97 protein-coding genes, 4 tRNA genes and 1 pseudogene (1 of these 102 running past the window's edge) are annotated in these 115,343 nt (G+C 72.6%); 44 read left to right on the top strand and 58 right to left on the bottom strand.

What is annotated here, in order from left to right:
• The 4 genes from MID12_RS19970 to MID12_RS19955 form a co-directional block, all read right to left on the bottom strand.
• Positions 1-423, bottom strand: the 5' portion of a protein-coding gene (locus MID12_RS19970) for a hypothetical protein (protein ID WP_052482479.1). It extends 102 nt beyond the left edge of the window; 423 of the gene's 525 nt are visible here — the first part of the coding sequence; it begins with the start codon at positions 421-423; its stop codon lies off the left edge, out of view.
• A gap of 239 nt (positions 424-662) precedes the next feature.
• Positions 663-1,607, bottom strand: coding sequence for a transcription termination/antitermination protein NusG (gene nusG, locus MID12_RS19965; protein WP_040252629.1), 945 nt, complete (start codon positions 1,605-1,607; stop codon positions 663-665).
• A gap of 86 nt (positions 1,608-1,693) precedes the next feature.
• A complete protein-coding gene (gene secE / locus MID12_RS19960; protein WP_040252627.1) occupies positions 1,694-1,978 on the bottom strand; it encodes a preprotein translocase subunit SecE in 285 nt (94 codons plus the stop codon).
• Positions 1,979-2,078: 100 nt separating this feature from the next.
• A tRNA-Trp gene (locus tag MID12_RS19955) sits at positions 2,079-2,151 on the bottom strand.
• Positions 2,152-2,363: 212 nt separating this feature from the next.
• Between MID12_RS19955 and MID12_RS19950 the strand changes: the two genes are divergently transcribed.
• Together MID12_RS19950 and MID12_RS19945 are read left to right on the top strand one after the other, a co-directional pair.
• Positions 2,364-3,590: a pyridoxal phosphate-dependent aminotransferase gene (locus MID12_RS19950; RefSeq protein ID WP_040252625.1), complete on the top strand. Its 1,227-nt coding sequence runs from the start codon at positions 2,364-2,366 to the stop codon at positions 3,588-3,590.
• A 184-nt stretch (positions 3,591-3,774) separates the two neighbouring features.
• Positions 3,775-4,833, top strand: coding sequence for an adenosine deaminase (locus MID12_RS19945; protein ID WP_052482478.1), 1,059 nt, complete (start codon positions 3,775-3,777; stop codon positions 4,831-4,833).
• Between the two features lie 194 nt (positions 4,834-5,027).
• Here the strand turns inward: MID12_RS19945 and MID12_RS19940 are convergent, their stop codons facing one another.
• From MID12_RS19940 to MID12_RS19915, 6 genes are all read right to left on the bottom strand, one after another.
• Complete coding sequence (locus MID12_RS19940) at positions 5,028-6,083, bottom strand: UDP-N-acetylmuramate dehydrogenase (protein ID WP_040252623.1); 1,056 nt, start codon at positions 6,081-6,083, stop codon at positions 5,028-5,030.
• A gap of 96 nt (positions 6,084-6,179) precedes the next feature.
• Positions 6,180-6,614 carry a MaoC family dehydratase gene (locus tag MID12_RS19935; RefSeq protein ID WP_040252622.1) on the bottom strand — a complete coding sequence of 145 codons (435 nt, stop codon included), beginning with the start codon at positions 6,612-6,614 and terminating at the stop codon, positions 6,180-6,182.
• Between the two features lie 4 nt (positions 6,615-6,618).
• The gene (locus MID12_RS19930) at positions 6,619-7,071 is read right to left on the bottom strand and encodes a MaoC family dehydratase N-terminal domain-containing protein (protein WP_040252621.1); all 453 of its coding nucleotides are present in this window, start codon (positions 7,069-7,071) and stop codon (positions 6,619-6,621) included.
• Between the two features lie 134 nt (positions 7,072-7,205).
• A complete protein-coding gene (gene rpmG / locus MID12_RS19925) occupies positions 7,206-7,370 on the bottom strand; it encodes a 50S ribosomal protein L33 (RefSeq protein ID WP_003948671.1) in 165 nt (54 codons plus the stop codon).
• 90 nt (positions 7,371-7,460) lie between these two features.
• Positions 7,461-7,533, bottom strand: a tRNA-Met gene (locus tag MID12_RS19920).
• Between the two features lie 48 nt (positions 7,534-7,581).
• A tRNA-Thr gene (locus tag MID12_RS19915) sits at positions 7,582-7,654 on the bottom strand.
• 396 nt (positions 7,655-8,050) lie between these two features.
• Here MID12_RS19915 and MID12_RS19910 point away from each other — a divergent pair.
• Positions 8,051-9,403, top strand: coding sequence for an amidohydrolase family protein (locus MID12_RS19910; protein ID WP_263169377.1), 1,353 nt, complete (start codon positions 8,051-8,053; stop codon positions 9,401-9,403).
• Between the two features lie 278 nt (positions 9,404-9,681).
• Positions 9,682-10,350, top strand: coding sequence for an NAD(P)H-binding protein (locus tag MID12_RS19905; protein ID WP_263169372.1), 669 nt, complete (start codon positions 9,682-9,684; stop codon positions 10,348-10,350).
• A 352-nt stretch (positions 10,351-10,702) separates the two neighbouring features.
• On the opposite strand, the gene MID12_RS19900 is transcribed toward MID12_RS19905, so the two are convergent.
• Entirely contained in the window at positions 10,703-11,827 is a 1,125-nt protein-coding gene (locus MID12_RS19900; RefSeq protein WP_263169370.1) for an NADH:flavin oxidoreductase, read from the bottom strand.
• Between the two features lie 319 nt (positions 11,828-12,146).
• Between MID12_RS19900 and MID12_RS19895 the strand changes: the two genes are divergently transcribed.
• Positions 12,147-12,779 (top strand): hypothetical protein, encoded by a 633-nt coding sequence (locus tag MID12_RS19895; RefSeq protein WP_145945162.1) that lies wholly within the window; start codon positions 12,147-12,149, stop codon positions 12,777-12,779.
• Between the two features lie 53 nt (positions 12,780-12,832).
• On the opposite strand, the gene MID12_RS19890 is transcribed toward MID12_RS19895, so the two are convergent.
• Entirely contained in the window at positions 12,833-13,048 is a 216-nt protein-coding gene (locus MID12_RS19890; RefSeq protein WP_078845471.1) for a hypothetical protein, read from the bottom strand.
• Between the two features lie 266 nt (positions 13,049-13,314).
• Positions 13,315-14,322, bottom strand: a complete 1,008-nt coding sequence (locus MID12_RS19885; RefSeq protein ID WP_107071360.1) for a translation initiation factor 2 — start codon at positions 14,320-14,322, stop codon at positions 13,315-13,317.
• A gap of 104 nt (positions 14,323-14,426) precedes the next feature.
• Between MID12_RS19885 and MID12_RS19880 the strand changes: the two genes are divergently transcribed.
• Together MID12_RS19880 and MID12_RS19875 are read left to right on the top strand one after the other, a co-directional pair.
• A complete protein-coding gene (locus MID12_RS19880; protein ID WP_263169367.1) occupies positions 14,427-18,737 on the top strand; it encodes an AAA family ATPase in 4,311 nt (1,436 codons plus the stop codon).
• A gap of 40 nt (positions 18,738-18,777) precedes the next feature.
• The gene (locus tag MID12_RS19875) at positions 18,778-20,172 is read left to right on the top strand and encodes an esterase/lipase family protein (RefSeq protein WP_263169365.1); all 1,395 of its coding nucleotides are present in this window, start codon (positions 18,778-18,780) and stop codon (positions 20,170-20,172) included.
• A gap of 200 nt (positions 20,173-20,372) precedes the next feature.
• On the opposite strand, the gene MID12_RS19870 is transcribed toward MID12_RS19875, so the two are convergent.
• Positions 20,373-20,454 (bottom strand) — tRNA-Tyr (locus MID12_RS19870).
• A 220-nt stretch (positions 20,455-20,674) separates the two neighbouring features.
• Here MID12_RS19870 and MID12_RS19865 point away from each other — a divergent pair.
• Both MID12_RS19865 and MID12_RS19860 read left to right on the top strand, forming a co-directional pair.
• Positions 20,675-21,163, top strand: a complete 489-nt coding sequence (locus tag MID12_RS19865) for a YajQ family cyclic di-GMP-binding protein (protein ID WP_040252613.1) — start codon at positions 20,675-20,677, stop codon at positions 21,161-21,163.
• 183 nt (positions 21,164-21,346) lie between these two features.
• On the top strand, positions 21,347-22,141 hold the full coding sequence (locus MID12_RS19860; RefSeq protein WP_263169362.1) for a MerR family transcriptional regulator: 795 nt from the start codon (positions 21,347-21,349) through the stop codon (positions 22,139-22,141).
• Positions 22,142-22,240: 99 nt separating this feature from the next.
• Here the strand turns inward: MID12_RS19860 and MID12_RS19855 are convergent, their stop codons facing one another.
• The gene (locus MID12_RS19855; protein WP_040252610.1) at positions 22,241-22,507 is read right to left on the bottom strand and encodes a GlsB/YeaQ/YmgE family stress response membrane protein; all 267 of its coding nucleotides are present in this window, start codon (positions 22,505-22,507) and stop codon (positions 22,241-22,243) included.
• Between the two features lie 270 nt (positions 22,508-22,777).
• Here MID12_RS19855 and MID12_RS19850 point away from each other — a divergent pair, with 270 nt between their 5' ends.
• On the top strand, positions 22,778-23,224 hold the full coding sequence (locus MID12_RS19850; protein ID WP_040252608.1) for a cytidine deaminase: 447 nt from the start codon (positions 22,778-22,780) through the stop codon (positions 23,222-23,224).
• Between the two features lie 28 nt (positions 23,225-23,252).
• Here MID12_RS19850 and MID12_RS19845 read toward each other — a convergent pair whose 3' ends face one another.
• The 12 genes from MID12_RS19845 to MID12_RS19790 all read right to left on the bottom strand — a co-directional run bounded on the left by MID12_RS19845 (position 23,253) and on the right by MID12_RS19790 (position 35,786).
• A complete protein-coding gene (locus MID12_RS19845) occupies positions 23,253-23,648 on the bottom strand; it encodes a YccF domain-containing protein (protein WP_040252606.1) in 396 nt (131 codons plus the stop codon).
• A complete protein-coding gene (gene htpX, locus MID12_RS19840) occupies positions 23,645-24,508 on the bottom strand; it encodes a zinc metalloprotease HtpX (RefSeq protein WP_040252603.1) in 864 nt (287 codons plus the stop codon). Before htpX ends, MID12_RS19845 begins: the two co-directional genes overlap by 4 nt.
• Before the next feature lie 555 nt (positions 24,509-25,063).
• Positions 25,064-26,875: an NADH-quinone oxidoreductase subunit N gene (locus MID12_RS19835; protein ID WP_263169355.1), complete on the bottom strand. Its 1,812-nt coding sequence runs from the start codon at positions 26,873-26,875 to the stop codon at positions 25,064-25,066.
• A complete protein-coding gene (locus tag MID12_RS19830) occupies positions 26,872-28,446 on the bottom strand; it encodes a NuoM family protein (protein ID WP_263169352.1) in 1,575 nt (524 codons plus the stop codon). The genes MID12_RS19835 and MID12_RS19830 overlap by 4 nt, the downstream gene beginning before the upstream one ends.
• Positions 28,447-28,449: 3 nt before the next feature.
• The gene (locus tag MID12_RS19825) at positions 28,450-30,522 is read right to left on the bottom strand and encodes an NADH-quinone oxidoreductase subunit L (protein ID WP_263169350.1); all 2,073 of its coding nucleotides are present in this window, start codon (positions 30,520-30,522) and stop codon (positions 28,450-28,452) included.
• A complete protein-coding gene (gene nuoK, locus MID12_RS19820; RefSeq protein ID WP_040252595.1) occupies positions 30,519-30,917 on the bottom strand; it encodes an NADH-quinone oxidoreductase subunit NuoK in 399 nt (132 codons plus the stop codon). The genes MID12_RS19825 and nuoK overlap by 4 nt, the downstream gene beginning before the upstream one ends.
• Complete coding sequence (locus MID12_RS19815; RefSeq protein ID WP_263169346.1) at positions 30,917-31,747, bottom strand: NADH-quinone oxidoreductase subunit J; 831 nt, start codon at positions 31,745-31,747, stop codon at positions 30,917-30,919. The genes nuoK and MID12_RS19815 overlap by 1 nt, the downstream gene beginning before the upstream one ends.
• Positions 31,744-32,397, bottom strand: coding sequence for a 4Fe-4S binding protein (locus MID12_RS19810; protein WP_263173304.1), 654 nt, complete (start codon positions 32,395-32,397; stop codon positions 31,744-31,746). Before MID12_RS19810 ends, MID12_RS19815 begins: the two co-directional genes overlap by 4 nt.
• A 143-nt stretch (positions 32,398-32,540) precedes the next feature.
• On the bottom strand, positions 32,541-33,509 hold the full coding sequence (locus MID12_RS19805) for a complex I subunit 1/NuoH family protein (RefSeq protein ID WP_040252594.1): 969 nt from the start codon (positions 33,507-33,509) through the stop codon (positions 32,541-32,543).
• A complete protein-coding gene (locus MID12_RS19800) occupies positions 33,506-34,759 on the bottom strand; it encodes an NADH-quinone oxidoreductase subunit C (RefSeq protein WP_263169342.1) in 1,254 nt (417 codons plus the stop codon). The genes MID12_RS19805 and MID12_RS19800 overlap by 4 nt, the downstream gene beginning before the upstream one ends.
• Positions 34,756-35,403, bottom strand: coding sequence for an NADH-quinone oxidoreductase subunit B (locus MID12_RS19795; RefSeq protein WP_263169340.1), 648 nt, complete (start codon positions 35,401-35,403; stop codon positions 34,756-34,758). The genes MID12_RS19800 and MID12_RS19795 overlap by 4 nt, the downstream gene beginning before the upstream one ends.
• Positions 35,394-35,786, bottom strand: a complete 393-nt coding sequence (locus MID12_RS19790; protein WP_040252589.1) for an NADH-quinone oxidoreductase subunit A — start codon at positions 35,784-35,786, stop codon at positions 35,394-35,396. The genes MID12_RS19795 and MID12_RS19790 overlap by 10 nt, the downstream gene beginning before the upstream one ends.
• A gap of 380 nt (positions 35,787-36,166) precedes the next feature.
• Between MID12_RS19790 and MID12_RS19785 the strand changes: the two genes are divergently transcribed.
• From MID12_RS19785 to MID12_RS19765, 5 genes are all read left to right on the top strand, one after another.
• Positions 36,167-37,402: a sensor histidine kinase gene (locus tag MID12_RS19785; protein WP_263169338.1), complete on the top strand. Its 1,236-nt coding sequence runs from the start codon at positions 36,167-36,169 to the stop codon at positions 37,400-37,402.
• A 312-nt stretch (positions 37,403-37,714) separates the two neighbouring features.
• On the top strand, positions 37,715-39,064 hold the full coding sequence (locus tag MID12_RS19780; protein WP_040252587.1) for a sensor histidine kinase: 1,350 nt from the start codon (positions 37,715-37,717) through the stop codon (positions 39,062-39,064).
• 114 nt (positions 39,065-39,178) lie between these two features.
• Positions 39,179-39,850: a response regulator transcription factor gene (locus tag MID12_RS19775; RefSeq protein ID WP_040252585.1), complete on the top strand. Its 672-nt coding sequence runs from the start codon at positions 39,179-39,181 to the stop codon at positions 39,848-39,850.
• Positions 39,851-40,257: 407 nt separating this feature from the next.
• The gene (locus MID12_RS19770) at positions 40,258-42,192 is read left to right on the top strand and encodes a 2-oxoacid:acceptor oxidoreductase subunit alpha (protein ID WP_040252582.1); all 1,935 of its coding nucleotides are present in this window, start codon (positions 40,258-40,260) and stop codon (positions 42,190-42,192) included.
• A 112-nt stretch (positions 42,193-42,304) separates the two neighbouring features.
• Complete coding sequence (locus MID12_RS19765) at positions 42,305-43,306, top strand: 2-oxoacid:ferredoxin oxidoreductase subunit beta (protein WP_397914196.1); 1,002 nt, start codon at positions 42,305-42,307, stop codon at positions 43,304-43,306.
• A 75-nt stretch (positions 43,307-43,381) separates the two neighbouring features.
• Here the strand turns inward: MID12_RS19765 and MID12_RS19760 are convergent, their stop codons facing one another.
• Both MID12_RS19760 and MID12_RS19755 read right to left on the bottom strand, forming a co-directional pair.
• Positions 43,382-45,073: a PepSY-associated TM helix domain-containing protein gene (locus tag MID12_RS19760; RefSeq protein ID WP_263173301.1), complete on the bottom strand. Its 1,692-nt coding sequence runs from the start codon at positions 45,071-45,073 to the stop codon at positions 43,382-43,384.
• A gap of 575 nt (positions 45,074-45,648) precedes the next feature.
• Positions 45,649-46,473 (bottom strand): hypothetical protein, encoded by an 825-nt coding sequence (locus MID12_RS19755; RefSeq protein ID WP_263169331.1) that lies wholly within the window; start codon positions 46,471-46,473, stop codon positions 45,649-45,651.
• 669 nt (positions 46,474-47,142) lie between these two features.
• On the opposite strand from MID12_RS19755, the gene MID12_RS19750 reads away from it, so the two are divergent.
• Positions 47,143-48,069: an SDR family oxidoreductase gene (locus tag MID12_RS19750; protein WP_263169329.1), complete on the top strand. Its 927-nt coding sequence runs from the start codon at positions 47,143-47,145 to the stop codon at positions 48,067-48,069.
• Between the two features lie 240 nt (positions 48,070-48,309).
• Entirely contained in the window at positions 48,310-49,050 is a 741-nt protein-coding gene (locus MID12_RS19745) for a class I SAM-dependent methyltransferase (protein WP_263169327.1), read from the top strand.
• A gap of 56 nt (positions 49,051-49,106) precedes the next feature.
• Here MID12_RS19745 and MID12_RS19740 read toward each other — a convergent pair whose 3' ends face one another.
• The gene (locus MID12_RS19740) at positions 49,107-49,754 is read right to left on the bottom strand and encodes a GNAT family N-acetyltransferase (RefSeq protein ID WP_317633393.1); all 648 of its coding nucleotides are present in this window, start codon (positions 49,752-49,754) and stop codon (positions 49,107-49,109) included.
• Between the two features lie 277 nt (positions 49,755-50,031).
• Between MID12_RS19740 and MID12_RS19735 the strand changes: the two genes are divergently transcribed.
• Positions 50,032-50,979, top strand: a complete 948-nt coding sequence (locus MID12_RS19735) for a M28 family metallopeptidase (RefSeq protein ID WP_040252576.1) — start codon at positions 50,032-50,034, stop codon at positions 50,977-50,979.
• 309 nt (positions 50,980-51,288) lie between these two features.
• Positions 51,289-51,888: a flavodoxin family protein gene (locus MID12_RS19730; RefSeq protein ID WP_040252574.1), complete on the top strand. Its 600-nt coding sequence runs from the start codon at positions 51,289-51,291 to the stop codon at positions 51,886-51,888.
• Here the strand turns inward: MID12_RS19730 and MID12_RS19725 are convergent.
• The 9 genes from MID12_RS19725 to MID12_RS19685 form a co-directional block, all read right to left on the bottom strand.
• Entirely contained in the window at positions 51,878-52,783 is a 906-nt protein-coding gene (locus MID12_RS19725) for an ABC transporter permease (protein WP_040252572.1), read from the bottom strand. The genes MID12_RS19730 and MID12_RS19725 overlap by 11 nt on opposite strands.
• Positions 52,770-53,786, bottom strand: a complete 1,017-nt coding sequence (locus MID12_RS19720; RefSeq protein WP_263169319.1) for an ABC transporter ATP-binding protein — start codon at positions 53,784-53,786, stop codon at positions 52,770-52,772. The genes MID12_RS19725 and MID12_RS19720 overlap by 14 nt, the downstream gene beginning before the upstream one ends.
• A gap of 166 nt (positions 53,787-53,952) precedes the next feature.
• Positions 53,953-55,197, bottom strand: coding sequence for a LolA family protein (locus MID12_RS19715; RefSeq protein ID WP_263169316.1), 1,245 nt, complete (start codon positions 55,195-55,197; stop codon positions 53,953-53,955).
• Between the two features lie 254 nt (positions 55,198-55,451).
• A complete protein-coding gene (locus tag MID12_RS19710) occupies positions 55,452-56,594 on the bottom strand; it encodes a cytochrome P450 family protein (RefSeq protein ID WP_263169314.1) in 1,143 nt (380 codons plus the stop codon).
• On the bottom strand, positions 56,519-57,901 hold the full coding sequence (locus MID12_RS19705; RefSeq protein ID WP_237282859.1) for a cytochrome P450: 1,383 nt from the start codon (positions 57,899-57,901) through the stop codon (positions 56,519-56,521). The genes MID12_RS19710 and MID12_RS19705 overlap by 76 nt, the downstream gene beginning before the upstream one ends.
• Complete coding sequence (locus tag MID12_RS19700) at positions 57,898-58,536, bottom strand: GTP-binding protein (protein ID WP_040252562.1); 639 nt, start codon at positions 58,534-58,536, stop codon at positions 57,898-57,900. The genes MID12_RS19705 and MID12_RS19700 overlap by 4 nt, the downstream gene beginning before the upstream one ends.
• Positions 58,505-58,861 (bottom strand): DUF742 domain-containing protein, encoded by a 357-nt coding sequence (locus MID12_RS19695; RefSeq protein WP_040252560.1) that lies wholly within the window; start codon positions 58,859-58,861, stop codon positions 58,505-58,507. The genes MID12_RS19700 and MID12_RS19695 overlap by 32 nt, the downstream gene beginning before the upstream one ends.
• Entirely contained in the window at positions 58,858-59,292 is a 435-nt protein-coding gene (locus MID12_RS19690) for a roadblock/LC7 domain-containing protein (RefSeq protein WP_052482469.1), read from the bottom strand. Before MID12_RS19690 ends, MID12_RS19695 begins: the two co-directional genes overlap by 4 nt.
• Entirely contained in the window at positions 59,289-60,623 is a 1,335-nt protein-coding gene (locus tag MID12_RS19685) for a sensor histidine kinase (RefSeq protein ID WP_040252558.1), read from the bottom strand. Before MID12_RS19685 ends, MID12_RS19690 begins: the two co-directional genes overlap by 4 nt.
• Positions 60,624-61,671: 1,048 nt before the next feature.
• Here MID12_RS19685 and MID12_RS19680 point away from each other — a divergent pair.
• From MID12_RS19680 to MID12_RS19650, 7 genes are all read left to right on the top strand, one after another.
• On the top strand, positions 61,672-62,934 hold the full coding sequence (locus tag MID12_RS19680) for an ATP-binding protein (RefSeq protein WP_040252556.1): 1,263 nt from the start codon (positions 61,672-61,674) through the stop codon (positions 62,932-62,934).
• Positions 62,931-63,335 (top strand): roadblock/LC7 domain-containing protein, encoded by a 405-nt coding sequence (locus tag MID12_RS19675; RefSeq protein ID WP_040252554.1) that lies wholly within the window; start codon positions 62,931-62,933, stop codon positions 63,333-63,335. The genes MID12_RS19680 and MID12_RS19675 overlap by 4 nt, the downstream gene beginning before the upstream one ends.
• Complete coding sequence (locus MID12_RS19670; RefSeq protein ID WP_040252552.1) at positions 63,332-63,706, top strand: DUF742 domain-containing protein; 375 nt, start codon at positions 63,332-63,334, stop codon at positions 63,704-63,706. The genes MID12_RS19675 and MID12_RS19670 overlap by 4 nt, the downstream gene beginning before the upstream one ends.
• Positions 63,681-64,271, top strand: a complete 591-nt coding sequence (locus MID12_RS19665) for a GTP-binding protein (protein WP_040252551.1) — start codon at positions 63,681-63,683, stop codon at positions 64,269-64,271. The genes MID12_RS19670 and MID12_RS19665 overlap by 26 nt, the downstream gene beginning before the upstream one ends.
• A 73-nt stretch (positions 64,272-64,344) precedes the next feature.
• On the top strand, positions 64,345-65,721 hold the full coding sequence (locus MID12_RS19660) for a cytochrome P450 (protein WP_186095458.1): 1,377 nt from the start codon (positions 64,345-64,347) through the stop codon (positions 65,719-65,721).
• 113 nt (positions 65,722-65,834) lie between these two features.
• A complete protein-coding gene (locus tag MID12_RS19655; RefSeq protein WP_078845113.1) occupies positions 65,835-67,127 on the top strand; it encodes a cytochrome P450 in 1,293 nt (430 codons plus the stop codon).
• Positions 67,124-67,924 (top strand): enoyl-CoA hydratase/isomerase family protein, encoded by an 801-nt coding sequence (locus MID12_RS19650; protein ID WP_052482468.1) that lies wholly within the window; start codon positions 67,124-67,126, stop codon positions 67,922-67,924. The genes MID12_RS19655 and MID12_RS19650 overlap by 4 nt, the downstream gene beginning before the upstream one ends.
• 121 nt (positions 67,925-68,045) lie before the next feature.
• Here the strand turns inward: MID12_RS19650 and MID12_RS19645 are convergent, their stop codons facing one another.
• On the bottom strand, positions 68,046-68,993 hold the full coding sequence (locus MID12_RS19645; protein WP_263169295.1) for a GlxA family transcriptional regulator: 948 nt from the start codon (positions 68,991-68,993) through the stop codon (positions 68,046-68,048).
• 303 nt (positions 68,994-69,296) lie between these two features.
• On the opposite strand from MID12_RS19645, the gene MID12_RS32300 reads away from it, so the two are divergent.
• Positions 69,297-70,067 carry a protease gene (locus MID12_RS32300; RefSeq protein WP_317633430.1) on the top strand — a complete coding sequence of 257 codons (771 nt, stop codon included), beginning with the start codon at positions 69,297-69,299 and terminating at the stop codon, positions 70,065-70,067.
• Between the two features lie 167 nt (positions 70,068-70,234).
• Here the strand turns inward: MID12_RS32300 and MID12_RS19635 are convergent, their stop codons facing one another.
• From MID12_RS19635 to MID12_RS19625, 3 genes are all read right to left on the bottom strand, one after another.
• On the bottom strand, positions 70,235-71,245 hold the full coding sequence (locus MID12_RS19635) for a polyprenyl synthetase family protein (protein WP_040252544.1): 1,011 nt from the start codon (positions 71,243-71,245) through the stop codon (positions 70,235-70,237).
• 385 nt (positions 71,246-71,630) lie between these two features.
• Positions 71,631-73,028: an alpha/beta hydrolase family protein gene (locus tag MID12_RS19630; protein WP_263169291.1), complete on the bottom strand. Its 1,398-nt coding sequence runs from the start codon at positions 73,026-73,028 to the stop codon at positions 71,631-71,633.
• Between the two features lie 167 nt (positions 73,029-73,195).
• Positions 73,196-74,038: an HAD family hydrolase gene (locus tag MID12_RS19625; protein WP_263169290.1), complete on the bottom strand. Its 843-nt coding sequence runs from the start codon at positions 74,036-74,038 to the stop codon at positions 73,196-73,198.
• A 278-nt stretch (positions 74,039-74,316) separates the two neighbouring features.
• On the opposite strand from MID12_RS19625, the gene MID12_RS19620 reads away from it, so the two are divergent.
• A complete protein-coding gene (locus tag MID12_RS19620; protein WP_263169287.1) occupies positions 74,317-75,261 on the top strand; it encodes an alpha/beta fold hydrolase in 945 nt (314 codons plus the stop codon).
• A 48-nt stretch (positions 75,262-75,309) separates the two neighbouring features.
• Here the strand turns inward: MID12_RS19620 and MID12_RS19615 are convergent, their stop codons facing one another.
• The 4 genes from MID12_RS19615 to MID12_RS19600 all read right to left on the bottom strand — a co-directional run bounded on the left by MID12_RS19615 (position 75,310) and on the right by MID12_RS19600 (position 83,558).
• Positions 75,310-76,182, bottom strand: a complete 873-nt coding sequence (locus tag MID12_RS19615) for an HNH endonuclease family protein (protein WP_263169284.1) — start codon at positions 76,180-76,182, stop codon at positions 75,310-75,312.
• Between the two features lie 83 nt (positions 76,183-76,265).
• A complete protein-coding gene (mfd, locus tag MID12_RS19610) occupies positions 76,266-79,814 on the bottom strand; it encodes a transcription-repair coupling factor (RefSeq protein WP_040252543.1) in 3,549 nt (1,182 codons plus the stop codon).
• A gap of 394 nt (positions 79,815-80,208) precedes the next feature.
• Positions 80,209-82,779: an ABC transporter permease gene (locus MID12_RS19605; protein ID WP_040252541.1), complete on the bottom strand. Its 2,571-nt coding sequence runs from the start codon at positions 82,777-82,779 to the stop codon at positions 80,209-80,211.
• Entirely contained in the window at positions 82,776-83,558 is a 783-nt protein-coding gene (locus MID12_RS19600) for an ABC transporter ATP-binding protein (protein ID WP_040252540.1), read from the bottom strand. Before MID12_RS19600 ends, MID12_RS19605 begins: the two co-directional genes overlap by 4 nt.
• Before the next feature lie 495 nt (positions 83,559-84,053).
• On the opposite strand from MID12_RS19600, the gene MID12_RS19595 reads away from it, so the two are divergent.
• Entirely contained in the window at positions 84,054-85,721 is a 1,668-nt protein-coding gene (locus MID12_RS19595) for an MFS transporter (RefSeq protein WP_411576985.1), read from the top strand.
• 15 nt (positions 85,722-85,736) lie between these two features.
• Here MID12_RS19595 and MID12_RS19590 read toward each other — a convergent pair whose 3' ends face one another.
• From MID12_RS19590 to MID12_RS19580, 3 genes and pseudogenes are all read right to left on the bottom strand, one after another.
• The gene (locus MID12_RS19590) at positions 85,737-86,747 is read right to left on the bottom strand and encodes an LCP family protein (RefSeq protein WP_263169253.1); all 1,011 of its coding nucleotides are present in this window, start codon (positions 86,745-86,747) and stop codon (positions 85,737-85,739) included.
• Between the two features lie 257 nt (positions 86,748-87,004).
• Positions 87,005-89,639 (bottom strand): annotated as a pseudogene (locus MID12_RS19585) (SUKH-4 family immunity protein).
• 5 nt (positions 89,640-89,644) lie between these two features.
• On the bottom strand, positions 89,645-90,619 hold the full coding sequence (locus tag MID12_RS19580; RefSeq protein ID WP_040252537.1) for an SMI1/KNR4 family protein: 975 nt from the start codon (positions 90,617-90,619) through the stop codon (positions 89,645-89,647).
• A gap of 266 nt (positions 90,620-90,885) precedes the next feature.
• On the opposite strand from MID12_RS19580, the gene MID12_RS19575 reads away from it, so the two are divergent.
• A complete protein-coding gene (locus tag MID12_RS19575; RefSeq protein WP_263169250.1) occupies positions 90,886-91,476 on the top strand; it encodes a YwqJ-related putative deaminase in 591 nt (196 codons plus the stop codon).
• Positions 91,477-91,508: 32 nt separating this feature from the next.
• Positions 91,509-92,027, top strand: a complete 519-nt coding sequence (locus tag MID12_RS19570; RefSeq protein ID WP_263169246.1) for an SUKH-3 domain-containing protein — start codon at positions 91,509-91,511, stop codon at positions 92,025-92,027.
• 202 nt (positions 92,028-92,229) lie between these two features.
• On the opposite strand, the gene MID12_RS19565 is transcribed toward MID12_RS19570, so the two are convergent.
• On the bottom strand, positions 92,230-93,666 hold the full coding sequence (locus tag MID12_RS19565) for a sensor histidine kinase (RefSeq protein WP_263169243.1): 1,437 nt from the start codon (positions 93,664-93,666) through the stop codon (positions 92,230-92,232).
• Between the two features lie 165 nt (positions 93,667-93,831).
• On the opposite strand from MID12_RS19565, the gene MID12_RS19560 reads away from it, so the two are divergent.
• The 6 genes from MID12_RS19560 (at position 93,832) to MID12_RS19535 (ending at position 99,772) form a co-directional block, all read left to right on the top strand.
• Positions 93,832-94,746 carry a hypothetical protein gene (locus MID12_RS19560; protein WP_052482466.1) on the top strand — a complete coding sequence of 305 codons (915 nt, stop codon included), beginning with the start codon at positions 93,832-93,834 and terminating at the stop codon, positions 94,744-94,746.
• A 203-nt stretch (positions 94,747-94,949) separates the two neighbouring features.
• On the top strand, positions 94,950-96,410 hold the full coding sequence (gene glmU / locus MID12_RS19555; RefSeq protein ID WP_263169240.1) for a bifunctional UDP-N-acetylglucosamine diphosphorylase/glucosamine-1-phosphate N-acetyltransferase GlmU: 1,461 nt from the start codon (positions 94,950-94,952) through the stop codon (positions 96,408-96,410).
• 143 nt (positions 96,411-96,553) lie between these two features.
• Complete coding sequence (locus MID12_RS19550; RefSeq protein ID WP_040252532.1) at positions 96,554-97,528, top strand: ribose-phosphate diphosphokinase; 975 nt, start codon at positions 96,554-96,556, stop codon at positions 97,526-97,528.
• 246 nt (positions 97,529-97,774) lie between these two features.
• Positions 97,775-98,383, top strand: a complete 609-nt coding sequence (locus MID12_RS19545) for a 50S ribosomal protein L25/general stress protein Ctc (RefSeq protein WP_040252531.1) — start codon at positions 97,775-97,777, stop codon at positions 98,381-98,383.
• A 153-nt stretch (positions 98,384-98,536) separates the two neighbouring features.
• A complete protein-coding gene (gene pth, locus MID12_RS19540) occupies positions 98,537-99,133 on the top strand; it encodes an aminoacyl-tRNA hydrolase (protein WP_040252529.1) in 597 nt (198 codons plus the stop codon).
• 111 nt (positions 99,134-99,244) lie between these two features.
• Positions 99,245-99,772 carry a hypothetical protein gene (locus tag MID12_RS19535; RefSeq protein WP_263169231.1) on the top strand — a complete coding sequence of 176 codons (528 nt, stop codon included), beginning with the start codon at positions 99,245-99,247 and terminating at the stop codon, positions 99,770-99,772.
• 136 nt (positions 99,773-99,908) lie between these two features.
• Here the strand turns inward: MID12_RS19535 and ppc are convergent, their stop codons facing one another.
• A complete protein-coding gene (gene ppc, locus MID12_RS19530) occupies positions 99,909-102,647 on the bottom strand; it encodes a phosphoenolpyruvate carboxylase (RefSeq protein WP_040252522.1) in 2,739 nt (912 codons plus the stop codon).
• Between the two features lie 242 nt (positions 102,648-102,889).
• Between ppc and MID12_RS19525 the strand changes: the two genes are divergently transcribed.
• The 3 genes from MID12_RS19525 to MID12_RS19515 all read left to right on the top strand — a co-directional run bounded on the left by MID12_RS19525 (position 102,890) and on the right by MID12_RS19515 (position 105,287).
• Positions 102,890-103,873, top strand: coding sequence for an acyl-CoA desaturase (locus MID12_RS19525; protein WP_040252520.1), 984 nt, complete (start codon positions 102,890-102,892; stop codon positions 103,871-103,873).
• Positions 103,870-104,544 (top strand): TetR/AcrR family transcriptional regulator, encoded by a 675-nt coding sequence (locus MID12_RS19520; RefSeq protein WP_040252518.1) that lies wholly within the window; start codon positions 103,870-103,872, stop codon positions 104,542-104,544. Before MID12_RS19525 ends, MID12_RS19520 begins: the two co-directional genes overlap by 4 nt.
• Positions 104,545-104,648: 104 nt before the next feature.
• The gene (locus tag MID12_RS19515; RefSeq protein ID WP_411576984.1) at positions 104,649-105,287 is read left to right on the top strand and encodes a Uma2 family endonuclease; all 639 of its coding nucleotides are present in this window, start codon (positions 104,649-104,651) and stop codon (positions 105,285-105,287) included.
• Between the two features lie 16 nt (positions 105,288-105,303).
• Here MID12_RS19515 and MID12_RS19510 read toward each other — a convergent pair whose 3' ends face one another.
• Complete coding sequence (locus MID12_RS19510) at positions 105,304-106,149, bottom strand: trans-aconitate 2-methyltransferase (RefSeq protein ID WP_263169222.1); 846 nt, start codon at positions 106,147-106,149, stop codon at positions 105,304-105,306.
• A gap of 137 nt (positions 106,150-106,286) precedes the next feature.
• Here MID12_RS19510 and MID12_RS19505 point away from each other — a divergent pair, with 137 nt between their 5' ends.
• Positions 106,287-106,784 (top strand): MarR family winged helix-turn-helix transcriptional regulator, encoded by a 498-nt coding sequence (locus tag MID12_RS19505; protein WP_168536447.1) that lies wholly within the window; start codon positions 106,287-106,289, stop codon positions 106,782-106,784.
• Between the two features lie 158 nt (positions 106,785-106,942).
• Here the strand turns inward: MID12_RS19505 and MID12_RS19500 are convergent, their stop codons facing one another.
• Together MID12_RS19500 and MID12_RS19495 are read right to left on the bottom strand one after the other, a co-directional pair.
• Positions 106,943-107,893, bottom strand: coding sequence for an IS481 family transposase (locus MID12_RS19500; RefSeq protein ID WP_263169220.1), 951 nt, complete (start codon positions 107,891-107,893; stop codon positions 106,943-106,945).
• Positions 107,894-108,029: 136 nt separating this feature from the next.
• Positions 108,030-108,794: a response regulator transcription factor gene (locus MID12_RS19495; RefSeq protein ID WP_040257780.1), complete on the bottom strand. Its 765-nt coding sequence runs from the start codon at positions 108,792-108,794 to the stop codon at positions 108,030-108,032.
• A 255-nt stretch (positions 108,795-109,049) separates the two neighbouring features.
• Between MID12_RS19495 and MID12_RS19490 the strand changes: the two genes are divergently transcribed.
• Positions 109,050-109,496, top strand: coding sequence for a GNAT family N-acetyltransferase (locus MID12_RS19490; RefSeq protein WP_078845110.1), 447 nt, complete (start codon positions 109,050-109,052; stop codon positions 109,494-109,496).
• A gap of 37 nt (positions 109,497-109,533) precedes the next feature.
• Here the strand turns inward: MID12_RS19490 and galK are convergent, their stop codons facing one another.
• From galK to galT, 3 genes are read right to left on the bottom strand one after another with little or no spacing between them, the layout of a single operon-like run.
• Positions 109,534-110,796: a galactokinase gene (gene galK, locus MID12_RS19485; RefSeq protein ID WP_263169217.1), complete on the bottom strand. Its 1,263-nt coding sequence runs from the start codon at positions 110,794-110,796 to the stop codon at positions 109,534-109,536.
• Positions 110,793-111,764, bottom strand: coding sequence for a UDP-glucose 4-epimerase GalE (galE, locus tag MID12_RS19480; protein WP_263169215.1), 972 nt, complete (start codon positions 111,762-111,764; stop codon positions 110,793-110,795). The genes galK and galE overlap by 4 nt, the downstream gene beginning before the upstream one ends.
• Entirely contained in the window at positions 111,761-112,819 is a 1,059-nt protein-coding gene (gene galT / locus MID12_RS19475) for a galactose-1-phosphate uridylyltransferase (RefSeq protein ID WP_040252509.1), read from the bottom strand. The genes galE and galT overlap by 4 nt, the downstream gene beginning before the upstream one ends.
• A 390-nt stretch (positions 112,820-113,209) precedes the next feature.
• On the opposite strand from galT, the gene MID12_RS19470 reads away from it, so the two are divergent.
• Together MID12_RS19470 and MID12_RS19465 are read left to right on the top strand one after the other, a co-directional pair.
• Positions 113,210-114,880, top strand: coding sequence for a sodium:solute symporter family protein (locus tag MID12_RS19470; RefSeq protein WP_040252507.1), 1,671 nt, complete (start codon positions 113,210-113,212; stop codon positions 114,878-114,880).
• A gap of 34 nt (positions 114,881-114,914) precedes the next feature.
• Entirely contained in the window at positions 114,915-115,286 is a 372-nt protein-coding gene (locus MID12_RS19465; RefSeq protein ID WP_411576983.1) for a hypothetical protein, read from the top strand.
• Positions 115,287-115,343: the final 57 nt, after the last annotated feature.

Raw genomic sequence — 115,343 nt, 5'->3', positions numbered from 1 at the left:
GGACCAGAACTCCTGGAGGTTGGTGTCGGCCCAGGAGCGCTTGCCGTGGAACTTCTCGTCGCTGTAGCTGTACACCGAGGTGCTCACGTCGTAGTCCTTCACCTTGTCCCGGAAGGACTGCCAGACCCAGACGTAGCTGTAGTTCTGCTTGCAGTCGGGCGAGTAGAACTGCTTGACCGAGGCGGCGTGCTGCCCGCTGCGGTCGATGTACGCGGTGGTGCCGATCTGGTACGCGTCGTCACAGACCCCGGCCGCCTTCGCGCGGGCGCTCAGCGGATTGCCCGCGGCCGAGGGTGCGGTGGACTTCGCGCTGCGCTGCTTGTCGGGCGCGGGCGCCGGGCCGGTGCCCGCGAAGGCGGACGAGGCCGGTACGAGGACGGCGGCGCAGGCGATCGCGGCGAGGACGGTCTTACGAGCACGCATGGGATTTCCCCCTAGCTCTGCGGGTGTCTGGTCACCGGAACACGGGGACGGCACAGGGGAATCAATCCCCGTAAACCTCTGCATGTCCGAACAAAGGCCACCGTTCACGCGTTTCGGTCACCTGGTTGGACGGCCGTCGCCCGCGGATGGTTGTGCCCCACCTCACAGCTCACCCGAAAGAGCCCCCGACCGAACGGAAATCCGCTGGTCGAGGGCTCTTGAGGAAGAAAGAAAGACGGTCAGTTCTTCTGGATCTGGTCGAAGCTCAGCTCGACCGGGGTCTCGCGGCCGAAGATCTCCACGAGGCCCTTGACCTTCTTCGAGTCCGGGTTGATCTCGTTGATCGTGGCCTGGAGGGTGGCGAAGGGGCCGTCGGTGACGGTGACCGAGTCGCCGACCTCGAAGTCCAGGACCTGGACCTCGACCTTGCGCTGCGGCGCCGGCTTGCCCTCGGCCTCGGCCGCCTCGCGGGCCGCCTTCTCCTCGGCCTCGGGGGCGAGCATCTTGACGATCTCGTCCAGGGTCAGCGGGTACGGGTCGTAGGCGTTGCCCACGAAGCCGGTGACGCCGGGGGTGTTGCGGACGACGCCCCAGGACTCGTTGGTCAGGTCCATGCGGACGAGCACATAGCCGGGGAGCTTGTTCTGGCGGATCGTCTTGCGCTCGCCGTTCTTGATCTGGGCGACCTCTTCCTGCGGCACCTCGGCCTGGAAGATGAAGTCCTCGACGTTGAGCGAGACGGCGCGCTGCTCCAGGTTGGTCTTCACGCGGTTCTCGTAACCGGCGTAGGTGTGGATGACGTACCACTCGCCGGGCAGCAGGCGCAGCTCGTCGCGCAGGGCGGCGACCGGGTCGACCGGCTCGGCCTCCTCGGCGGCGGCCTCGGCCAGCTCCTCCTCGGCGGCCCCGTCCTCGACCTCGGCGGCGTCCGCGGCGGCGGCCTCCTCGGCGGCCTCGTCCTCCACGGCCTCTTCGGCGGCGGGCTCGTCCTCGGGGCTCTCGGCGACCGCTTCGGCCTCGTCCTCGACGTGCAGGGCAGCCTTTTCGGCGGCCTCACCGGCAGCGGCGTCGGCAGCCTCGGCCTGGTCCTGGTCCGCGGCCTCGACGATGGCTCGCTCGTCCTCAGCGGACTCGAAGCTCTCGCCCGGGGACTCAGCGGCGTCGTTCAGGTTCGGGTCAGACACTGTGGCTGCTTCTTCCTGGATACAGAGGGGTGGAACGCGCGAAAGGGACGCCGGGCACGGCGTCCTTCGCTCTCGCCTCGGCTGACTCAGCCGAAGACGTACTTCGCGACCTTGTCAAGGCCATAGTCAATCACGGTCACCAGACCGATCATGATGACGACGAAGATGATCACCACAGTGGTGTACGTCGTCAGCTGGTTCCGAGACGGCCAGACGACCTTGCGGAGCTCCGCGACGATCTGGCGGTAGAACAAGGCGAGGCGCTTCAGCGGGCCCTTCTTGCCACGCTTGCCGCCCTTGCGCGACTTCTTCGAGTCGTCCGCCTCATCCGGGGTGTCAGGCTTGTCGATGGAGCCCACGGCGTCCGTCACTCGTCCTCACCTGATTCCCGGGTCGTGGCCGTGCCGCGCCCGGTGGAGCCGCACGGCTGTGCTGTACGTACCTGCGCACACATCCTGGCGGAGTGTGTAGCAGGGCCGGAGGGACTTGAACCCCCAACCGCTGGTTTTGGAGACCAGTGCTCTACCAATTGAGCTACGACCCTTTGATTTCCCCCAACCTACCGCATCGATCCCCCCGTACAGACTCTGCTGAGACTGCGGTGGATCATCGGCGGCTGAAGGCCAACGAGGAGTGAGTGTACGTGTTCCGCGGGCGGACGTCGAACAGAAAGGGGCCGTCCAAGCGGCGACCGCGGATGTTCGGTGGGTGAAACGAGCGTGCCGGGGAGGTTTCGCGTCTGGAAGCATGTGCGCCATGAGTGCTGCAACCTCACCCACCGAGCGCAGGGTCTCCGCCCGCGTCGGTGCGATCTCCGAGTCCGCCACCCTTGCCGTCGACGCGAAGGCCAAGGCCCTGAAGGCCGCCGGCCGCCCGGTCATCGGCTTCGGCGCGGGGGAGCCCGACTTCTCCACGCCGGACTACGTCGTCGAAGCCGCCGTCGAAGCCTGCAAGAACCCGAAGTACCACCGCTACACACCGGCCGGGGGGCTGCCGGAGCTGAAGGCAGCCATCGCCGCGAAGACGCTCCGCGACTCCGGCTACGAGGTCGACGCCTCCCAGGTGCTGGTCACCAACGGCGGCAAGCAGGCGATCTACGAGGCCTTCGCCGCGATCCTCGACCCGGGCGACGAGGTCATCGTCCCCGCTCCGTACTGGACCACCTACCCCGAGTCGATCCGCCTCGCGGGCGGCGTCCCGGTCGAGGTGGTCGCGGACGAGACCACCGGCTACCGCGTCTCCGTGGAGCAGCTGGAGGCCGCGCGCACCGAGCGCACCAAGGTCGTGCTCTTCGTCTCCCCCTCGAACCCGACGGGCGCCGTCTACCCGGAGGCCGAGGTCGAGGCCGTCGGCCGCTGGGCCGTCGAGCACGGACTGTGGGTGCTGACCGACGAGATCTACGAGCACCTCGTCTACGGCGAGGCGAAGTTCACCTCGCTGCCGGCGATCCTGCCGGAGCTGCGCGACAAGTGCATCGTCGTCAACGGCGTCGCCAAGACCTATGCGATGACCGGCTGGCGGGTGGGCTGGATCATCGGCCCGAAGGACGTGGTCAAGGCCGCGACCAACCTCCAGTCGCACGCCACCTCCAATGTCTCCAACGTCGCCCAGGCCGCCGCCCTCGCCGCGGTCTCCGGCGACCTGGACGCGGTCGCGAAGATGCGCGAGGCCTTCGACCGGCGCCGCCGCAAGATCGTGGCGATGCTCGGCGAGATCGACGGCGTGATCTGCCCGGAGCCCGAGGGCGCCTTCTACGCGTACCCCTCGGTCAAGGGCCTGCTCGGCAAGGAGATCCGCGGCAAGCGCCCGCAGTCCTCGGTGGAGCTGGCCGCGCTGATCCTGGACGAGGTCGAGGTCGCCGTGGTGCCGGGCGAGGCCTTCGGCACCCCCGGGTACCTGCGGCTCTCGTACGCGCTCGGTGACGAGGACCTGGTCGAGGGCGTCTCCCGGATCCAGAAGCTGCTCGGCGAGGCCAAGGACTGACCTCCGCCCCGTGCGCGCTCGGGCCGTCTCCCGCCGGGGAGGCGGCCCGCGGTCGTATACGGACGAAAGAACGGACAAGGAACGGACGTGGAGGGGGGACCCGCGCCGGGGACGTCCGTGCGGTCGGTCACCCGAAAGAGGATGCGGCTACCGGCGCGGCGGCGGTGTACGGCAAGATCTCCGGATGGAGCGTGCCCGAGACCTCAGCGACCCCTCAGCCCGTACGGCGGCCGGCCGTGACCTCAGCGAGCTGCCCAAGGCCCATCTGCATCTGCACTTCACCGGGTCGATGCGCCACACCACGCTGCTGGAACTGGCCGACAAGTACGGCGTCCACCTGCCCGACGCGCTGCGCTCCGGGGAGCCGCCGAAGCTGCGGGCGACCGACGAGCGCGGCTGGTTCCGCTTCCAGCGGCTGTACGACGCGGCCCGCTCCTGCCTGCGCGAGCCCGAGGACATCCGGCGCCTGGTGCGCGAGGCGGCCGAGGAGGATCTCAAGGACGGCTCCGGCTGGCTGGAGATCCAGGTGGACCCGACCTCGTACGCGCCCCGGCTCGGCGGGCTCATCCCGGCCCTGGAGATCATCCTCGACGCGGTGGACTCGGCGTCCGAGGAGACCGGCCTCGGCATCCGCGTCCTGGTGGCCGCGAACCGGATGAAGCACCCGCTGGACGCCCGCACCCTGGCCCGGCTCGCGGTCCGCTACGCCGATCGCGGGGTGATCGGCTTCGGCCTCTCCAACGACGAACGCCGCGGATTCGCCCGGGACTTCGACCGCGCCTTCGCCATCGCCCGGGAGGGCGGGCTGCTCTCGGCCCCGCACGGCGGCGAGCTGACCGGGCCCGCCTCGGTGCGGGACTGCCTGGACGACCTGCACGCGGGCCGCATCGGCCACGGGGTGCGCGCGGCGGAGGACCCCCGGCTGCTGAAGCGGCTCGCCGACCGGCAGATCACCTGCGAGGTCTGCCCCGCCTCCAATGTCGCGCTCGGCGTCTACGAGAAGCCCGAGGACGTCCCGCTGCGCACCCTCTTCGAGGCCGGGGTCCCGCTCGCGCTCGGCGCCGACGACCCGCTGCTCTTCGGCTCCCGCCTCGCCGCCCAGTACGAGATCGCCCGGCGCCACCACGGCTTCGACGACGCCGAACTCGCCGAGCTGGCACGGCAGTCGATCCGCGGTTCACTGGCACCCGAGGAGCGGCAGCGCTCGATGCTCGCCGGGGTGGACGCCTGGCTCACGGGCTGAGCGGGGGCGGGGCGCCGGTCGGTCCGTCCGCCGGTCCGGTCGGCCGGTCGGGCCATCCGCCGGTCCGGTCGGCCGGTCGGGCCATCCGCCGGTCGGTCGGGCGCGGCCTCGGGCCGGTCGGTCGGGCGCCGCCTCGGGCCGGTCCCGCCACGGCCCCGGCCGGTCCCGCCGCGCCCTCGGGCCGGGCCCCGCCCTCAGAGCTCGACGCCCACCGTCACCGGCTCGTTGACCAGGGTGATGCCGAAGGCCTCGCGTACGCCCGCGACCACCTCGCGGGCGAGTGCGAGCAGGTCCTCGGTGGTGGCCGCGCCCCGGTTGGTGAGGGCGAGGGTGTGCTTGCCGGAGATCCGGGCGGGCCCGCTGCCGTAGCCCTTGGTGAAGCCCGCCTTGTCGATCAGCCAGGCGGCCGAGGTCTTGGTGCGGCCCTCGCCCGCCGGGTAGGCGGGCGGCTCGGTGTCCGCGCCGAGGCGGTCGGCGACCCGGCGGCGGAAGGCGGCGAAGCCCGCCTCGTCCAGGATCGGGTTGGTGAAGAAGGAGCCCGCGGACCAGGTGTCGTGGTCGTCCGGGTCGAGCACCATGCCCTTGCCCGCGCGCAGCCGCAGCACCGTCTCACGCACCTGCTCCAGCGGCGCCCGCTCCCCCGCCGCGACCCCGAGGGCGCGCGCCGTCTCCGCGTACCGGATCGGCGCGGAGAGCCCGCCCTCGTCGGCGAGCGCGAAGCGGACCCGGAGCACCACATGCCGGTCGGGCTCGGCCTTGAAGCGGCTGTGCCGGTACGAGAAGGCGCACTCGGCGCCGGAGAGGGTGACGGTGCGGTGCTCTTGGCGGTCGTAGGCGAGCACCTCGGTGAGGACGGAGGAGACCTCCTGGCCGTAGGCGCCGACGTTCTGGATCGGGGTGGCGCCCGCGGAGCCCGGGATGCCGGCCAGGCACTCGATCCCGGCGAGCCCGGCGGCGGTGCTGCGGGCCACGGCCTCGGTCCACACCTCGCCCGCGGCGAGTTCGAGCCGGGTGCCGTCGAGGGCGAAGCCGGTGGTGGCGATCCGCAGCGCGGTGCCCTCGAAGCCCTTGTCGCCGATGACCAGATTGCTGCCGCCGCCGATGAGGAGCAGCGGGGTGCCCTCGGCGTCGGCGCGCTGGACGGTCTCGATGACCTCGGCGTCGGTGGTGGCGGTGACCAGGCGGGTCGCGGGTCCGCCGAGCCGGAAGGTGGTCAGCGGGGCGAGCGGGGCGTCGTGGAGTTCCTGCACGGCACAAGGGTACGGTCCGCGGCCCGGCGTGCGGGCCGCGGACCGTACGGCCGCGAGAGGTGCGGGCCGCCCGGGACGGAGCGGCGCCACATGTGCTCAGGCCAGCCGGACCACCGCGCGGGCCATGCCGAGGACCTTCTTGCCCGCGGACATCGCGGTCAGGTCGACCCGTACGGTGTTGTCCGCCAGCTTGGCCGCGACCTTGCCGCTGACCTCGATGACGGCGCCCTCGCCGTCGTCGGGGACGATGACCGGCTTGGTGAAGCGGACGCCGTACTCCAGGACCGCGCCCGGGTCGCCGACCCAGTCGGTGACCACGCGGATCGCCTCGGCCATGGTGAACATGCCGTGCGCGATGACGTCGGGGAGGCCGACCTCGCGGGCGAAGCGCTCGTTCCAGTGGATCGGGTTGAAGTCGCCGGAGGCGCCCGCGTAGCGCACCAGGGTGGCCCGGGTGACCGGGAAGGTCTGCGCGGGCAGTTCGGTGCCGGTCTCGACGTCCGCGTACGCGATCTTCGTTGCCGTGGTCATGTGCTCAGCCCTCCTCGGCCGCGCGGGAGACGAGCTTGGTCCAGGCGGTGACCACGAGTTCGCCGGAGGCGTCGCGGACCTCGCCGCGGACGTCGACGATGTCGTTGCCCGCCAGGGACTTGACCGCCTCGATGGTGGAGACGACGGAGAGCAGGTCGCCCGCCCGCACCGGGCGCGCGTAGGCGAACTTCTGGTCGCCGTGCACCACCCGGTCGTAGTCGAGGCCGAGCGCCGGGTCGGTGAGGACCCGGTGGGCCGCGTCGTAGGTGATCGCGAAGACGAAGGTGGGCGGGGCGATCACATCGGCGTGCCCGAGCGCCCGCGCCGCCTCCCGGTCGGTGTAGGCCGGGTTGGGGTCGCCCACGGCCACCGCGAACTCGCGGATCTTCTCGCGGCCGACCTCGTAGGGGGCGGTGGGCGGATACGTCCGGCCGACGAAGGACTGGTCGAGCGCCATCGGCTCGGCACCTCCTGGGGTTGCGGGCGGGCCGGGGCGCGGTGGGAGCGCGCTCCGGGAGGGCGTCCGGGGCGTGCCCGAACGACGGGAGGCCGCCCCCCGGTTCGGGGACGGCCTCACGTACGAGCCTGTTCTTATCGCGTTTCGCGGTGCGCGGTGTGCGCGTTGCAACGCGGGCAGTGCTTCTTCATCTCAAGACGGTCCGGGTTGTTACGCCGGTTCTTCTTGGTGATGTAGTTCCGCTCCTTGCACTCCACGCAGGCCAGCGTGATCTTCGGGCGGACGTCGGTGGCAGCCACGTGAGTGCTCCTAGGACGAACGGATTGACTGAATTAACGCAAGTGAGGGTAGCCGATCGAAGGACCGACCCCACAATCGGCTACCGAAAGTAGCGGTGACCGGACTTGAACCGGTGACACAGCGATTATGAGCCGCTTGCTCTACCGACTGAGCTACACCGCTGCGATGCAGTGCGAACCCTCACCGGAGGCGAAGATTCTCGTGCATCAGAGCCCCAAAACGGAATCGAACCGTTGACCTTCTCCTTACCATGGAGACGCTCTGCCGACTGAGCTATTGGGGCGAGCGAGGAAGACATTACACGGTCGCCGCCCGTTCGCCCAAATCCGTTTCGGGGCGGTCGGCCGCGTCCCGGCCCCCTGGTTTCCCGGCCGCCCCGCCGGTCACCGCCGCCCCCGAGCAGCGCGCTCCCGGCGGGCACTCCGCCCCCGCGGCACCCCCCGAAAAGGCCCCCGCGGCGCTCGTGTCGCACGCCCTCCCGGAGCCTCCTGACCGGCACCGGCGAGGGCTCCCCCGGCCCCCGCACCACGCCGGTACGACTATTGCGCTCCTCCCCGGCCCCGGAGAGCCCTCGGCCTAGGCTCGGCTCACGCTGAGTGATCTTGCAGCCGCCGGCGCCCGGCCCCGCCGCGGGCTCCCGCCCCCCTCTGCCCCCCCGCCCCACGAGCCCTGGAGCGCGATGCCCGACAGCCAGCCGCAGCAGCCCCACTCCCCCGGACCGCGCCCCGGCGACGGAACCGGACCGGCCGGGGCCTCCTCGCTCGTGCTGTGCGGCGCCCGGCTGACCGACGGCCGGACCGTGGACGTACGGCTGAGCGGCGGCCGGATCGAGGCCGTCGGCACGGCGGGCAGCCTCGGCGGCCACTCCGCCAAGGTCGACCTCAGCGGCTTCCTGCTGCTCCCGGCCCCCGCGGAACCGCACGCCCACGCCGACACCGCCCTGACCGCCGAGCCCGAGGAACCCCCCTCCTACGCGCGCACCGACATCCAGCGCCGGGCGACCGAGGCGGCCCTGCTCCAGCTCGGCCACGGGGCGACCGGCGTCCGCGCCCATGTCCGGGTCGGCGGCGTACGCGGGCTCGGCGGTCTGGAGGCGGTGCTCCAGGCCCGGCGCTCGCTGCACGGGCTCGCCGAACTGACCACCGTGGCCCTGCCCTCGGTGCTCACCGGGCGCGCGGGCGCGGACGGGCGGGCGATGCTGCGGGACGCCCTGGGCATGGGCGCCTCGGTGGTGGGCGGCTGCCCGGACCTGGACCCGGATCCGGCCGGGCACGCGGAGACCGTCCTCACTCTCGCCGCCGAGCACGGCCGCCCCGCCGACCTGCACACCGACGGCGCGGACCCGGCCCGGCTCGCCCGGCTCGCCGCGATGGCGGGCGGGCTGCGGCCCGCGGTCAGCCTCGGCCCCTGCGGCGGACTCGCCCGCCTGCCCCACGAGGCGGCGGGACGCACCGCGGACCAGCTCGCCGCCGCCGGGGTCGGAGTGGTCTGCCTCCCGCAGGGCGGCTGCGGCACGGCGGCCCTGCGCGAGGTGGCGCCGGTGCGGCTGCTGCGGGCCGCGGGCGTACGTCTCGCCGCGGGCAGCGGGGCACTGCGGGACGCGGCCAACCCGGTGGGCCGCGGCGACCCGCTGGAGGCCGCCTACCTCCTGGCCTCCCGGTACGGGCTGCCGCCGGGGGCCGCCTACGAGAGCGTCTCGGCCACCGCCCGCGAGCTGCTCGGCCTGCCCGAGGTACGCGTCGAGGCGGGCTTCCCCGCCGAACTCCTCGCCGTCCGCGGCAGCCGCCTGGCCGGGGTGCTCTCCCTGGCCTACAGCCGGGTGGTGATCCACCGCGGCCGGATCGTGGCCCGCACCAGCGCCGTACGCGAGTACTGCGACTCCGCGGTGGCGGTGGCCCCGGAACTGCCCCGCCAGTCCTCCCGCGCACAGGGCCCCGGACCGGGCAGGCGCGGGAGCGAGGGACCCGAGCGAGGCGCGGGACCCGAGCGAGGCGCGGGACCCGAGCGAGGCGCGGGGGCGGAGGAGGACTGAGGGGGGCGCCGGGGCGGGGAGGGGCTGAGCAGGACGCCGGGGCGCAGGGAGAGGACAGAGCAGGACGCCGGGGCGCAGGGAGAGGACAGAGCAGGGCGCCAGGGCAGAAGGGGGCCGAGCGGGGCGCCGGAACGGGGAGGGACCGGGCGCGGAGGAGGCCCGGCCGACCGGCGCGGGGAGGCGCGGGCCGCCGACAGGTGTGGAGAGGCGTGACCGACAGGTGCGGGGCCGCGGTCGACCGGACGGCGAAGCGGAGGTCCACGGCGTACGGTCGGGGCATGCGCATTGTCATCGCCGGAGGTCATGGTCAGATCGCGTTGCGGCTGGAGCGTCTGCTCGCCGCGCGCGGTGACGAGGCTGCGGGGCTCATCCGCAAGCCCGAGCAGGCGGACGATCTGCGGGAAGCGGGCGCCGAACCGGTCGTCTGCGACCTGGAGTCGGCCACGCTCGACGAGGTCGCCGCCCATCTGCGGGGCGCGGACGCCGCTGTCTTCGCCGCGGGCGCGGGCCCCGGCAGCGGGGCGTCCCGCAAGGACACCGTGGACCGCGCCGCGGCGGTCCTCTTCGCCGACGCGGCGGTACGGGCCGGGGTCCGGCGCCACCTCGTCGTCTCCGCGATGCGGGCCGACCCCGGGCACCAGGGCGAGGAGGTCTTCGACGTCTACCTGCGGGCGAAGGGCGAGGCCGACGCCTACGTCCAGGCCCAGCCCGACCTCGACTGGACCATCCTGCGGCCCGGCCTGCTCACCGACGACGCCGGCACCGGCCAGGTCACCCTGGCCGCCTCCACCGGCCGCGGCCCGATCCCCCGCGACGACGTCGCCGCCGTCCTCGCCGAACTCCTCGCCACCCCCGCGACGGCGGGTCTGACCCTCGAACTCATCACCGGCGAGGACTCGGTGAGCGGGGCGGTACGGTCCGCGGCGGAGGCGGGCGGGGAGAGCTGAGCCGCCTGGGCTGAGCCCCATCGGTCGGCCCAGCAAGGGAGTTGGGCCGGCGACCGGTTGGCTTCACGGGCGAGTCAGGCCGGTTGGCCGACTGATCCGGCGGCACGGTTGGCCGGTTGGCCGGTTGGCCGGTTGGCCGGTTGGCCGGTTGGCCGGTTGGCCGGTTGGCCGGTTGGCCGGTTGGCCGGTTGGCCGGTTGGCCGGTTGGCCGGTTGGCCGGTTGGAGCATGAACGCGGCGGTGGCCGGAACGGCTGAGACGTTCCGGCCACCGCCCGTCTGTGCGCGCCCGTCCCCTCGCCGCCGAGACCGGCGGCTGCGGTCGACAGGCGCAGCCGGACGCGAACTCGCGCTCTAGCTGAGGGACTTGAGCGAAGCCGCGTCGTACGGCTTCAGGTCGCCGAACCGGTCGCCGAGGACCTTCGCCGCCCACTCCGGGTCCTGGAGCAGCGCGCGCCCGACGGCGACCATGTCGAACTCCTCGCGCTCCAGGCGGTCCAGGAGGTCGTCGATGCCCTTGACCGAGGAGCCCTCGCCCTGGAAGGCGCCGATGAAGTCCCCGTCGAGCCCGACCGAGCCGACGGTGATCGTGGGCTTGCCGGTCAACTTCTTCGTCCAGCCCGCCAGGTTGAGGTCCGAACCGTCGAACTCCGGGATCCAGTAGCGGCGGGTGGAGGCGTGGAAGGCGTCGACGCCCGCGGCGGCCAGCGGGGCGAGGATCGCCTCCAACTCCTCGGGGGTCTCGGCGAGCCGCGCCTCGTAGGCCTCCTGCTTCCACTGCGAGTAGCGGAAGATCACCGGGAATTCGGGCGAGACCTTCTCGCGGACCGCCGCCGCGATCTCGGCCGCGAAACTCGCCCGGGCCACCGGGTCGCCACCGTAGGCGTCGGTACGGCGGTTGGTGTGCTCCCACAGGAACTGGTCGAGCAAGTAGCCGTGGGCGCCGTGCAGTTCGACCCCGTCGAAGCCGATGCGCTCGGCGTCGGCGGCGGCCTGGGCGAAGGCGCCGACGACCTCATCCAGATCGCTCCGGGTCATCGCCCGGCCGGTGCCCTCGGTGCCGTCGATCCGCAGCCCGGAGGGGCCGACGGCGGGCGCCTCGGCGAAGGGCGGCTCGCCCTGCTTGCGGACCATGCCGATGTGCCACAGCTGCGGCACGATCGTGCCGCCCGCCGCGTGCACCTCGTCGGCGACCTTCGCCCAGCCCGCCAGCTGCTCCTCCCCGTGGAAGCGCGGCACCCGGTCGCTCTGCCCCGCCGACTCATGGCCGACGTACGTCCCCTCGGTGACGATCAGCCCGACACCCGCGGCGGCACGGCGCCCGTAGTACGAGCGCACGTCCTCCCCGGGCACTCCGCCGGGCGAGAACATGCGCGTCATCGGCGCCATCGCGATGCGGTTCGGGACGGTCAGGCCGTTGAGCGCGAGGGGCCGGGACAGGATCTCGGCCGCGCGGGAGGCGGAGGGCGCAGTGGTCACGGATTGCTCCTCGAAGTACCGGAAGGGGGCGCGCAGTACCAGTCGGTATGTGCATACGCATTGAAGTCTCTCCCGCCTCCAACGGCCTCCCGGCCCAGGACATTCCGCTTGACGGGAAAGCAAGGCTATGACCCAGAACACGTCCGGGGCTGGGGAGGGCGGTGGTGCAGCGGTGCGGGCGCGGAGCGCGAAGCCGGTGGCGGTTGCGGTTGCGGTTGCGGTTGCGGTTGCGGTTGCGGTTGCGGTTGCGGTGTGACGCGCGGCGCCGGTCGGCGCGTTGCCTCGGGGCGGGCGGGCCGGCCGGGCAAGATCCCGCTTCGTGACGAAAACCACCTTCCTGCGCATGGCCCGCACCGCCCTCTGCGCCTGCGGCCTCCTCGGCGCCGCCCTCTTTGGACCGCTGGCCCCCGCCTCCCTCGCCGCCGACCAGAACGAACCCCGCTGCCTCGGCCTCCCCGACGGCGACTACACCAACCCCAACAACAGCCGCTCCTTCTTCTCCTGCCACCAGGAGCGGTACGTGCGCGTGCTGCCCTGCGCCCGCGACGCCCAGGACAAGCCGCTGCACTTCACCGACCGCCCGGGCCCCACCGCCGAGGGCCCGGCCCACTGCGCCCCGCGCGAGAAGGCACCGGCCGACCTCACCCCCTCCCTCACCGCGGGCCAGGCCAGGACCAGCACGCTCTACCCGTACGTGGTGCAGGGGCTCAACGCCACGGTCACCCGCGAGGACGGCTCGCCCCTCTTCGGCGCCAAGATCACCTTCACCGCCGCGGACGGCACCCACCTGTGCAGCGCCTACGCCGACAAGGACGGCCGCGCCCTCTGCGACAGCGAGCCGGTCTCGGTCAACGCCGATACCCTGCGCCTCGGTTACACCGCCGCCTTCGCCGGCAGCGGCGACGGCGTCTGGAACCCGGCACAGTCCCAGGGCGGCATCACGGTGGCCTGAGCGCCTGCGGAAGCACCCCGCTCAGACGGTCAGGCGGTGGGGCGGTGGCGCGGTCAGAACAGAGCGAGCTGCCCCGGCAGTTCGGGCAGCACGAAGCCCGCGAGCCCCGGCTGTATCTCCTTCTCCAACGGGGCCCGCAGCAAGGAGCCCGGACACGAGACCAGCTCACCGCCCTCCCGCGGACCGGCCGGATCATGACGGGCGAAGCGCCCCGCGACGACAGCGATCTCGCGGCGGCACTCGGGACAGTTCCTGCGACGCGACGACATCCCCCCAGTGTGCCGCCACCCACTGACAATCCACCGTCCCGCGGCCACTCGGGGCTCCGGGACGTCCCCCGCGAGGGAACAGCAGAATGGCGTCCGGCTTGCCGCAGAGCGGGGGATGGCGGGGATCTGGATATCGCTGAACGGGAAGGGATGAGACCCGAACCGAGACCGGGGAGAGCCGCATAGCTCCTGCCCAGCCACGGTTCGGGCCGCGCCCGGGCCGCATGGGCGGTCCTCCTGCCGCCGCAGGGTCTGCTCCGGGGCTGTCAGCAGCCCTCCTGAGCCCTCCGTACGGCCGGCTCGATGGCTCGTTCCACGGCGAGACGTCCCTCGCCGGCGTCGCCGAGACGCACGGTCATCATGCGAACCATGGCGTGGTAGAAGAGGGCGGGCCCGCAGGGGGTCCACTCGTCCCTGCGCTGTGGATCCAGCAGGAAGTCCAGTACGGCATGGGGCTCGGCAGGCACGAAGCGGAATTCGCTGTGCTCCCACTTGTCGTCGATGCCGCGGCTCCAGCGTTCACGCAGCTCGTCCTCGCTCAGGCCGGGGAGTACGGCCAGGAAGAAGGCCGCCCACTGGTGACGGCCGGTGTCCATGGCGAAGGAGAGCAGCTCCATCTCGCACTCGTCGCTCGCGTGGACAGCCAATTCCTCGCGCAGCGCCCGGTGAGCCGCACCGAAGAGATCGGGCACGCCGTCTTTGAGGTCGTGAACCCTGGAAAGGCCCTCGTTCACCGAGGAGTTCCAGCGTCCGGCGTTACCGCCGACCGTGGCGCTGCGGCGGGAGAACAGCATGCGGTTGTCCTTGCCCGTCACCACAGCCACGTTCGCGCCGAAGCTGCTGGACAGGAAGCCGTTGACAGTGACGGGGTCCTTGCCGGCCAGGTAGTGCTCGCGCAGCGTCAGCCCGGCGCCCTCGCCCTCCTCCAAGCGGCGGTCGAGTTGCTGCGAGGCGAGGAAGGTGAAGTAGTCGGTGGGCGAGAAGCGGATCTCGACGATCGGGTCCTCGCGATCGTCAGTGCGGGTCACTGCCACCGTCTCGACAGCGAACTTCGGGTGGTTCCAGCGTCGGTCGGCGCCCTGAACGGCCCGTGTCCGCTGGTCGTCCTCGATCTCCTGGCGCCAGCGCCGTACATCCTCCGGCACGAACACCGGCTCGTCGGCGTCGAAGTAGATCTTGAGGTTCTTCTCGTCGACAGGGCGTGTTCCATCACCCTCGAAGACATGGCAGACCGTCCGCAACGGTCCGATCCGGAAGTGATCGCGGTCCGACAAGATCCGTCCCTCTCCCCGTCAAGTAGCCCATTCTGTAGGACAGTTGTACCCGCCCGGACGTGACGGCAGCATCTTTGAGCTACACAGGGCCAAGGGAGGCACTTGTGCGTGTCGCGGGGGAGCACGGCGAGGCCTTCGTCGTGTGCGTCGATCAGTACGACCATGAGGCCGGGGCACAGCTGACTCCTGCCCGCAGGTGTGCGGAGCAGTTCCGTGAAGTGGCGCGCCGCCTGGGCTTCCGCGCCGACGCGCCGGTGCTCTCGGGCACCAGGCAGCAGATCGACGACGGTCTGCAGCTGATCGAGGCGTCCAGCGCCGGACGCAAGCTCATCTACTGGGTCGGACACGGAGTCAAGGTCGGCAGCAACTCGGTCGTACTGCCCTGCCGTGACTACCGGCTCGGGGGCCGCAAGGGGCTGTTCCACGCCGATGAGCTCGGGCTGTTCCTCACCGGTCTCACCGGTGACGTGCTGCTGATCATCGACACCTGCCATGCCATGCACCTCGCCCATCAGGCACACCAGAGATGTCTGGACCAGGAGGACCACTACACCGGAGCGCCTGAAGGCCCCGACGGTCCGGTCGGTCCCGGGCGCAGCATCGGATGCCTCGGTACCGTCGGCGGCGATGACCTGGCGCAGGTCGGCGTCTGGCTGGCGGCGTTGACCCAGATCTGCGCGGACCGTGACGTCGTCTTCCGGAGCAACAGGCTGTGGAGCCCGTACGCCAGTGCTCTGAGCGCCGCATCGCTGCTGGGCGCCGTGCATCAGGAGCTCCGCTCGACCAGCGTCGTCGAACCGCAGCTCTACGGCGGCGGACGTCTGGAGAGCTTCTTCGTCAACCCCTACTACGACCCCTTCGCCCGCCCCACGTCAGCCGCCGCGCCCGCCGGTCGGCAGGCACTCCTCGGCGAGCAGATCCAGCAACTCCTGAAGAGCAGGTTCACCGGTCTCCGCCTGGAAGAGGAAGGCGCTTCCTTCGTCGGCCGGCGCCGCTCACTGGCGCGCATCGTCAGCTGGCTCGACGCGCCCGACAACAGCGGCGTCATGGTCGTGACCGGAGCCCCCGGCAGCGGAAAGTCGGCGGTGCTGGGGCAGGCCGCGCTGATGACGATCCCGAGCAGCCCTCAGTTCAACAAGTTGACCCCCGCGCGGCGCGGTCGGCTGGCGGGGGCGCTCTCCGCGGGGATCCAATGCCGCGGCCGCAGTGCGCTGGAGTGTGCCCGAGAGCTGGCGGCGGGGATGGAGATCGAGGAACCCGCCGCCGGCTGGAAGGACGCTCCCGAGGTGGTCCGAAGCCTGATCGACGCCTGCCGAGACCGCGGGGAGGCGACATTTCTGGTCGACGGACTGGACGAGACGGATCCCGCCCACCTCGACGCCGTGATAGCCGATGTGCTGCGTCCCCTGGCCCAGGAACCGACCGTACGGATCCTGGTCAGCACCCGGCCCACGATCGACGACAGTCTGCTGATGCTCGACGGCTCGGTCCGACTCGATCTCGACGACGATCCCGACAAGGACGGTGACATCGCCGCGTATGTGACGGAGCGGCTCAAGGCACCCGGGTGTCCCTACCGCGACGACGACGGACTGCGCGAGGCTGTCACCCGCGCGTTGGTGGAGAAGAGCCAGGGCGTCTTCCTCGTGGCACGGCTCCACTGCTCGGCGCTCGCCCGGCTGGAGCATGCCCTACGGCCCACCGACGAGGCGTTCCGACGCATCCTCGTCTCAGAGCTCGAGGAAGCCCTGGACCAGGAAGTCGATGAACTGGACCGCGTGGCCGAGAAGGCGTCAGGGACAGCGGTGGCGGTGAGACCGGGCTGGGCGCGCGGGCTGCTGCTGCCGCTCGCCCTGTCGTACGGCGCAGGACTGCCACAGGACGAGGGCATCTGGCTCGCCGCAGCGCGGGAACTCGCCGACCGGTACGGTCCGGACATCCGGTACACGCCCGATGACCTTCGCGCTGTGCTGAGGGTGGCCGGTGCGCACATCGTGGTCTACGGAGAGGCCGGCCAACCGGTCTACCGGCTCGCCCACGAGGCCATGGCCGAGCACCTGGTGGAGGGCGCCGCCACCGCGGACCGCGAACTGCACGGTGTGATGACGGACGTCCTCCTGCGCATCCACCGCACCCGTCACCGGGGTCGGGGCAGCACCAACCCGTACATCGCGCGCTACGCCACCGCCCATGCCGCGGCCGCCGGGCGGCTGGGTGATCTGGTCAGGGACGGCGAGTTCCTCGTCAACGCCGACCCGGAACGGTTGACCGTACTGCTGGACCGGCTCCGCGAGGAATCCTTGGCCGAGGCGACCCTGTACCGGGGAGTCGCCGAGGAACTCACCGGCAAGAGCCCGGCCGAGCGGGCCGCGCTGTTGCAGGCCACGGCGCTCAGCCAGCGGCCGGATCTGCGCGCCTGGGCGCGCGCGGCCGGCTCACTGCCCTGGGAGGACAGATGGACCACGGCGGAACGGTCGGCACCGAGCCGCACGCTGCGCGTCCCCTACGGCGACGTGCAGGCGGTCGCGATCGGTCCCGCCGGTGACGGAGAGCTGCTCGCCGCCGGCGAACAGCTCTGGCACTGGCCCTTGCTGAGCGGAAGACCCGAACTTCTGCGCCACCATCTCGCGCCCCAGGGCAAGCTCGGCCCGAACCGGCTGCACTCCCTCGCCGTGGCCGACCGGAGGCTGTCGGTTTCCGCCGTGGCCGCCGACGCCGAACGAGTCCTGATCTGGCCGGACGACAAGGACGGCATCCCCCAGGAATTCGGCTGGGGAGCGAGGATAGGAGACGTCGCGGTCGGCGGCCGGCGCCAGCTGGAGATCGTGGCGGCGGCGAGCGACAGGGTCGTCAGCGTGTGGGAGTACCAGGACGGCCGCGCGTGGCACCGCGGGTTCTGGGAGTGGCCGCACCGCGGTCGGGCGTACGGCGTGGCCGTCGCCGAGCTGGACCGCGCGCTGCACGTCGTCGGGGTGGGCGACTCAGGGGCCGTCCTGTGGAGCGCGCCCGCCGGTGAACGCGTACTTTCCTTCGGGGTGGGCGGTGGCCGCGCCGAGGCGCTCGCGGCCACGACCGCGGACGGGGAACTGCACATCGCGATCACCAGCTCCGCACACCCGCAGCTGCAGGTGTGGCGCGTCGACGGCGGGCCGCGCCCCCGCGCGGAGAGAGTCCACGCGGCCAGGCTTCGCAGCCCGTCGGGATCGTCTGTCGCGCTCGGGCGGCGCGACGGGGAACTGCTGGTGGCGGCCGTCGACGGTGGGACCGTGCGCCTGTGGCGGGTGCGCGACGGCGTCGAGCTGCCGACTTTGGCGGGGCACCGGTCCCGGCCCACGTCGGTGGCGTTCCTGCGCGACGACAAGGGAACCGTGGTGGTGGCGGACGGCACACGGATCAGGGTGTGGGAGCACCTGCCCGCCACGCGAGGCTCCGGAACCGCCGGGCCGCGGCGCGGACTGCCCAGCCCTGCCAGTGAACACGTCGGCGCGATGACCGTCGCGGCCTCGGGGCGGGGGGCGATCGTGCTGGCCGCGGGAGGTACCGCCCGGGTATGGGACTTGACGGGCTGCCATCTGTGCGACGAGACAGGCCTCGCGCGTATCTCCTCGGTGGATCTGCGGACCGCGCCGGATGGGAGCAACTGGCTCGTCGTGGGCGGAAGGCACGCCTCCCGCGGACCGGGACTGCGCGTCAGGAAGCTGCCGGACGGAGCGGGAACGGCCCTGCGCCTGGACGCGCACCACGACGGCACCGTGGGGGAGGTGGCGCTGGCCACCGGCGGGGACGCCGTACGCGTCTTCGCCGCGGACGACCGCTACATTCGCCGCTGGGACGTCGCCACGGGAGAGCCGCTTGAGGCGTGTCATGTGACGACCGGAATGGTCGAGCACCTGGCGGTCGTCGAAGGGGCCGCGGGGGCGCCGGGTGCGGCGCCCTTTCTGATCGCCACCGCCGGGGACTCGCTGTGGGCGTGGGAGAACGCCGAGCCCGGGACGCCGCTCCGCTTCCGGTTGCCCGGCGGTGGACCCGCGCGCACGGTGGCCGGAACCCATGACGCCGACGGGGGCCGCCGCGTCGCCGTCGCGACGTCTGCCGGCGTCTTCACCGGCTCCCTGGACGAACCGGTGGACGCACGTGGTCAACGGGTTCTGCATCCGCTCTCCCAGACCGTGACCGACGTCCATTCCCTGGCCTTCTGCGCGACGGCATCAGGGCGGCTCGTCGTCCACGCGGCCTGCCGCTCGCGGGTGGTCCACGAGTGGCTCGTCGACAGACCTCCCAAGGACCGGCCCATCGCCGATCGGGGTTACGAGGTGTACGGGGTGCTGGCCGCACCCGATGAGGCCGGGCTGCTGATCGCGGCGGTCGGTCTGGAGCGGATGGATCTGCTGCGGGTGGACGAGCGTCGCGGTTGAAGCCCGGTACCGGCGGTTCGGTGGGATGAGGAGAGTGGACATGGCACACGACCTGGTGGTCTTCGTTCCGGGTGTGCTGGGCAGCGTGCTGCGCGACGAGGAGGGGAGGGACGTGTGGAACCTGTCCCTCGGCGTGGCCGGACGCGTACTGCTCGGCATGGAACGCTACTTCGAGCAATTGACGCTGCCGCCCGGCATGGCGGACGAGACGCCGCAGGGCCCCCACGGCTTGACGCCGAGTGGTCTGCTGCGGGAACCACGCATCTGGCCGGGGCTGATGCCGCACATCGCCTACAAGAAGCTCGCCGGTCATCTGGACGGACTGATCGAGGGCCGGGTGGCCGTCTTCCCCTACGACTGGCGGCTGTCGAACCGGAACTCCGCCCGGCGGCTCCAGGTGTTCGTGGAGCGCGAACTGGGGCGCTGGCGAGAGCAGTGCGCTGCGGCCGGTGATCCCGCGGAACCGAAGGTCGTCTTCGTCTGCCACTCCATGGGCGGACTGGTCACGCGGTACTACCTGGAGGTGCTGGGCGGCCGAGAGATCGCCCGGTCGGTCGTGACTCTGGGCACCCCCTATTCCGGCGCGGTCAAGGCAGTGCAGGCACTGACCGGAACCTTTCCGCGGGGGAAGCTCCTGCGAGTGCCCGAACGGCTGCGTACTCGGCTGATCACGGCCGCGCGCAGCATGCCGTCGGTGCACCAGCTCCTGCCCACGTACCAGTGCGTGTCGGGCCACCCGGACGGCACCCGGCTCGACTCGGTCTCCGTACCCGATCTGGACTCCGCGATGGTGCGGGACGGATTCGCCTTTCGCAGGGAACTGGACGAGCACATCCGCAAGAACGCCGAATCGGACCGGGCGGCCGGCAGGAGCGAGCCGTACGAACTCTTCCCGGTCGGCGGGCGCGGCGAGCCGACAGCGGTCCGACTGAGTGTGTCGGCGGGCGCGATCACGTACGCCGACCGCTTCGAGAAGGACGGCCGCTGGCTGGGCGACGGCACCGTCGCCTGTGTGTCGGCGACCCCTCCGGAGTGGGAGAGCGGTGCGCGCGTCGACTGGTTCAGGCTCGGGCACACGGCCCTGCCCAACGACGCCCTGCTCCACCGGCAGCTGAAGGACCGCTACGACGCGTTGGAACACCGTCCCTACCAGACGCTGGGCGTCGGCTTCGGCATTGATGTGCCGGAGGCCGTCGGCGCAGGCGAACCCGTGGAGGTGAAGGCCGTCTCGGAGGAGACCGGTCTGCTCCTGGAAGGCCGTCTGGTATCGCCCGTCACGGGGGAGGTGCTCGAACGACGCCGTCTGCTACCCGATGGCGAGGGCGGCTACCACGGCGTGTTCACGGCGCCTCCGGGCATCTGGCTCACGGAGGTCGAGGCTCCCCGGGTGACCACCGCCCCGGTACAGCGGGAGACCCTCGTCGTGTTGGACTGAAGACTGGCAGGGAAGCTCACACAGGTCGGGCAGGGCAGACAAGGCTCGTCTGCCCTGCCGAGCAGGGTGGTGCCCGGCTCTTCTCTGCGGCTGACGGGGCGGAAACCCCGTCCACGCGCCCTGTCCACGCGCCGGTGCCTCATACGAGAAAGCCCCCGTGATCTCGTGTTCAGCGAGATCACGGGGGCTTTCATCCCGTGTGGCGGCGCCAGGATTCGAACCTGGGAAGGCTGAGCCGGCAGATTTACAGTCTGCTCCCTTTGGCCGCTCGGGCACACCGCCGGGTTTGCCGCCTGGAGTGCCGCGCCTTCGGCGCTGCTCCGTGGCAACGACGTAAACGATACCTGATCCCCAGGGGTGCTTCGCCACCCGGTTGATCAGTGCGCGCGGGACTCGGCGGCGTACGGAATGGGGCGCCGGGTCGCCGGACTCGCTCCTCTAGGCTTTGCGGATGCGGCGCAGCTCGATGGCCGCCCCGACACACGCTAAGGAGCCACAGGACATGGCCGACTCCAGTTTCGACATCGTCTCGAAGGTCGAGCGGCAGGAGGTCGACAACGCCCTCAACCAGGCCGCCAAGGAGATCTCGCAGCGCTACGACTTCAAGAACGTGGGCGCCTCGATCGCCTGGTCCGGCGAGAAGATCCTGATGGAGGCCAACTCGGAGGACCGGGTCAACGCCATCCTCGACGTCTTCCAGTCCAAGCTGGTCAAGCGCGGTATCTCGCTGAAGGCGCTGGACGCGGGCGAGCCGCAGCTGTCCGGCAAGGAGTACAAGATCTTCGCCTCCATCGAGGAGGGCATCTCCCAGGACAACGCGAAGAAGGTCGCGAAGATCATCCGCGACGAGGGCCCCAAGGGCGTCAAGGCGCAGGTGCAGGGCGAGGAACTGCGGGTCAGCTCGAAGAGCCGGGACGATCTCCAGACCATCATCTCCCTCCTGAAGGGCAAGGACTTCGACTTCGCCCTCCAGTTCGTGAACTACCGCTGAGCCGGGCCCGTACAGGTCCGCCAGCAGCTTGCAGAAGACAGCGGGCGGCAGGGCTACGAGAGCTAAGAGGAGTACGAGGGCTGGTCGCCGGCGAGGTCCGGGGCCGGCCCTCGTCGCCGTGGCTGGCGGCTGGCGGCTGGCGGCTTGAGCTTCGAGTCGGGTGGAAGGTCTACCGTCGGGCGTATGAGCACCTTGCGGATATCCCAGCTCGCGGAGCGGACCGGCTTTCCCGCGAGCACGCTGCGGTTCTACGAGGGTGCGGGACTGCTCCGCCCCGGGCGTACGGCGGCGGGGTACCGCGTCTACGGCGAGGAGTCCGTCGAGCGGCTGGCGTTCATCCGTGCCGCCAAGAACCTGGGGCTCCCGCTGGAGGAGATCGCGGAGGTGCTCGGCGTGCGGGCCTCGGGCGCCTGCGCGGAGGTGCGGACGAAGCTGCGGCCCCGTATCGCCGCGCGGCTGGTCGGTTCCCGGGAGCGGGTCGCTGAACTCGGCCTGCTCATCGCCGACTTGGAGCGGACCCTCGACCACCTGGACGCCCTCCCGGACAGCGGCGAGCCCTGCACCTCCGACTGCTGCCCCGGCCACCCGTCACCCGTCGAGGCAGAGGCCGGGGACGGGGGCGACAGCGAGGCCGCCACCTGCGCGTGCGGGGGCGAGGCAGGCGGCGCCGATCAGGCCGAGCGGTGGCGTGAGGCGCCCGTGGCCTGTGCGCTGACCGGTGCGGCGCGTGAGGAGCGGGCGGAGCGCTGGCGCGAGGCCGTACGGGGCGCCGTCCGCCTGCCGCTCCCCGAGGGCCTGCGGCTCACGCTGCCGGCGGCTCGCACGGCGGAGCTGGCCGCGCTGGCGGCCGAGGAGCAGCGGTGCTGCCCGTTCTTCGACTTCCGTCTGCACCTGGACGGACCGGAGTTGCACTTCGAGGTCCGCGCGCCGCAGGAGGGCACCGAGGTCCTCGAGGAGCTTTTCGGTCCCTGCTCCTGACCCGGCCGCTGCCCCTGCCCCTGCCTCTATCCCTGCTCCTGCTCCTGCTCCTGACGCTCCCGTCTGGTGCAGGGAGCGGTTCCTCTCCGGACCGGAAGCTCAGCGCCGGGAGTGGCCGAACAGGATGCGGTACGCCACGAGCAGGACGAGGGCGCCGCCGATCGCGGCTGCCCAGGTGGCGCCGTCGTAGAAGTCCTTGTTGATCGGGTGGTCGAGGAGGCGGGCGGAGAGCCAGCCGCCGAGGAAGGCGCCCGCGATGCCTATGACGGTGGTCCCGAGGAAGCCGCCGGGGTCCTTGCCGGGCAGGAGGACCTTGGCGATCGCACCGGCCAGCAGCCCCAGGATGATCCAGCCGACGATACCCATGGCCTGTTCCCACCTTTCCCTTGTGCCCGGCGGCCGCGGCGCGGTCGACTCGGGCTTCTTCCGCGTCTGCCCTCGGAGCGCGGATTGATTCACCGGGGAACGAGGACGTCCGCGACCTCATGCAGAAGGACGCGCCGCACCGCCGGGCCGGTTGCGATATGCGGTTGCGCCTCCGGCTCGTACGGGTCACCGTCATCAGCTGACACCCGGCGCAGCGCGGAGAAGCCGGAGAAGAACGGGACCGGAGAAGAGCGGGAGAGGGCGGAGCAGATGAGCACGCGGGCGCATCACCTCGTCGATCAGGAACTCATCGAGGCGGCGGCGCACCTCGCCCGCACACGCTGCCGGGGCGACAACCACACCATGGCGGCGGCGGGCCGGAACCGGGACGGCAGGATCGTCACCGCGGTGAACGCCTACCACTTCACCGGCGGGCCCTGCGCCGAGCTGGTGCTCATCGGGGCGGCGGCCGCGCAGGGGGCGTACGAGCTGGAGACGATCGTCGCCGTGGGCGACCGCGACCGCGGGGTGGTGCCTCCGTGCGGCCGGTGCCGTCAGGTGCTGCTCGACTACTTCCCGGGGCTCACGGTCATCGTCGGCAAGGGCGAGGACGCGGGCGACGGCACGAGCGCGGGCGACGGCCTTCGGGCCGTGCCGGTCGCCGAGCTGCTGCCCGAGAGCTATGTCTGGGCCGACCACCAGCTCGACCCCGAGTGATCCGCGGCGACGAACCCTCGGACGCCGCTCAGTAGCGCGCGGTGAAGGGGCGGTCGGTGCTGACGATGTCGCGGCCGAGGGGCATGAGGGCGACCGGTATGAGCTTGAAGTTGGCGATGCCGAGCGGGATGCCGATGATCGTCAGGCACTGGACGAGGCCGGTGCTGATGTGCGCGAGGGCGATCCACCAGCCCGCGAGGACTACCCAGAGGACGTTGCCGACCAGGGACGGCGCTCCCGCGTCGGGGCGCACGACGGTCGTCCGGCCGAAGGGCCAGAGCGCGTAGACGGCGATACGGAAACTGGCGAGGCCGAAGGGGATGCCGATGATCGTGATGCAGAGGATCAGGCCCGCGGCGAGGTAGGCGAGGAAGAGCCAGAAGCCGCTCAGGACCAGCCAGATGATGTTCAGAATTGTCTTCACTGCTGACGACCTGCCATCTGTTCGAGCCGAGCGATGCGTTCCGCCATCGGCGGGTGGGTGGAGAACATCTTCGCCATGCCCTGACCTGGCCGGAAGGGGTTCGCGATCATCATGTGGCTCGCGGTCTCCACCCGGGGCTCGGGGGCGAGAGGCAGCTGTTTGGTGCCTGCTTCCAGCTTGCGCAGTGCGCTCGCGAGCGCGAGTGGATCACCGGTGAGCTGGGCGCCGGAGGCATCGGCCTCGTACTCGCGGGAGCGGCTGATCGCGAGCTGGATCACCGAGGCGGCGAGCGGGCCCAGCAGCATGATCAGGAGCATGCCGAAGATGCCCGGGCCCTCGTCGTTGTCCGAGCGGCCGAAGGGGATCAGCCAGGCGAAGTTCACCAGGAACATGATCACCGAGGCCAGTGCGCCCGCGACCGAGGAGATCAGGATGTCCCGGTTGTAGACATGGCTCAGCTCGTGGCCGATGACCCCGCGCAGCTCGCGCTCGTCGAGGATCCGCAGGATGCCCTCCGTGCAGCAGACCGCTGCGTTGCGCGGGTTGCGGCCGGTGGCGAAGGCGTTCGGGGCCTCGGTCGGGGAGATGTAGAGGCGGGGCATCGGCTGGCGGGCCTGGGTGGAGAGCTCGCGCACCATGCGGTAGAGCGCGGGCGCCTCGAACTCGCTGACCGGCCGCGCGCGCATCGCCCGCAGCGCCATCTTGTCGCTGTTCCAGTACGCGTACGCGTTGGTGCCGAGCGCGATGACGAGCGCGATGATGAGTCCCGTACGCCCGAAGAAGCTGCCGAGCAGAAGGATCAGCGCCGACAGTCCCCCGAGGAGTACGGCGGTTTTCAGCCCGTTGTGCCTGCGGTGCACGGAACGCCCTCCTGATGTCTCTCGCCGGGAAACCCGCTGCCGACCGGCCGGATCCTTGCCCTTCCCGTCCAGTGGACCCTCCCGTACTGGTCAACGCCAGGCGGGCGGCAGTGGTTCCCCGGCGCCCGGCGGTCTGCGCACGTGGGGCGGTGGGCTGGGTGGGTGAGACGGGTGGGGGCGGGGAGGGTGTGGGGCGCGGGCGGGCGAGTGTGGCCGGGGTCGATGGCCGATGGCCGATGCCGGATGGCTGACGGACGGTGGCCGATGGCCAGTGACTGATTGCTGGTGACTGGTGGCCGGTGGCTAGTGGCCGGTGATCGAGAGGGAGGGACTGGCCCGGATGCGCTGACCTGGGATGGGCTGACGGAGATGCGCTGACGGAAATGGACTGACAGACAACAGATGACGGATGACAGATATCGATATCTGTCATCCGTCATCTGCTACCCGCTACTTGTCAGCCGGCCGACCAGCACCGCCAGCCACCGCTCCCCCGGCCCCGCGGCCCTCAGCCCCTCCCCAGCTCTCTGCCCCCAGCCGCTCAGCCCTCAGCCCTCAGCCCCCGAACAACCCCATATCCGCGAACCGCAGCACCATCTGCGGCGCCCCCGAAAGCACCACACCCACCACGGCCGTCAGGCTCACCGCCACCTTCAGCGGCACAGGCACCGGAAGCACCGCCACCCCGCCCGCCGATCCTCCGACCGCGACACCGGCACCGGCACCGGCACCGGCACCGGCACCCTCGCCACTCCCCGCAGCAGCGGCCCCCGCCCCGGCAGCCCCCGTACCCGCGCCTGCCACACCCTCCGCACCCTCGGTGCCCTCCGCCCCCTCCGCCGACCGGAACAGCAGCGCAGTCCACCGGAGGTAGTACACAAGGGCGATGACGACGTTCGCGGCCATCACCACCGCGAGCCAGCCGAGGCCCGCGTCGACGGCCGTGGCGAAGACGGTGACCTTGGCGAACAGGCCGATGATGCCCGGCGGCAGCCCGGCGAGGCACAGCAGGAAGAAGGCGAACACCAGGGCGGTGACCGGGCGCGCGGCGTACAGCGCCCGGAAGTCGGCGATCCGGGCCAGCGGCTTCGTACGGGCGAGGAGGGCCGCGACGGCGAAGGCGCCGAGGTTCACCACCGCGTACATTAGGGCGTAGGCGAGGGTGGAGCCGATGGTGCGGGGGCCGTCGTCGGTGTACGCGGCGGCGGCGAGCGGGACGAGCAGGTAGCCGGCCTGGCCGATCGAGGACCAGGCGAGCAGCCGGACGGCGCTGAAGGCGCGGTCGGCGCCCTGGCGCAGGGCCGCGACATTGCCGACGGTCATGGTCAGGGCGGCGAGCACGGCGAGCGCGGGGCCCCAGATGTCCTTCCCGTACGAGGGGAAGGCGAGGACGGTGACCAGGATCAGCCCGGAGAAGCCGACCGCCTTGCCGACCACCGAGAGGTAGGCGGCGACCGGCAGGGGCGCGCCGACGTAGGTGTCCGGCACCCAGAAGTGGAAGGGCGCGGCGGCCGTCTTGAAGGCGAAGCCGACCAGGGTGAGGACGACGCCGGTCTCGACGAGGGTCTGGAGCTGCCCGTCGACGTGGGTGACCTCCTCGGCGATCTCGGTGAGGAAGAGGCTGCCGGTGGCGGCGTAGACGAAGCTGACGCCGAGCAGGGTGACCGCGGTCGCGGTGACCGAGGAGAGGAAGAACTTGAGGGCGGCCTCGGCGCTGCGGGCCTCGCCGCGCCGCAGGCCGACGAGGGCGAAGGCGGGCAGCGAGGCGACCTCCAGGGCGACCACCAGGGTGGCGAGGTCGCGGGAGGCGGGCAGCAGGGCGGCCCCGGCGGCGGAGCACAGGAGCAGGAACCAGAACTCGCCCGCGGGCAGCGGCTGGGCGGCGGCCGCCCCGTCCCCGCGCGCGGCCCTTTCTCCCGCGGTGGCCGCGTCTCCGGTGACGGCTCCTTCTCCGGTGGCGGCCAGTTCTCCGGCGGTGGCAGGGCCGGCCGGGGTCTTCGAGTCGCGGATCGCGGTCATGGAGAGCAGCGCGGTGAACAGCGCGCCGCCGAGGACCAGGAGCTGCACCACCAGGGTGAAGCGGTCGGCGGTGTAGCTGCACACCTCCGCCTTGCCCTGGAGGCAGAAGGCCTCGCGGTCCCCGTCCAGGAGCGGCAGCAGGGACAGCAGGGCGAGGGCGAGACCGGCGACCGAGAGCCAGCCGAGCAGCGCCTTGCGGGCGGGCGGCAGGAACAGGTCGGCGAGGAGCACGCCGAGCGCCACCAGGGCGGTGACGGTGGGCGGCGCGACGGCGAGCCAGTCGATCGACTGGACCGCCGACTGGGCCTGGGGCAGGTACTCGGCGGACGCGGCGAGTTGGGCGGTCATGACGCGCCTCCGGCGAGCAGCTTGTGGACCGCCGGGTCGGTGAGGCCGAGCAGCACGGCGGGCCACAGTCCGGCGAGGACGGTGAGGAGGACGAGCGGGGTCCAGGCGGCGAACTCGTAGCCCTGGACGTCCGCGAACTCCGGGGCCTTCTCGGGCACCGCGCCCATGCAGACGCGGCGGACCACGAGCAGCAGATACGCGGCGGTGAGCAGGGTGCCGAAGGCGGCGAGGGCGGTGAAGGTGAGGAAGGCGCCGCGGTGCAGGCCTGCGGCGGGGTCGAAGGCGCCGAACATGGCCAGCATCTCGCCCCAGAACCCGGCGAGTCCGGGCAGGCCGAGCGAGGCGACCGCGCCGAAGGCGAGGAGTCCGCCGAAGCGGGGGGCGCGTCCGTAGAGCGCGGCGCCGGTCTCCTTGGCGAGGGCGTCGAGGTCGGTGCTGCCGGTGCGGTCCTTCAGGGCGCCGACCAGGAAGAAGAGGAGGCCGGTGATGAGGCCGTGGGCGATGTTGGCGAAGAGGGCGCCGTTGACCCCGGTCGGCGTCATGGAGGCGATACCGAGGAGGACGAAGCCCATGTGGCCGACGGAGGAGTAGGCGATGAGCCGCTTCAGGTCGCCGCCCGCGCCCTCCCTGACCAGGGCGAGGCAGGCCAGCGAGCCGTAGATGATGCCGACCACGGCGAAGGCGGCGAGGTAGGGCGCGAAGGTGCGGGCGCCGTCCGGGACGATCGGCAGCAGGACGCGGACGAAGCCGTACGTGCCCATCTTCAGGAGGACGCCCGCGAGGAGCACCGAGCCGACCGTGGGGGCGGCGGTGTGGGCGTCCGGCAGCCAGGTGTGCAGCGGCCACATCGGGGTCTTCACGGCGAGGCCGATGCCGATCGACAGAGCGGCGGTGACCTGCACGGAGGTGCTCAGGGAGCGGCCGTTGTCAGAGGCGAGTGCCACCATGTCGAAGGTGCCGGAATCGAGTCCGACGAGGAGCAGTCCGAGGAGCATGAACACGGAGCCGAGCAGCGTGTAGAGGATGAACTTCCAGGCGGCGGGGCCCCTGTCCTTGCCGCCCCAGCGGGCGATGAGGAAGTACATCGGGATGAGGACCATCTCGAAGGCCAGGAAGAACAGCAGCAGGTCGAGCACGGCGAAGGTGGCCAGGGTGCCCGATTCGAGGACCAGGATCAGGGCCACGAAGGCCTGGGGGGCGGGGCCTTCGGGCCGCTTGAAGTAGCTGTAGAGCGCGCACAGGAAGGTGAGCAGCGCGGTCAGGACGATGAGGGGGAGCGAGATGCCGTCGACACCGAGGTGGAGGCGTACGTCGAGGGCCGGGATCCAGCTGAGATCGGTGCTGGCCTGGATCCTCGACGGGTGGTCGTGGTCGAAGCCGAGCGCGAGGACGATCGCGGCGAGCAGGATCACGCCGGTGACGAGCACGCCGTGCCGGAGCACCGCCTGCTGGGGGGACTTCCCCTTCAGTCCGGGCGGGGCGGGCAGCAGGGCCGCCGCGGCGCCGAGGAGCGGTCCGGCCACGATCAGCGCGAGAAGGAACTGCATCACGGACGAGCTGATATCGATCACGGCTCAGGACCCCGCGTTCAGGTGGGCAAGGACGACGACGGCGAGCGCCAGGACCGCGGAACCGGCGAAGAGCGCGCTGAGGTAGGTCTGGACGTTCCCGGTCTGCGCGCGCCGCACCGCCGCGCCGCACCAGCGCGGCAGTACGGCCGCGGCGCGTACGTAGCTCTCGACGACCTCGCGGTCCAGGAAGCGCACGACCTTCGCGGCGAGTTGTACGGGGCGTACGAAGAGCGCGCTGTACAGGGCGTCCAGGTGGAATCCGGAGACCGCGTGCCGGTGCAGCGGGCCGAGCAGGAGCCGGCCGGGGTCGGCGGGGTCGGGGGCGGCGGCGATGTCCCCGTAGGCGGGTTCGTGCGCGGTGATGGCCTCCGCCTCGACGGCGGCGGCGCCCTCCTGCCGGTTGACGGCGACGGCGCCGAGCGGGACGCGCAGCGCCATCGCGGTGGTGTGCCGCCAGGTCCCGTAGGTGACGAGCCCGCCGACGAGGGCGAGTCCGGTGCCGAGTACGGAGGTGGTGAGCGTCGGGTTGAGCGAGTGGCCGTCGAACCAGTCGGGGATCGTGCCGACGGCGAGGCCGAAGGCGAGGGAGGGGACGGCGAGGATCCACAGCACGAGGTTCATCACCGCAGGCTGCTTGCCGTGGCCGTGGGCGTGGGCCTCCTCGGCGGCGGCCTCCTGTCCGGCGGCGGCCTCGGCGAGCGGGCCGGGCTCCTCGGCGGCCGCCCGGCCGAGCGGGGAGTGGAAGGTGAGCAGCCACAGCCGGGTGGCGTAGGCGGCGGTGAGCAGCGCGGTGAACAGGCCCGCCACGAGCACGATCCAGCCCGCGGCGCCGGGGACGGGGCCCTCGTGTCCGGTGGCGGCGTGCTCGGCGGCGCCGAGCACGGCCTCCTTGGAGAAGAAGCCGCTGAAGGGCGGGAGGGCGGCGAGCGCGAGCAGCGCCACCGTCATCGTCCAGTAGGCGTCCGGGACACGGGACTTGAGGCCCGGCATCCGGGACATGGCGGCCAGCGAGTTGGTGCCCGCGGCGTGGATGATCACGCCCGCGGCGAGGAAGAGGAGCGCCTTGAAGGCGCCGTGGGCGAGGAGGTGGAAGACGGCGGCACCGCGTTCGCCGACCGCGAGGGCGCCGGTCATATAGCCGAGCTGGCCGATGGTCGAGTAGGCGAGCACCCGCTTGATGTCGTCCTGGGCCAGCGCGGCGAGCGCCGAACCGGCCATGGTGACGGCGGCCATCAGCGCGAGGACGATCAGCGCGGCCCGGGAGGCCGTGAAGACGGGGAGGAGCCGGGCGATGAAGTAGACACCGGCGGCCACCATGGTCGCGGCGTGGATCAGCGCGGAGACCGGGGTCGGGCCGGCCATCGCGTCGGGCAGCCAGGTGTGCAGCGGGAACTGCGCGGACTTGCCCGCGACTCCCGCGAGCAGCAGCAGGGCGATCAGCGTCGGGTGGTCGAGGCCGCCGTCCGCGACCGCGCCGAGGATGCGCGTGATGCGGAAGGAGCCGGTCTCGGTCGCCAGGGCGAGCAGGCCGATCAGGAAGGGGACATCGCCGAGCTTGGTGACCAGGAAGGCCTTCAGGGAGGCGGCGCGCGCCTCGGGGGTCTCCCAGTAGTGCCCGACCAGGAAGTACGAGCAGATGCCCATGATCTCCCAGCCGACCAGGAGCACCATCAGGTCGCCGGAGTAGACGACGAGCAGCATGGCGGAGGTGAAGAGGGAGACGATCGCGGCGTACGAGGGGTAGCGCGGGTCGTCGCGCAGATAGCCGGTCGAGTAGAGCTGCACGCAGGTGGCGACCAGGCCGACGAGGATCGCCACCAGGGCGGCGAAACCGTCGATGTGCAGGGCGAGTTCGATGGGCACGGAGCCGGTCGGCGTCAGTTCGCGGACGGCGTCCACCGGGGCGCCGCCGCCCTGCCGGACGGCGACGAGCACCGCGAGCACGCCCGCCGTCAGGGTCGGCAGGATCGCCAGCGGTCGGACGAAGCCGGGGGCCTTGCGGCCGAGCAGCAGCCCGGCGAGGGCGCCGAGGGCGGGCAGCAGCGGGACGAGTACGGCGAGGGTCGTGGTGGTCACGCGGCGGCCTCAGTCCTGTCTGCGGCGTTGCGGCCCGCGGCGTCCGCGCCGGAGCCTCCGGTCCCGTCCGGGTGGCCGCGTTCGGCGGTCTCGCGCAGCCGGTCGACATCCGAGGTGCCGCGGGCGCGGTACACGGCGAGCACGATGGCGAGGCCGATGCCGATCTCGGCGGCGGCGATGGCGATGGTGAACAGGGTCAGCGCCTGGCCGGAGTGCAGGGTGTCCTCGGCCGCCTTGGCGAGCCAGACGTCGAAGGCGACGAGGTTCAGGTTGACGGCGTTGAGCATCAGCTCGACCGACATCAGGACCAGGATGGCGTTGCGGCGCGCCAGGACTCCGTACAGCCCGGTGCAGAACAGCAGCGCGGAGAGCACCGCGGGGTAGGCGAGATGCATCAGCGCTGCTCTCCTTCTTCGTCCTTTTCTTCGCCCTTGCCGGCTGCTTCCTCGCCCTTGCCCGGTGCTTCTTCGTCCTTGCCAGGTGCTTCTTCGCCGATGGCCTGGGAGTGGGATGCCTCGGCGGCGGGCCCGGGCTCGTCCTCCGGTGCCGTGGCCGACGTCGCCGTTGCCCGGGAGCGGGCGGCGGCCGAGGCGGCGGCGGTGGTGCCGCGGCGACCGTTGCCGGTGCTGCGCGGGCCGGTCCGGCGCGGTGGGGTGACGGGGGCCGTGCCACCGGCGCCCGCTTCCTCCTCGGCGTTCTTGCGGGAGATGACGATGGCGCCGACGAGCGCGGCGAGCAGCAGTACCGAGAGCGCCTCGAAGGGCAGCACCCAGCCGCGGAACAGGCTCTGCCCGGTCACCTCGGTGGTGCCCTGGGCGGCGCCGTCGAGATCGATGTACGTCGTACGGAAGGCGTCGACGACGACCCAGACCAGGGCGGCCGCCGCGGCGAGGGCCACCGCGAGGCCGACCCAGCGGTTCTCGGAGTCGGCGTCCGGGGACGGGCCGATGGGCGCCCTGGTCAGCATCAGTCCGAAGAGCAGCAGGACGACGACGGAACCCACGTAGATCAGGACCTGCACCCAGGCGATGAACTCGGCCGTGAGCAGGAGGTATTCGACCGCGAGCCCGCCGAGGGCGACGACGAGCCAGAGCGCGGCGTGCACCAGGCGGCGCGTGGTGACGGTGACCAGCGCCGCCCCCAGGGTGACGAGGCCGACGAGCAGGAAGGTGATCTCGACGCCGGTCGGCGAGAGGAAGCCGTGGGTCTGGGCGGCGAGGCTCACCGGGCTCCTCCCTCGGTCGATGTGTCCGGACCTTGGGGGCCCTCGGTCGGTGTGTCCGGACCCTGGGGGGCCTCGGTCGATGCATCCGGACCCTGGGGGCCCTCGGCCGATGCGTCCGGACCCTCGGGCCCCTCGGTCTTCCGCTGCTGCTCGGCTGCCGCGGCCTCCTCCGCCGCCTTGGCGGCTTCGGCGGCGAGCTTGTCCGCGGTCTTGCGGGCGGCGGCGAGCTCCTTGGGCTCCTCGGCCGCGGGGTCGAGGGCGGGGGGCTCGGGGACGGTCCACATCCAGTCGCGGAGTTTGTCGCGCTCATGGGTGAGTTCGCGGATGTCGGTCTCCGCGTACTCGAACTCGGGCGACCAGAACAGCGCGTCGAAGGGGCAGACCTCGATGCAGATCCCGCAGTACATGCAGAGCGAGAAGTCGATGGCGAAGCGGTCGAGGACGTTGCGGCTGCGCTCGCGTCCGCCGGGGGCGGCGGCCGGGACCGTCTCCTTGTGGGAGTCGATGTAGATGCACCAGTCGGGGCACTCACGGGCGCAGAGCATGCAGACCGTGCAGTTCTCCTCGAAGAGCCCGATGACACCGCGGGTACGGGGCGGCAGCGCGGGCAGCACCTCGGGGTACTGCGCGGTGACCGTCTTCTTCGTCATCGTGCGCAGGGTGACCGCGAGGCCCTTGGCCAGGCCGGAGCCGGGGATGCGCGAGCGGCGCGGCTCCTCGGCCGCCGGGGAGTGCGGGGCGTGCGGGTGCGGGGTGTGCGCCTGCGGCGAGTGCGCGGAGGACTCGGCCATGGTTACTCGATCACCACCTTGACGATGCCGGTGAGGGCGATCTGGGCGAGGGCCAGCGGGACGAGCAGCGTCCAGGACAGCTTCTGGAGCTGGTCCTCGCGCAGCCGGGGGTAGGTGACGCGCAGCCAGATGACGAGGAAGGCGAGCACCGCGGACTTCAGCAGGGTCCACACCCAGCCGAGACCCTCGGCACCCCAGGGCCCGTGCCAGCCGCCCAGGAAGAGCACGGTGGTCAGCCCGCACAGGACGACGATCCCGGCGTACTCGGCGAGCATGAAGAGCGCGAACCGCAGGCCGGTGTACTCGGTGTACGCGCCGAAGATGATCTCCGAGTCGGCCACCGGCATGTCGAAGGGCGGGCGCTGGAGTTCGGCGAGCCCGGCGACGAAGAAGACGATCGCCCCGACGATCTGCCAGGGCAGCCACCACCACTCGAAGGCGTCGAGGATGCCCGGCAGCGAGACGGTGCCCGCGGCCATCGCGACCGAGGCCGCGGCGAGCAGCATGGGCAGTTCGTACGAGAGGAGCTGCGCGGCGGTGCGCAAGCCGCCGAGCAGGGAGAACTTGTTGGCGGACGCCCACCCGGCCATGAGCGAGCCGAGCACGCCGACGCCCATCACGGCCAGCACGAAGAAGATGCCCGCGTCCACGACCTGGCCGACCGCGCCGTCGCCGTCCCCCACCGGGATGGCGAAGAGGACGAGCAGATACGGCAGCAGCGCGACGGCGGGCGCGAGTTGGAAGATCCGCCGGTCGGCTCCCGCCGGGACGACATCCTCCTTCTGCGCGAACTTCACGCCGTCGGCGACCAGTTGGGCCCAGCCGTGGAAACCGCCCGCGTACATGGGACCGAGGCGCCCCTGCATGTGCGCCATCACCTTGTGCTCGCTCTGCCCGACCACCAGCGGCAGTACGAGGAAGGCGGCGAAGACGATCAGGAGTCGCAGGGCGACGTCGAGCACGTCGTTCACTGCGTACCTCCGGGGCGTTCGGTGTCGGGGTCGGTGGTGGCTTCGGTGGTGGCTTCGGTTTCGGTGGCGGCCGCGGCCGCGTCTGTGGCTGCGTCCGCTTCCGCGGCTGCGGCTGCGCCGGAAGCGGTGCCGGTCTCGCTGCCGCTCTTGCTGCCGCTGCCGCTCTCGCCTCGGCCGCCGCTCTCGCTGTCGCTGTCGCTGTTGCCGTTGCTCTCGGGCCCGGTGTCGCTACCGGTCTTGCTGTCGGTACCGGACGCCGAGTCCTCGAAGGCCGGACGGGCATGATGCCAGGGCGCGTCCGAAGCGGTGGAGCCGGAGTCGGAGTCGGACGACGAGGCAGCCGCCCCGGGCGAAGCCTCGGGTACCTCCGCACCCGCACCCGCACCCGCCGACGTGCCGGAACCCGAAGCCGGACCCGCACCCGCCGACGTACCGGAACCCGGACCCACAGCCGCGGCCCCTTCGGCACCGGCCCCCTGCGTGCCGTCCCCCGCGGTCTGACTCGCCGATCCCCCCGCAGCCGTACGCGACCTCCGTACGGGCCGCTCCCCCGCCGTACCCCCGGCCTCCCCAGCAGCGGCGGCACCGCGTGCGGCGGCACCGGCACCCCGGGCGCCCGCACCGCGCCCCGCCGCACCGGCGGCGCGCCCCGCGCCCCGTGCCGGGCGGGCCGGGGCGGGCGGCAGCTGGCCCTTGAGGGGGCCCCAGTCGTTCGGGTCGGGGACGCCCGGCGGCAGCATCTGGCGGCGCTTGGGGCCGCCGTGGTCGGACTCGCCCGGCTCCTTCGCGCCGGGCCAGGCCTTGGCGACCCGGGCGGCGAGGACGAAGTCCTTGCGCAGCGGGTGGCCCTCGAAGTTCTCGGGGAGCAGCAGCTTGTCCAGGCCGGGGTGGCCCTCGAAGACGACGCCGAACATCTCGTGGGTCTCGCGCTCGTGCCAGGTGGCGCCCGCGTAGACGCCGACGGCGGTGGGCGCCACGGGCTCCTCGTGCGGAACCAGGGTCCGCAGCAGCAGCCGGCGCACGGGGGTGCCGACGGCCACCACATGCGCGGCGAGGCGGAAGCCGGTGCCGGGTTCGTCGACGGCGCTGAGCCAGTCGAAATAGGTGCAGCCGAGGGTGGTGCGGGCGGTTTCGAGCGCCGGGATCCAGGAGCCGAGGGGGACCTCGACGGTGAGGACCTGGTAGCTCTCCTCCGCGGTGGCGCCCTCGCCGAAGAGTTCCTCGGCGGGTGCGGTCAGCCAGCCGGTCACCGGCTTCCCTCCCCGGGGGCGGGCGGCCGGACCAGGTCGCTCTGCAGCTGGGCCGCGGAGGGCCGGGGGCCGCCGGGTGCTCGGTAGCGGTCCCGCAGCGACTCCTCGGCGATCTTCTCCTGGAGCTTGAGGATGCCCTGGAGCAGCGCCTCGGGGCGGGGCGGGCAGCCGGGGACGTACACATCGACCGGGATGATCTGGTCGACGCCCTTGGTCACCGAGTACGAATCCCAGTAGGGGCCGCCGCAGTTGGAGCAGGCGCCGAAGGAGATGACGTACTTGGGCTCGGGCATCTGCTCGTGCAGGCGCTTCACGGCGGGGGCCATCTTGTCGGTGACCGTCCCGGAGACGAGCATCAGGTCGGCCTGGCGCGGGCCGGGCGCGAAGGGGATCACCCCGAGCCGGATGAAGTCGTGGCGGGCCATCGAGGCGGCGATGAACTCGATCGCGCAGCAGGCGAGCCCGAAGTTGAAGACCCACAGGCTGTAGCGGCGGCCCCAGTTGAGGACCACCTTCATCGGCTCGGGCGCGAGGCGGGCCAGCGCGCCGAGCCGGCCGCCGGTGGCGGGCAGCCGGGTGGGGTCGGGGAGGTCCTGGGCGCTCGCGCCCGGGGCCGCGGCGGCTTCGGCCGGTGTCACATCCATGAGAGGACGCCCTTCTTCCAGGCGTACAGCAGTCCTATGGCCAGGAAGCCGAGGAAGACGAACATCTCGACCAGGGTGGCCGCGCCGTACTCGGGTGCGGCGAAGACCGTGGCCCAGGGGAACAGGAAGATCGAGTCGACGGCGAAGATCACATAGAGGAAGGCGTACACGTAGTAGCGGACCTGGGTGTGGGCCCAGCCCTCGCCGACCGGGTCGACGCCGCATTCGTAGGTGAGCAGCTTCTCGGGGCTGGGTACGACGGGCCGCAGCAGCCGGTTCGCGCCGAAGGCGACGGCCACGAAGAGCACGCCGACCACGGCGAGCAGCCCGACGGCGGAGTACGACTGGAAGTAGCCCGCCGCGAGAACGGTCGGTCCCTGCACGTCCGCTCCTCGCTCCCTGACCTCGTCGCGCCGCGGGGGCGCCTGTCCGACGACCGATCCGACGACCGACTCGATCGTGTCTGTCCGACGATCCCCTTGACCCGGTGGATCGCGCCTGTCCGACGATCTCTACGCACGGGAGTCTAGGCCCTGCTAAAGAGAGGCTAAGCAGCCCGTCTCACGTCGTGGTCCAGCCCCTGGTCGGTCCCTGGGGGCGGCACCGGGGATTTCGGGGCAACAGGGGCACGGTAAGGGGGAGCGGGGTCCCCGCCTCGGTCGGAGGGCGGCGCCCGGGGCCCGGCGGGGGTGGGGTTAACCACAGGTGAAGCTGGCGGTGCACCTCATGGCGCCCGGCCCGGCGGACGGGCAACCTATCCGATATGACCGCACGCACGCTCACCACGGCACCCGGCGGCGGGGCAGCCGGCACCGACCGCCCGCCGCCCCCGCGCTTCGCCTTCGACGCCTCCACCTGGAAGGAGATCGCGCATCTCCTGCTGAACTTCCCCGCGTCGCTGGTCGGCTTCGTGTACGTGGTGACGGTGCTGTCCACCGGCACCTTCCTCACCGTGACCCTGATCGGGCTGCCGCTGCTCGCCCTCGGGCTGCTCGGCGCCCGGCAGCTCGGCAAGGCGGAGCGGGCGCGGGCGCGCAGATTCCTCGGGCTGCACATCGAGGAGCCGAGCCCGCTGCCGCGCCGGGGGCAGGACTTCCTCGCCCGGCTGTGGGCCCAGCTGAAGGACACGGTGGCCTGGCGGACCGCGCTGTACGAGCTGATCAGATTCCCCTGGGGCGTGCTGACCTTCAGCCTCACCCTGGTCTCCCTCTTCGTGCTGTGGCCGGTGCTGCCCTTCCTCGCCCGCGCCATGACCAACGTCGACCGCCTCCTCGTCCGCGGACTCCTCTCCCCCTCGGACGAGTTGGAGCGGCGGATAGCCGAGCTGGAGTCCGACCGGGGCGTGGTGGTGGACACCGCCGCCGCCGACCTGCGCCGCATCGAGCGCGATCTGCACGACGGGGCCCAGGCCCGCCTGGTGAATCTGGCGATGGGCCTCGGCCTGGCCAAGGAGAAGCTTTTGGAGGACCCGGACTCGGCGGCCCGGATGGTCGACGAGGCGCACGGCGAGGTGAAGCTCGCCCTGCAGGAGCTGCGCGACCTCGCCCGGGGCATCCACCCGGCGGTCCTCACCGACCGGGGCCTGGACGCCGCCCTCTCCTCCGTCGCCTCCCGCTGCACGGTCCCGGTGCAGGTGACGGCCTCGCTCCCGGCCAGACCGGCGGCGGCGATCGAGGGCATCGCCTACTTCACCGTCTCCGAGCTGCTGCAGAACATCAGCAAGCACAGCGGGGCGAGCGCGGCGACGGTGGATGTGTGGCGGGCCAAGAACCGCCTGCTCATACAGGTCACGGACAACGGCAGGGGCGGCGCCAGCCTGGACGCGGGCACCGGGATGGCCGGGCTCGCGGAGCGGCTCGGCGCGGTGGACGGACTCTTCGTCATCGACTCCCCGCCGGGCGGCCCCACCACCGTCACCGCCGAACTTCCCTGGCGGGACCGGGTGGAGGGACCGGACTCCCGCCACACCGGCCGCAGGCCGGAGCCCCAGCCGGGCTGAACCGGCGCGCACCCCCGCCCGGCCGGGACCCCGCCCACTCGCACCCCGCCTCCCGCACCCGGCACCCGGCCGAGGCGGCACCCCGCCGCCCGCGGCCTCGCGCACCCGCGGCCCCATGCGCCCGCCCCGCGGCCTCGCGCGCCCGCGCCATGGCCTCGCCCGTCCCGGGCAGGACGCCCGGGTCGGCGCCCGGGGTAGGGAAAACCCCCGGTTCAAGAGACCGATGGACCGCATGGTCCGGGCGGGGCCCGAGGAGGACCGTTGAGGTGGACAGTCGGCGGGCGGCTGCCAGGAGAGAAACGGAAGCACGCGATGGCCACCGACTACGGACAGGGCTTCGGCTCCGGGCCCGGGTTCCCCGCGGCGGACCGGCCGCGTCGCCACCACCGGGTCCCCGCGGTCCTGCGGGCCCCCTTCGAGGGGCGGACCCTGCGGGAGCTGGGCTACCAGCTGCTCAGCCTGCCGGTCTCCGTGGTGATGTTCAGCTTCGGGATCACCATGTTCTCGGCGGGCGTGGGACTGCTCATCACCTTCCTCGGCATCCCGGTGCTCGCCCTCGGCCTCTGGGTCCTGCGCGGCTTCGGGGCGATGGAGCGGGCCCGCGCCCGCTCGATGCTGGGCCTGGAGATCGGCGACCCGGCCCCGGTCAAGCCCCGGCGGGCCACCCCCATGGGCTGGATGGGCGCGGTGCTCAGGAGCGGCACCTCCTGGCGGCACCTGCTCTACTCGCTGATCCACTTCCCCTGGGCGGTGTTCGCCTTCTCCGTCTCGATCTCCCTGTGGGCGTACGGCTGGGCCGCGCTGACCTACCCCCTGTGGCAGTGGTCGCTCCCGGTCTACGCGGGCGTGGACGGCATCCAGCTCTACGGCGACGAGACCCACCAGGTCTATCTGGACAACCCCTTCGAGCTGACCGTCACCGCGCTGATAGGCCTGGCGCTGACCCTGCTCACCCCCTGGGTGATCCGGGCCCTGACCTCGGTCGACCGGCTCCTGGTGCAGGGGCTGCTCGCCCCCTCCCAGGTGGAGAACCGGGTGGTGGAGCTGGAGTCGGACCGCGGGGTGGTGGTGGACACCGCCGCCGCCGATCTGCGCCGCATCGAGCGCGATCTGCACGACGGGGCCCAGGCCCGCCTGGTGAGCCTGGCCATGGAGCTGGGCCTGGCCAAGGAGAAGCTGACCGAGGACCCCGAGGCCGCGGCGCGGATGGTGGACGAGGCGCACGGCGAGGTGAAGACCGCGCTCCAGGAGCTGCGGGACCTGGCGCGCGGCATCCACCCGGCGGTCCTCACCGACCGGGGCCTGGACGCCGCCCTCTCCTCCGTCGCCTCCCGCTGCACGGTCCCGGTGCAGGTGGACGTCGACCTGCCGTACCGCCCGGCGGCGGCCATCGAGGGCATCGCCTACTTCACCGTCTCCGAGCTGCTGCAGAACATCAGCAAGCACGCGGGGGCGAACCGGGCCTCGGTGGACGTCTGGCAGGTGGACGACCGGCTGATGCTCCAGGTCGCCGACGACGGGACGGGCGGCGCCGATCTCACCTCCGGTTCCGGGCTCGCGGGCCTCGCGGAGCGGCTGGACGCGGTGGACGGCGTCCTCGTGGTCGACTCCCCGCGGGGCGGCCCGACCCGAGTGACCGCCGAACTCCCCTGGCGCCGCTGACCCTCCCTCGCCCCGCCTCCCGTACCGCGATCCCCCGGTCCGGGAGCACCGCGATCCCGGATGCTGGAATGCTGATGGGGGCGCGGCGGAGGGCATGCGTCCGGGGACTCAGAGCTGGAGGACAGGGTGCGGGTGGTCATCGCCGAGGATTCGGTGCTGCTGAGAGAGGGCCTGACCCGGCTCCTGACCGACCGGGGGCACGAGGTGGTCGCCGGGGTCGGGGATGCCCAGGCGCTGGTGAAGACCATCGCCGAACTGGCGGCGGCGGACGAGCTGCCGGATGTGGTGGTCGCGGACGTGCGGATGCCGCCGACCCACACCGACGAGGGCGTACGGGCCGCCGTGCAACTGCGGAGCAGGCATCCGGGACTCGGAGTGCTGGTGCTCTCCCAGTACGTGGAAGAGCGGTACGCGACGGAGCTGCTGGCCGGTTCCAGCAGGGGGGTCGGCTACCTGCTCAAGGACCGGGTGGCGGAGGTCCGCGAGTTCGTGGACGCGGTGGTGCGGGTGGCCGAGGGCGGCACGGCCCTGGACCCGGAGGTGGTGGCCCAGCTCCTGGGCCGCAGCCGGAAGCAGGACGTGCTCGCCGCCCTGACCCCGCGGGAGCGCGAGGTGCTGGGCCTGATGGCCGAGGGCAGGACCAACTCGGCGATCGCCCGGCAGCTGGTGGTCAGCGATGGTGCGGTGGAGAAGCACGTGAGCAACATCTTCCTGAAGCTGGGCCTCTCGCCGAGCGACGGCGACCACCGCCGGGTCCTCGCCGTGCTGACGTACCTCAACTCCTGAACAGCTCCGGAACCTCTTTCGGAGAGGGCCCGCACTCCGCGCGCGCGTCCTCGTGATCCGCCTCCTGATCCGGTCCTGCTACCTCGGGCGGCGGCTGCTGACCCGGTCCTGTCACCCGGCGTCCGGTCCTGTCACGCGGTCGCGGGGCAGGGCCGGGCGGTCTGCCAGAAGGCGTAGCAAGGCGTACATCCGAGGACCTAGAACCAATTGAGGAGCGGTCGGCCCGATGCACAACGGGGGTGAATTGGGCGGGAAAAGGCGGACAAAGCACCCTGAACGTTCCTTCGAGGTGGGCAAGCAGGATCCCCAAGGTCAAGAGAAGGTAACCCTCACCGACGTAAGGTTGCCCCGGAAGCAGCCGGGGAGCCGGCGCCTCCACCCACCCGTTTCGAGGGAGGTCCAGTTCAGTGGCCAACCAGGTCAGCAGCGCAGCCGAGCACGCAGACGGGACCGACGCCGGGGAGCAGGATGCCGCGCTCCCGGGCGGCAAGGAGGTACGCCGTCTGGACCGGGTGATCATCCGGTTCGCGGGCGACTCCGGTGACGGTATGCAGCTCACCGGAGACCGTTTCACCTCGGAGACCGCATCGTTCGGCAACGACCTGTCGACGCTGCCGAACTTCCCCGCCGAGATCCGGGCGCCTGCCGGGACCCTGCCGGGCGTCTCCTCCTTCCAGTTGCACTTCGCCGACCACGACATCCTCACCCCCGGGGACGCGCCGAACGTCCTCGTCGCCATGAACCCGGCCGCCCTCAAGGCGAACATCGGGGACGTGCCGCGGGGCGCGGAGATCATCGTGAACACCGACGAGTTCACCAAGCGGGCGATGGCGAAGGTCGGCTACCAGAGCTCCCCGCTGGAGGACGGCTCACTGGACGCCTTCCAGCTGCACCCGGTGCCGCTGACCACGCTGACGGTGGAGGCGCTGAAGGGCTTCGACCTCTCCCGCAAGGAGGCCGAGCGCTCGAAGAACATGTTCGCGCTCGGGCTGCTCTCGTGGATGTACCACCGGCCGACCGAGGGCACCGAGGCCTTCCTGCGGAAGAAGTTCGCGAAGAAGCCCGAGATCGCCGAGGCCAACCTGGCCGCCTACCGCGCGGGCTGGAACTTCGGCGAGACCACCGAGGACTTCGCCACCTCCTACGAGGTGGAGCCCGCGACCTCCGCCTTCCCCGCGGGCACCTACCGCAACATCTCCGGCAACCTCGCCCTCTCCTACGGGCTGGTCGCCGCCGGGCAGCAGGCCGATCTGCCGCTGTACCTGGGCTCGTACCCGATCACCCCGGCCTCGGACATCCTGCACGAGCTGAGCAAGCACAAGAACTTCGGCGTCCGCACCTTCCAGGCCGAGGACGAGATCGCCGGTATCGGCGCCGCCCTCGGGGCCGCCTTCGGCGGTTCGCTCGCGGTGACCACGACCTCCGGTCCCGGTGTGGCGCTCAAGTCCGAGACCATCGGGCTCGCGGTCTCGCTCGAACTGCCGCTGCTGATCGTGGACATCCAGCGCGGCGGCCCCTCGACCGGACTGCCGACCAAGACCGAGCAGGCCGACCTCCTCCAGGCGATGTACGGGCGCAACGGCGAGGCGCCGGTGCCGATCGTGGCGCCGAAGACCCCGGCCGACTGCTTCGACGCGGCCCTGGAGGCGGCCCGGATCGCGCTGACCTACCGCACCCCGGTCTTCCTGCTCTCGGACGGCTACCTGGCCAACGGCAGCGAGCCCTGGCGGATCCCGGAGCCGGACGAACTCCCCGATCTGCGCGTGCAGTTCGCCCAGGGCCCGAACCACACCCTGGACGACGGCAGCGAGGTCTTCTGGCCGTACAAGCGCGACCCGCTGACCCTCGCCCGCCCCTGGGCGGTCCCGGGCACCCCCGGCCTCGAACACCGCATCGGCGGCATCGAGAAGCAGGACGGCACCGGCAACATCTCCTACGACCCCGCCAACCACGACCACATGGTCCGCACCCGGCAGGCGAAGACCGACCGGATCGCCGTGCCGGACCTGGCGGTCGACGACCCCTCGGGCGACGCCCAGGTCCTGGTGATCGGCTGGGGCTCGACCTACGGGCCGATCACCGCGGCGGTACGCAGGCTGCGGCTGGCCGGGGAGAGCGTCGCGCAGGCGCACCTGCGGCACCTCAACCCCTTCCCCGCCAACCTCGGCGAGGTCCTGGCCGGCTACCGGAAGGTGGTCGTGCCGGAGATGAACCTGGGCCAGCTCAACACCCTGCTGCGGGCCCGGTATCTCGTCGACACCCAGTCCTACACCCAGGTCAGCGGAATGCCCTTCAAGGCGGAGCAGCTCGCCACGGTCCTCAAGGAGGCCCTCGATGACTGAGATCCTCACCGAAAAACCCGGAGCCGGCGCGAGTGCCCCCGCAGGCTCGGTGCCCCTCGCCTCCGCCTCGCAGCTGCTCTCCCTGGTGCCCAGGGCCGAGGGCAAGCAGTCGATGAAGGACTTCAAGTCCGACCAGGAAGTGCGCTGGTGCCCCGGCTGCGGCGACTACGCCATCCTGGCCGCCGTGCAGGGCTTCATGCCCGAACTCGGCCTGGCCAAGGAGAACATCGTCTTCGTCTCCGGCATCGGCTGCTCCTCCCGCTTCCCGTACTACATGAACACCTACGGGATGCACTCGATCCACGGCCGCGCGCCCGCCATCGCCAGCGGGCTCGCCACCAGCCGCCGGGACCTCTCGGTCTGGGTGGTCACCGGGGACGGCGACGCCCTGTCGATCGGCGGCAACCACCTGATCCACGCCCTGCGCCGGAACGTCAACCTCAAGATCCTGCTCTTCAACAACCGGATCTACGGGCTGACCAAGGGCCAGTACTCGCCCACCTCCGAGGTCGGCAAGATCACCAAGTCGACGCCGATGGGGTCGCTCGACGCCCCCTTCAACCCGGTCTCGCTGGCGATCGGCGCCGAGGCGAGCTTCGTGGCCCGTACGGTCGACTCCGACCGCAAGCACCTCACCGAAGTCCTGCGGCAGGCGGCGGCCCACCCCGGCACCGCGCTCGTGGAGATCTACCAGAACTGCAATATCTTCAACGACGGCGCCTTCGAGGTCCTCAAGGACAAGCAGCAGGCGGAGGAGGCGGTCATCCGCCTCACCCACGGCGAGCCGATCCGCTTCGGCCCCGGCGGCTCCAAGGGCGTCGTCCGCGACCCGGCCACCGGTGACCTGCGGATCGTCACCGTCACCCCGGAGAACGAGTCCTCCGTCCTGGTCCACGATGCCCACCAGCAGAGCCCGACCACGGCCTTCGCGCTCTCCCGCCTGGCGGACCCGGACACCCTGCACCACACCCCGATCGGCGTCCTCCGCTCGGTCGAACGCCCCGTCTACGACACCCTGATGGCCGAGCAGCTCGACGCCGCGGTCGAGCAGGGCGGCAAGGGCGACCTGGCCGCGCTCCTCGCGGGCAAGGACACCTGGACGGTCGTCGGCTGAGGCAGGACCACGAGAGCGGCGGCGGGAGAGGCTTCCCGCCGCCGCTTCGTCCGTACGTACCGGGGTGAACCGGAGTCAGTCGCGGACCGCCGCCACCGCCTCGGGTTCGTCTTCCGTCTCCGCCACGGGAGGTGGCGGCTCGGGCAGGTCCCGCGCGGGCTCCGCCGTCTCCGCGCGGGCGCGCCGGGCCAGGCCCACCGCCGCGTCCAGGACGAGGAAGCCGAGCAGGGTCACGCCGAGTACGGGCACCGCCCAGCCGACCAGGGCCGCCAGCGGGAGCCCGGCGAGCAGCACCGGCAGCGGAACCCGGCGCCAGGCCCCGCGCACCGGGGCCCTGCCGAGCCGCGCCGGCTTCGCGAGCCCTCCCGCCCCGCCCCGGCGGGTGGGACGGCGCTGCCACCACATGCGGTAGCCCCAGAGGACCACCAGGGTCAGGGCGAGGGCGAGGGCCGCGAGGACCAGCTGGTTGGCGAGGCCGAAGAGGGCGCCCATGTGCCCCTGCACGCCGAGCTTGCTGAGCTTGGCGAGCACCGGGTAGTCGGCCCAGCGGGTGCGGTCGGTGATCTCGCTGCGCTCGGCGTCCACCGCGACCTGGTCGTAGTGCACGGGCCAGGTGTTGTCGCGCTGGGCCACGGTCCAGGCCCCGCCCGTCTCGGCGGGCGGCGTCACCGTCACGGTGCCGCTGAGACCCGCCGCCCGCGCCCGGGCGAGCACCGCCTCGAAGTGCCCGGGGTCCGGCGCGGCACCCTTCGGCTTCGCCGCCCCGTGGCCCGCGTGCTCACCGTGGCCCGTGGCACCGCCCCCGGCCCCGGAACCCGGCAGGGTGGTGTCGAGTACCGGGGCGGCGGCGGAGGTGTTCTGCTGCAGGGTGTCGAAGCGGGCGCCCGCGTAGGCGGACCAGGTCAGTCCGGTGGCGCTCAGGAAGAGCAGACCGAGGGAGAGCCAGACCCCGGTGACGGCGTGCAGGCTCCGGGTACGCCGGACCCCCCTGGCCCCGCGGTCCCAGAGCAGCGCGCTGCGGAGCGGGTGCGCGGCGCGGGGCGGCTTGGCTGTCCGGGGCGGCTTGACCGTCCGGGATGACTCGGCCGCCCTGGGCGACTCGGCCGCCCTGGGCGACTCGGCCGCCTTGGGCGACTCGGCCGCCCTGGGTGACTCGGCTTCCCGGGCCGGACCGGGTGCCGGTGCGGAGTCGGGCACGTGTGCCGCCGGGGACGCGGGTGCTGACGTGGCCGCTCGTGCCGACTCGCTCGCCCCCGCCCGCTGGGCGCCGCGCCGGACGCGGCCGAGCCACAGGAGGAGGCCGCCCGCGACGACGACCCACAGCCAGCTCGCGGCGGTCTCCGAGTACAGGCGGCCCGTCTCGCCGAGGTGCAGATTGCGGTGCAGGTCGTCGAGCCAGGTGGTCAGCGGGGTGTATCCGGCCCAGGTGGTGAGCGCGCCGCGTACCTCCGCGGTGTACGGGTCGACGTACACGGTGCGCTGCTTCTCGCCGAGTTCGGGGAGGTTGAGCACCACCCGCGTGGTGTCCTCGGGCCCGGGCGGGGTGACGACCGAGTCGAGGGTGCCCTCCGGGTGGGCGACCCGGGCGGCGGCGATCTGCTCCGCCAGCGGACGGGTCGGGCCCTCGGCGCGCGCGACGGTGAGCTGGTCGCCGTAGACGAGCCGGTCCAGCTGCGGGGTGGCCGTATAGGCGAGCCCGGTCAGCGCGGCCACCAGCAGGAAGGGCGCGACGAGCACCCCGGCGTAGAAGTGCAGCCGTACGAGCAGGGCCCGCGCCCCTGTCCAGGAGCGGCCGGTGCTGCCGGTGCTGCCGGTGCTGCCGGTTCCCCGGCCGGTGGGCCGGTTCCGACCGCCGGTGGGCTTCGCGGTGCTCGGAGTCTTTGCGGTGCTCAAGAACCCGGTGGCGCTCGGGGACTTGGCGGTGCTCGGGGACTCGGTGGTGCTCGGGGACGTGGCGGTGCTCGGGGACGTGGCGGTGCTCGGGGACTTCTGAGTGCTCGGGGGATTCGGGGTGGCGGTGGCGGCCTCCGCGGTGCGGGTGGTGGGGGTCGAGGGGGAGGCCGGGGCGTGGTCGTCCCGGCCGTGGGGGCCGGGGTGGCCGTGGGTTCTGGGGTTTTCGGGCATGCGTCGTTTCCTGTGGGACCCGTGGCCGAGGGCGCGCGGGTACGGCGGAGCCGTTCGGGCCGCTCAAGTCGGCGGCCGGAGGCTGGGTGCACCGCCGGTGGCGGTGTGGCACGGCGGTCGGGGACCGCGGCCCCGGCCGGAGCGGTCGCGCGCACGCCGGAGCGCGCACCGGCTTCACCGGGTGCGCGCGGAAAGGCAGTTGGGGACGTGCCGCGGGCTCAGGCCAGGGCGGCCGGGGGCGGACCCCGCCGGGGGCAGGAACGGGCGAGCAGGACGCCGAAGCGGGCGCCGCGCGGCGCGGGGAAGCGCCGGTGCACCCTCGGCGGGGGCGCGGGCAGCGGCGGCACCACGAGCCGGAGCAGCCGGGCGAGGACCAGGGCGGCGAGGCGGCGGAGCAGGCGTTCGCCGTAGAGCACGCAGGCCACGCTCGCGAGCGTGGCGAGGGCGTGCGCCAGGGTCATCCCCGTCATCGCGGCCATCGCATGGGCCTCGGCCCCGGAACCGGACACCGGCCCGTCCGCGAGCCCGGCCCCGGAGCCGCCCATGCCGTGACCGCTCAGGGAGTGGCCGCCCGTCGCAGGGCCGTCCATGGCGTGGCCGCTCGTCGCGTGGCCGCCCATGGAGTGCCCGCTCATCGCGTGACCGTCCATGACATGCCCGCTCATCCCCTGGCCGCCCGCCCCGTGGCCGCTTGCCGCGTGACCGCTCAGGGCGGGGCCACCGGCGCCATGGCCGCCCGCGCGGTCGCCCGCCGGGGCCGAGTGACCCGCGTGGCCGCCGCCCGCCGCCAGGTGGTGGAAGGCGAGATGCAGGGCGAACTGGGTGGCGCCGAGGGCGACGGTCGCCGCGGTGAAGCGGGGGCGGCGGCCGTCGAGGAGCGCCGTGGCGCCCGCGGTGAGCAGGACCAGGACGAGGGCGAGCGGGACCGCGCCGGGCAGCTCCCCGCCCGCGCTGACGTGGCTGAGGGCGCCCAGGGCCAGACAGGCGAGGGCGAACAGCAGGCCCCTCAGGGCCCGTTTCGCCACAGGTGCCGGTCCGCGCATCCGCTCAACCTATCGGCGTACCGCGCGCCCCTGTCGGTCGCCCCGGGCGACCACCACCCTGGGCACCGCACCGACCACCGCTCCGGCCCTCACCCCGACGGCCACCCGACCACCGCTCCGGCCTCACCCCGACGGCCACCCGACCGCCGCTCCAGCCCTCACCTCGACCGCCGCGCCCCGAACAGCCCTGGCGGCCCGACTCGGCCCGCCCCGTAGCCCCGGGATCCCGTACGGCCTCGTACGGCCTCGTGCGGCTCGTGCGGCTCGTACCGCCCCACGTTCCCGTACGACCCCGTTCTCCCGAAGTCCCGTACGCCCTCCCCGAGTTCCCGGTCCCCCAAGCACCCGACGCCCCCACAAGCCCCCAAGCCCCCCGATCCCAAGTTTCCGTACGGCACCCCCATCACTCGCATCTGCAAAGAGAACCCGCGGACAACGACCCACCCCACACCTCCCGCCACCTCTCCCCCAACCCCTGTCCCCAGCACACTTTCGCTGCTCTCCGCAGGGCTCTGCCCTCAGCTTTCGGGTCATCACGCGCTCCCTTAGAGTGAGCGGACGGTGCTCACCGGGAGGACCGGCACACGTCACGAACGGGAACCAGGTGCGCCCCGCCCGCCGTCAGGGCGCCCGGCGGATTCCCGGCCGAGCCGAGCAGCAGGGAGAGGCATGAGCCTGGTCGTCACCGGAGCAACGGGCCGTTTCGGACGGCACGTCATCGAGGCGCTCTCCGCGCGGGTACCGGCGGAGGGCATCGCCGCCGTGGTGCGGGACCGGACCAGGGCCGCCGATCTGCGGGCCCGCGGCATCGACGTACGGCTCGCCGACTACGACCGGCCGGACACCCTCAAGGGGGCCTTCGCCGCCGGGGACCGGGTGCTCTTCGTCTCCGGCAACGAGGCGGGGCGCCGGGTGCCGCAGCACCGGGCGGTGGTCGAGGCGGCCCGGCACGCGGGGGTGGCGCTGCTCGCGTACACCGGTGTCCTCGGCGGGCCGAAGGCCGACTTCCTGCTCGCGGCCGAGCACAAGGCGACCGAGCAGGCGATCCTGGAGTCCTCGCTGCCGTACGTCTTCCTGCGCAACGGCTGGTACCACGAGAACTACACCGAGAACCTCGCCCCGGTGCTGCGGCAGGGCTATGTGATGGCCTCGGCCGGGGACGGCCGGGTGGCCTCGGCCGCGCGGGCGGACTACGCGGCGGCGGCCGCGGCGGTGCTGACCGGCGAGGGGCACGAGGGGCGGGCCTACGAGCTGAGCGGGGACACCGCGTGGAGCTTCCCGGAGTTCGCGGCCGAGGTGGCGCGCCAGTCGGGCCGGGAGGTCGGCTACCGCGACCTCTCCCCGCAGGAGCATCTGCGGATGCTGGCCGAGCACGGGGTGCCGGAGCAGCTGTCCGAGGTCCTCGTCGATGTGGACGGCGCCGTGAAACGCGGCCTCCTCTCCGCCACCACCGGCGAACTCGCCCAGCTCATCGGGCGCCCCACCACTCCCCTCTCCGCCGCGGTCGCCGCCTCGCTGGACGGACGAGCGGCGACCGGGAGCACGCCCTCCCGGCACGGGTCTCCGGAGCCGGAGGTCCCGGCCGCGCGAGGCTAGGGCCTTTCGTCTCGGATCACGTCGTCTCGGATCACGCCGCCTCGGACGACGCCGCTTCGGACGACGCCGTCTCGGCTCAAGCGGGGCTCGCGGCGGAGCGGGTGAAGCGGGCGGAGCGGGCGAAAGGCCTTGGGGCCCGGCCGGCGGATCAGGGGCCGAGCCAAGGCCGGACCGGGGCGAGGACAGGTCGATGCCCCCATGGTGTTGCCCGCCCCCGGCAGGCAGTGCTGGAGTCGGCGGGTGAACAGCATCCCCGCCAACCGGCGGCTCTGGAACCGGATCAGCAGCGCCTACCAGCAGGAGCACGACCCGCAGATCGGCGCCGCACCCCGGCTGTGGGGCATGTACGCCCTCCCCGACGCGCATCTGCGCGCCCTGGGCGATGTCACCGGCAAGCGCGTCCTCGAACTCGGCTGCGGCGCCGGGCAGTGGTCCAGGGCGCTCGCCGCCGAGGGCGCCACCGTGGTCGGGCTCGACCTCTCCGAAGCCCAACTCGCCGCAGCCACCCGCGCGATGGGGGCGGCCCGCTATCCGCTGGTGCAAGGCGCCGCCGAACAGCTGCCCTTCGCCGCCGGCAGCTTCGACCTGGTGTTCTGCGACTTCGGCGGGCTCAGCTGGGCGCCCCCGCACCTGGCCGTCCCGCAGGCCGCACGCGTCCTGGGCCGCGGCGGGCGCCTGGTGTTCAACGTCGCCAGCCCCTGGTTCGAGGCCTGCTACGACGAGGCCGCCGCCCGCGTGACCACGACGCTTCGGCAGGACTACTTCGGGCTGGACACCATCGCCGAGGGCGACGGCGCGACCAGCTACCAGCTCACCTACGGCGACTGGGTCAGGGTCCTGCGCGGCGCGGGTCTGGTCATCGACGACCTCATCGAGCCGCGGCCCGGACCCGGCACCCCCAACGGCTACAACGAGACCGACCCGCCCGACTGGGCACACCGCTGGCCCGCGGAACTGCTGTGGGTGGCCCACAAACCGTAGGTTCCGCCGCGCGAGGGCGTGCGGGCCTCCCCTCGCCGGGCAGGCCCTGCTGCCGCCTACTCCTCCCAGTCGGTCTCGTAGTAGCGGACGCGTTCGTCCTCGCCGCTCCAGCGCATGCCCGCCGCCCGCATCACGCGCTGCGAGGCGAGGTTGGCGAGGTCGGCGTCGCCCTTGACGCAGCTCAGGCCGCGGGCCCGGGCGAAGGCGAGGAGGGCGCGCAGGGCCTCGGTGGCATAGCCCCGGCCGCGGGCGGAGGGGACGAGGGCGTAGCCGATGGTGGTGGTGCCCTCCTCGTCCGGCGGGCGGTTGAAGCCGAGTCCGCCGATGGCGAGGCCGTCGGAGCGGCGGCGGATCTCATAGGCGCCGAAGGGCTGCGGATCGCCCTTGATCAGGCAGGCGTTGACGAAGTCGGCGGCGCCCTCCACGTCCATCGGCGCCGGGTAGCCGGGCGCCCAGCGGTCGTCGGGGCCCGGCTTCCCGGACACGACACGGCGGGCCTCGGCGAGCGTCATGGGGTGGAGCACGAGGCGTTCGGTCACGAAGTCGTCGAAGTCGCCGTGTTCGTCGCAGTCGTCTTCCTCGCGGCCTTCATACGCCCCCCACCCCTTACCCCTTTCGCGCCCTTCGTGCTTTTCGTACGACACGAGGGGGGCGCCGTCGTCCTCGCCCGGGGCCGCCTTCCGCGCGGCGTCGAGATCGTCCATGCGGTCATGCTCCTCCTTCGTCAACTGCCCCTGGAACGCGGGGTGTTGACGAACCGTTCCGCCGCGCCGGGGCGAGCTCGGGGGCCGCCGGGGAGGGCGGCTGTGAAAGGAGTGAACGCCCCGGTGGCCACTGTTCACAGGGTTTTGACAGGGCGGCTGACCTGCGGATATCCGATATCCACAACGTCCTGTCTTTTATACGTACTTGACGGTTCACCTTCAGGGCGACCACCATCATGAGCCACATTCCCCCCACGGAATAACGGAGTCCCCCCACATGAAATTCTCCGCTTCCCTGAGGGCCGCAGCGGTCGCCACCGTTGCCGTCGCGGGCCTCATCACCACCGGTGCCGTCACCTCCAGCGCGGCTCCCGCCCCGGCCAAGGCCGAGGCACCCGACATATCCGTCGCCGACGTCCAGGCGGACCTCGGCCGGCTCCAGTCCATCGCGGAGCAGAACGGCGGCAACCGGGCCCACGGCAGCTCCGGCTACCAGGCCTCCATCGACTTCATCAAGGGCAAGCTCGACGAGGCCGGATTCACCACCAGCCTCCAGGAGTTCACCACCGGCGGCGAGACGGGCTACAACCTGATCGCCGACTGGCCGGGCGGCGACGAGGGCCAGACCGTCATGGCGGGCGCCCACCTCGACAGCGTCGGCTCGGGTCCGGGCATCAACGACAACGGCTCGGGCTCGGCGGGCGTCCTGGAGACCGCGCTCGCGGTGGCCAAGTCCGACTTCCAGCCCAGCAAGCACCTGCGCTTCGCCTGGTGGGGCGCGGAAGAGCTCGGCCTGGTCGGCTCCAGCCACTACGTGGACGAGCTGTCCTCGGAGGACCGCGGGAAGATCAGCAGCTATCTGAACTTCGACATGATCGGCTCGCCGAACCCGGGCTACTTCGTCTACGACGACGAGCCGGAGCTCCAGAAGCTCTTCGACGACTACTTCGCGGGCCTGGACATCACCGCGGACGTGGACACCGAGGGCGACGGACGCTCGGACCACGCCCCGTTCAAGGACGCGGGCATCAAGGTCGGCGGGCTGTTCAGCGGCGCCGACTACGAGAAGACCCCGGAGCAGGCGGAGAACTGGGGCGGCACCGCCGGTGAGCCCTTCGACAACTGCTACCACTCGTCCTGCGACACCACCGAGAACATCGACGAGACGGCCCTGGACCGCAACAGCGACGCCATCGCGCACGCGATCTGGAACCTGGCCTCCTGAGCCCCGGCCGGTCCGGCCCCGCCCACCCGGGCGCGGCCGGACCGGCGGCTCGCCCCCGACTCCCGCTCACGCCAGGCCTACTGGCCCCCAAGTCCCTCTCCCCCACGGGCCGGTGGCGCGCACCCGCACTCGCGCCACCACCGGGAACCTCCCTCAGCCGATGACCGGGGACGTGCCCGGGGGCCCGGGAATGACGGCGACTGCATGCATGTTCATAACTTGCACATGCATGCAGTCGCCGTCGCCTTTCCCGGCCCCGGACCTTCCCGGCGCCCGGACCCGCGGCGGCCCCGACCCCGGAGGGCCCCGATGACCCGCTCCTTCCTCTTCGTCCTGGGCAGCACCCGCAGCGGCGGCAACACCGAACTGCTCGCCCGCGAGGCGGCGGCCCAACTCCCCCCGGGCACCCGGCAGCAGTGGATCGACCTCGCCGAGCATCCGCTGCGCGACTTCGCCGACCTGCGGCACGACAGCGACCACGTACGCCCCACCGAGGGCCCCGAGGCCCTGCTGCTCGACGCCACCCTGGCGGCCACCGACCTGGTGATCGCCTCCCCGCTGTACTGGTACTCGGTCTCCTGGCTCACCAAGCGCTACCTGGACCACTGGTCGGGCTGGCTGCGCACCCCCGGAGTCGACTTCAAGGCCACCCTCGCGGGCCGGAACCTGTGGGGTGTCAGCGCGCTCGCGCACACCGAGGAGGTGGTGGCCGATCCGCTGACCGGCACCCTGCGCAACTCCGCCGCCTATCTGGGCATGCGCTTCGGCGGCGTCCTGCTCGGCAACGGCAGCAAGCCCGGCGACGTCCTCGCCGACACCGCCGCGCTCACCCGCGCCAAGACCTTCTTCGCCCGCGAGCCGGAGCCCGCCCGCTTCGCCTACGAGGAGGAGGGCGCCCTCAGGCCGTGATGTCCTTGGTGGTGAACCGGGCCCAGGCCGCCGAGCCGAAGACCGCCGCGTACACCGCCTGGAGGCCGAGGTTCCTGGTGATCTCGTCCCAGTAGACGGGCTCGCGCATCAGGTCGGCGAAGGACAGCCAGTAGTGCGAGAAGAAGTACGGCCGCACGGCGTGGAGCTGGGGGATCTGGTCGAGGATCTGGACGGTGATCAGCAGGCCCACGGTGGTCGCCATGGCGGCGATGCCGCTGCTGGTCAGGGTCGACAGGAAGAGGCCGATCGCGGCCACGCCGACCAGCGAGGCGGCGACCACCAGGGCGATGAGCAGGGCCCGCCCGAGCCCTTCGCCGAAGCCGATCCGGGTACCGGAGATGGTGGTCAGCTCCCCCATCGGGAAGAGCGCGGCGCCCACCGCGAGCGCCGAGAGGGCGACCACCAGGGTGGCGGCCAGGCAGAAGACCAGCGTGGTCGCGTACTTGGTGAGCAGCAGGCGGGTGCGTCCCGCGGGGGCGACCAGGAGGTAGCGCAGGGTGCCGGCGTTCGCCTCGCCCGCGAGCGCGTCCCCGGCGATCACCCCGACCGCCATCGGCAGGAAGAAGGGCAGGGTCGCGGCGAGCGCGGTGAAGACCAGGAAGAGGCCGTTGTTGGTGACCTGCGAGATGAAGGCGGGCCCGGCCTCCTCGCCGCCACCGCCGCCGCCTCCGCCGAGGGAGCCGCCGTCCGCGGTCTCCACCTTCACCGCGATGCCGAAGAGGATCGGCACCGCCGCGAGCACGCCGAGCAGGGCCAGGGTGCGCCAGCGCCGGAAGGTGGTCAGGAGTTCGCTGCGCAGCAGACCGCCGGGGCGGCGCCGCGCGGGCGCCTTCCCGGCCGCGGTGCCCGCCGCCGGTGCCTCAGCCCGCGACATCGAAGCCCTCCCCGGTCAGTGCCACGAACGCGTCCTCCAGGGTGCCGCGTTCGAGGCCGAAGCCGCGCACCCGCACCCCCGCGGCGACCAGCGCCGCGTTCACCTCGGCGAGGTCCCGGCCCGGCGGCTCGCCGCTGACCCGGTCCTCGGCGGTGACCAGATCGCCCACGCCCTGCTCCTTCAGGACCCGGGCGGCGTCCGCGGTGTCCGGGGTGGTGACGGTGAGCCTGCCGCGGGCGCGGGCGGCGAGTTCGGCGACCGGGCCCTGGGTGAGCAGCCGCCCCTGGGCCATCACCGCGGCGTGCGTGCAGACCTGCTCGATCTCGTCCAGCAGATGCGAGGAGAGGAAGACGGTGGTGCCCTCGGCCGCCAACTCCCGTACCAGGGAACGGATCTCGCGCATGCCCTGCGGGTCCAGGCCGTTGGTCGGCTCGTCCAGGACGAGCAGCCGGCGCGGCTGGAGCAGCGCCGCGGCGAGGCCGAGCCGCTGCTTCATGCCGAGCGAGTACGCCTTGGCCTTCTTGCCCGCGGCCGAGGCGAGGCCGACGCGTTCCAGGGCGGCGCCGACCCGGGCCCGGCGGGTGCGCCCCTCGGCGGTCGGGTCGGCGGCGTCGTAGCGCATCAGGTTCTCGCGGCCGGAGAGGAAGCCGTAGAGCGCGGGGCCCTCGATCAGGGCGCCGACCTGGGGCAGCACGGCGCGCGCGGATTCGGGCATGGGGCGGCCGAGGACCCGGGCCGTGCCGGAGGTGGGGGCGATCAGGCCCATGAGCATGCGGATGGTGGTGGTCTTGCCCGAGCCGTTCGGGCCGAGGAAGCCGAAGACGCTGGCGGCCGGGACGCTCAGGTCCAGCCCGTCCACGGCGAGCTGGCCGCCCCGGTAGCGCTTGGTGAGGCCGCGCGTGGCGATGACCGCGGCCTCGTCCACGCCTCTGTCCCCGCCCTCGTCCAGGCCCCTGTCCACGCCCTCGTCCTCGTCCTCGTCGGCGGACGGTCCTCGGTCCATGTCTCCCCCGGGATCTGCCAGGTGGTGCGCTGCGAACGCGGCGGTGTGCTGCGCTGATACGCCTCCAGCCAAGCACACCCCGCCGCGCGCGAGCGGCCCCGCAGGGTGCGGGGCCGCTCAGGGGCTGCGGGTGCCCGGTGCGGAAGGCACCGGGCGCCGGGGGCCGCTACTTCGCCGACTCGGCCGCCTTCACCAGCGCGTCCTTGGTGACGGCACCGGCGTAGACCGTGCCGTCGTCGGTGATCAGGGCGTTGACGAGGCGGGTGGAGAAGACCCGGCCGGTGCCGAAGTCGCCCTTCACCTTGTCGCCGAAGGCGTCGAGCAGGGAGGCGGCCTCCGGCGGCAGGTCCCCGGAGCCCGCGTCCGGCAGGCCCTGGCCGCCCGGCACCTCGAAGCGGGCGATGCTGCTCCAGCCCTCGCCGAGGATCTCCGGCGCCGCGACGTCCCCGGCGCCCGGCTGCTTGCCGGGACCGCGCGGCACGCCCTTGCCGCGGGCCTCCTTCGCGGCGTCCTCGGCCTCGGTGACCTTGGTGCCCTTGGCGGGCCGGTAGTCGAAGAGGGAGGCGGCCGGCTTGCCGAAGTCGACCTTGGTGTACCCGGCTTCGACGACCGCGGCGCCGCCGCCCGCCGGGGTCAGGGTGGCCTTGAGCGGGGTGCCGGTCTTCGCGTCGACCGCGAAGGTGACCGCGCCGACCGTGCTGCCCTCGCCCTTGGGCTTCACCACCAGCTTGTAGGCGTCCCGTCCGGCGACCTGCATGGTGCCCTCGGCGGTGACCGAGGTGGTGTCCGCGGAGGCCTTGAGGACCTCCTCGGCGAACTCGCCCGGGGTCGCGGGGACGTCCTTCGGCAGCCCGCCCCGGTGCCCGGACCTGCCGCCGTCGCCGTGCTTGCCGTCCTCGGTGGCGTGGAAGGCCTCGTCGGAGGCGCTGTCGTAGGCCCAGACCTCGTCGCCGTTGTGGATCAGGCTGTACTCGGCGGCGTCGTCCAGGATCGACAGGCGCTGCCGGTCGGGGCCGTCGGCGGCGACCCGCAGGGTGTGGGTGCCGGAGGCCAGTTCCGTCAGGCGGGACTTCGGGTCGGCGGCGCCGCCCTCGCCCTGCTCGCCGCGCGGGGAGGCCATGCCGCCCGCGAGCCCGCCGAGGTCCGGCAGGCCGAGGTCGGTGCTGATCTTCACGGTGCCGGACAACTGCTGGGTGTCCGAGGCGGCGATCTTCTCGATGAGTTCCTGCGCGCTGAGCTCCGGCAGGTCGGGGTCCCCGGAGTCGGCGAGCGCCGGGACCAGCCCGATGGTCGCCGCCGCGAGACCGAGGACCACGACCGGGACGGCGTAGCGCGCGGCCTTCTTGCGCCCGCGCGCGGCAGCGGCCCGGTCGGCGGCCTCGGTGTCGGTACCGGATTCGTACGGTGCCATGTGTGTGCCCTACCTCCGTGTCGGCGGCGGCCTTCCCGTCCAATGTGCCCTCGATCCACCCCGGGCCGCCAGTCTCACCCGGAATCGGTGAGGAGTGGTCTGCCTCCATCTGACCAAAACGGCGGCCGCGGGGCGTCCCCCCTCGGAAGCAACCTCGCCTACCTCTGCGGGATGACGCAGCCGGGCGGCGCCTTCCGGGTCCCGTAGGGGAAGGCGCCGCCCGGGCGGTACGCGGGCACGGGTGGGCGTGCGGGTCAGGGGCGCAGGACCGCCTTGGGTGCCTGGTGGCCGTGGGCGATGAAGGAGGGGAAGGGGGCCCGCTCCTGATCCTTCGCCAGGGCCACCTCGGGAAAGGCCTCGAAGAACCGGGGCAGCGCGGTGAGCGCCTCGGCGCGGGCCAGCGGGGCGCCGATGCAGCGGTGCACGCCGTGGCCGAAGGCGAGGTGCCGGGAGGGGGCCCGGGTGACGTCGAAGAGGTGGGCCCTCGGTCCGTGGAACTCGGGGTCCCAGCCCACCGCGCCGAAGGTGGCGAGGATGGGCTCGCCCGCGCCGATCACCACGTCCGCCACGGGGATGTCCTCGGTGGCGAAGCGCAGCGGCAGATGGGCGAGGGAGGGCGCCCAGCGCAGGGTCTCCTCGACCACCTGGGACCAGGGCACGGTGCCGTCGAGGACCAGGGCGAGCTGATCGGGGTTGTCGAGGAGAGCGACGACCGCGTTGCCGATGAGGTTGACGGTGGTCTCGTGGCCCGCGCCGAGGACCAGGATCAGGGTGTCGACGAGTTCGGTCTCGTTGAGCCGGTCGCCGCCGTCGCGGGCCTCGATCAGCGCCGAGGTGAGGTCCTCCCCGAGGTGCTCGCGCTTGCGGGCGACCAGCCGGGCCAGGGTCTCGCGGCCGTTGGCGAGCACCTGCCCGGCGACCTCGGGCGGCAGCGAGGTGTCCACGAAGGTGTTGATGAGCGCGGCCACATCGGTGCGCTCCGCCTCGTCGAGGCCGAAGAGTTCGCAGATCACCCGCATCGGCAGCGGATGCGCGAACTGCTCGCGCAGATCGACGACTTCGCCGGGGGCGCGGGTGCCGAGCGCGTCGAGGAGTTCGCCGGTGATGCGGTCGACGGCGGGCTGCATCTCCTGGGTGCGCCGGGCGGTGAAGGCGGGGGCGACGAGTTTGCGCAGCCGGGTGTGGTCGGGGCCGTAGGCGGTGAACATGTTCTCCACCCCGCACCAGTTGTAGATCCAGTGCGCCTCGGGGTGCGCGTGCACCCAGCCGCTCCGCCAGTCCGTCCAGTGCGCCCGCGGGTCCTTGCTGACCCGGGGGTCGTTCAGGAGGGATTCGAGGAGGCGGTGGCGGGTGGGTGCCCAGGCCCGTATCCCGCCGGGCAGCTCGACGGCAGCCACGTCCCCCAGCTCTCGTAGCCGTGCGGCTTCGCCGGGGATGTCGGCGCCGTGGATGTCGACGGGGTGGACGCTCCGGGTGTGAAGGGGTTCGACGGCCATGGGATCTCTCCTCTGGTGGCGACGCGGACCGGGCTGAAGCGCGCGGGCAGCGAGGCGAGTGCGTGGTGGAAGGGGCCCTTGCGCAGCCGCAACTCGGTTTCGGGAACGGCGAGTTCGAGGTCGGGCAGCCGGTGGATCAGCTGGGTGAGGGCGGTCTCGGCGATGCTCATCGCGGTGCCGGGCACCGGGCAGGCGTGCGGGCCCATGGACCAGGCCAGGTGGGAGCCGCGCCCGGAGGCCGCGCAGCCCGGGCCCCGGGGGTCGGTGCCGATCGCCTCGTAGCCGATCATGACCAGGGTGTGGGCGGGGATGCCGCGGCCGTGGAAGGTGAGGTCCTGGCGGGGGTAGTGCGCCCCGTAGTTGGAGATGGGCGGCTGGTCGGCGAGGACCCGGTCGATGGCCGGGATCACGTCGAGGGTGCCGCTGACCACCTGGTTGTAGAGCTCGTCGTCGCGCAGCAGCCGGGCGAGCGGGCTGGCGATGAGGTTGGTGGTGGGCTCCTGTCCGGCGCCGAAGGTCAGCACCACCTGGTGGACGATCTCCACCGGGTCGAGTCCGGCGGGGTGCTGGAGCATCCAGGTGGTGAGGTTGCGGCCCGGGTTCTCGCGCTTCTCCGCGATCAGCTCCATCAGATAGGCCTCGAAGGCCTTCTTGCCCGCGTCGGCCTCCCGGCCGCCCTCCATCATCTTGGCGAGCCCGTCGACGAGCCGGGGCGCGAAGAAGTCGTCCCGGCCGAAGAGCCGGTTGAAGACATAGCTCGGCAGCGGGCGCGCGTACCGCGCGACCAGGTCGGCCTCGCCGTCCGCGGCGAAGGTGTCGATGAGCTGGTCGGCGACGTCGCGGACCATGTCGCGCAGATGGTGCGGCTCGATCATCGCGAAGGCGTCGGCGGTGACGCCGCGGTGCCGGGCGTGGTCGGCGCCGTCGGTGAACATCGGGTTGGGGCGCGGGCCGAGCATGCCGAGGATCGGGTGGTCCTCGGGCCACTGCGCCGCCCAGTCGGTGGAGTCCTTGGTCCAGGTCTCGGTGTCGTGCAGCACGTCGGCGGCGGCGCGGTGCGAGACCACCAGGTAGCCGAAGACGCCGTCGACCAGCTCGATCGGGGCGAGGTCGCCGTAGTGCCGGCGCATGTCGGCGTAGTACTCGTGGCGGCGCTGCGCGAAGTCCTCGGTGTGCAGGCGGTAGTACGGGGGCGGGGGGAAGCTCATGGGCCTGTGTTCCTGCGGTAGACGTCGAGGGAGTGGCTGACGAGGCCGATCAGGGCGTCGATGGAGGACTCGCGCTCCAGCGCGTTGCAGAACAGCAGCGGCGTCTCGGGGTGCAGGTCGAGGTCGGCGCGGACGGTGGCGGCATCCAGGACGGGCGAGCCGGGGAAGTCGTTGACGGCCACCGCGTACGGCATCCCCGACTCCTCCACCAGGTCCATCGCCTCGTAGCTGACCTCGGGCCTGCGCAGGTCCATCAGGACCAGGGCGCCGCGGGCCCCGTAGGCGGTGTCCAGCCAGGCCTGCCGGAAGCGGGCCTGGCCGGGGGTGCCGAAGAGGTAGAGCACCGTCTCGCCGGACTCGCCGAGGGTGAGGCGGCCGAAGTCCATGGTGACCGTGGTGTGGGTCTTCTCCGGGGTGAAGGCGAGGCTGTCGACGCGGCTGGACGGCGCCGTCATGACCTCCTCGGTGTGCAGCGAACGGGTCTCCGAGACGGAGCGGATCAGGGTGGTCTTGCCGACCCCGAGTCCGCCCGCGACCACCAGCTTCACCATGTTCCGCACCGAGCTGGGCAGATAGGCGGGGCCGTCCGGTGCGGCGGCCGGATCAGGCCGGCTTCTTGAGCTTGCGAAGGCCATCGAGGACGCTCTCCAGCAGTTCGACGTCGGGGAGTTCAGCGGGCTCGACGGCCTGGATGAGGCCCAGGTCGAGCAGGTCGCCCGCGAGGATGCGGACCGCGGAGACGGGCAGGCGCAGATGGCCCGCCGCGTCCGCGAGGGTGAGGTCGCCGCCGTCGACCGCCGTCAGCAGGTGGTGCTGCGGCGGGCTGAGCGAGGCGGAGGCCCGTCCGTCCACCCGGATCAGCCGGGTCAGTACGTCGGGTAGCGCACGGCGCGCACTGGTCCGGCCGCCCGTCGCCAGATAGGCGGGGGTGATCCGGACCGGGTCGCGCCGACGGCTCACCTCCCGTCACCCCGGCTGCTGATGTGCAGGGCGAAGGTGTCGGCCAGCTTGGCGAGTTCGTACATGACCCCGCCGAGGTCCGGGTCGGGCTGGGTGAAGGCGGCGATCCGCAGATTGTCCCCGGCGGCGACGATCAGCAGGAAGCGGCCGTCCTCGCCCTCGATGGTGACGCTGCGCGCGCGGGCGCCGCCGCCCGCGACGACCGCGAGGGACTCCCGGCCCAGGCTGTAGAGCCCGGAGGCGGAGGCGGCGGTGGTCTCCGCCTGCTCGCGGTCGACCTCGCCGCCCGCGCCGGCGATGAGCCCGTCGGTGCTGAGGAAGACCACGGCGGCGAGGTCGTGGCGCTGTTGGAGCAGCTTCTCCGCCTGCTCCGAGTAGTTGGGCGCCTCGGCGAGCGGCGTGCTCTGGGCACGACGGTCGGGAGTGGTCATCGGGACGGCTCCTCGTGGGTGACTGGCGATTCGCTGCGGGCCCGCTCCAGGCTCGCCTGCATGCCCGCGTACCGGTCGCGGGTCGCGCTCGGGTCGTTGGCCCGGGGCGCCGCGTCCTGCGGCGCCGCCTGCCCGGCGGCGGGTGCCCGGCGCCTGCGGCGGGGCAGCCCGCCGGGAGCGGCCTGGGCGGGCGGGGCGGAAAGGGGGTCCTCGGCCGGTTCGGGGGCGAGGGGGCGGCTCGGCTCGGCGGGCAGCGGGGCCGCGGCGGACTGGCCGCTGCCCTCGGCCCGGTCCATCGACACGAGCAGCGAGGCGTCGATGTGCACGACCGCCTCCATGCCGCGGGTGGCGGACGGCGACATGGCCACCTCGATGGCGTGCCTGCGGGTCAGCCGCCCGATGGCGGCGAAGCCGAGCTTGGGCGGGGTGCCGATCTCGGTGAGCAGGATGCGCCGGGAGGTGTCGAGCATCCGCAGCGCGAACTCCTGCTTCTCCGCGGTGTCCAGTCCGGGTCCCGAGTCGCTGACGACCACGGCGGCCCCGGCGGCGGTGCGGTGGATGCCGACGCGCACCGGCATGCTGCCGACGGTGCAGTAGGCGGCGTTGTCCATCAGCTCGGCGAGGACCATCGCGAGCGCCTCGGCGGCCGGTGCGGCCACCCCGAGCTGCTGCCCCGCGGGCAGGTGGTTGGTGGTCTCGATGCGCCCGTAGGACTCGACGCGGGACTGGGCGGCGGTGACCAGGTCGGCGAGGTAGGAGTCCTGCCGGGCCAGGCCCGGGGCGTCGCCGCAGACCACGGCGACTGCCTGCACCACGCGGCGCATCAGCACGGTGCGGTGGTCGAGTTCGTAGAGCACGGGCGTGAACTCGGGCCGGTCGCCGAAGTCGTGCTGCGCCTTGTCGAGGATCTTCTCCATCTGGGCGGCCAGGGTGCGCACCCGGCCCGCGACGGTGCGCATGATCTCCTGCGCGGCCTCGTCGGTACGGATCCGGCTGTCGCGCACCGCGGCGGTCAGCTGCTCGGCGACGGTGCGCAGCGCCTTGTCGACCTCGGTGTCCGCGAGCTCCGGGTGCGCGAGCGGCGGTATCCGGTGGGCGGGGTGGGCGAGTTGCTGGATCAGCGCGGGCACCCGGTTCTCGGCGAGGTGGCTCACCTCGGACAGCAGGGCCCGCCGCTGCCGCTCCTGGGCCCCGGCCTCGCGCCGCGCCTCCTCGGTCTCGGCGCGGGCGCGTGCGGTGGCGGCGCGGGCGCGGGTCAGGAGTACGGCGGCGAGCAGGCCCCACAGGGCGAGTGCGCCGAGGGCGACGACGAGCGGTACGGGTATGTCCATGGGGTGAGTCCTCGGTCAACGCGGTCGCCGGGCCCGGGGGAAGGGGACTCCGGCGTGACGGTGCGGGCGGCGCGGTGGGCGGGGAGCCCGGGGTGCCGCCGGTGGGGATGGGTCCACGGCGGGAGAGGTCGGGGGAGGTGTCAGCCGCGGGCTCCTGTCGGCCGCCCAGGGGTGCGGGCCGGGCGGGCGCCGGGCGTTCTCGCGCCGCAGGACAGCTCTGCCCGCCGCGCCTCGCCGCCTGCGCTCCGCGCGCCTGTGCTCACGCCTGCACCTACGGTTACTGACACGTACTCAAGACTGGTACAGCCGCTCGGCTTTGGCAATAAGTCACTCTGCGGAGGCTTCGCGAATTTCCGGCACGGACAATCCTTCGCGACCGGCGGATCGCCAACTCCCCTGCCGCACAACGCAGATACGTCACTTCAGCGCGAATGAACGTTTCCCGGCGGCCCGGGAATTCACTTTTCCGTAATACGGTGGATACGCTGAGGCATGTCGGCAACTCTGGTACGCCAGCGCCCTCTTGGGGATATTCCGCACAGAAGCGGAAGCAGGTCGACAGGTCAGGCAAATGGGTACAGCCCCGCGGGCGGGCGGCCGGGAATTGTGAGCGATGCCACATCCACGGGCTCCGACGCGCGTTTCGAAGGCTGGACAAGCGGTCGGGACCACCTCCCACCGGGCAGGTCCGCCATCCGCCGCCACCCGCGCCCGCAGGCCCCTCAGAAGGCCTCGCGGGCCGTTCCGGCGCCGCCCGCACCGCCCCGCGGGACAGTGCGCCCGATATTCACAGAACCTTAGTGGCGGCCGCTCAATTCGCCTTCACATGCGCGGAGTTGCTTCACTGACGAGTGATAAGGTCGGCGAACTTCCAGTGGGCTGACGGTGCGTGGATCGCACCAGGGGGATCAGCCGCTCAGGCCTCATCTCGGAGGGGACGACGACCGACGTGGTCGCATAGGCTGCGGCGGCCTCTTGGAGAGGTGGCTTCTTCCGAGGTCGGGAAGGGCCAGCCGTTCTTTCCGTTACGCCACTTGAAGAGAGTTCCATGACGTCACTTGTGCAGGATCCTGTCTTCTGGGTCCTGATAGCCGTAACTCTGGTCGCCCTGGCCGCCGTTCTGCGCGCGCGGCGGACCAACGTCGGCTTGCGGAAGCGTAACGCAGATCTCCATGACGAACGCGGCACCCTGCTGGGCAAGTTCGACGAGCTCCAGGCCCATCAGGCAGGCCTGCGGGCGCAGTTCGCGGCCGAGCTCGCCGATGTCCGCTCCGACGCGGAAGAGGAGACCAAGTCGGTCCTCAAGGCCGCGATGCGCACCCTGCAGAGCCTCGCCGACGAACAGCAGGTCGTCATCGACCAGGCGCAGAAGAAGTACGGCGAGGACCCGCAGATCCTCGCCGACCTGATGGCGATCGACCACACCAACAGCCAGTTCGGCCGCCGCGCCCAGGGCATCGCGGTGCTCTGCGGCGGCTGGCTCGGCCGCCGCGAGTCGGTCGCCTCCGTCTACGACGTGGCCCGCAGCGCCCAGGGCCGCATCCGGCAGTTCGACCGGGTCCGCATCCACGCGCAGGCCAGCTTCTCCGTCGTCAGCAGAGCCGTGGAACCCGTCGCGGTGGTGCTCGCCGAGCTGCTGGCCAACGCCACCAAGTACTCGGCGCCCTCCACCCCGGTGGAGATCAACATCAAGGCCGTCTCCAAGGGCGTCTGCCTGATCGTCGACGACGGCGGCCTCGGCATGGGCCAGGAGGAGAAGGACCGCGCCGCCGCCCTGCTCTCCCCGGCCGCACCGCTGACCATCTCCAGCCTGGGCAACCCCCCGCAGTTCGGCTTCGCCGTCTCCGGGATGCTCGCCACCCGGTACGGGTTCACCGTCTCGGTGGACTCGGTCTCGCCCTACGGGGGAGTCCGCGCGGTGATCCTGCTGCCCGACGAACTGCTCACCACGGAGGCAGTCCTGCCACCTTCCGCCGCCTCCCGTCCGCAGGGCCCCACCCCCGTACAGCAGCCGCCCGCCGCGCAGCCCGTCGCGGTCGAGCACCCGGAGTCCGCCGCGGAGACGACCACCCAGCTCACCCCGGTCAGCGACAGCGGGCCCGGCCCGATGCCGCCGGTCGGCACCACGGCGGGCGGACTGCCCAAGCGGCGCCGCTCCAGCCCGGTCGCGGTCGTCCCGCCGGCCCAGCAGTCCGCCCCCGAACCCTCCCGCTCCAGCCAGGAGACGGCCTCCCTCCTCGGCGCCTTCCAGCGCGGGACCCGCTCCGGGCGCACCACGACGACGCACACGGAAGGACAAGAGAACTCGTGAACCCCGATCTGTCGTGGGCGCTCAACGACGTGCTCCAGGTACGCGGCGCGCGGCACGCGATCCTCGTCTCGTCCGACGGGCTGCTCCTGGAACACTCCAGTGAGTTCGGCCGCGACGACGCGGAGACCGTGGCCGCCGCGATCAGCGGCATGCAGTCGCTGAGCCGGGCCCTGGCCCCCTTCATCGGCAGCGGCCACACCACCGGCTGGCGCCAGACCCTCCTGGAGTACAACGACGGCTGGATCTTCCTGATCGCGGCGGGCAGCGGCGCCTACCTCGCGGCCACCGCCGGTGCCGACGTGGACATGGAGGCGATGTCCTTCCGTATGCAGCAGCAGGTGAGCGCGCTCGGCAAGGCCCTGATGACACCGCTTCGCGAGCATCCCGGCAGCGGCGCATGACGGCGCCCGGTGAGGAGCAGCCGGTCACGAGCGGGTTCATCCGCTCCTACGTCATCACCAACGGGCGGGACCTGCCGGACGCGGACGGGTTCTCCCTGGTCACGCTGGTCACCATCGCGCCCGACCGGGAGCCCCCGGCCCGGCTCAGTCCCGAACTGCGCTCCGTGTGGGACCTGTGCTCGGGCGGCTACCTGTCGGTCGCGGAGGTGGCCGCCCGCCTCGAACTGCCGGTCGGTGTGGTGCGGCTGCTCCTGACGGATTTAGCGGACCAGGGCCATCTGCTCCGGCGGGCCGCACCGCCGCCCGCCCAACTTGTCGACAGGAAGATCCTCAAAGAGGTGCTGCATGGACTCCAACGCCGCTTCGGCTGACAGCATTTACGTGCCGGACGCGGTGCAGACGGCCGCGAAGATCCTCGTCGTCGGCCACTTCGCGGTGGGCAAGACCACGCTCATCGGCACCCTCTCCGAGATCGCCCCGCTGCGTACCGAGGAGAAGATGACGCAGGCGGCGGCGCACGTCGACGACCTGCGGGGCGCGCCCGACAAGAAGACGACGACCGTGGCGCTCGACTTCGGCCGTCTGACGCTCAGCGACGAACTGGTCCTGTACCTGTTCGGCACCCCGGGCCAGCAGCGCTTCATGCAGCTGTGGGAGGACATGGCCAGGGGCGCGCTCGGCGCGCTGCTCCTGGTCGACCCCTCACGCCTGGCCGAGACCTTCCCGGTCATCGACCTGATCGAGAAGTACGGCCTGGAGTTCGCGATCGCGGTCAACAGCTTCGACGCGCGCTCCCAGTACGCGGAGGAGGAACTGCGGGAGGCGCTCGACCTGCTGCCGCACACCCCGGTCGTCTACTGCGACGCCCGGGACCAGCACAGTTCGGCGCAGGCCCTGATCACCCTCATCCAGCACCTGCTCGCGCGCGCCTCCTGACGCGCCTCACCCATCAGCCGCCCCGGACCTCCCGAAGACCCGGGCTCAGACCGAGATACACCGAGGAACGACGATGGATTCTCAAGCCGGAGCCTCCCCGCAGACCGCACCGCCCGCGGGCTGCCCCATGCACCAGCCCCAGTCCGCGCCGCTGTACGGGGAGGACTTCGCCGCCCATCCCCAGGAGATCTACGCGCGTCTGCGGGCCCAGGGTCCGGTGGCCGCGGTCGAGCTGGCCCCGGGTGTCGACGCCGACCTGGTCATCGCGCACGACGCGGCGCTCAGGGTGCTGCAGAACCCCTCGCTGTTCGCGCGGGACGCACGGCGCTGGGCGGCGCTGAACGAGGGCCGGGTGCCCGCCGACAGCCCGGTGCTCGGCATGATGGGCTACCGCCCGAACGCGATGTTCTCCGACGGCGCGGAGCACCTGCGGCTGCGCAAGGCGATCACCGAGTCCCTCGCCCGGATCAACACCGCCCGGCTGAGCCGCGATGTGGAGCGGGTCGCCGACTACCTCATCGACCAGTTCAGCGAGCGCGGCAGCGCGGACCTCCTGAACGACTACGCCAAGCTGCTCCCGCTGCTGCTCTTCAACCAGCTCTTCGGCTGCACCGGCGACATCGGCGACCGGCTGACCCACTACATGTCGATGCTCTTCGACGGCCAGGACGTGGTGCGCTCCAACGAGGAGCTGAACGCCTGCCTGATGGAGCTGGTCGCCCTCAAGCGCCGCCAGCCCGGCGAGGACATGACCTCCTGGCTGATCCAGCACCCGGCGGGCCTGCGCGACGAGGAGCTGAAGGACCAGCTCGTCCTGCTGATGGGCGCCGGTGTCGAGCCGGAGCGCAACCTCATCGGCAACGCCCTGCTGCTGCTCCTGTCCGAGGAGGCCCCGGCGCCCGGCTCGCGCGGCGGCGGCCTGCTCGTCGAGGACGCCCTGGACGACGTGCTGTGGAACCACTCCCCGATCGCCAACTACGGCACCCACTTCCCCCTCCAGGACGTCGACCTGGACGGCACGGTGCTGCCCGCCAACTCCCCGGTGCTGATCAGCTTCGCGGCGGCCAACAGCGACCCCTCACTCACCGACGCCCGGCAGACCCTCAGCAAGGGCGCGCACCTGGCCTGGGGCGCGGGACCGCACGCCTGCCCCGCCAAGTCGCCCGCCCAGCTGATCGCGCTGACCGCGATCGAGCGGATCCTGAACGCGCTGCCGGACATCGCGCTGGCCGCCCCGGCCCGCGAACTCGCCTGGCGACCGGGCCCGTTCCACCGCGCGCTCGTCTCGCTGCCGGTGCGGTTCACGCCGACCGCGGCCCGGCGGGCGGCGGCGCCCCGGCCGGTGGCGCAGGCGGTGCCGGTGCCGCCCACCCAGGCCCTCCCGGGCGAGCAGACGCCCAAGAAGGCCAAGGGCTGGTGGAGTTCCTTCCTGGACGTCTTCCGGGTATGAGATCTGGCGTCCGTCGGCGGGCTGTGCGACCCTGGCCGAAAACAGTCACCCTCCGTAGCTGGCATGTGACAATGGCAACAGCCAAACGTGCATGACCAAGGTGCCCGCAGGGGATGGTTGCGTCGACAACTACTCCCCTTGGCCAAGGAGTTGGAGTGACATCCCCTGCAGGTGACATAGCCGTCGACCGGCGTGCCGTTGTCCCTCTCCTCGGGCGTCTGCGCGCGCCCGAGGGGCTGGCGGAGCCCTTCCCCGTGTGGAACGAGATCCGGTCGCTCGGCGAGGCGGTGCCCACGCCCTGGGGAGGCTGGCTGCTGACCGGTTTCGACGTCTGCAACCAGGTGCTCCGCGGCCGGGACTGGCTGGTTCCCGACTTCGCCTGGCAGGCCCGGCAGCCGGACACCGAGCGCTGGCAGGCCCCGGCGACCCAGGAGATGAGCCGGACCCTCTCGCGCCTCAACCCCCCGATGCACACGCACCAGCGGCGCGGAATCGGCAACCTCTTCGACCGCGCCGCGCTGACCGCGCTCGGTCCGATGGTGGCCGGGCACACCACCCACCTCCTGGACGAGCTGGCGGAGCGCTTCGCGCGCGGGCCCGCCGACTTCGTCCGGCCGGTCGGCGAGATGCTGCCGATCGCCACCATCGGGGACTGGCTGGGCATCCCGCCCGAGGACCACCGGTACCTGGTCGAGCTCACCCACGACCAGGCCCACGCCCAGGAACTGCTGCCCAACAAGAGCCAGTTGGCGCTGTCGGAGGAGGCCACCCGGCAGCTGCGCGCCTATTTCACCGGGTTGATCGCCGAGCGCCGCAAGGCACCCGGCGCGGATGTGCTCTCCAGCTGGATCCGCACCTGGGACGAGCTGGAACCGGACCGGGAGAGCGCCGACGAGATCCTCTACACGCTCACCATGTTCGTCACCGTGGCCGCCCTGGAGACCACCACCACCCTGCTGTCCACGGTGGTCTGGCGGCTCCTCCAGGACCCGGCCCGCTGGGACTGGCTGCGCCGCAACCCGGAGCACATCGACAGCGCCCTGGACGAGGCGCTGCGCTACGACCCCCCGATCCAGCTGAACACCCGTATCGCCGCCGTCGACACCGAACTGGCCGGGATACCGCTCGCGAAGGACACGATGGTGCACGTGATGTACGGGGCCGCCAACCACGACCCCCGGGCCAACGAGAACCCGGGGGACTTCGACATCCTGCGCGGCGGCAACCACCTCACCTTCGGCGGCGGCATCCACTACTGCCTGGGCGCGCAGCTCGCCCGCCTGGAGGCCAGGACCCTGCTCGGCCAGCTCCTGGAACGCTTCCCCACCCTGCACACCCCCGGGGCGCCGCACTACGCCTCCCGGATGGTCTTCCGCCGCATCATCTCGCTGGAGTTGGCCGTATGAAGTTCATGAACCTCTTCGGCGGGCAGGCCGTGCCCCACCAGCTGAAGACGGTCCGCGCCGAACAGCGCGACGCGGTCCTGTACGTGGAGCTGAACAGCCCCCAGACCGGCAACGCGGTCACCGAGCCCATGCTCGACGACCTGCTGTCGGTGCTCACCGAACCCGACCCGGCGACCCGGGTCATCGTGCTGTCCGGGGCGGGCGAGGACTTCTGCCTCGGCGGCGACCGCAGCGAGTTCGCCACCATGGTCGACATCGACCCGACCGGCGGCGGCATCCGCGGCACCGGCAACAAGGCCCGCCGGGTCTGCGAGGCGATCACCCACAGCCCGGCGGTCACCATCGCCCGCCTCCAGGGCAAGACCATCGGCGCGGGGCTCGCCCTCGCCCTCGCCTGCGATCTGCGGGTGGGCGCCGGCACCGCGAGCTTCCGGCTGCCCGAGCTGGCCCTCGGCCTGCCCACCGCCTGGGGCGGCGTGCTGCCCCGCCTGCTGCACGAGGTCGGCGCGGCCCGGGTGCGCGAGCTCGTCCTCACCGGCCGCGCCTTCGACGCCGCCGAGGCGCACCACCTCTCCGTGCTGCAACGCGTCGTCCCCGAGGCCGAGTTGGACGCCGCCGTGGACGCCTGGGCCAAGCCGGTCAAGCGCCGCCCGGCCGCCGCCCTGCGCGTGACCAAGGCCCTCTTCAGCGCCTACGCCGCCCAGACCCGCCTGGCCGACCCCTCCGCCCTCGACGGCGAACTCATGGCCTCGGTGGTCGCCGCCGCCCACTACGAACGCCAGCAGGGCACGAGCTGACCCCGGCCCGCACAACTCCCGTACGGGCGGCTCCCGTACGGGCGGCTCCCGTACGGGCGGCTCCCGTACGGGACGGTCGCGTACGAGCGGATCCCGTACGGCCGGATCCCCTGCGGGCGGGCTAGCGCCCCCGGAAGCTGCGCCGGTAGGACAGCGGGCTGACGCCGGTGGTGCGGCGGAAGCGTTCCCGGAAGGCGTTGGCGGAGCCGAACCCGACCTGGGCGCCGATGCGTTCGACCGGATGCTCGGTGGTCTCCAGGAGGTGCTGGGCCTGCCGGACGCGGGCGCGGTGCAGCCATTGCAGCGGGGTGGTGCCGGTCTGCTCCCGGAAGCGGCGCATCAGGGTACGGGTGCTGGTGCCCGCCCGGTCGGCGATCTCGGCGAGGGTCAGCTCCCGGCCGAGGTTCTCCTCCAGCCAGCCGAGCAGGGGCTCCAGGGCGGCCCCGCGCGGGACCGGCGGATAAGGCGGCCGGACGATGAACTGGGCCTGCCCGCCCTCGCGTTCGAGCGGCATCACGGAGAGCCGCGCGGCGTCGGCCGCGACCGCGGAGCCGTAGTCCCGCCGGATCATGTGCAGGCACAGGTCGAGCCCGGCGGCGGCGCCCGCCGAGGTGAGGAACTGCCCGTTGTCCACGTAGAGCACCTCCGGGTCGACCTCGATCCGCGGGTGGGCGGCGGCGAGTTCGGCCGCGGCCAGCCAGTGCGTGGTGGCCCGCAGCCCGTCGAGCAGCCCCGCGGCGGCGAGCACGAAGGTCCCGGAGCAGATCGAGGCGATCCGGGTGCCCTCGGCGGCGGCCCCGCGCAGCGCCTCCCGCACCTCGGGCGGCAGCGGCGCCGCGGGCTCGGCGGTCCCGGGCACGACGACGGTGTCGGCGCCCCGCAGCCCGTCGAGCCCCCAGGGCGCCCGGAGGCGGAAGAGACCGGCGTCGACCTCGGGCCGGGCGGCGCAGACCCGCACCCGGTAGCCGGGCCGCCCGTCGGGCAGCCGGGTCCGCCCGAACACCTCGATCGGCGTGGACAGATCGAAGGGGATCACCTGGTCCAGGGCGAGCAGGGCGAGGGTGTGCATGGCGGGAATCTACCGGGTCCCGGATTCCCGCCAGCGGGCAGTGCCGGAGCATGCGGATACGAGGACGGGTACGGGGCTCCCGCGACCGGTGGGTTCGCGCCGCTTCCGGTCCTGGCGGCATCCGGGGGGAACCTGTCAAGAATGCCACTGGGACGGCCTCGCGCGGGCGCCTAGCGTCGGGGCCGCACCGGCTCCCGTACCCGGCCCGGTGATCCCCGTCCCTCCCCTGTCCTGGAGCCCGTATGCACGCCTGGTCCGTTCCCCCCGCCGGCCCCCGCCCGACGCACTGAACGGGGGCGCCTCATGACGAAGTTCTTCCTCTCCCTGCACGTCCTGGCCGCGGTGCTGGCCATCGGTCCGGTGACGGTGGCGGCGAGCATGTTCCCGAAGTTCTGGCGCCGCGCGCAGGCGGACCCGGGGGACGCGACCGCCCGTACGGTCCTTGCCACCCTGCACCGGATCTGCCGCGTCTACGCCGCGATCGGCCTCGCCGTGCCCCTCCTCGGCTTCGCCACCGCGAGCAGCCTCGGGGTGCTCGGCAGCGCCTGGCTGATCGTCTCCATCGTGCTCACCACGGTGGCGGGCGGTGTCCTGCTCCTGCTGATCCTGCCCGGCCAGCAGAACGCGCTCGAAGCGCTGGGGGTCCCGGACGGCCACCTCGGGGCGGAGGGCGCCGCGAGCGGCGTCCCCTCGGCCGGAGCGAGGACGGCCGAGGAGGCGGCGGCCGGAAGGCCGGCGACCGAAGGGGCGGCGGCGGAGGCGGCGGTGGGCGTGGGGGCCGTGGAGGCGGTGCCCGGTCCGGAGACGACCGGCGCGAGGGCACCGGCCCACGAGACGGCACCTGCCCCGGAGGCTCAGGCACCCGCCCCGGAGGCTCAGGCACCCGCCCCGGAGGCTCAGGCACCCGCCCGGGAAACGAGGGCACCCGCCCCGGAGGCGGCGAGCGCGCGGGGCCGCGGGCCCGGGGCGCGGACCGCCGCCGGGCTCGCGATGTCCACCGGGGTCTTCAACCTGCTGTGGGCGACGGTCACCGTGCTGATGATCGTCCGGCCGGGCTCCACCACCGGGGCCTGAGCCCCCGGCACACGGGCCGACCGCGCTTCAGGCGCCGGGACGGCCCGCTGCCCGTGGAGGCGCCGGGACGACCCGCAGCCCGTGGGGCGCCGGGACGGCCCGCTGCCCATGGGGGGCTCGCCTCGCCAGGGGTGCGTAAGCCTCGCCCGTGACGAGCCGGTGCGGTCTCAGCCCGCCCGGTGCACGACCGCGTCGCACAGCTCCAGGAGGGCCGACTTGGCGGCGCACTCGGGCAGCGGGGCGAGGGTGGCGCGGGCGTCCTCGGCGTAGCGGACGGTGTCCTCGCGGGCGAGTTCGAGGGCGGGGTGGACGCGCAGCCGGGCCAGTGCCTCGGCGTGCCGGGCGTCGTCGCTGAGGTCGGACTCCAGGAGGGCGACCAGCTCGGTGTCCTCCTCGCGGCCGCGGCGGGCGGCCAGTTCGCGCAGCCGCAGCACCGGCAGCGTGGGGATGCCCTCGCGCAGGTCGGTGCCGGGGGTCTTGCCGGACTCCTGGGAGTCGGAGGCGATGTCGAGGACGTCGTCGGCGAGCTGGAAGGCGACCCCGAGGCGTTCGCCGAACTGCGTGAGGATGTCGACGACCTGCTCGTCGGCACCGGACATCATCGCGCCGAAGCGGCCGGAGACGGCGACCAGCGAGCCGGTCTTGCCGCCGAGGACGTCGAGGTAGTGCTCGACCGGGTCGCGGCCGTCGCGCGGGCCCGCGGTCTCCAGGATCTGGCCGGTGACCAGGCGCTCGAAGGCCTGCGCCTGGATACGGACGGCCTCGGGACCGAGGTCGGCCAGTATCTGCGAGGCCCGGGCGAAGAGGAAGTCGCCGGTGAGCACGGCCAGCGAGTTGCCCCAGCGGGTGTTGGCGCTCGGGACGCCGCGGCGCACGTCCGCCTCGTCCATCACGTCGTCGTGGTAGAGCGTCGCCAGATGCGTCAGCTCCACGACCACCGCGGCGGGCACGATGCCCGGTTCGTTCGGGTCGCCGAACTGCGCGGCCAGCATGACCAGCAGCGGACGGAACCTCTTGCCGCCCGCGCGCACCAGGTGCTGCGCGGCCTCGGTGATGAACGGCATCTCGCTCTTGGTGGCCTCGAGGAGGCCCTCCTCGACGGCCGTCAATCCGGCCTGGACATCGGCCTCGAGAGCCGTGTCCCGCACGCTCAGCCCGAAGGGCACGACGACGGTCACGAGGGGGTCTCCTGTCTGCTGACGATCACAGAGTCGATCACACGGTTTGTCGATGTGTCGCTGCGTTCATTCAACTCAGCGTATCCGGTCGTCTTTCGATCACAGTGAGCGCCTGCCCGGACAATCGGGGCAGCATGCGGTCACAAAGCGGCGGTCAGCGGCCCGGGGCCCGTGATTGCCGGGCGAGCGGCGTCCGCCGGGCCGCGCCTCCGCGGCTTCCCGGGGTCCGCCGGATGCGCCCCGGGTACGGCAGAAGAGTCATCCCCGGCCCCGCCCTCGCGCGGCCCCGCGCGGATCCCGCCGGGCCGCCCGGGGACACCGCCGCCGGGCACCGCGCCCCTTGCGGCACGGCACCCGGCGGCACCCCTGGCAGGCCCGCGCGCCCTCAGGACCGGCGGGGCCGGTGGAACCGCACCTCCGGGTTCTGCGGCGTCGGCCCGTCGAGCAGCGGCTGCGGTACGGACTTCAGGTGCAGGGTGAGGAAGGCGGCGAGGTAGTCCCGGGTGACCTCCGCGCTGCGCGCGCCCGGCAGGGGTGCCCCCGGGTCCTCCAGGCCGAGTTGGTCGCCGAGCACCGGCAGATCGGTGAAGCTCATGTGCCCGGTGCCGGTCACCGTGAGCCAGCGCTTGTAGCCGTCGAGCGCCGCCCAGCCCGTGTCCCAGCTGGCGTCCCCGCCGCCCGGCCCGTGGTGGGCGTCCGCGCCGAGCATCAGGAAGGGCCGCCCGCCGAGCCCGGCCGCGGGCACCGGGGCGAAGAAGGTGCCGTCCATGTTCACCCCGGCGCCGACCCGTTCGTCGGCGGCCATCACCGCCGAGGAGGCGTTCCCGCCGATGGAGTGCCCGGCGGCGGCGGTCCGCTCCCGGTCGATCAGGCGGGTGTACGGGCGCAGGGCGGGGTCGCCGCCGCCGGTCCGCGCTCCGGCGGCGCCCCTCGGGCCGGTCAGCTGGTCCAGGACGAAGGAGAAGTCGGCGGCCCGGCCCTCGGCGACCGCGGCGAGGGGGGTGTCCCCCGTCTCCGGGTCGGTCCGCTCGCAGGCCACGCAGGTCAGGGTGCGTCCGCCGGGGAAGGCGGTGCCGGAGGACTCGTAGGCGTGGTCGATCGCGGCGACCACGTACCCGCGGGAGGCGAGGTCCTCGGCGAGCGAGGTGAGGGTCGCCCGCGGCAGCGTGAAGCCGGGCGAGAGCAGCACCAGCGGGAAGCGGCCGGGCGCCGGGCGTGCGCCGGTGCGCGCATGGGTACGGGTGGCCGCCACCCGCGCCGGGTCCACCCCCGGCCGCCCCTGGAACTCGACCAGGAGCCGGGCCTCCTCCCCGGTGAGGTAGGGCCGCTCCCGGCCCGCTCCCCCGCTGCGGGCCGGGTAGGAGAGCGAGACCATCAGCTCCCGGTCGCCCGCCTCCGGCACCCAGGGGTCGCGGCGGCTGTGGTCGGTGAGGTGGAGGGTCTCGGCGCCGACCCGGAAGGGGCCGGTGGGGCGCGGCAGCCGGAGCCGCTCCTGCGCGCCCGCGTGCGCCTCCCCCTGGGCGGCGGCCGGGAACCGTTTGACGGCGGCCGGGGACCGTTCGGCGACGGCCGGGGACTGCCCGGCGGCGCGCGGGGACTGCCCGGCGGCGGCCGGTGCCCGCTCGGCGGCGGCGAGCGCGGAGGGTGCCGCCGCCAGGGGGATCGCGGCCAGCGCGAGGGCGAGCAGGAGCCGGGTGCCGAGGGCCGGGGCCGTACGGCCGCCCGGAAGTCTGCGGCCCCGCGCGCCTGTTCGCGCCCGGGCCGCACTGCGGTAGGTGGTCATGCCAGAACGCTAGGCAGCGGGCCCGCGCCCGTCGTCCGCCTCCGAGAGGAGCGCGGATGCGACTTTCGGCCCGCCCGGACGGGCCGGGACGGCACCCTGGTACGACCCGCCCCGAGGCGGGTACCACCCCGCCCCGAGGCGGATAGCCCCCGTCCCGGCGGGGCCCCTCAGCCGAAGTGGCGTTCCAGGATCGCCGCGACCCCGTCCTCCTCGTGCGAGAGGGTCACCTCGTCGGCGACGGCCTTCAGTTCGGGGTGGGCGTTGGCCATGGCGACGCCGTGGGCGGCCCACTGGAACATCGGGATGTCATTGGGCATGTCCCCGAAGGCGATCGTCCCGGCGGGGCCGAGGCCGAGCCGCTCGGCGGCGAGCGCGAGGCCCGCGCCCTTGGTGACGCCGTAGGGCTGGAGCTCCACGATGTCGGTGCCCGCCCGGGTGACGGTGACCAGGTCGCCGACGATCTGGTGGGCGGCGGCGGCCAGTTCCTCGTCGCTGAGGTCCGGGTGGCGCACCAGGACCTTGTTGATCGGCTCGGCCCACAGCCCGCGGCGGCCCTCGACCCGGGTGGCGGGCAGCGTCGGGTGCGGCATCCGGTAGCCGGGCTCGGCGAGCGTCAGGCCCTCGGTGTCGGCCTGGTTGACCGCCGCGTGCACGGCGCCGACCTCGGCCTCCAGCTTGCCGAGCACGGTGTCGGCGAGTTCGCGGTCCAGGGTGACGGAGTGCACCAGGCGGTCCCGCGCCGCGTCGTACACCTGCGCGCCCTGGCCGCACACCGCGAGCCCCTGGTATCCGAGACCGGTGAGCAGCGGCCGCACCTGGGGCACGGGGCGGCCGGTGGCCACGATGTGCACGGCACCGGCCGCGGCGGCCCGGTCGAGGGCGGCCCGCGAACGGGCCGAGATCGTGTCACCGGTGCGCAGCAGGGTGCCGTCGAGGTCCGTCGCGATCAGCGCGAAGGGGGCGGCGGGGGCGGAGGTCCCCCCGGTTCCGGCGGGGGAGGGATTGTGCATGGGAGCGAGCATACGAAAGAGAGATCACCGAAGCGCGCCCCGTCCCGGAGTGCAGGACGGCCCCGCCCCCACCGCTCCCGCCGTACGGCGAGGGGCAGTTGCGGCGCTCCCGGCCCCGGCGCGGGGCGGCCCGCCGCCGGGCGGACTGTGACGTACGAGACCTCCGCGCTCCGGGTCTCGTACCCCGGCCGGGGAGCCGGTACCGTCTGGTCGGTCTGTTGACTACGGTTCAGTAACCAGGGCCCGGGCCACCGGGACACCGAGCAGGAGGAGGGGCGATGGCCCGCGCCGAGGCGAACGGCATCGAGATCGAGTACGAGACCTTCGGCGCCCCCGGGGACCCCGCCCTGCTCCTGGTCGCCGGGCTCGGCCAGCAGCTGCTCGCCTATCCCGCGGAGTTCTGCCGGATGCTGGCCAGGGCGGGCTTCCACGTCGTCCGCTACGACAACCGGGACAGCGGGCTCTCCTCGGGCACCCCGGAGGACGTCCCGCCGCCGGACTGGCAGGCGATCGTGAGCAACGACTACTCCTCCGCCTCCTACACCGTCCCCGACCTGGCCAAGGACGCCGCCGCCCTGCTCACGGCGCTCGGCATCGGCTCCGCGCATCTGGTCGGCGTCTCCATGGGCGGCATGATCGTGCAGCAACTGGCCATCCTGCGGCCGGATCTGGTGCGCAGCCTGACCTCCGTCATGTCCACCACCGGCGAGCGCGCGGTGGGCCGCCCCAGCCCCGAGGCCTCCGCGATCCTCTTCGCGCCGCAGCAGCGCACCCGCCAGGCCGCCCTGACCCAGATGGTCCGCTCCCTCCAGGTCCTCGCCTCCCCGGAGTACCCCACCCCGGAGGAGGAGCTGTACGCGTACGTCGCCGCCGCCCACGACCGCGCCCACCGCCCGCTCGGCACCGCCCGCCAGCTCGCCGCGGTGATGTGCTCCCCGGACCGCACCGCCGAGCTCGCCCGGCTGGACGTCCCCGCCCTGGTGGTGCACGGCAGCGACGACTGCCTGATCGACCCCAGCGGCGGCCGCGCCACCGCCGCCGCCATCCCCGGCGCCCGGCTCCTCACCGTCCCCGGCATGGGCCACGATCTCCCCCGCCAGCTCTGGCGGCGCCTCGCGGACGAGATCATCCAGCTGGCGGGAGAGGCGGAGGCCGCGGCCCGGGGTGCGGAGGCCGCGCCCGCGGCACGGGGTGCGGAGCCTACGGACGGGGTGCGGGCCTGAGGGGACGCCGGGCCCGGAGAACGCCCCGGGCCCCGGGGACGCGTCCCCTCACCCTCCGCACTGCTCCAGCATCATCGCCCGGTCCGCCGTGGTCACCGGAAGCTCGTACTTGCCGGCGACCTGGGCGAACCGCGTGACGTACGCGCAGCGGATCGTCCTGTCCGGCGGCAGCCAGGAGGCGGGGCCGGAGTCGCGCTTCGAGGAGTTGGCGCGGCCTTCGACCGGGAGCAGGTTGAGCACGTCGTTCGCCAGTTGCCTGCGCTTGCTCTCCGGCCAGCGGGCGGCGCCCATCTGCCAGCTGTAGGACAGCGGGACCACATGGTCTATCTGCACCTCGGCGGCCTTCGCCTTCTTCCAGGCGATGTCCTTGCCGGTGTACGGGTCGTGCAGGGTCATCGAAGCGACCACGCAGTCGGAGCCGGAGCGGAACCGCACCTGCCGCCCGTGGAGTTTCAGCAGGTCGTTCCGGGTGTCGCAGCCGTTCCTCGCCAGCGGTACCCCGTCGGCCGTGTCCAGCCACGCGTAGCCGAACTCCTCCCGCTCGTACCCCGTCTTCGGCCCCCGCCCCTTGGTGGCGAGCCCTCGGATGAGCTTGCGCGCCTCGGCCCGGTCCGCCTCCGAGGTGAGCGCGGCGAGCCCCGGTCCGGTGCCGTCCGGGTTGGCCAGCGGGCTCACCGCCCTGCTGTCCCCGGAGCCGCCGCCGGGCGGGGCCGCCTCGTCCGGGTCGGGCAGCCGGTCGCAGCCGGTGGCCAGGGTCAACAGGCCGAGCAGGCCCACCAGTTGGGTGCCGAGGAGCCCGGGCCGGTTCGCCTTGCCGAGCCCCGCCCGGGACCGCGGGCCGCCGGTGTCCGCCCCGGGAAGCCCCGCCCGTCCGCCCGTCTCCGCCACGCCCGCCTCCGCCCGCCGCTGCCCCGACGGCATGTCCGTACGGTGACGGGCGACACGCTAGCCGGGGGCGGGGCCGTGCGGTACGGGAGGGCGGGCGGACGGGCGTCCGGGGTGGGTCAGTTGAGGACCGAGGTGAGGAACTCCCCGGTCCAGGCGAGGAGTTCGCGCCCGGTGACCGGCTTGCCGCCGATCTTCGCGGGCTTCGGGCGCGGGACCAGGAGCTGGCGGGCGGCGCCCTTGACGACCGTGCCCGGGTAGAGGCGCTTGAGGCGCAGCTCCTGGGATTCGCGCAACTCCACCGGGGAGAAGCGGATGTTGGGGCCCTGGAGCATGATCTCGCCGACCCCGCAGGACCGGGCGAGCATCCGCAGGCCCGCGACGAGCAGCAGGTTCTCCACCGGCTCGGGCAACTTGCCGTAGCGGTCGGTGAGTTCCTCCCGTACCGAGGCGATGTCCTCCTCGGTGTTCGCCGAGGCGATGGCGCGGTAGGCCTGCAGGCGCAGGCGCTCGCCGGGGGCGTAGTCGTGCGGGACGTGCGCGTCGACCGGCAGCTCGATCTTGACCTCCAGGGGCGGCTCCTCCTCGACGCCGCCTTCGAGGGAGGCCCGGTAGTCGGCCACCGCCTCGCCCACCATCCGTACGTACAGGTCGAAGCCGACGCCCGCGATATGGCCGGACTGCTCGCCGCCGAGGAGGTTGCCCGCGCCGCGGATCTCCAGGTCCTTCATGGCGACGTACATGCCCGCACCCATCTCGGTGTGCTGGGCGATGGTGGCGAGGCGCTCGTGGGCGGTCTCGGTGAGCGGCTTCTCCGGCGGGTAGAGGAAGTAGGCGTAGCCGCGCTCGCGGCCGCGGCCGACCCGGCCGCGCAGCTGGTGCAGCTGGGAGAGGCCGAAGTTGTCGCCGCGCTCGACGATCAGGGTGTTGGCGTTGGAGATGTCGATGCCGGACTCCACGATCGTGGTGGAGACCAGGACGTCGAACTTCTTCTCCCAGAAGTCCACCACGACCTGTTCCAGGGCCTGTTCGGACATCTGGCCGTGCGCCGTGGCGATCCGCGCCTCGGGCACGATCTCGCGCAGCCGGGCCGCCGCCCGGTCGATGGACTCCACCCGGTTGTGGATGTAGAAGACCTGCCCCTCGCGCAGGAGTTCGCGGCGGATCGCGGCACCGATCTGCTTGGTCTCGTAGGGGCCGACGAAGGTGAGCACCGGGTGGCGCTCCTCGGGCGGGGTGGTGATGGTCGACATCTCGCGGATGCCGGTGACGGCCATTTCGAGCGTACGGGGGATGGGGGTGGCCGACATGGTGAGCACGTCGACGTTGGCGCGCAGCTTCTTCAGCTGCTCCTTGTGCTCGACGCCGAAGCGCTGCTCCTCGTCGACGATGACCAGCCCGAGGTCCTTGAACTTGGTCTCCGAGGAGAACAGCCGGTGGGTGCCGATGACGATGTCCACCGAGCCCTCGCGCAGCCCCTCCAGGGTGGCCTTGGCCTCGGTGTCGCTCTGGAAGCGGCTGAGCGCCCGCACCTTGACCGGGAACTGCGCGTACCGCTCGGAGAAGGTCCCGAAGTGCTGCTGCACGAGCAGGGTGGTGGGCACGAGGACCGCGACCTGCTTGCCGTCCTGGACCGCCTTGAAGGCGGCGCGCACCGCGATCTCGGTCTTGCCGTAGCCGACGTCGCCGCAGATCAGGCGGTCCATCGGGACCGTCTTCTCCATGTCGTCCTTGACCTCGGCGATGGTGGTCAGCTGGTCGGGCGTCTCCGCGTACGGGAAGGCGTCCTCCAGCTCGCGCTGCCAGGGGGTGTCGGCGCCGAAGGCGTGGCCGGGGGCGGCCATCCGCGCCGAGTACAGCTTGATGAGGTCGGCGGCGATCTCCTTGACGGCCTTCTTCGCGCGGGCCTTGGTCTTGGTCCAGTCGGCGCCGCCGAGCCGGTGCAGGGTGGGCGCCTCCCCGCCGACGTACTTGGTGATCTGCTCCAGCTGGTCGGTGGGGATGTAGAGCCGGTCGCCGGGCTGTCCGCGCTTGGCGGGGGCGTACTCCACGACCAGGTACTCGCGGGTGGCGCCCTGCACGGTGCGCTGGACCATCTCGATGTAGCGGCCCACGCCGTGCTGCTCGTGGACGATGTAGTCGCCCGCCTCCAGGGTGAGCGGGTCGATGGTCTTGCGGCGGCGGGCGGGCATCCGCTGCCCGTCCTTGCCCGCGGCCTTCTGCCCGGAGAGGTCGGTCTCGGTGAGGACGGCGAGCTTCAGCCCGGGGTCGACGAAGCCGTAGTCGATGGAGCCGCAGGAGACGTGCACCACGGAGGGGGTGAGCGCGGCGAGGTCGGTGTCCAGGCGGGCCGCGATGCCCTCGCCGGAGAGGACTTCGGCGGTACGGGCGGCGGGGCCGTGCCCCTCGGTGACGTAGACGGTGCGCCAGCCCTCGGAGAGCCACTGCTTGGTGTCGGCGAGGGCGCGGGCGGTGTCGCCGCGGTAGGTCTCGGGGGCGTGCATGCCGAGCTTGAGGGTGTCGCTCGCGCCCTCGGGGTCGAAGGCGGCGAGTTCCTCGTCGGCGGCGAAGGGGGAGACCGACCACCACATCATGCCGAGCTCGCGGGCGTGCTCGCGGATGTCGGCGAGCGAGCGCAGCGAGGCCGCGCCGACGTCGATCGGGGCCTCGCCGCCCCCGGCCGTCGCCGCCCAGCTGGCCTGCAGGAACTCCTGGGAGGTGGCGACCAGGTCCGCGGAGCGGGTGCGCACCCGCTCCGGGTCGCAGACCACGCCCATGCTCCCGGCGGGCAGCACGTCCAGGAGCAGTTCCATGTCGTCGACGAGGACCGGGGCGAGCGACTCCATGCCCTCGACGGCGATGCCCTCGGCGATCTTGCCGAGGAGTTCGCCCAGTTCGGGGTGGTGCTCGGCAAGGGCGGCGGCCCGGCGGCGTACCTCCTCGGTGAGCAGCAGCTCCCGGCAGGGCGGCGCCCACAGTCCGTGCTCGGCGACCTCCAGGGACCGCTGGTCGGCGACCTTGAAGTACCGGATCTCCTCGACGTCGTCGCCCCAGAACTCCACCCGCAGGGGGTGCTCCTCGGTCGGCGGGAAGACGTCGAGGATGCCGCCGCGGACCGCGAACTCGCCGCGCTTCTCGACCAGTTCGACCCGGGCGTAGGCCGCCGCGGACAGTGCCTGGACGACCTCCTCCAGGTCGGCGCTCTGGCCGCCGCGCAGGGCCACCGGCTCCAGGTCGCCGAGACCCGCGACCTGCGGCTGGAGCACCGAGCGCACGGGGGCGACGACGACCGAGACCGGTCCGGTCTCGGGGTCGTCGGGGCGGGGGTGGCTCAGGCGGCGCAGCACGGCGAGGCGGCGGCCGACGGTGTCCGAGCGCGGGGAGAGCCGCTCGTGCGGAAGGGTCTCCCAGGAGGGGTACTCGACGACGCCGTCCGGCGGCAGCAGGGTGCGCAGGGCGGCGGCGAGGTCCTCGGCCTCCCGGCCGGTGGCGGTGACGGCGAGGAGGGGGCGGCCGCTCTCCCGGGCGAGCGCGGCCAGCGCGAAGGGGCGCGCGGCGGGCGGGCCGACCAGGTCGACGTGCATGCGGTTGCCGTCGCGGGCGGCGCCCACCGCCTCGGTGAGTGCCGTGTCCTTGACGACGGCGTCGAGCAGACCGGTGAGGCTCATGGGATCTCTTGCTTCCTTCCGGTTCCCGGGCCCCGGGCGCCGGGGGCAGAGGAAGCCGACGGGCCGACCGCAGGGTGGACAACGCGAGTGCCCCGACTCGTGTACGGGCCGGGGGCTACCAAGAGTACGACGGGCCGGTGGGGCACGGGCGCCCACGCGGGGCGGCGCGGGGCGAGGGGCGAGGGGAAGGTGACGGGCGGATGCCGTGCGGAACAGGCGCCACGGGGAAGGGCCGAGTGCATGGAGCTCGCGCTCCGCGCACCCGGCCCTTCCCCGTCTCCCCGTCCCCCGTCGCCGCCCGCCCGCTCCCCCGGTTCCCCGCGGGCGGGCGGCGGCGGTGGTCTTCGAGCGCCCGGCGCTCAGTCCGCGGCGGGATCGGTCCGCGGCGATCCGCTCAGTCCGTGGCGATCGCGTTCAGGACGTTCATCCGGCCGGCCCGGAAGGCCGGGACCAGGGCGGCGAAGAGTCCGACGAAGGCCGAGCCGACGAACACCGTCAGGATGGTCGGCCACGGGATCTCCAGGACCCCGAGGCCCTCCAGTGCCAGGAGCTTCTGGGCGGTGGCGCCCCAGCCCATGCCGAGCCCGAGGCCGACCAGCGCGCCGAAGAGGGCGATGACGACCGACTCCAGGCGGATCATGCGGCGCAGCTGGCGGCGGGAGAGGCCGATGGCGCGCATGAGGCCGATCTCCCGGGTCCGCTCGACCACCGAGAGCGCCAGGGTGTTCACCACACCGAGGATGGCGACGATGATCGCGAGTCCGAGCAGGCCGTAGACGATGTTCAGGAGCTGGCCGACCTGGTTCTTCAGGTCCTCCTTGAAGTCCGTCTGGTCCTGCACCTTGTACTGCGGGTACGGGGCCAGCGCGGCCTTGAGGCTCTTGTAGGCCTCCTTCTCCTTGCCGTCCTGGGCGGAGGCGAACATGGCCACGTTCGGCGGCAGGCGGTCGGCGCTGATGTGCCGGCGCGCCGTCTCCAGGCCGAGGTACATGGCGCCCTTGTCGATGGTGACGTCGTCGCTGGTGATGGCGGCGATCTTCAGCTTGGCGGTGCCGCCGTCCCGGAAGTCCACGCCGAGGCTCTCGCCGACCTTGAGGTGGTGGCGCTCGGCGAACTCCTCGCCGACCGACATCGCGGCGGGACCGTACGCCTTCTTCAGGTCGCCGGAGAGGGTCTCGCGGCGGAGGTCGTCGGCGTAGGTGGGGTCGGCGCCCGTCAGATCGGACTTCTCGGTGCTGCCGTCGGGCAGCGTCAGGGTCGCCGGGAGCTCCTTGTACTCGGTGAGGTGCTCGATGTACCGGGCCTTGCTCATGGCCCGCTGCGCCTGCGGCGTGATGTCCTGCGAGGTGCCCTGGACGATGAAGTCGGCGCCGACGGACTTGTCCAGCTCGTCCGTGGCGGAGGCCACCATGGAGGAGCCGACGACGGAGAGGCAGGCCACCAGGGCCAGGCCGATCATGAGCGCGGAGCCGGTGGCGCCGGTGCGGCGCGGGTTGCGCAGGGCGTTGCGCTCGGCCATGCGGCCCACCGGTCCGAAGACCCGGAGCACCACGACGCTCAGCACGCGGACGACACCGGCGGCGAGCAGCGGGGCGATCACCACGAAGCCGACCAGGGTCAGGAAGACGCCCACCCCCAGGTAGCCCGAGCCCGCCTTGGCCTCGTCGGCCTTCCCGGCGGCGAGCAGGGCGGCCCCGCCCGCGGCGCTCAGCAGCAGGCCGATGGCGGCGCGCAGCCAGCCGGAGCGGGTGGAGGCCGGCATGCCGGTCTCGCTGAGGGCCGCCATCGGGGAGATCTTCCCGGCCCGCCGGGCCGGGAGGTAGGCCGCGAGGACGGTGACGACGATGCCGAGGGTGACGCCCACCGCGGGCGTGGTCCACGCCACGGTGAGGTCGGCGGTGGACAGCTCCATGCCCACCGCGCTCATCAGCTTCATGAGGCCGACGGCGAGGCCGACGCCCGCGCCGACGCCGAGCACGGAGCCGAGGACGCCGAGCATCAGCGCCTCGACCAGCACGGAGCGGTTGACCTGCTTGCGGGAGGAGCCGATGGCCCGCATCAGGCCGATCTCCCGGGTGCGCTGGGCGACCAGCATGGAGAAGGTGTTGATGATGAGGAAGATGCCGACGAGCAGGGCGATCCCGGCGAAGCCGAGCATCGCGTACTTCATGACGTCGAGGAACTGGCCGATGCCCTCCCGGTTGGCGTCGGCGTTCTCCTTCTGGGTCTGCACCTTGTAGCCGCCGTCGAGCGCGGAGGCGACCTTCGTCTTCAGGGCCGCGTCCACCACCCCCTGCTCGGCGGTGAGGTTGAGCTGGGTGAACCGGCCGGTGGTGCCGAGCAGTTGGCGCTGGGCGGTGGCGGTGTCGAAGTAGACCACCGCGGCGCCCGGGTTGGTCACCTTGAACGAGGCGATGCCGGTGATCTTCGCGCGGAAGTCGCCCGTCATCGCGATGGTGCGCAGCTCGTCACCGATCTCGAGGTGGTGCTTGTCGGCGGTGTCCGCGTCGACCATCACCTCCCCGGACTGGCGCGGGGCCCGGCCGGAGGAGATCTCCATGGCCCGGGTGTCGTTCTTCGTCCAGTTCCCGGCGATGGTGGGGGCGCCGTTGCTGGAGCCCATGTTCTTGTTGTTCTTGTCGACGACGGTCACGCTCATGCTGGAGACGGCGCCCTCGGCGGTACGCACCCCCTCGACCCCGCGGGCCTTGCCGAGCACCGAGGCCGGCAGCGACTCCGGCTTGCCGTTGCGCGGCAGCTCGTCCGGGTCGGTGGCGTTCTTCGGCAGCACCGTCACATCGGAGGCGGTGGCCGCGAAGAGCTTGTCGAAGGTGGTGTTCATCGTGTCGGTGAACACCAGGGTGCCGCAGACGAAGGCCACCGAGAGGAGGACCGCCACGGCCGACAGGGCCATGCGTCCCTTGTGCGCGAGGAAGTTGCGGAGCGAGGTCTTCACGACGGTCATGAGGTGCGCCCCCGCGCGTCGAAGGACTTCATCCGGTCCAGGACCTGCTCGGCGGTCGGGTTGTGCATCTCGTCGACGATGCGGCCGTCCGCCAGGTAGAGCACCCGGTCCGCGTAGGAGGCGGCGACCGGGTCGTGGGTGACCATGACGATGGTCTGGCCCAGCTCGGTCACCGAGCGGCGCAGGAAGCCGAGGATCTCCGCGCCCGCGCGGGAGTCGAGGTTGCCGGTGGGCTCGTCGCCGAAGATGATCTCCGGCTGGGCGGCGAGGGCGCGGGCGACCGCCACCCGCTGCTGCTGCCCGCCGGAGAGCTGGGTGGGCCGGTGCTTGAGGCGGCCCGCGAGGCCGACGGTCTCCACGACCTGGTTGAGCCACCGGGCGTCGGGCTTGCGGCCCGCGATGTCCATCGGCAGCGTGATGTTCTCCAGGGCGTTCAGCGTGGGCAGCAGGTTGAACGCCTGGAAGATGAAGCCGATCCGGTCCCTGCGGAGCCGGGTGAGCTTCTTGTCCTTGAGCCCGGTGATCTCGGTCTCGTCCAGGTAGATCTGGCCGGAGCTGACGGTGTCGAGACCGGCGAGGCAGTGCATCAGGGTCGACTTGCCGGAGCCGGAGGGCCCCATGATCGCGGTGAACTGGCCGCGGGCGATGTCGACGTCGACATGGTCGAGGGCGACGACGCGGGTCTCACCGGAGCCGTACGCCTTGACGACCTGCCGCGCCCGCGCGGCAACGGCCGTACGCCCTCCAGCGTCCCTGGGAATGGTCACAGCCGATGTCACGGTGTTCTCCTATGTCGAATCCGGCGCGCGAGGGCTCCGGGAGCGGATGACGTCATGCACGGTGCCGCGGCCACTCCCCGGGGCGGGGCGGAGCCTTGGGCGGTCCGGCGAACTTTCAGGGGGCTCGCCGTCGGTCCTCAGTCTGGGCCGCGAGAGGTGCCGGGCACCCTGGTGCACAGCGCAGTCTTTTCCTGAGGAAAACCCCACCCCCCGGCCTGAGGCCGGCCCCCTCGCAGCGGGTAAAGCCAGGTTAAGGACGTGTACACGGTCTCCTCGTCCTCCGCCGGTACGAACCCTTGCCGGTCCCAAGTGCTGACTTCCCCCTAGGGGCTCTCCACCCGTCGGTGGACCGTTTCTCAGGGTCCCTCCACCCAACCGCCCCCGTGCCCTCGGCCCCTGGGCCGACCGCACCCCCGCCGACCACGGCCGCCACCGCGGACCGGCCGGATGAGAAGGTGGAGACGACCAGGACCCGGGGTGGAGGAGGGAGCGGGGATGGGGGAGGCCCGCGGACACCAGCCGCCCGCGCCGGACGGCGAGGACACCCCGGCGGCGGGCGGCGCGCGAAAGGGCGGCCGGAGCGGACCGGGCGCACCCCTGGTCGCCGCGCTGATGACGACCATGGCGCTGCCCGCGCTCGACGCCACCATCGTCTCCACCGCCGTCCCGCAGATCGTCGGCGACCTCGGCGGCTTCGCCGTCTTCTCCTGGCTGTTCTCCGGCTATCTGCTCGCCGTCACCGTCTCCCTGCCGGTCTACGGAAAGCTCTCCGACACCTTCGGCCGCAAGCCCGTCCTGATCGCGGGCAGCCTGCTCTTCCTCGCCGGTTCCCTGCTCTGCGCCCTGGCCTGGAACATGGCCGCCCTGATCGCCTTCCGGGTCCTCCAGGGCCTCGGCGGCGGCGCCCTCCAGGGCACCGTGCAGACCGTCGCCGCCGACCTCTACCCGCTGCGCGAACGCCCCCGTATCCAGGCCCGGTTGTCCACCGTGTGGGCGCTGTCCGCGGTGGCGGGACCGGCGCTCGGCGGGGTGCTCGCCGGGTACGCCGACTGGCGGTGGATCTTCCTGATCAACCTGCCGGTGGGCGTCTTCGCGCTCTGGCTGCTCGTCCGCCACCTGCACGAACCCGACCGGGTCCGCCGCGCCCGCCCCCGCGTCGACTGGGCGGGCGCCCTCGCGATCTTCGCCTGCGGCGGCGTGCTGCTGACCGCGCTGGTGCAGGGCGGCGTCGCCTGGGGCTGGTTCTCCGCCCCCTCGCTCGCCCTGCTCGGCACCGGCGCCGCCCTCGCCGCGCTGGTCGTCCTCGTCGAGCGCCGCGCCGCCGATCCCGTCATCCCCGGCTGGGTGTGGCGGCGGCGCACCATCGCCGCCGCCAATCTCGCCCTCGGCGCGCTCGGCGTCCTGATGGTCGCGCCCACCGTCTTCATCCCCACGTACGCCCAGGCCGTGCTCCAACTCGCCCCGGTCGCCGCCGGGTTCGTGCTCTCGGTGATGACGCTGAGCTGGCCGGTCTCGGCCGCGCTCGCCCAGCACGTCTACGCCCGGGTGGGCTTTCGCAACTCGGCCGCGCTCGGCATCGGCGCGGCCACCCTGGTCCTGCTCGGCTTCCAGCTGCTGCCGTACCCGGGGGCCGCCTGGCAGCCCGCGCTGATCATGCTGCTGCTCGGCGGCGCGCTCGGCATCTTCCAGCTGCCGCTGATCATCGGCGTGCAGTCCACGGTCGGCTGGGCCGAACGCGGCACCGCCACCGGCTCCATCCTGTTCTGCCGCCAGATCGGCCAGACCCTCGGCGCCGCCGTCTTCGGCGCGGTCGCCAACCACGTCCTCGCCGGGCACCTCGGCGGCACCGGCGACCTCGACGCCGTCAACCGCGCCCTGGAGGAGCCGGGTCGGGTCGACGAGACCCTGCGCCGCGCCGTCGACGCCGCGGTCGACGCGGTCTTCCTCGGCGCCGCCGCCGCGGCGGGCGCCGCCCTCCTGGTCCTGCTGCTCCTCGCGCCCCGCCGCTTCCCCGTCCTGTCCACCGAACCGGCCCCCACCGCCGAGGCCGCCGCCCCCGAACCGGGCCCCTCCCCCGGGGCGCCCCCGGGAACACCGCCGGTGCCCCCGGCCGCGGGACCGGCCGCTCCGCGCGAACCGGGCCAGGGCGTACGCCCCGACTGACCGCCCGCCGCGCCCTCAACTCCCCGGTGGCGTACGCCCGTCCGCGAGGGCGCCGAACAGCTCCCGCGCCGCCGGGCCGTCCCACAGCACGACATCGCCGACCCCCGCCACCACCGTCTCCCCTGCCACGGGCACGGTGCGGGTCGCGCCCTTGCCCGCGGAGAGGTCCCGGGTCTTCTGCGCCATCCGGGCCAGCGCGGGGACACCGGTGCCGGAGTCCACGGTCAGCGCGTCCAGGCAGGCCCCGGCGAAGGGCAGCTGCCGCCAGGGGCTGAGCAGCACGCCGAGGCTCAGCGCCTTGCCGGAGACCGCGCCGACCAGCTGCCGCTGCCGCTTCACCCGGCCGAGGTCGCCCTCGGGGTCGGTGTAGCGGGCCCGTACGTAGGCGAGGGCCTGGGCGCCGTCCATGGTCCGGCAGCCCGGGCCGAAGTCCGCCCCGGACCTGCTGTCGTGCAGCCCGCCGCGCGGCAGGCACAGGCGCACCCCGCCCAGCGCGTCCACGACCTCGGTGAAGCCGAGGAAGCTGATCTCGGCGTAGTGGTCGAGGCGCAGCCCGGTGGCGCCCTCGACGGTACGGGTGAGCAGGCGCGGACCGCCGAGCGCGAAGGCCGAGTTGATCTTGCCGCGGCCGTGCCCGGGGATCCGTACGTAGGAATCGCGCGGCAGCGAGATCAGCCGGGTGCCGCCGGGCCCGTAGTGCAGGACCATGAGGGTGTCGGTGTTGCGGCCGTGCTCGCCGCCCACATGGAGCCTGCTGCGCTGACCGGGGGTCAGCCGGGACCGGCTGTCGGAGCCGACCAGCAGCCAGTTGGTGCCCTTGCCGGGTGCCGGGCGGCCCGGGTGGTCGGCCAGGGCGGCGGTGGTGTGCAGCCGGGATCCGGCCCAGAAGTACCCGGCGACGCCGTAGCCGAGCAGGAGCAGCAGCAGGACGAGCAGGACCACCAGGAGCCGACGGCCCCACCGCGGGCGCCGTCGCGGCGGCGGGCCCGGCGGTGCGGATCCCCCGGGCACCGGCTCCCTGCTCATGCGGGCATGATCCGGGCCCGCCGGTCCGCCCGGGGCTCCGTACCCCGGCCGGTCGGCGGGCGGCACCCGTACGGGCACCGCCCGCGGGGCGAGTGGCGGATCGGCGGTGCACGGGTGGCCGATCGGGCCGCAGCGCGGGTGGCCGATCGGACCGTGGCGCGAGGCCGGTCAGGCCGCTACGCGGATGGCCGATCAGACCGCGGCGCGAGTGGCCGATCAGGCGGCGCCGCGACACCCCGCCCCCGGAGGGGGAACCGCTACAGCAACCCGTCCCACATCTGCTCAAGGAGCACCGACCACCAGCTCTCCGCGGAGGCCAGCGCCGCCGGGTCGAGCTGGGCCAGCTGGACCTGGAAGTCCATCGTCCAGCGCGCCGCCTGCTCCGGGTTGAGCCCGGTCCGCAGCCGCCACATCCGGCCGAGCAGCGCCAGGCAGCGCACGAACTCCGGCAGCGAGTTGTTGACGAACTGCGGCGGCACCGGCGCCCCGCCGGGACCCGCCTCCACCGGTACGGCCACGATGTGCGCGGTGCCGTACTGCACGCAGATCGCCCGGCCGAAGTCGGAGCCCATCACCAGGTAGGAGCCCGCGTCCGAGGCGGGCTGCACCCCGCGCTCCGCGGCCAGTTCGGCGAGCGTCGGCACCGGGCGGCCCGGCTGCGCCTGCGCCCAGAAGAACGGGCCGAAGTCCACCGGAAGGCCCGCCCACAGCAGGGTCGCGGCGACCACCTCCGGCACCCCCTGGCGGGCCACCGACCGCTGGTCGAAGCGGAACACGGCGGGACCGAAGGCCTGCGCCAGCTCGTGCGCCACCCCCTCCGGCGGGACCGGCGGCAGCGGCTGCACCGGCGGCAGCGGCGCGCGCACCGGCGCCGGGCGCGCGGGACCGTCCGCGACCTGGTGCAACTCGCCCTGGTGGGCCAGGAGTTGCTCCATGCCCTGGCGGCGCGAGGCGTGGTCCCTGCCGTACGGGGCGATCGAGGTGATCCGCGCCTGCGGCCAGGTCTCCCGGATCATCCGCGCGCAGTAGGCGCCCGGCAGCTCGCAGGACTCCAGCTCGGTGTGGAGTTCGAGGACCTGCTGCGGGGGGACGTTCATCGCCCGCAGCTCGTACATGATCTGCCACTCCGGATGCGGGCTGCCCGGCGCGCTGCGCCGGATCAGCTGCTGCTCGGAGCCGTCGGCCGCGCGGTAGCGCAGCACCGCCTGATAGCCGGGGCCGACCATCGGCTGCCCGGCGGGCGCCTGCGGATAGCCGTACGCGGGCGGCTGCCCCGGCACCGCGCCCGGCGGCATCCCGGGCGCACCCGGCGGCATCCCCGGCCCCCGCGGGCGGCCCGCCCGGGGCACCCGGCGGCATCCCGGGCGGCGGCGCGCCGGGGCCGCCGACCGCGGGCCCGGCCAGCATGGTCGCGGCCTGGTGGACATTGCCGCCGGGCGGCGTCGAGCCCGGCGCGGGCGGCGGCGGGGTCGCCCCGGGCGCGGGCGGCGGCCCGGGCGGCGGGGTCGACCCGGGCGGCTTCGTCCCGCCGAGGCTGCCCATGCCGCCGAGGCTCGGGTCGGCCAGCATCGTCGCGGCCTGGTGGACGTTCTGGCCGGGCGGCGGCGTCGAGCCCGGCGCGGGCGGCGCACCCGGCGGCGGAGTCGCACCGGGCGCGGGCGGCGGGGTCTGCCCCGAGGGGCTGTCCGGCAGCTGCGAGACCAGCTGCGTCGGTACGTAGCCTCCGGCGGGCGTACCCGGCGCACCCGGACCCGAGGGCGGCGGCGTCGCACCCGGGCGGACACCCGGCGTACCGGGGGCGCCGGGCGGCGGAGGCGGCGTGGAACCGCGGGACTTGCGCGGCGGCGGGGTGGCCTTGCTGGTCGCCGCGTCGGCGATGTCACCGGCCGGCTGCCCGGACTCCGGCCCGGACGGGGCGCCACCCGGGGGCGGACCGCCCGGCACCGACGGCGCACCCGGCGGCGGGGTCGCACCCGGCGCGGGCGGCGCCCCGGGCGGCGGGGTGCCGGGCAGCTGCGCGCCCGGCGGCGGGAAGAGCGGATTGCCCTGGGGGTCCAGGGCGGGCGCGATCGCGGTGGGCGGGAGCTGGCTGCCGCCCGAGATCAGCGCCGTCTTCGCCTCCGGGGAGGTCGAGGGAGGCGGCGTGGCCGGGTCGCCGCCCGGGTCCGGCAGCTGCGGCGCGAACACCGTCGCGGGCAGCGGGACCGAACGGTCCTCCTCCGAACCGGCGTTGGTGTCCGTACCCGCCCAGGGCGTCGTCGAGGCGTCCGGGGCGGACGCCGCGGCCGACTCGCTGCCCGCCGCGGCGGGCCACGGCGAGGCCTCCCCGGCGGCGGCGACCGGAGCCGGCGGTACGGGAGCGGCGGGCGCCGCGGGAGGAACGGGCGCACCCGGAGCCTCCGGCCGGTCGGCACCCGGCGAGCCCCCGTCCGAGGAGTCCACGTCCGCGGAGTCCGTACCCGAGGAGTCCGCGCCCGACGGGTCCGACCCCGCCGCACCGCCCCGGCTGTCGCCGATCCCCAGCTTGTCCGCGGCCTCCTGCAACCACTCCGGCGGAGTCAGCAGGAACGAGGTCTGGTTCAGGTCCACCCGCTGCGGGGGCGCGGGTTCCGCCTCGGCCGCGGGCTCCTCCTGGACGCCGTACTCCTCCTCGTACCGGCGGATCACCTCACCCACCGGCAGCGAGGGCCACAGCGTCGCCTCCCCGCTGTCCCGGGCGATCACCAGGCGCTGCGCGCCGCCGTCCACCCGGACACCGCCCGCGCGGTCCTCCGCCCAGGCCACGAAGCCCAGATCGAACTCCCGCACCCGCACCTCGCGGTGCTGGTAGGCGGGCACATCCGCGTTCACCCACTCCTCGGCGCGCTCCTGCGCCTGCGCGAAGGTCACCATCGAAGTCACTCCCCCACCGGGACGGCATGGGCGAATCCGCCGTCCACCATCAGGTTCGCCACGGTCTCCAGCTCGGGCGGATTGCCCGCGAGCCGCCCGAGGAACACGTCGAAGTCGTCACCGCAGGGCAGCAGCAGCTGCTCCACCCGCTCCGCCACCGACCAGCCGTCCCGGTCCCGGGCGTCGTCGTACGCGCAGAACCAGACCGAACCCGGCCGCTCGCCCCGCACCTTCACCGCGAGCAGGCCGCCCTGCACAAAGCCCACACCCAGGTAGTCCTTGGTCAGATGGTCCCGCAGGCACTTGTTCACATACACCAGGTCGTTCACCGCGGCCTCGTCCCGCACCGTGAAGAACGGCTGGTCCACGAGGAGTCCCAGCTCCGCGTCGAGCGCCGCGCCCACCGGCGCGCAGCCGCCCGCCGCCTTCAGGAACGAGCGGTAGGCACCGGGCAGCCGGTAACCGAGGTCCTCCTCGACGCCCTGCACCTGCTGCTCGCTCACCGCCGCCGACTTCGGCAGCCCGAAGTGCGCGGGCCGCACCTCCTGCAGCGGCCGGGTGCCCCGCTTGCCGTGGTCCACCGCCGCCGTCGCCAGACCGCCGTGGTGCCGGAGCAGCGCCTTCACCTCGACCGGCACCAGTTCCAGACGGCGACCGCCCGGTACGTGGTGCCAGGTCCAGCCGTGCGGGGTCGCCACCGACGGGATGGTCTCCCACAGTTCGTGGCCGGAGGCGGCGAGCGCCGCGTTCGCGGAGACGAAGTCCGTCAGCCGCAGCTCGTCGACGCCGAAACCCTCCGGCGGCTCCGCGATCTCCGCCGCCGCCCGCGCGTAGGGCGTGAACACCGGAAACCCGCGCTCGTCGACCCGCACACCCCGCGGATGGCGCGCCGCGCGCACCGGATCAGGAAAACTCACCACCTGACCCGCGTACGCCGCATTCGGCGGCGCGGCCTCCTGCCCGAGGCGCCCAGTGGTCATGGCAGATGCCCCCATACGTCCAGCAAACGAGTCCAGCGGATGGCGAACAGCCTAAGCGCTCCCAGCAAACCGGTCACCGGAGCTCGGTCCGGTCACCGGCCGTCACCGCTCTCACCCTCCCCGGCGGCTCTCCCCCGCCCGCCCGCGTGTCACCATGCCCCCGCTACCGAACCACCCACCCCATTTGGCAGGATCTCCGGCACTCGGCGCGACGCCCCAGGCCGCCGCCCGAGCAGGGAGGGGGTCCCGAGGGAGGGGGAAATCACATGAACACCACCGGCACCACCACCGAGGGCACCGGCCCCACCGACCCCGCGGGCACCACCCGGCACCCCGAAACCGCAGGCACCCGGCACCCCGAACCCCCCGAGGGCGGACACGACCCCCGCGTCGGCTGGTCCACCACCCACACCCCGCCCCCGCCGCGCCTCACCGCCCGCCGCGACGGCATCCTCCCCGCCATCGCCGCCGCCCTCACCCTCCCCGGCGCCGACACCCCGGGCCTCACCGGCACCGCCAGCCGCGCCGACCGGCCGCCCGCACTGCACCACCTGGTCCAGGACTTCCTCGACGCGCTCCCCACCGCCGCCCGCGACCGCTTCACCGGACGCTGCGCCGAGGCCCTGCTGCTCTCCCGCCACCTCACCGCCGCCGACGCCCAGCGCAGCAAGCGCGCCCAGCGCAAACCCATGACCAACGGCGAAGCCCGCAAGACCCTCAAGAACGCCCGCCTCACCACCCGCCACATCCGCGAGGACGGCGACCCCCTGCACGGCGGCTACGCCCCGCCCTGCCGCGCCTGCACCGCACTCGCCGCCCACTTCGGCATCAGCCTCGACGACCCCGCACGCCCCTGACCCCGCGCCCCCACACCAAGGCCCACACCACCATGTCCGAGCCCAGCCACCACGACCGCCCCACCGACGGCCCCACCCACCGCTTTCCCGAGGCCATCGAGCAGACCCTGCGCGCCGTCGGCTGGCAGCCCGGACGCTGGAACATCAAACAGGCCGAGTTCTGGGCCGACACCCTGCGCGGCCACACCTCACCCGCCGGCCACCGGCACGCCGTCTTCCCCGCCGCCGTCGAGGCCTGGGCCGAATTCGGCTCCCTGCGCCTCACCCCGCCGGGCCCCGGCCGCCACCTCGCTCCGTCCGGCGTCCACCTCGACCCGCTGCACGGACTCCACCTCGCCCGCACCCTCGCCGACCTCGGCCGCGCCCTCGGCACCGAGACCGCACCCCTCGGCGAGGAGACCCACACCCGCGCCCTGCTCGCCATCGACACCGAGGGCCGCGTCTACAGCCTCGACCACACCGGCGACTGGTACCTCGGCCCCGACATCGACCAGGCCCTCACCACCCTCCTCACCGGCACCCGCCCCCAACGCCTGACCACCGACGGATAACCGGACTGCCGCAGCCGCCACCGGCATCTCCCGTACGGGTCAGGCCAGTTGACCTCGCGTACATCTCGCGTACGCATCGGGCCAGTCGTCCTCCCGTACGCATCAGCCCGCGGAGCGCGGCGCCCAGGCCACGGACCTCCCGCACAGACCGCAGAGCTCCCGTACGGACCCGACCCGCCTCGCGTACGGACCGACCCCCGCCTCAGGAAACCGGCAGTACCGCCGACACCCGGAAGCCGCCCGCGTCCGTCGGGCCCGAGACGAACACCCCGCCCAGCGCGGAGACCCGCTCCCGCATACCCACCAGGCCGTTGCCCCCGCTGGGCAGGCCCGCGTCCGGCACCCCGCCCGGGGGCGGCTCGTTCTCCACCTGCATCGCCACCTCGGCGCCCCGGTGCGCCAGCCGCACCCGGGTCCGCGCGCCCCCCGCGTGCTTGTGCACATTGGTCAGCGCCTCCTGGACCACGCGGTACGCGGTCTGCTCGACCACCGAGGCGTACACCCGGACCTCGCCCTCCACGAGCAGTTCCACCGCCATACCGGCCGCCCGCGACTGGCCCACCAACTCCTCCAGCTCCGCCAGCGAAGGGCCCTCGCCCCCGTCCTGCGCCACCGCACGCGAAGCCGCCGCGGCCGCCGCGGCCCCCACCGCGGCCAAGGGCACCTGCGAGGACGGCGCCCAGCCCTGCGCCGCGGCACCGGCACCGGGACCCGCGGCGCCCACCGTCCCCGTACCGGACCCGGCACCCGCCGCCCCCGAGGCCGAAGGGGAACCCGGCGCGGCCGAACCCCCGCCCCCGAAGGCCGAGGACGGAGTCCCCTCCCCCGACCGCAGCACCCCGAGCATCTCCCGCAGCTCGGTCAGCGCCTGGCGGCCCATGTCCCCCACCAGCGCCGCGTTGCGCACCGCCTTCTCCGGGTCCTTGCGCGCCACCGCCTGCAGGGCCGCCGCGTGCACCACCATCAACGACACCCGGTGCGCGACCACATCGTGCATCTCCCGCGCGATCCGGGTGCGCTCCTCACCCCTCGCCCACTCCGCACGCTCCTCCGCCCGGTCCGCGAGCAGCTGCAACTCCCGCTCCAGCGAACCGGCCCGCTCCCGCAGCGACTCCATCAACCGCCGCCGCGCCCCCACATACAGACCGAGCAGCACCGGCGGCGCCGTCACCCCGACCGCCGTACTGACCGCCACCGTGGGCACCACCCACTCGCCCAGCTGCACATCCCCGTGCATCAGGTCCTGCCGCACCCGTACGAAGGTGACGATCAGCGTGGCCACCAGGGACATCCCGGAGAGCACACCGATGATCCGCCGGGGCAGCTCCGAGGCGGCCAGCGTGTACAGGCCCACGAGTCCGAGGAGCAGGCCCATCTGCGCCGGTGCCACCGCGATCCCCACCAGGACCACCGCGATCGGCCAGCGCCGCCGCACCACCAGGCTCGCCCCGGCCAGCAGGCCGAAAACCACCCCCACCGGGACCGGCAACCCGGTCTCCCGCGCGAAGGCCACCCCCTCCACCGCGCACTCCGCCGCGGACAGCAGCGCCAGACCCACGTCCAGCACGGCACTGCGCGGTCTCTGCCACCACCAAGGCCCGGTCACGGCCGCGGCGTGGTCATCCCCCGTCGTGGTCATGCCCCCAGCCTACGGGCGCCCGCCACTCCTTTTCCGGCAGGATTCGCACGCCCCCCGCATCACACAATCCGGCGCAAGACAAGAGAACCCGGAAGTAACGCCCGATATCGTGAAACACCCCGAACGTCTGCCCGCAATCCGCCCCTCCGCACGAAGTCTGGGGGCATGAACAGCCGGCACGACTCGGGCGGACCCCCGAGCAAGTACGCCCCCTTCGAGGCCCTGCGCGAACAGGCCGTCACCCTGCGCCGCGCGGGCCTGAGCCGCCGCCAGATCCGGGACCGCCTGCACCTCGACAACAACGACATCCTCAACCGGCTGCTGCGGGGCGAACCCGCCCCGGAGTGGACCAGGCGCCCCAACGCCAAGGACGAGTTGCGCGAGAAGGCCCGCGCGCTCCGGCTCCAGGGCCTCACGTACGACCAGATCCAGGTGGAGGTGGGCTGCTCCAAGAGCTCGATCTCGCTGTGGGTGCGGGACCTCCCCCAACCGGACCGGAGCCGGACCCGCGAGGAGGCCTCCGCCATCGCCCGGCGCGGCTGGGAGGCGACGCTGCGGGCGCGGGAGGACCTGAGGCAGGCGACCAGGCGGTCGGCAGCCGAGGAGATCGGGGCCCTGAGCGACAGGGAACTCCTGATCGCGGGCGCCTGCCTCTACTGGGCGGAGGGCGCCAAGTCGAAACCCCACCGCCGCCAGGAGCGCGTGACCTTCGTCAACAGCGACCCCGACATGATCAGGGTCTTTCTGCGGTGGCTGGATCTGCTCGGCGTGGAGCCCGCGCGGCGGCGGTTCGCCGTGCAGATCCACGAGTCCGCCGATGTGCCCGCGGCCGAGCGGTTCTGGGCGGCGCTCGTGGGCATCGACCACGGCGCGCTCCAGAAGACGACGCTGAAGAAGCACAACCCCCGGACCAACCGGAAGAACACCGGCGAGACCTATCGCGGCTGCCTGCGCGTCCACGTGCTGCAGGGAGCCGAGTTGTACCGTCGCATCGAGGGCTGGTGGTACGGCATAGTGTGGGAGGGTGACATGAACGGGCCGCTGTCGAGGCCCGGGTCTCCACCTTCCCCCATGGTGTAACCAGGCAGCACAGGGAGTTTTGGTCTCCTCAGTTCAGGTTCGAATCCTGATGGGGGAGCTGTCGGCGTTCGGGTCCTGACCTTCCGGGTCGGGACCCGTCGTTCTGCCCGCCGCAAAGGCCCCCCTACGCCCCGGTATTCTGCGGATGTCCGTACGCACCATCGTGTACCCCGCACGCATCCACCCGGCCGAAGGGCAGTTCCGTGAGCGCCAACCTCCCCCCCGTGGCAGCCGTCGTCGTCCTCGCGGCGGGTGAGGGCACCCGGATGAAGTCCGCCACCCCGAAGGTGCTGCACGAGCTCTGCGGGCGGTCGCTCGTCGGGCATGTGCTCGCGGCGGCGCGGGAGTTGGCGCCGCGGGAGCTGGCGGTGGTGGTGGGGCACGCGCGGGAGCAGGTGGCGGAGCATCTGGCCGGGGTGGACGCCGGGGTGCGTACCGCGGTGCAGGAGGAGCAGCTCGGTACGGGGCACGCGGTGCGGATGGCCCTGGAGGAGCTGGGCGAGGTGGACGGCACCGTGGTGGTGGTGTGCGGGGACACTCCGCTGCTGCGGGGCGAGACGCTGGGGCGCCTGGTGGCGGCGCACGCCGCGGACGGGAACGCGGTGACGGTGCTGACGGCGGAGGTGCCGGACGCGACGGGGTACGGACGGATCGTGCGGGAGCCGGGCTCGGGCGCGGTCTCGGGGATCGTGGAGCACAAGGACGCGAGCGAGGCGCAGCGGGCGATCCGGGAGATCAACTCGGGGGTGTTCGCCTTCGACGGGCGGCTGCTCGCAGCGGGGCTCGGGCGGGTGCGCCGGGACAACAGTCAGGGCGAGGAGTACCTGACGGATGTGCTGGGGATCCTGCGGGAGCTGGGGCACCGGGTGGGTGCCGCGGTGGCGGCGGACCACCGGGAGATCGCGGGGATCAACAACCGGGTGCAGCTGGCCGACGCGCGGCGGGTGCTGAACGAGCGCCTGCTGGAGGCGGCGATGCTGTCCGGGGTGACGGTCCTCGATCCGGCGACGACGTGGGTGGATGTCGCGGTGTCCTTCGGTCAGGACGCGGTGCTGCTGCCGGGGACGATGCTCCTTGGCGAGACCTCGGTCGGCGAGGGCGCGGTGGTGGGCCCGAATTCGCGGCTGACGGATGTGCGGGTGGGCGCGGGCGCACGGGTGGACAGTTCGGTGGCCGAGGGCGCGGAAGTGGGCGCGGGGGCTTCGGTCGGTCCGTTCGCGTATTTGCGGCCCGGTACCCGTCTCGGGGTCGCGTCGAAGGCCGGGACCTTTGTGGAGATGAAGAACGCCTCGGTGGGCGAGGGCACGAAGGTGCCGCATTTGTCGTACGTCGGCGACGCGACGATCGGTGAGTTCACGAACATCGGGGCGGCGAGTGTGTTCGTGAATTACGACGGTGAGGCGAAGCACCACACGACGGTGGGTTCGTACTGCAAGACGGGCTCGGACAATATGTTTGTGGCGCCTGTCACGGTGGGGGACGGTGCCTACACGGCCGCGGGGTCGGTGATCACGAAGGATGTGCCGCCGGGTTCGCTGGCGGTGGCGCGGGGCCAGCAGCGGAATATCGGGGGCTGGGTGGCGCGGAAGCGTCCCGGGAGCGCGGCGGCGAAGGCGGCCGAGGCGGCGGAGCGTGAGCAGGGCGGCACGGACTCGGCGGAGTGACCTGGTGCGGTTTCGTCGTACGGTAAGTGGTGCACGTTCCGGGGGCTCGTGGGTGTCCACCGGGTAAATACATGTGGCTGACACTCCGTCGCTGGGGGGCGCGGGCGGTTGGGCGCTTGAGATCACGTCGAGGAGACTGTGCTGTGACCGGGATCAAGACGACCGGCGAGAAGAAGTTGATGTTCTTCTCCGGCCGCGCGCACCCCGAGTTGGCCGAAGCAGTTGCCGATCAGCTGGGTGTCGGTGTGGTGCCGACGAAGGCTTTCGATTTCGCGAACGGCGAGATCTATGTGCGCTATCAGGAGTCGGCGCGTGGTGCGGACTGTTTTCTGATTCAGAGTCATACGGCTCCGATCAACAAGTGGATCATGGAACAGATGATCATGATCGATGCGCTGAAGCGTGCTTCGGCGCGGAGCATCACGGTGATCGTTCCGTTCTACGGCTATGCGCGTCAGGACAAGAAGCACCGCGGCCGGGAGCCGATCTCGGCCCGCCTGGTGGCGGATCTGATGAAGACGGCGGGTGCGGACCGGATTCTGACGGTGGATCTGCACACGGATCAGATCCAGGGCTTTTTCGACGGTCCGGTGGACCATTTGTTCGCGCTGCCGATTCTGGCCGACTACGTGGGTCAGAAGGTGGACCGCGAGAAGCTGACGGTGGTCTCCCCGGACGCGGGCCGGGTGCGGGTCGCGGACCGCTGGTGCGACCGGCTCGGTGCCCCGCTGGCGATCGTGCACAAGCGCCGCGACAAGGACGTGGCGAACCAGGTGACGGTGCACGAGGTCGTGGGCGATGTGCGCGGCCGGGTGTGCGTCCTGGTGGACGACATGATCGACACCGGCGGCACGATCTGCGCGGCGGCGGACGCCCTGTTCGCGCACGGTGCGGAGGACGTCATCGTGACGGCGACGCACGGGGTGCTCTCGGGTCCCGCGGGCGACCGGCTGAAGAACTCGAAGGTGAGCGAGTTCGTGTTCACGGACACGCTGCCGGACCCGGGCAATCTGAACCTGGACAAGATCACGGTGCTCTCGATCGCGCCGACGATCGCGAGCGCGGTGCGCGAGGTCTTCGAGGACGGTTCGGTGACCAGCCTCTTCGACGAGCAGTAGGCGAGAAGTAGGCGAGCAGTAAGGTTCCGGCAGCCGCGGGTGCGCGGCCGGTGATCCTTTTGGGTGCGGCCTCCCGGCCGAGTAGACTGCGACAGTTGCTCGGCGAGGGAGGCCGCATCTTCGTATGCGGTGGTCCGTTATCGACGCGCTCTTCGTAGCAGGCCGTAGGTGGCCGGGTGACCTGCCATGTACGTCCCCGTGGTCCGCCCCCTGGGTGCGGGTCACCGCTTCCGCGAGGAGTGCCTTGTGTCCGAGGTGAAGATTTCCGCCGAGACCCGTAGCGAGTTCGGCAAGGGCGCCGCCCGCCGTATCCGCCGTGAGGACAAGGTCCCGGGTGTGCTCTACGGGCACGGCTCGGACCCCCTGCACGTGACGCTGCCGGGCCACGAGCTGCTGCTGGCGCTGCGTACCCCGAACGTCCTGATCTCCCTGGACATCGAGGGCAAGAACGAGCTGGCGATCCCGAAGTCGGTGCAGCGCGACCCGCTGAAGGGCTTCCTGGAGCACGTGGACCTGCTCCTGGTGAAGCGCGGCGAGAAGGTCAGCGTCGAGGTCCCGGTCGAGGCCGAGGGCGAGCTGGCCCCGGGCGGCAACCTCCTGGAGCACGTGCTCAACGCGCTGCCGGTCGAGGCCGAGGCGACCCACATCCCCGAGTCCTTCTCGGTCTCGGTGGAGGGCCTGGAGGCCGGTGCCTCGATCCTGGCGAAGGACATCAAGCTGCCCAAGGGCGTCAGCCTGGACGTCGAGGACGACACGGTCGTCCTGCAGGTGCTCGCCGCGCAGGCGGAGGAGCCCACCGAGGAGGCCGAGGAGACCGCGGCCGAGCCGGCCGCCGAGTCCGGCGCCGAGGCCTGAGCGGAACGGTAGTTTGCTGGTCGGCCGCCGACCGGTCGCCTGCGGGCACCGGGCGGCGGCCGGTCCGCTGTACGGGGCCGTCCGGCGGCCGTACGGGGCCTTCGAAGAGCGAGCGCGGGAACCGGCACGGGCCGCGGGAAACGGAGTGGGCGGATGACGTCGGACAGCGGTGCGCCGTGGCTGGTGGTGGGCCTGGGCAACCCGGGCCCGGGGTACGCGGCGAACCGGCACAATGTGGGCTTCATGGTGGCGGACCTGCTCGCGGAGCGGATGGGCGGTTCCTTCAAGCGGGCGGCGAAGGCGCAGGCGCAGGTCCTGGAGGGCCGCTTCGGTGCGCCGGGCCCGGCGAGCCGCCGCGTAGTCCTGGTGAAGCCCGCCTCGTACATGAACCTCTCGGGCGGTCCGGTGTCGGCGCTGCGGGACTTCTACAAGGTGCCGCTGGAGCGGGTCCTCGCGGTCCACGACGAACTGGACATCGACTACGGGACCTTGCGGCTGAAGCTCGGCGGCGGGGACAACGGGCACAACGGGCTGAAGTCGATGACGAAGGCGATGGGGCCGGACTACCACCGGGTGCGGTTCGGGATCGGGCGGCCGCCGGGGCGGATGCAGGTCGCGGACTTCGTGCTGAAGGACTTCTCCTCGGTGGAGCGCAAGGAGCTGGACTACTTCGTGGACCGGGCCGCGGACGCGGTGGAGTCCCTGGTCGCGGACGGCCTGGAGCGGGCGCAGAGTTCGTACAATTCGTGAGCTCCGCACCCGGGTCCGGGGCTTTCGCGCTTGCGAACGTGCGTTTCTTCACCGGGGTTTGTGCTCTTCGGCGGTTGACCGGGGGCAGTCCGATGGCCAAGGATCCCGGGCATGCCTGTCATGTCCTCGGCGCCCGCGACCCGGGTGAAGCGTTCGCGGGTGCGCAGAACCGGTGAGAGCGCCTTCGGTCTGCTGCTGCTCGGGCAGCGCCTGGTGATGGTGCTCGTGGCCCTGCTGCTCGTGGTGGCGGGGGTCTGGGCCTCCTGGGGTTCGGCGCAGTACGTGATGCTGACCGAGGGCCGGGAGCGCGGCTCGATGAAGGTGGAGCGCTGCGGCGAGGAGCACTGCACGGGCGCCTTCCTGCCGTCCTCGCCTGGCGCGCGGGCCCGGGCGGAGGTGACGGTGGAGGCCTCGGTCGCGGTGCGGGCGGGCGAGTCGGTGCCGGTGGTGGTGAAACCGGACGGCTCCGAGGTGGTCCGCGCGGGCGCGACCGGCGTGCTCTACGCCTGGCTGCCGCTCGGCGGCGCCCTGGTCCTCGCCGCCCTGGTGGTGGCGGGCGGACTGCGGATGACCCGCACGGCGTGCGTACTGGGGCTCGCGGGCGCGGGGTTGGTGACGGCGGCTTTCGTGGCGCTGTGAACAGGACGGCGGGCGAGGGCCCGTAGGCGAACGGCGAGGGCCCGTACGGAGTGGATCCGTACGGGCCCTCGGCGTTGCCGTGCGCTCAGCTCGACCGCGGAGCGCTGCCCTTACAAGGCAGCTGCCGGCGGCTCGCTCAGCCGGTGTTCCGCAGCCCCGCCGCGACCCCGTTGACGGAGAGCAGGAGGGCGCGGGAGAGCAGCGGGTCGGGCTCCTCGCCGGCCTCGGTCGCCGCGCGCTGGCGGGCGAGCAGGGCGACCTGGAGGTAGGAGATCGGGTCGAGGTAGGCGTCGCGGATGGCGAAGGTCTGCTGGAGGACCGGGTTGGTGTCCAGGAGCTTCTCGCCGCCGGTGATGCGCAGCACCTCGCTGACGGTCAGGGCGTGTTCGGCCTCGATGGTGGCGAAGACGTGCCGGAGCTCCTCGGGGACCAGGGTGTCGACGTAGTGCCGGGCGATCCTGAGGTCGGTCTTGGCGAGGGTCATCTCGACGTTGGACAGGAAGTTCCGGAAGAAGTGCCAGTGGGTGTGCATCTCGTCCAGGACGCTGTCGAGCCCCGCCTCGCGCAGCGCCTTCAGGCCGGAGCCGACGCCGAACCAGCCGGGCACGATCTGCCGGGACTGGGTCCAGCCGAAGACCCAGGGGATGGCGCGCAGTCCGTCGAGCGAGACGCCCGAACCGGGGCGGCGGGAGGGCCGGGAGCCCAGGTGCAGGTCGGCGAGCTGGTCGACGGGGGTGGAGGCGAGGAAGTACGTCGGCAGGTCCGGGTCCTCGACCAGGGCGCGGTAGGCGCCGTGGGCGGCGTCGGAGACCAGGTCCATCGCGGCGTCCCAGCGGGCGAGCGCCTCGTCGGACTGGCGGGGCGCGGTGTGCAGGGCGGAGGCCTGCAGGGTGGCCGCGACGGTGAGTTCGAGGTTCTCCCGGGCAAGGGACGGCACCAGGTACTTGTCGGAGATGACCTCGCCCTGCTCGGTGACCTTGATCTCGCCTTCCAGGGTGCCCCAGGGCTGGGCGAGGATCGCGTCGTGCGAGGGGCCGCCGCCGCGGCCGACGGTGCCGCCGCGGCCGTGGAAGAGCCGCAGCCGTACGCCGTAGCGGTGGGCGACGTCGCGCAGCCGGCGCTGGGCGCGGTGGATCTCCCACTGGCTGGTGGTGATGCCGCCGAACTTGGAGGAGTCGGAGTAGCCGAGCATGACCTCCTGGACGTCGCCGCGCAGTGCGACCAGGCGCCGGTAGGAGGGGTCGGCGAGCATGGCGTCGAGGATGACGTCGGCGGCCTTCAGCTCGTCGGTGGTCTCCAGGAGCGGGACGATGCCGATCTCGGCCCAGCCCGCGTGCAGGTCGAGGAGCCCGGCCTCGCGGGCGAGCACGGCGGCGGCGAAGACGTCGTCGGCGCCCTGGCACATGGAGATGATGTACGACTCGATCACCTCGGGCCCGAAGACGCCCAAGGCCTTCTTGACCGTGTGGAAGACGCCGAGGGTCTTCTCGCCCGCCGCGTCCAGGGGCGCGGGGGTGGGGGCCAGCGGGCGCCGGGAGCGCAGTTCCTTGGCGAGCAGCCGGGTGCGGTAGTCGCGGGGCATGTCGGCGTAGCGCCAGGACTCCTCGCCGAGCCGGTCGAAGAGCTGGCCGAGCGCGTGGTGGTGGGCGTCCGCGTGCTCCCGTACGTCCATGGTGGCGAGCTGGAGGCCGAAGGCGGCCAGGGTGCGCAGGGTGACGTCCATGCGGCCGTCGGCGAAGAGCTCGCCGCGGTGGGCGCGGAGCGAGGTCTGGATGACGGTGAGGTCGTGCAGCAGCTCGGCGGTGCCGAGGTAGTCCCGGCCGGGCTCGTGGGCGGTGCCCTTGGCGAGGCGGGTCTTGGTGTTCTCCAGCTTCTGCCGTACGCAGGTGGCCTTGAGGCGGTAGGGCTCCTCGGCGTTGAGCCGCTTGTAGCGGGGGCTGATCTCGGGGAGCCGGTCGAGGTCGGCCTCGAGGGAGTCGAGGAGTTCCTCGGTGGCGCCGGTGTAGCGGATGGAGTTGGAGAGCAGTCCGCGCAGCCGGTCCACGCTCTCCAGGGCGCCGTTGATCCCGTGCTCGTGCTGGAGGATGAGGACGTCCCAGGTCACCTGCGGGGTGACATTGGGGTTGCCGTCGCGGTCGCCGCCGATCCAGGTGCCGAAGGTGAGCGGGCGGGCCTGCTCGGGCAGCTCGACGCCGACCCGGGCCAGCTCGGCGGTGAGGTCCTCCAGGACGTCGCCGACCGCGCCGGCCTGGAGTTCGTCCAGGTAGTAGACGGCGTTGCGGGCCTCGTCGGCGGGTTCGGGGCGTACCACGCGCAGCTCGTCGGTCTGCCAGACCAGGTCGATGTTCTCGGCGAGGCGGGCGTCCTGGCGGCGGCGCTCGGTGCTGGGCGCGGACTCCTGGAGGAGTTCGGCGATGCGGCGCAGCTTGTTCAGGACCGAGCGGCGGGCGGCCTCGGTGGGGTGGGCGGTGAACACCGGGCGGACGTTCAGATGGGCGACGGTCTCGCGCAGGTGCGCGGGGTCGGCGTCCTTGAGGCGGTCCGCGGTACGGGCGAGGAGCCCGCCCTCGTCGTCGCGGCGGGCGCGCAGCTCGCGGCCGCGGTGCACCTGCTCGGTGACGTTGGCGAGGTGGAAGTAGGTGGAGAAGGCGCGCACCAGCTTGGCGGCGGTCTCCAGCTCGGTCTCCCCGAGCAGGCGGGCGGCGGCCTCGCCGTCCTCGCGGGTGAGGCGGCGGACCTTCTCCACCAGGTCGAGCAGCTCGGGGCCCTCCTGGCGTACGAGGGTCTCGCCGAGGAGGTCACCCAGGCGGCGGATGTCGGCGCGCAGCTCGGCGCTCGCGGCGGCCTGGCGGCCCTGGTCGTCGGCACTGCTCACAGGTGCGGCTCCTTGCAGTGTTGAGCTTGTCCCCGGGGTGTCCCGGGCATGCTTTCCGGGATGAACACAGCGGACCGCGCTGTCCGACCGCGTCCCAGGATAGGTGGCGGTCGGCGCGCGCGGTCGCGGACCTCTTGCCGCCGGGCCAGGCGCTGCCATACTTACGACGCCGTAGGTTATGCGGGCGCAGGGCGACCGTAACCGGGCGCTTCCCACCACCCTCGACCCCCCAGGGGCTGCCCATGTCCACTCAGTCCGAAGTCCTCGACCAACCTGCGAATCCGCCGGCGGCGCAGCCCGCCGCGACGGGCACGCTGGGCGGCGAACGCAAGGGAACGCTGGAGAAAGCCACCCTCGGCGCGTTCATCGTCGTGCCGTTCCTGGCGCTGCTCGCCGCGGTTCCGCTGCTGTGGGGCTGGGGCGTGAGCTGGCTGGACCTGGGTCTCCTGGTCTTCTTCTACTACCTGGGGATCCACGGCATCACGATCGGTTTCCACCGGTACTTCACGCACGGTTCGTTCAAGGCGAAGCGCCCGCTGCGGATCGCGCTGGCGCTGGCCGGTTCGCTCGCGGTGGAGGGCCCGCTGGTGCGGTGGGTCGCCGACCACCGCAAGCACCACAAGTTCTCCGACGCGGAGGGCGACCCGCACTCGCCCTGGCGGTACGGCGAGAGCGTGCCCGCGCTGATGAAGGGCCTGTGGTGGGCGCACATCGGCTGGATGTTCGACGAGGAGCGCACCTCGCAGGAGAAGTACGCCCCCGACCTGCTGAAGGACGGCGCGACCCGGGTGATCTCCAAGCAGTTCATCATGTGGACCGCGCTCTCGCTGCTGCTGCCCGCGCTGATCGGCGGACTGGTGACCTGGTCCTGGTGGGGCGCGGTGACCGCCTTCTTCTGGGGCTCGCTGGTCCGGGTGGCCCTCGCCCACCATGTGACCTGGTCGATCAACTCCATCTGCCACGCGGTCGGCAAGCACCCCTTCAAGTCCCGCGACCGCTCGGGCAACGTCTGGTGGCTGGCGCTGGTCTCCGGCGGCGAGTCCTGGCACAACCTCCACCACGCGGAGCCGACCTCGGCCCGGCACGGCGTCGAGCGCTGGCAGCTGGACTCCTCGGCGCGGATCATCCGCTGGTTCGAACAGCTCGGCTGGGCGTACGACGTGCGCTGGCCGACCCCGGAGCGGCTGGAGTCCCGCCGTACGGAACCGGCCGCCGACGCGGCATGATGGAGCGCGTGGCGACCGATCCGAGCACCCAGAACAGCGACAAGCCGCGGCGCTCCCGCCGCACCCGGATGACGGGTGCCGAGCGCCGCCAGCAACTCCTCGAGATCGGCCGCACCCTCTTCGCCTCGAAGGGCTTCGAGGGCACCTCGGTGGAGGAGATCGCCTCCCGCGCCGGGGTGTCCAAGCCCGTCGTCTACGAGCACTTCGGCGGCAAGGAGGGCCTGTACGCGGTGGTCGTGGACCGCGAGATGCGCCAGCTGCTCTCCATGGTGACCAGCTCGCTGACCGCGGGCCACCCGCGCGAACTCCTCGAACAGGCCGCCTTCGCGCTGCTCGACTACATCGAGGAGCACACCGACGGCTTCCGCATCCTGGTCCGCGACTCCCCCGTCGCCCAGTCCACCGGCAGCTTCGCCTCCCTGATCTCGGACATCGCCACCCAGGTCGAGGACATCCTCGGCCGGGAGTTCAAGAACCGCGGCTTCGACGCCAAGCTCGCCCCGCTCTACGCACAGGCCCTGGTCGGCATGGTCGCGCTGACCGGCCAGTGGTGGCTGGACGTCCGCAAACCGAAGAAGGCCGAGGTCGCCGCCCACCTGGTCAACCTGGCCTGGCACGGCCTGGACGGCATGGAACCGAAGCCTCGGCTGATCGGGCATCGGAAGAGTTAGGCGTTCGGGCTTCTCGTCAGCCTGAGGTTGACCCGTCACTCGAAGTGGGGCATATCTCCGCTCTGGCTGGCTACCGTGGCCACAGGGGCACCAAGATCCCGTCCATGGGAGGAATCATGACCGCCGAGCCTTCTGCCAGGCCGTCCGCGCAGCCGGACACCGACATCGGCAGCCGCTGGCCGGTGCCGCCCCAGGACGGGTACACCGTGGACGACCTCACCACGCTGCCCGACCTCCCGCCGCATACAGAGCTGATCGACGGGAGCCTGGTTTTCGTGAGTCCGCAGCGCGATTTTCACAGCACGATGATCGACCTGCTGATGACAGGTTTGCGCCGCACTCTGACCACGGAGTTCAAGGTGCGCCGGGAGATGACGGTGGAACTGGACCGGCGAAACGCTCCAGAGCCCGACATCAGCGTCGTACGCGCGGACGCCGTGACCGGACCGGACCAGACCCGCTTCCTCGCCTCCGAGGTCCTGCTCGCCGTGGAGGTGGTCTCCCCCGACTCCGAGGCCCGCGACCGGGACACCAAGCCCCGCAAGTACGCGGCGGCGGGCATCCCGCACTTCTGGCTGGTGGAGCGCGCCGGTTCGAACGGCCACCCGATGGTCCGGGTCTATGAACTCGACCCGGTCACCAAGAGCTACGCCGTCACCGGTATCCACCACGACGAGCTCAAGTCCTCCGTGCCGTACGACATCGCGGTGGACATCTCCCTGGAGGCGCTGCGGGAGCTGTGACAGCGGGGGGACCCTCTCACCCCTCCCGCCGAGCCACCGCGAAGATCCGCCGGAAGGGGAGCACCGTGCCGTGGGCGGTGCGGGGGTAGGCCTCGCGGAGGAGGGTGCGGTATTCGGCGAGGAAGTCCTCGCGGGCTCCGGGGTCGTCGTCGAGGGCGGTCAGCACGGGGCGCAGCCCGGTGCCCTTGACCCAGTCGAGGACGGGGTCCTCCCCTTCGAGCTGGTGGAGGTACGTGGTCTCCCAGACGTCGGCGCGGCAGCCGAGGGCGGAGAGGCGCTCCAGGTAGTCGGCGGGGGTGAGCACGGCGTCCTCGTGGCGCAGGATGTCGCCGAGCCGGGCGCTCCAGCGCAGGGAAGTGGCGAGCTGGCGCATCAGGGCGTGGCTCGGGGCGCCGAAGTTGCCGGGGACCTGGAAGGCGAAGGTGCCGCCGGGGCGGATTCCGGCGAGCCAGTCGGCGAAGCGGTCGGCGTGGCCGGGCACCCACTGGAGGGTGGCGTTGGAGACGATCAGGTCGTAGGGCTCGGCCGGATCCGGGGCCCAGGTGGCGGCGTCGGCGTAGCGGAACTCCACCGTGCCGCCGCCCCCGGTGGGCCCCTGGTGGGCCTCGCGGGCTCGGTCGAGCATGGCCGCGGAGTTGTCGAGGCCGGTGATACGGGCGGTGGGCCAGCGCTCGGCGAGGATCCCGGTCAGGTGGCCGGGGCCGCAGCCGAGGTCGGCGAGGCGCGGGGCGGCGTTTCCGGCGGCCGGCAGCGGCGGGACCTGGGCGAGCAGATCGTGGAAGGGGCGGCCGCGGTGCCCGGAGTGGCGCAGGTACTGGCCGGGGTCCCAGCGGGGTCCGGCGGGCGGCGGGGTCTCGGGCATGTGCGCTCCTCGGTCACGGCGGGCGGAGGGATCCGGGCTCGTCCCCGGCCCGGATCCGTTCCGGTCCCGCATCCTCGTACCCCAGGTCTCTTGACGTCAAGAGACTTCATGTCGAGGGACCTATTACACTGATCGCCATGGAGGACGAGGTCGACCGTTTGGTATCGGCGTGGCGCCGCGAGCGCCCCGATCTCGACGTGGAGCCGCTGGAGGTACTCAGCAGGGTGAGCAGACTCGCGCGGCATCTGGACCGCGCGCGGCGCCTCGCCTTCTCCGAGCATGCCCTGGAGCCGTGGGAATTCGATGTACTGACCTCGCTGCGCCGCGCCGGGGATCCGTATCAGCTCTCGCCGGGGCAGCTGCTCACCCAGACCCTGGTCACCTCCGGGACCATGACCAACCGGATCGACCGGCTCGCCAAGAAGGGCCTCGTCGAGCGGCTGCCCGATCCCAGCGACCGGCGCGGGGTGCTCGTACGGCTCACCGCGGTGGGACGCGACCGGGCGGACCAGGCGCTGGCCGGGCTGCTCAGCCAGGAGCGGGCGATCCTCGGCGAGCTGTCCGCCGCCCAGCGCAGCGAACTGGCCGGGCTGCTACGGCAGTTGACCGCGCCCTTCGACAACATCCCGGGCTAGGGCCTTTCGTTTGGATCGGGCTGGATCAGGGAGCGGGGGCTGGTGCGTGCAGCTGCAAGGCGGAGGAGGGCGTCGACGCGGAGCGTCGGCAACCGACGACAACGCCGCAGATGTGCGTGCCAGCCCCCGCGAGCCCAGCCGGATCCAAACGAAAGGCCCTAGGTGTATTGACTCGCAGGGTTGTTGACGCGGCTGATCGGTGGTTGGCCGCCGAGTGCGGTGTGGCAGCGGTGGTGGTTGTAGGTGTGGAGGAAGTCTGCCAGGGCTGCTGTGCGTTCGTCGTTGGAGGTGTAGGGCCGTAGGTAGGCCCATTCGTCGGCGAGGGTGCGGTTGAAGCGTTCGACTTTGCCGTTGGTCTGCGGCCGGTAGGCGCGGGTGGGTTTGCCGCTCGCGCCGAGGTCGGCCAGGGCCCGTTTCCAGGCCAGGCCCTTGCGGTAGGCCCAGGCGTTGTCCGTCAGCACGCGTTCGATGCGGGTGATGCCGTGGTCGGCGAAGAATGCGGCGGCCCGGGTCAGGAAGGCCGCGCAGGTCGCGACCTTCTCGTCACCATGGGCTTCGGTGTAGGCGAGTCGGGAGTGATCGTCGACTGCGGAGTGGAGGTAGTCGAAGCCCATGCCGCGGATCGGCCGGCCGGCTTCGCGGCCGTGCACTTTGTGGCCGCCGCCGGGGATCCGGCCCAGTTTCTTGACGTCGACGTGGACGAGCTCGCCGGGACGTTCGCGTTCGTAGCGGCGGATCACCGTGCCGGTGGGCCGGTCCATCCAGGCGAGACGGTTCAGCCGGTGGCGGGTCAGTATCCGGTGGACGGTCGAGGCGGGCAGGCCGAGGACCGGACCGATCCGTGCGGGTCCCAGCTTGCGGGACCTGCGCAGGTCACAGACGCGGCCCTCCATCGCGGCCGGAGTGCGGTGCGGTGTTGTCAAGGGCTTGCTGGAGCGGTCGGCCAGGCCCGGCTCGCCCTCGGCTCGCCACCGCCGGAGCCATTTATGAGCGGTCGCCCGCGAGATGCCCATCTCGGCAGCGACATGAGCGACCGGGCGGCCGGACACGACACGTTCGACGAGCAGCTGCCTGCCGTGAACGGTCAGCCGGGCATTACGGTGGGACACGAAGACCTCCGTGTGGTGCGGTCCTAGACAGCTCCACCACACCGGAGGTCTTCGCCATGATCAAGCCCCGACAGCGTTAACAACGCTCGTGATCAATACACCTAGGGCCGCACTTCTCGGTCGCGGCAGGCCCCGCTCAGGAGGCCTCCTCCAGGTCCGCGGGCCCCACACCCGCCCGGCGGGCCAGGGCCACGGCCGCCAGGGTGGAGTGGACGCCCAGCTTGCCGAGGACGTTCTGCATATGGGTGCGTACGGTGTGCGGGGAGAGGTAGAGGCGTTCGGCGACCGCCTTGCGGCCGAGCCCCGCGACCATGCAGCGCAGCACCTCGCGCTCGCGCGGGGTCAGCTGGTCCACCAGCTGCTCGCTCTCGCTGCGGTGCTTGCGGGCCGAGGTCAGCTCGCGCAGTACGCCGGTGAGCAGCGCGGGCGGCAGATGGGTCTCGTCGCGCAGGACGCCCCGGACCACCGTGTGCAGCCGCTGGAGCGAGGAGTCCTTGGCCACCCAGCCCGCGGCCCCGGCCTGGAGCGCGAGGGCCGCGCGCCGCGGTTCGTCCTGCTCCGCGATCACCACCGTGCGCACCGGCTGCCCGCTCTCGCGCAGCGAGGCCACCAGGGCGAGGCCGTCCGCGGGTGCGCCCTCGGTGCCGGCCGTGGCCAGCCGGGGCGGTGAACCGGCCGCCGGGGCACCGCACTTGCCGAGGTCGGCGTCGACCAGGACCACATCGAAGGCGCGGCCCTCGGTGGCGGCGCGTTGGAGGCAGCGCAGTGCGGCGGGCGCGCTGCCCGCGGCCCCGACGTCCACGTCCGGCTCGGCGGCGAGCGCCGCGGCCAGTGACTCGGCGAAGATCCGGTGGTCGTCCACGACCAGCACTCTGATCCGTCGTCCCACGGCAACCCCCAGGTGAGCAGGGGAAGGGCAGTGCGGGTACGGCGCCCGGACCCTCTGCCAAAACCTTTCGGCAGACGGCAGGCCCACCTCAGCCGCACGACCGCCGTCGTGCGCACTCAAGCGGACACCCCGGGCGTCGCACCCGACTGTCTTGCCCCCTGATGTGCACCGGCCCCCACCGGTGCTGCTCCTCAGCCTAGGCCCGTGGGGCAGAAGCGGAAAGATATTCACGAAAGTGGTTGCGGAGATCCGCATAGGCTGGGCCGCATGGTGCGCATCGAGACAGCAGTCGACAAGGGCCGCCGGGCGCTGCTCCACTCCCGGCTCCGCGAGGCCAACACCGCCGCCTCACCCGCCCTGCGCGCACTGCGCGACACCCCGCTGGACCGGGAGAATCCCTTGCAGCTGTGGGCACTTGACGACTCCGGCGAGCTGATCGCCGGGCTCGACGCCCACACCTGGGCGCGGTGGCTGCACATCAACCTGCTCTGGGTGCACGGCAGTTACCGCGGCGCGGGCCTCGGCTCCCAACTGCTCGCCGCCGCCGAGGAGGAGGCCCGCACCGGACGGGACTGCCGCAGCTCCCGGGTGTGGACCTGGGACTTCCAGGCCCCCCGCTTCTACCAGCGCTGCGGCTACCGGGTGGTCTGCGAACTGCCCGACTACCCGGAGGGCGTCACGGAGTACACCCTGGTCAAACAGCTGCGGACATAAGGGAGTTGAGGCCCCGCCCCGGGTACGGAGCCCCCGCCTACCGCACCCGCCGCGCCCCCTTCGCCGCCACCGCCGGGAAGATGCGCGGGGCGGTGAAGGAGGCCCCGGCGAAGGCGGTGAGGATCGCCTCGGTGACCGCGGGGGCCGCCGCCTCCTCGACCAGGACGAGGGCGCTGCCGCCGAAGCCGCCGCCGGTCATCCGGGCACCGAGGGCGCCCGCCCGGTTCGCGGTGGCGACCGCGAGGTCGAGCTCGGGGCAGGAGATCCGCAGGTCGTCGCGGAGCGAGTGGTGGCCCTCGGTGAGCACCGGGCCGATCGCGCGGACCTCGCCCGCGTCGAGCAGGCCGATGACCCGCTCCACCCGGTGGTCGTCGCCGACCACGTGGCGGACGTAGCGGCGCACCTTCTCGTCCGCCAACTTCTCCAGGGCGTCCGGGAGTTCGGCGTACGGCAGATCGCGCAGGAAGGGCACGCCGAGCAGGCGGGCGCCCTCCTCGCAGCCCGCGCGGCGCTCCGCGTAGGCGCCGTCGCCCAGGGCGTGCTGGACGCGGGTGTCGACGACGAGGAGCACCAGGCCCTCGGCGGCCAGGTCGAAGGGGACCTGGCGGACGGCGAGATCGCGGCAGTCCAGGTGGAGCAGATGGCCCTCGGTGGCGCAGGCGGAGGCCATCTGGTCCATGATCCCGCAGGGCACGCCGACGAAGTCGTTCTCGGCGCGCTGGGCGAGGCGAGCCAACTGGGGTCCGCTGAGGTTGAGTTCGAAGAGTTCGTCCAGGGCGAGCGCGGTGACGACCTCGAGCGCGGCGGAGGAGGACAGGCCCGCGCCGGTCGGCACGGTGGAGGCGAGGTGCAGGTCCGCCCCGGTGACCGCGGTGTGGCCGGCCTGGCGCAGGGCCCAGACGACGCCCGCCGGGTAGGCGGCCCAGCCGCCGTCGGACAGCGGCCGCAGCTCGTCCAGGCGCAGCTCGACCAGGGGGGCGTCGATGTCCGCGGAGTGCAGCCGCAGTACGCCGTCGGTGCGGGGCGAGACGGCGGCGACCGCGGTGTGCGGCAGGGCCAGCGGCAGCACGAAGCCCTCGTTGAAGTCGGTGTACTCGCCGATCAGGTTGACCCGGCCGGGCGCCGCCCACACCCCGGCGGGCGCGGCCCCGTACAACTCCTCGAATCCGGCGGCGACTTCGGCCACCAGATCGCGGGGCTGCCGCGCGGCGGCGTCCTGTCCGGCGGCGTCGGCCCCACCGGTCGCGCTGGCCGCGTCGGTCGCGCCGGTCGCGCCTGCCGGTTGCGTCGTCTCGGTCATGCCTGCTCCTCTGCCCTCAGCCGGGCGAACTCCCAGGCGTCGGCGACGATGGCGGACAGCTCGGGGCGCGAGGGGCGCCAGCCGAGGCGGGTGCGGGCGGACTCGGCGGAGGCGACGAGCACCGCCGGGTCGCCGTCGCGGCGCGGGGCGGCGGTCTCGGGGATCGGGTGCCCGGTGACCTCGCGCACCGTCTCGATGACCTCGCGGACCGAGAAGCCGGTGCCGTTGCCGAGGTTGCAGACCAGGTGGCTGCCGTCGGCGGCGGCCGCCAGGGCGAGCAGGTGGGCCTCGGCCAGGTCGGCGACGTGGATGTAGTCGCGTACGCAGGTGCCGTCCGGGGTGGGGTAGTCGTCCCCGTAGACCGAGATGGACTCGCGGCGGCCCTGGGCGACCTGGAGGACCAGCGGGATGAGGTGCGACTCGGGGTCGTGGCGCTCGCCGTAGGCGCCGTAGGCACCGGCGACGTTGAAGTAGCGCAGGCTGACCGCGCCGAGGCCGTGCGCGGCGGCCTCGCCGGTGATCATGTGGTCGACGGCCAGCTTGGACGCCCCGTACGGGCTGGTGGGCGCGGTCGGGAAGTCCTCGGTGATGGGGCTGGAGGCGGGCTCGCCGTAGGTGGCGGCGGTGGAGGAGAAGACCAGGCGGCGGACCGAGGCCTCGCGCATCGCGGCGAGCAGGGCCATGGTGCCGCCGACGTTGTTGTCCCAGTACTTCTCCGGCTTGGCGACGGACTCGCCGACCTGCGAGAAGGCGGCGAAGTGCAGCACCGCGTCGTAGGAGGAGTCGAGCCACTTGGCGGCGTCCTGGACGCGGCCCTCGACGAACTCGGCGCCCTCGGGCACCCCCGCGGCGAAGCCGGTGGACAGGTCGTCGAGCACGGTCACCCGGTGGCCGGCTTCGAGCAGGTGCGCCGCCACCACGCTGCCGACGTATCCGGCGCCTCCGGTGACCAGGTACTTGCCGCTCATGAACTCGCTACCTCTCGCAGTCGCTCGGCCGCGGACTCGGGCGGCACGTCGTTGATGAACACACTCATGCCGGACTCGGAACCCGCGAGGAACTTCAGTTTGCCCGCAGTACGTCGGATGGTGAAAAGCTCGAGGTGAAGTGCGAAGTCCTGCCGCGTGGCGCCCGGCTCGCCGCCCTCGGTGAAGGGCGCCTGGTGCCAGGCGGAGATGTACGGGGTGGGCGGCTGGTCCGCGCCGAAGAGCCGGTCGAAGCGCTTCAGGAGCTCCAGGTAGACGGCCGGGAACTCGGCGCGGGCCGCCTCGTCGAGGGCGAGCAGGTCGGGCACCCGGCGCTTGGGGTGGAGGTGCACCTCGTAGGGCCAGTGGGCGGCGTAGGGGACGAAGGCGGCCCAGTGGGCGGTCTCCAGGACGACCCGGGGACCGGCGAGCTCCTTGCCGAGGATCTCGTCGAAGAGGTTGGCGCCGGTGCGGGCGTGGTGGTCGGCGAGGGAGCGGAGCATCAGCGCGGTGCGGGGCGTGGTGAAGGGGTAGCCGTAGATCTGGCCGTGCGGGTGGCCGAGGGTGACGCCGATCTCGGCGCCGCGGTTCTCGAAGCAGAACACCTGCCGCACCGAGGGCAGTGCGGCCAGCGCGGCGGTGCGGTCCGTCCAGGCGGCGAGGACGAGCGCGGCCTGCTCCTCGGTGAGCGAGGCGAAGGAGGCGCCGTGGTCCTCGGTGAAGCAGACCACCTCGCAGCGGCCGGTCTCCCCGGCGAGGGAGGGGAAGCGGTTCTCGAAGACCACCACGTCGTACGAGGAGTCCGGGATCTCGCTGAGGCGGCCCTCGCGGGAGGGGCAGAGCGGGCACTCGTCGGCCGGCGGGTGGTAGGTGCGGCTCTGGCGGTGCGAGGCGATGGCGACGCTGTCGCCGAGGAGCACATCGTGGCGGACCTCGCTGAGCGCGGGCCCGGCCGCCTCCAGCGGGCGCAGGTCGGGGGCCTCGCGGACCACGTCCTCGCGCCGGTCGTAGTAGATGAGCTCACGACCGTCGGCGAGCCGGGTCGAGGTCTTTTTCACGGGGTTCCTCCACGTCGTGCCCGTCGAGCGGGTCCGGCGCGCCGGGGCGGCGGCGGCCACCGCGCCCGCGGCCGGGCTCCGTGCCCCGTAGCTGGGCGTCCGCACTCGAACACTCATCACACAGAATCAAACACAAGGAACAATAAACCAACAGAAGAGCGGCCGGGAAGAGCGGCGGGGGAAGCATCCGCCCGACGCGGAGCCGATCGGGCCCGGGCCCGCATCCAGCGGGGATCGCGCGACCCCCTTCCCCGCAACCCGGACAGATCGGAGAAAAACGCAATTCCGATCAAGATCCAACAAAGAATGTCAGCTCAAGTGTTCAGTTTCTGAACTCAAGGGCGTAAGTTTCCGCACTGATCAGTTCGCGCAACGAAGCGGGATTCCCCCATGACATATCTGGCCGACGGGCTCCGGCTCCCCACGAACGGGCTGGACTACACGATTCTCGGCATCTACTTCGCCGTGGTCCTCGGCGTGGGCTTCGCCGCCAGGCGCTCGGTGAAGACCAGCCTCGACTTCTTCCTCTCCGGACGGTCGCTGCCCGCCTGGGTCACCGGACTCGCGTTCGTCTCCGCGAACCTGGGCGCCACCGAGATCCTCGGCATGGCCGCGAACGGCGTGCAGTACGGCGCCTACACGGTGCACTGGTACTGGATCGGCGCCATCCCCGCCATGGTCTTCCTCGGCCTGGTGATGATGCCCTTCTACTACGGCTCCAAGGTCCGCTCGGTGCCGGAGTTCCTGCTGCACCGCTTCGGTCCCTCCTCCCACCTGCTCTCCTCGATCATCTTCGCCGTCTCCTCGGTGCTGATCGCGGGCGTCAACCTCTACGCCATGGCGATCGTCATCGAGGCGCTGCTCGGCTGGCCGCAGTGGGTCGCCATCGTCGTCGCGGGCGTCTTCGTCCTCGCGTACATCACCATCGGCGGCCTCTCCTCGGCGATCTACAACGAGGTCCTGCAGTTCTTCGTCATCCTCGCCGCGCTCATCCCGCTGACCATCGTCGGCCTGAAGCGCGTCGGCGGCTGGGGCGGCATGACCGACAAGATCACCTCCCAGCACGGCGACAACTTCATGAGCGCCTGGGGCGGTACGGGCATCGGCGAGGCCAACCCGCTCGGCGCCAACTGGCTGACCATCGTGCTCGGCCTCGGCTTCGTGATGAGCTTCGGCTACTGGACGACCAACTTCGCCGAGGTGCAGCGCGCCCTGTCCGCGAAGAACCTCTCCGCGGCCAAGCGCACCCCGCTGATCGCCGCCTTCCCGAAGATCTTCATCCCGATGGTCGTGGTGGTCCCCGGCCTGATCGCGCTGGTGATGGAGCCCACCATCGGCAAGGCGGGCAGCGGCCTGGACTACAACGACGCCATCCCGGTCCTCATGCGCGACCTGCTGCCCAACGGTGTCCTCGGCATCGCGGTGACCGGTCTGCTCGCCGCCTTCATGGCGGGCATGGCGGCCAACGTCTCCTCCTTCAACACGGTCTTCACCAACGACATCTGGGCCGCGTACATCAAGAAGGGCCAGGAGGACCGGCACTACCTGCTGACCGGCCGGGTGGTCACCGCGGTCGGCGTCCTGATCGGCATGGGCACGGCGTTCATCGCCTCCAGCTTCAGCAACATCATGAACTACCTGCAGACGCTGTTCTCCTTCTTCAACGTCCCGCTGTTCGTGGTGTTCATCATCGGCATGTTCTGGAAGCGGACCACGGCCGCGGCCGGTTTCTGGGGCCTGCTCTCCGGCACCGTCGCCGCCATGCTCAACTACTTCTGGCTGTACAAGCAGAACGTGGTCTCGATCCCCAGCGACCAGGGCGCCAACTTCGTCTCCTCGATCGTCGCCTTCGTGGTCGGCGCCGTGGTGATGGTGGTGGTCTCGATGGTGACCAGGCCCAAGCCCGCGGCCGAACTCGCCGGACTGGTCTACGGCACCAAGTCGCCGGGCATGGAGGAGGCACCGGAGGCCGGGGACGAGGCCTGGTACCGCAAGCCGGCGCTGCTCGGCTGGGGCGCGCTGATCCTGGCCGCCGTCTGCTACATCCCCTTCTCCCTGTGACCGCCCGAGACGACCAGCAAAGGAGCACGACAGCATGAGCGAGAACCAGGCTCCCGGGTCCGGCGCGGGAGACAGCAGGCGCCCGGCCTCCGGCGCCACCCCCGAGGTGGCGGAGACGGAGTACCAGCAGGAGGTCACCGAGCTGGAGGCCCAGTCGGCCACCGCCGCCCGCCTCTTCGACGTACGCCGCATCATCGGCGGCCTCTTCGTGATCTACGGCGTGATCGTCACCATCGCCGGGTTCACCGCCTCCGACGCGGACCTGAAGAAGGCCGAGGACATCAACATCAACCTCTGGACGGGCCTCGCGATGCTCGCCCTCGGCCTCTTCTTCCTGATCTGGCAGCAACTGCGGCCCGCCGTGCCCCCGGTACCGGCGACGGAGGAGCAACTCCCCCGCGAATAGCGGCCGTTCACCCCAGGCGGGGCCGGTGCCACCTCGGGTGCACCGGCCCCGCGGGCG

Source organism: Streptomyces sp. SCSIO ZS0520 (genome assembly GCF_025643355.1).
Lineage (GTDB): Bacteria > Actinomycetota > Actinomycetes > Streptomycetales > Streptomycetaceae > Streptomyces > Streptomyces physcomitrii.
This window is presented reverse-complemented; position numbering and strand designations above follow the sequence as displayed.

Coding starts and splice junctions, on each gene's coding strand:
- MID12_RS19950 (WP_040252625.1), top strand. CDS start 2,364: ATGAGTGCTGCAACCTCACCCACCGAGCGCAGGGTCTCCGCCCGCGTC.
- MID12_RS19945 (WP_052482478.1), top strand. CDS start 3,775: ATGGAGCGTGCCCGAGACCTCAGCGACCCCTCAGCCCGTACGGCGGCC.
- MID12_RS19935 (WP_040252622.1), bottom strand. CDS start 6,614: ATGACCACGGCAACGAAGATCGCGTACGCGGACGTCGAGACCGGCACC.
- MID12_RS19930 (WP_040252621.1), bottom strand. CDS start 7,071: ATGGCGCTCGACCAGTCCTTCGTCGGCCGGACGTATCCGCCCACCGCC.
- MID12_RS19910 (WP_263169377.1), top strand. CDS start 8,051: ATGCCCGACAGCCAGCCGCAGCAGCCCCACTCCCCCGGACCGCGCCCC.
- MID12_RS19905 (WP_263169372.1), top strand. CDS start 9,682: ATGCGCATTGTCATCGCCGGAGGTCATGGTCAGATCGCGTTGCGGCTG.
- MID12_RS19890 (WP_078845471.1), bottom strand. CDS start 13,048: ATGTCGTCGCGTCGCAGGAACTGTCCCGAGTGCCGCCGCGAGATCGCT.
- MID12_RS19875 (WP_263169365.1), top strand. CDS start 18,778: ATGGCACACGACCTGGTGGTCTTCGTTCCGGGTGTGCTGGGCAGCGTG.
- MID12_RS19865 (WP_040252613.1), top strand. CDS start 20,675: ATGGCCGACTCCAGTTTCGACATCGTCTCGAAGGTCGAGCGGCAGGAG.
- MID12_RS19860 (WP_263169362.1), top strand. CDS start 21,347: ATGAGCACCTTGCGGATATCCCAGCTCGCGGAGCGGACCGGCTTTCCC.
- MID12_RS19855 (WP_040252610.1), bottom strand. CDS start 22,507: ATGGGTATCGTCGGCTGGATCATCCTGGGGCTGCTGGCCGGTGCGATC.
- MID12_RS19850 (WP_040252608.1), top strand. CDS start 22,778: ATGAGCACGCGGGCGCATCACCTCGTCGATCAGGAACTCATCGAGGCG.
- MID12_RS19835 (WP_263169355.1), bottom strand. CDS start 26,875: ATGACCGCCCAACTCGCCGCGTCCGCCGAGTACCTGCCCCAGGCCCAG.
- nuoK (WP_040252595.1), bottom strand. CDS start 30,917: ATGCATCTCGCCTACCCCGCGGTGCTCTCCGCGCTGCTGTTCTGCACC.
- MID12_RS19810 (WP_263173304.1), bottom strand. CDS start 32,397: ATGACGAAGAAGACGGTCACCGCGCAGTACCCCGAGGTGCTGCCCGCG.
- MID12_RS19795 (WP_263169340.1), bottom strand. CDS start 35,403: ATGGATGTGACACCGGCCGAAGCCGCCGCGGCCCCGGGCGCGAGCGCC.
- MID12_RS19785 (WP_263169338.1), top strand. CDS start 36,167: ATGACCGCACGCACGCTCACCACGGCACCCGGCGGCGGGGCAGCCGGC.
- MID12_RS19780 (WP_040252587.1), top strand. CDS start 37,715: ATGGCCACCGACTACGGACAGGGCTTCGGCTCCGGGCCCGGGTTCCCC.
- MID12_RS19765 (WP_397914196.1), top strand. CDS start 42,305: ATGAAGGACTTCAAGTCCGACCAGGAAGTGCGCTGGTGCCCCGGCTGC.
- MID12_RS19755 (WP_263169331.1), bottom strand. CDS start 46,473: ATGCGCGGACCGGCACCTGTGGCGAAACGGGCCCTGAGGGGCCTGCTG.
- MID12_RS19750 (WP_263169329.1), top strand. CDS start 47,143: ATGAGCCTGGTCGTCACCGGAGCAACGGGCCGTTTCGGACGGCACGTC.
- MID12_RS19740 (WP_317633393.1), bottom strand. CDS start 49,754: ATGGACGATCTCGACGCCGCGCGGAAGGCGGCCCCGGGCGAGGACGAC.
- MID12_RS19735 (WP_040252576.1), top strand. CDS start 50,032: ATGAAATTCTCCGCTTCCCTGAGGGCCGCAGCGGTCGCCACCGTTGCC.
- MID12_RS19730 (WP_040252574.1), top strand. CDS start 51,289: ATGACCCGCTCCTTCCTCTTCGTCCTGGGCAGCACCCGCAGCGGCGGC.
- MID12_RS19725 (WP_040252572.1), bottom strand. CDS start 52,783: ATGTCGCGGGCTGAGGCACCGGCGGCGGGCACCGCGGCCGGGAAGGCG.
- MID12_RS19720 (WP_263169319.1), bottom strand. CDS start 53,786: ATGGACCGAGGACCGTCCGCCGACGAGGACGAGGACGAGGGCGTGGAC.
- MID12_RS19715 (WP_263169316.1), bottom strand. CDS start 55,197: ATGGCACCGTACGAATCCGGTACCGACACCGAGGCCGCCGACCGGGCC.
- MID12_RS19705 (WP_237282859.1), bottom strand. CDS start 57,901: ATGAGCTTCCCCCCGCCCCCGTACTACCGCCTGCACACCGAGGACTTC.
- MID12_RS19700 (WP_040252562.1), bottom strand. CDS start 58,536: ATGGCCTTCGCAAGCTCAAGAAGCCGGCCTGATCCGGCCGCCGCACCG.
- MID12_RS19690 (WP_052482469.1), bottom strand. CDS start 59,292: ATGACCACTCCCGACCGTCGTGCCCAGAGCACGCCGCTCGCCGAGGCG.
- MID12_RS19685 (WP_040252558.1), bottom strand. CDS start 60,623: ATGGACATACCCGTACCGCTCGTCGTCGCCCTCGGCGCACTCGCCCTG.
- MID12_RS19680 (WP_040252556.1), top strand. CDS start 61,672: ATGACGTCACTTGTGCAGGATCCTGTCTTCTGGGTCCTGATAGCCGTA.
- MID12_RS19670 (WP_040252552.1), top strand. CDS start 63,332: ATGACGGCGCCCGGTGAGGAGCAGCCGGTCACGAGCGGGTTCATCCGC.
- MID12_RS19665 (WP_040252551.1), top strand. CDS start 63,681: ATGGACTCCAACGCCGCTTCGGCTGACAGCATTTACGTGCCGGACGCG.
- MID12_RS19660 (WP_186095458.1), top strand. CDS start 64,345: ATGGATTCTCAAGCCGGAGCCTCCCCGCAGACCGCACCGCCCGCGGGC.
- MID12_RS19655 (WP_078845113.1), top strand. CDS start 65,835: ATGGTTGCGTCGACAACTACTCCCCTTGGCCAAGGAGTTGGAGTGACA.
- MID12_RS19650 (WP_052482468.1), top strand. CDS start 67,124: ATGAAGTTCATGAACCTCTTCGGCGGGCAGGCCGTGCCCCACCAGCTG.
- MID12_RS19645 (WP_263169295.1), bottom strand. CDS start 68,993: ATGCACACCCTCGCCCTGCTCGCCCTGGACCAGGTGATCCCCTTCGAT.
- MID12_RS32300 (WP_317633430.1), top strand. CDS start 69,297: ATGACGAAGTTCTTCCTCTCCCTGCACGTCCTGGCCGCGGTGCTGGCC.
- MID12_RS19630 (WP_263169291.1), bottom strand. CDS start 73,028: ATGACCACCTACCGCAGTGCGGCCCGGGCGCGAACAGGCGCGCGGGGC.
- MID12_RS19625 (WP_263169290.1), bottom strand. CDS start 74,038: ATGCACAATCCCTCCCCCGCCGGAACCGGGGGGACCTCCGCCCCCGCC.
- MID12_RS19620 (WP_263169287.1), top strand. CDS start 74,317: ATGGCCCGCGCCGAGGCGAACGGCATCGAGATCGAGTACGAGACCTTC.
- MID12_RS19615 (WP_263169284.1), bottom strand. CDS start 76,182: ATGCCGTCGGGGCAGCGGCGGGCGGAGGCGGGCGTGGCGGAGACGGGC.
- mfd (WP_040252543.1), bottom strand. CDS start 79,814: ATGAGCCTCACCGGTCTGCTCGACGCCGTCGTCAAGGACACGGCACTC.
- MID12_RS19605 (WP_040252541.1), bottom strand. CDS start 82,779: ATGACCGTCGTGAAGACCTCGCTCCGCAACTTCCTCGCGCACAAGGGA.
- MID12_RS19595 (WP_411576985.1), top strand. CDS start 84,054: ATGGGGGAGGCCCGCGGACACCAGCCGCCCGCGCCGGACGGCGAGGAC.
- MID12_RS19590 (WP_263169253.1), bottom strand. CDS start 86,747: ATGAGCAGGGAGCCGGTGCCCGGGGGATCCGCACCGCCGGGCCCGCCG.
- MID12_RS19580 (WP_040252537.1), bottom strand. CDS start 90,619: ATGACCACTGGGCGCCTCGGGCAGGAGGCCGCGCCGCCGAATGCGGCG.
- MID12_RS19575 (WP_263169250.1), top strand. CDS start 90,886: ATGAACACCACCGGCACCACCACCGAGGGCACCGGCCCCACCGACCCC.
- MID12_RS19570 (WP_263169246.1), top strand. CDS start 91,509: ATGTCCGAGCCCAGCCACCACGACCGCCCCACCGACGGCCCCACCCAC.
- MID12_RS19565 (WP_263169243.1), bottom strand. CDS start 93,666: ATGACCACGACGGGGGATGACCACGCCGCGGCCGTGACCGGGCCTTGG.
- MID12_RS19560 (WP_052482466.1), top strand. CDS start 93,832: ATGAACAGCCGGCACGACTCGGGCGGACCCCCGAGCAAGTACGCCCCC.
- pth (WP_040252529.1), top strand. CDS start 98,537: ATGACGTCGGACAGCGGTGCGCCGTGGCTGGTGGTGGGCCTGGGCAAC.
- MID12_RS19535 (WP_263169231.1), top strand. CDS start 99,245: ATGCCTGTCATGTCCTCGGCGCCCGCGACCCGGGTGAAGCGTTCGCGG.
- MID12_RS19525 (WP_040252520.1), top strand. CDS start 102,890: ATGTCCACTCAGTCCGAAGTCCTCGACCAACCTGCGAATCCGCCGGCG.
- MID12_RS19520 (WP_040252518.1), top strand. CDS start 103,870: ATGATGGAGCGCGTGGCGACCGATCCGAGCACCCAGAACAGCGACAAG.
- MID12_RS19515 (WP_411576984.1), top strand. CDS start 104,649: ATGGGAGGAATCATGACCGCCGAGCCTTCTGCCAGGCCGTCCGCGCAG.
- MID12_RS19510 (WP_263169222.1), bottom strand. CDS start 106,149: ATGCCCGAGACCCCGCCGCCCGCCGGACCCCGCTGGGACCCCGGCCAG.
- MID12_RS19505 (WP_168536447.1), top strand. CDS start 106,287: ATGGAGGACGAGGTCGACCGTTTGGTATCGGCGTGGCGCCGCGAGCGC.
- MID12_RS19490 (WP_078845110.1), top strand. CDS start 109,050: ATGGTGCGCATCGAGACAGCAGTCGACAAGGGCCGCCGGGCGCTGCTC.
- galK (WP_263169217.1), bottom strand. CDS start 110,796: ATGACCGAGACGACGCAACCGGCAGGCGCGACCGGCGCGACCGACGCG.
- galE (WP_263169215.1), bottom strand. CDS start 111,764: ATGAGCGGCAAGTACCTGGTCACCGGAGGCGCCGGATACGTCGGCAGC.
- MID12_RS19470 (WP_040252507.1), top strand. CDS start 113,210: ATGACATATCTGGCCGACGGGCTCCGGCTCCCCACGAACGGGCTGGAC.
- MID12_RS19465 (WP_411576983.1), top strand. CDS start 114,915: ATGAGCGAGAACCAGGCTCCCGGGTCCGGCGCGGGAGACAGCAGGCGC.